Raw genomic sequence first — 115343 nt, 5'->3', positions numbered from 1 at the left:
TCCTTCCCGACCGCTGATCGAAGCGGTGAAACGCCAGTTCGACCCCAAGCTGCAGCTCAGCCGCGGCCGCCTGCCGGGGGTGAATCAGGAGACGCTGTAGCGACAGGCGAGGGGCTGCATTGCACCGGGCTCGAGCACTAGTTTTCGATCACCACTCACCAGGGCCTGGCGCGGACCGGTCCACGGTTCCAGACAAACCATTGGCCGCGGGGGCTCGGTCCAAACCACACTGAGGTCCAGCGGTGCCTGATGCTGCAGCTGCAGCGTCAAGCCGGTGGCGTCATCGATCAGGCTGACAGGACCCGCAGGCCGGCAGAGGAAATCCACCCCTTCGGGCAAGCGCTTGAGCTGATCGGCGGTGGCGGCCTCCGCCATCTCCAGATGATTGAGGCAGCGCTCTGCCAGACCCGTGAGCCGGGTCTGGGCCAGATCGCTCACGTTGAAGTAGGGGTGCAAGCCGAAACTGAACGGCATGGCGGTATCACCGCAGTTGTGCACCGTGGTGGAGATCTCCAAGGCAGAGGCCACCGGGCGCAGCTCCATCTCCAAACGGAAGGGGAAGGGATAGGCCTTCAGCGTTTCGTCGGTGCTGGAGAGGCTGAGGCACACACCGCACTGATCCTCCAACAACTGAAGCTGCCAGGGAAGATCCCGGGCGAAGCCGTGCTGCTTGAGGGGATAGTCGACGCCATCCACCGGCAGAACATCTCCGGGCAAATTGCCGCAGATCGGAAACAACACCGGAATGCCCCCGCGAATGCTTTTGCTGGGATCGGCGTAACGCTCTTGATCGAAATACAGGATCTCCCGCCCCCCGCAAGACCAACCACTCACCAAACCACCCCGCTCGGGAATGATTCGCAACCGATCACCGCTGCTGGGATGCACGAAGTCCCAGTGGGCGTAGGGGGCCGACTGCTGGGTGAGGGTCATGGGCATCCGCCGATGCGGGGTGGCTCATCCATTCACTTAGCCAGCAGATCCGCATTTGTCGGTGCCGCAGCCAACTTGAGGCTCTCCAGCCATTGCAGCAACGCCGCATTCACCTGATCCGGCACCTCATCGTGGGGGCAGTGCCCGGCCTCCAGAACCACCTCAGTGGTGGCCTCAGGAGCATGGCGCTGGAAGGTGGAGCGGCGACCGGGGGCGTTGATCCAGGGATCACGAATGCCCCAGAGCAGCAACAGCGGCGCCGTCAGTTCCGCAAAAAGCTCATCGAGGGGCTGACCGCGAGGGATATCGAAGACCGTGCGGAACACCCCGAAGGCGCCGGGATCGAGGGAGGGGCGCCGGATCGACTCCACCAGCCAATCGTCGACGTTTGTCTTGTCGACGTACACCTGATTGAGGGTGCGGCGGATGGTGGCGGGTCGGCGCAGGTTTTCGAACAGCAACCGCTGCAGCACCGGACTCTTCAGCAGGGCCGTGCCGATGCTCTGGCGGGCGATGGCGCCCCAGCCTTGCGGCGGTTTCTGCTCATCACTGAAAGGACCGGCGGCATTGAGCAGCACGACGCCCGCACAGTCCGATCCCAACGCGGCCCCGGCAGCAAGGGCCGCAAAACCACCGAGGGAATTGCCCGCGATCACCGTCGGACGGCCGATCCGCTCGCGCACATAGGCCACCAGTTGATCGCGCCACAGAGCGCCGCCGTAATTCAGACCCGCCGGCTTGGCACTTCTGCCGAAGCCCAGCAGATCAATCGCATGCACGGCATGGGTCTGGGCCAACACAGGAATGTTGTGGCGCCAGTGATCGGTGGATGCCCCGAACCCATGCACCAAAAGAAGCGCCGGATGATCGGTGCTGTCTTGCTCGGGATGCTGCTGCACCGTATGCACGGCGTGGCCGAGATGGCTCCAGGTGACGCGATCCACAGCCGGCTGCGAAGGACGCGATGCTAAGCAGCACTGAAGCGGCCTGGATGGTGAGCTACGAGGCGATGGGCGGACCGCTGGCGGACGCATCCGTCTGGCGCGGAGCTTTGCTCTGGGCCATCGCCCTTTACGTGCCGCTGAGCGCACCGCTCAGCACGTTGGAATCAAGCCTCAAGGAGAGAGAGCTGCCCGAATCGGTGCGTCAACCGGTGCTGGTGATCAGCAGCCTTCTGCTGGCCCTCGTCACGGGCGTTGTCACCCAGCTCGGATTCAGTTGGATCCTGGGTCCGAGCTGGGCCTCCAGCCTTGGTGTTGTGGCCGTGGGCTGGAGTGTTCTGATCGTCCTCGCCAATGCTGGAAAAGACGACTGATTCAGGAAGCACCCGCCAGGGGATCGGCAGCGAATTCGTCGGGAACCTGATTGCCGTCTTCAGGGGGCTTGTCTTTGAGGACGATGCGCAACAGCACCGGCGCCAGGAACGTGGTTCCGATCACCATCAGCAGAATCGCCGCCTCAAGGCCAGGGCTGAGCAGGCCTGAAGCGGTGCCCAGGCCCAGGAAGATCAGGCCAACTTCGCCGCGGGGCATCATCCCCAGCCCCACCACCAGGTTGTTGGTTTTTTCCTTGCTGAAGATGGCCCAGCCGGCAGCCACCTTGCCGATGATCGCCACCACGAACAGGAAGGCTGCCACGACCAGGGCGGAACGGGCCCCCGGATCAGAGGGGTTGATCACTGAGAGGTCCATTCCTGCACCCACCAGCACGAAGAAGACGGTGGCGAACAACCCAACGATGGGGATGACTGCCGCCTGAATCTCTTGGCGGTGCTTTGAGGTGCTGGCGATCAAACCAGCGGCGAAGGCCCCGAGGGCAGCCTCCAACCCAATGGCTGACGCCACGAAGCAACTGATAGCGAGGAGCAAATAGGAACCAATCAACTTGGCTCCGGGCGCCTTGAGTTGATCAATCAACCAGTCAAAGGCAGGGGCTGCCTTCTGGCTCAACAGCAAGGCCACCACCACAAACAGAACTGCTGCCACGACCAGCTGAACGATGGGCCCAATCTCCAGGCTGCCGCCGGCCGCAAGGGACACGACGATGGCCAGGATGACGATGCCGAGGATGTCGTCGAGCACCGCGGCGCCGATCACGATCTGGCCTTCTCGCGTGCGCAGATAGCCCAGTTCACCGAAAACGCTGGCGGTGATGCCGATGCTGGTGGCCGTCATCGAGGCACCGGCGAAGATGGCCGGGATCGCATCCACATGGAAGATCGCCATCAATCCAAGGGTGCCGAGGGCGAAGGGCAGCACCACGCCAACCACGGCGACGCTGAAGGCCTGGGCCCCCACCGCCATCAGTTCCTCCAGCTCACTTTCAAGACCCGTTAGGAAAAGCAGGGAATAAAGCCCCAGCGTTGACACCGCCTGCAGGGCTCCGAAGCTCTCGTTGTAGAGGGCCGGAATCTCCTCCACCGGCACATGCGAGAGGTCGGCCACCACCTCGGAGAAAGCCCCGGAAAGCTGCACCTGGGTCTCCGGCGGCACCAGAAGGTGAAGGCCTGAAGCACCAATCAGCACGCCAGCAAGAAGTTCCCCGAGGATCGTGGGCAACTCGAACCGCACCAGAACCTCAGCGAGGGTGCGGGCCGCCACGAAGATCAGCATGAAGCGAAGGACGCCGATCAGCGTTTCCGCCAATTCGAGGTCGTGACTGCTGATTTCGCTCAGCAGGGTGGGCAACAGCATCAAGCCGGGCATGTCTCACGCCGAACCTTAATGGTGATTCCGCCGCTGAACTGTTCGCTGGATGATCCCAATTGACCGGGAATGCTGTATTAAGCGCTTTTTTTCAGGCAGCCCCAGTTGTGATGGCTACGGTCCGGGTAATTCATTGAGTTGGGCTCCGAGCACCCCTGGCCTGACGGTGATTCCACGCTCCATGGCTCGCTGAACCCCCATGACCACGTCACAACCGTTCGATCTGCGTCTGCCGACCCCCGGCTGTCACAACGACCCAGAACGCGCCGGCCTCGATGCCAAGAGCGTGTTCGACGGCATGACGGAACACCTGTTCTTCACGCTCGGCAAGCTCGCCCCCACCGCCAGCCGCCATGACCTCTACATGGCCCTGAGCTATGCGGTGCGTGATCGGCTGATGATGCGCTATCTAGCCACCACTGAAGCGATGCGGGCCCGCCCGCAGAAATCGGTGGCCTACCTGTCGGCGGAATTCCTGATCGGCCCACAGCTCAACAGCAACCTGCTGAATCTGGGAATTCAGAAGGAAGCCGAAGAGGCACTGAAGAATTTCGGCATCGAGTCGTTGCAGCAGATCCTGGATGTGGAGGAGGAACCGGGCCTGGGCAATGGAGGCCTCGGCCGTCTGGCCGCTTGCTACATGGAGTCGTTGGCCAGCCTGAAGATCCCGGCCACCGGCTACGGCATCCGCTACGAGTTCGGCATCTTCGATCAGCTGATCCGCGACGGCTGGCAGGTGGAGATCACCGACAAATGGCTCAAAGGAGGCTGGCCCTGGGAACTGCCCCAGCCCGATGAGGCCTGCTTCGTGGGCTTCAGCGGCCGCACCGAGAGCTACATCGACGACAAGGGCAACTACCGCTCCCGCTGGATCCCGGCGGAACACGCCATCGGCATTCCCCATGACGTGCCGGTGCTGGGCTATCGCGTCAACATCTGCGACCGGCTGCGGCTCTGGCGTGCCGATGCCACCGAAAGCTTCGACTTCTATGCCTTCAACATCGGCGACTACTACGGCGCCGTTGAGGAAAAGGTGGGCAGCGAAACCCTCTCCAAAGTGCTGTACCCCAACGACGGCACCGACGAAGGCCGGCGTCTACGCCTGAAGCAGCAGCACTTCTTCGTCAGCTGCTCGCTGCAGGACATGCTGCGCAGCCTCGACAACCGCGGACTGTCCGTCGAGGACTTCCCCAACTACTGGACGGTTCAACTCAACGACACCCACCCGGCCATCGCCGTGGCGGAGCTGATGCGACTGCTGATCGACGATCGGCATCTGGAGTGGGACCGGGCCTGGGACATCACCTCCCGCTCCGTGGCCTACACCAACCACACCCTGCTGCCCGAAGCGCTGGAGAAGTGGGACCTCAACCTTTTCAGCAGTCTGCTGCCGCGCCATCTGGAGCTGATCTACGAGATCAACCGGCGCTTCCTGCAGCAGGTGAGGCTGCGCTACCCCGGCAACGACGCGATCCAGCGCAAGCTCTCGATCATCGATGAAGAGGGCAGCAAGGCCGTGCGCATGGCCCACCTGGCCACAATCGGTGCCCACCATGTGAACGGTGTGGCTGCGCTGCACTCCGATCTGGTGAAAACCGATCTGCTGCCTGAGTTCGCGGCGCTGTGGCCGGAGAAATTCACCAACGTCACCAATGGCGTCACCCCGCGCCGCTGGGTCGCCCTGGCCAACCCCGAGATGTCGGCTCTGCTGCATCAGCACGTTGGCCCCGACTGGATCTCCAACATGGAGAGCCTGCGCAAGCTGGAGGAGCGGCAGAACGACCATGGCTTCCTCGAGCTCTGGGGCAACACCAAATTGTCGGTGAAGCGCAAGCTGGCCACCTACATCCACCGCAACACCGGTGTGCTGGTGGACCCCGCCAGCCTGTTCGACGTGCAGGTGAAGCGCATCCACGAGTACAAGCGTCAGCACCTCAATGCCCTGCAGGTGATCACCCAATACCTGCGGATCAAAAACGGCCAGACCGACGGCATGGCGCCCCGCACCGTGATCTTCGGCGGCAAGGCCGCTCCCGGCTATTACATGGCGAAGCTGATCATCCGCTTCCTCAACGGCATCGCCGACACCATCAATGCCGATCCGGACATGGATGGCCTGCTGCGGGTGGTGTTCCTTCCGGATTACAACGTGAAGTTGGGGGAACAGGTGTATCCCGCCTCCGACCTCTCCGAACAGATCTCCACCGCCGGCAAGGAAGCCTCCGGCACCGGCAACATGAAGTTCGCCATGAATGGGGCCCTCACCATCGGCACCCTTGATGGGGCCAATGTGGAGATCCGCGAGCTGGTGGGAAGCGAGAACTTCTTCCTGTTCGGCAAGACCGTGGAAGAGATCACGGCCCTGCAGCAGGACGGTTACCGCCCTGGCGATGTGATCGCCGCACTGCCGGAACTGCAGGAGGCCCTGCGGCTGATCGAGATGGGGCACTTCAGCAACGGCGACGGCGAACTGTTCCGCCCCCTGCTCGACAACCTCACCGGGAACGACCCCTTCTATGTGATGGCCGACTACGCCGACTACCTGCGGGCCCAGGAGGCGGTGAGCCGTGCCTGGAGCGACCGGATGCACTGGAATCGGATGTCACTGCTGAACACGGCCCGCACCGGGTTCTTCTCCTCCGACCGTTCCATCGGCGAGTACTGCAAGAACATTTGGGCCGTGGATCCACTCAACGTGGAAATCACCTGCGACGTGCGCTGAAAACGACCACAAAAAAGCCCTGGATTCATGTCCAGGGCTTAAACCAAAAAGCAAGTACTTCAGTCAGCTTCGATCGGGTAAGTCCGGCGTCTGGTGCAACAGGCGGTTGAGCCGCAGACGGTCCACGTTCAAGGGGTCTGGAGCCAGCTCACCGGCCAGTTCACGGAATTTCTGCTCGATTTCTTCCGGGACGCGCACATCAAACACCCGCTCCATCAACACCTCGATCGAGAACAGATGGGCGTTGATGTTCTCCAGATCGGCAATGGCCTGCTGGATGCCATCACCTGAATCCTCCGGCACAGGCGCGCCGGATGCTGCGGGCTTCGAAGCGCCTGCATCGGCGGTCTGGCGGGAGCCATGCTGCTTCTGCAGATCCTCGAGCACCCGGCCCGACAGGGTGCGGAACGACTGGAGTGCTGCCCAGTTGAGCTCCTGTTGCTGACGAAGCGTGGGGGACTCCCGTATCAGCCGGTCATGCTCCCGGTAAAACCGTTGGCAATCCGGGCACTGGCAGGGCTCTTCCGGCAATGCAGTCCCTCGCGGTCATTCCCCACTATGCCACCGATCAAGCCGCCTGAGGCCCCAGATCCTCCTCGGCCTGAGGGCCATCCTCACCAGCGGTGTCGGGCAGAGGGATCTCAATGGACGACACCACACCAATCACATCCCGCAGCCGCATCGAATCAGCGAACCAGCCCATAGCCTGTTCCGTGTCGCCGCGACGTTCCGCGTCACTGGCCTGGTCTTCGTGGGCTTCCGCCAGGAGAGCAAGCCAACAAAGGCAGCGGGCCTGCACCACGGATAAATCCAGATCCGTGGGCTGGGATTCCGCAATCCGCTCACTTTCCTGCTGCACCAACAGCCGCAGACGGAGATCGTGAAGCTGGGTCATGGCACCCAAACCCGGTTGCACTAACCCTAGCGGTGGTGAACGATCTGAACACCCCACCAGATGTAGCGCTCACTACCTCTTGAGCAAGTCTTACGGGGCTGGCGGGACTCGAACCCACGACCTGCGGTTTAGGAAACCGCCGCTCTATCCAGCTGAGCTACAGCCCCAGACCTCTGAATTATGCCCACGAGGCATGATTAGATCTGAAAGCAGGCGAGGTGGTTGCGGCCGATCTCTTTGAGTGTCGGCTGAGGAAAGTCCGGGCTCCCTGATGGCCAGGCTTGCTGGGTAACGCCCAGTGCGGGTGACCGTGAGGAGAGTGCCACAGAAACACACCGCCGATGGCCGGTTCGCCGGCACAGGCAAGGGTGCAAAGGTGCGGTAAGAGCGCACCAGCAGCATCGAGAGGTGCTGGCTCGGTAAACCCCGGCTGGGAGCAAGGCCAAGGAACGACGGCTGGCCATTGGCCCCGTTCCGCTTGAACGCGCCGCTCGAGGCCGTCGGCAACGGCGGTCCCAGATAGATAGCCACCCACCCTCTGCAGACCAACCTCTGTGGGGCGTGAACAGAACCCGGCTTATGTCCTGCTTTCACCCCTTTTTCAGCGTTGCTCAGGAGTCCTGATGGATCCATCCCGCGCCGCAGAGCTCACCGACTTCATCCAGCAGCTCGACGCTGAGATCCCCATCAACGCTGAGCTACTCGCCCTGGTGGATCAGGCCCTCACCCACGTGTCGAGCGGCCGGGCCCGCAACCTGGAACGGCTGGAGTTCCTTGGTGATGCGGTGCTGCGGCTCGCCGCCACCGAATTCATTGATCGCCAACACACCGATCTGGCGGTGGGTGCCTGCTCCAACCTGCGGGCCCAGCTGGTGAGCGATCGCTGGCTGGCGGACGTGGGTGCAGCACTTGGCATCGAACAGCATCTGCTACTGGGGCGGCACGCCCAGGGGGATCGTTCCGCAGAATCCAGGCTGCGAGCCGATGCCACCGAAGCTCTGATCGGTGCGTTGTATAGCGCCCTCGGCAACGTTGAAGCGATTCACCGCTGGCTCACCCCGCACTGGTGCGCCACTGCCGAAGCGGTGCTGGCGACTCCCCATCAGTTCGCCGGCAAAACAGCCCTGCAGGAGTGGAGCCAAGGCCATGGACTGGGACTGCCCAGCTACACCACCGAAGAATGCAGCCGCCAACACGGCGACCCCGAACGCTTCCGCTGCCGGGTGAGCATCCAAGGCCAAGATCTGGCGGAGGCCAAAGGCCGATCCCGCAAGGAGGCTGAGCAGAACGCGGCAACAGCCGCTCTTCAGGCCCTGGAGGGCAGCGACTCACCGCAGGCATCGCAGTGACGGGCATCCCTGCGGTGCCCCTGACGCCCACAGCTGCTGCAGACCAGTTCAGCCGACCGCTGCTGGTGATGGCGCACCCCCGACACCGTCAGGATCCTTGTGGGAATGGCAATGATGCCGAAACCCAAGAGCATCACCACTGAGGCCAGCAGCCGCCCCAATTCCGTCTGGGGAACCACGTCGCCATAACCCACGGTGGTCATGGTGACGATCGCCCAGTAGACGCCGCTCGCCACCGTCTGGAACTGGGAATCAGGCCGGGCACTCTCGATCACAAAAATGCTGTAGCCGTGCACCACCTGCAGCAGGAAGACAAAGAACAAGAAGACGCTGATGGTGCGGGCACTTCCCCGCAGGGCCTGCCCCAGCACGCGAGCTTCATCGATGAACTTGAGCAGCTTGAACACCCGCAGGATGCGGCCGAACTTGAACACCCACAGCAGCAGTTCACTGCGCACCTGCGGCACGAAGAAAAACAGGACTGCCGAGGCGTCAATCAGCCCGGTGAAGCTGAACAGGTAACGGCGAGGCCTCTCCACCAAGGCCAGATGAAGAACGAAATCCACCGCAAACACCGCCAAGCAAACGTTCTGAACCAGATCGATCCAGGGCACATTGGTTTGGTGCAGGGCTGAGTTGCCCAGGGGGTCGGGTTCCAGCAGCAGCGCCAAAACACCCAGCAGAATCGCCCCGAAAACGACAACGTTGTAGGTCTGCCCGCCGGGATGCTGGCTTCCAGCACCGTGGACTGCAGCCGTTGTCGCAGGCTTCGGTGGATCTCCATCGCCTCAGGCCGGCTGGAGGTCCTTCAACCGCAGGGTCACCAACTTGTCCCAGTTGCCACCTTCGAATAAAACAGCCGCACGGTCGCCGCTGATTCGTTGCACGAAGCCGGTGTAACCGTTGTAGATCGAGGTGGCATCCGCCACGGTGACGGTGGAGCCGGGGAGGATCGGAGCGGTTGCAGGCGCCATGGCTCGTTCACGGACGGGTCTGGCGCCATTATCGGCAGAGTGCGTGGCGGATGGCATGGCGGAGAGCGACGACTGGCTCAGCGTCGGCAAGATCGTGGGGGTCCAGGGGCTGCAAGGGGAACTAAGGGTGAACCCCGCCAGCGAGTTTCCCGAGCGTTTCACAGCGCCGGGGCCCCGCTGGCTGCGCAGTCGCAAGGGGGTTGAGCCGACAGAGATCCAACTCAAGAAAGGCCGGCAACTGCCCGGCAAGTCGCTCTTCGTGGTGCGGCTTGAAGGAATCGACAGCCGCAGCGCCGCCGAAACTCTGGTGGGCCAGGAACTGCTGGTGTCAGCGGATGACCGGCCCGAATTGGACGAGGGAGAATTTCACCTGCTCGATCTGCTGGGCCTGGAGGCACGTCTCGCAGCCAATGGACCTGCCGTTGGCACCGTGAGCGATTTGATCAGCGGCGGCAACGACCTGCTGGAAATCACCACAGCGGAAGGCCGCAAGCTTTTGATTCCCTTTGTGGAGGAGATCGTGCCGGAGGTGCATTTGGAGGACGGCTGGCTGCTGCTCACCCCACCGCCGGGCCTGCTGGAGCTCTGAAAGATTTCTCTGGGCATCGACAGAAGCCCCTGGGGCAAGCGATTCTGAGTCACCGTTTTCAGGACGTGATGGCCGCCACACCGCTGATTCCTGTGATCCTTTGCGGAGGAACCGGCACACGGCTGTGGCCGCTCTCGCGGGCGAGTTACCCCAAGCAGTACTGGCCTTTGAGCGGTAACGGCGAGGCAACGTTGCTGCAGCAGACCCAACAGCGGCTCCAAGGCCTGGATGCCCTGGAGGCTCCCCTGCTGATCTGCAACGAGGACCATCGCTTCATCGTGGCCGAACAGATGCGGCAGATCGGGGTCGAGCCGAACGCAATCCTGCTGGAACCGATGGGCCGCAACACCGCTCCAGCGGTGACGGTGGCCGCACTGCAGGCCACCGCAGATGGAAGTGATCCCCTACTGCTGGTGCTGGCGGCGGATCACCTGATTCGCGAGGGCGCCCAATTCCGCCAAGTCATCGACGCTGGTCGTCAGCCTGCCGAAGAAGGGCGACTGGTGACCTTTGGAATCGTGCCGACGGCCCCCGAAACCGGGTACGGCTACATCGAAGCCAGCGAACCTTTCTCCCTTGGGGGACCGGCCCATCTGCCGATCAAGCGTTTCGTGGAGAAGCCCGATCAGGCCACGGCGGAGCAATTCCTGGCCACCGGCCGCTTCACCTGGAACAGCGGCATGTTCCTGTTCCGCGCCAGCGCCATGCTGGCGGAACTGGAGCGACTGGCCCCGGAAGTGGTGAGCTGCTGCCGGGCAGCTCTGGAGCAGGACACGGCTGACCTGGAATTCCAGCGGCTGGAGCGAGAGGCCTTTGCTAAGTGCCCCAACGTGGCCATTGACGTGGCCGTGATGGAAAAAACGGAACTGGGTAGTGTGCTGTCGCTGGATGCGGGATGGAGTGACGTCGGCAGCTGGAGCGCCCTCTGGGAAACCTCAGAGCACAAGGATTCCCAAGGCAATGTGTTGCAGGGCCACGTAATAAGTGAAGACAGTCGCGACTGCTACCTACGCAGCGAACACCGCCTGGTGGTGGGGCTAGGGGTTAAAAACCTCGTGGTAGTGGAAACCGACGACGCCGTATTGATTGCGGATCGCTCCAAAGCCCAGGACATCAAAAAAGTGGTGAAGCAGCTGGAGACCGCCGGCAGCCCAGAGGGCAAGGCCCACCGCAAGATTTATCGCCCCTGGGGCCACTACACCAGTGTGGTGGATGACAGCCGCTGGCAGGTGAAACGAATCTCTGTCAAGCCTGGCGCCAGCCTTTCGCTGCAGATGCACCACCATCGCGCCGAACACTGGATCGTTGTGCATGGCACTGCGATCGTCGAACGCGACGGAGAGGAGCAACTGCTGGGTGAAAACCAGAGCACTTACATCCCCCTGGGATGCAAACACCGGCTCAGTAATCCCGGGAAAATCCCTGTGGAGCTGATTGAAGTGCAAAGCGGGGAGTATCTCGGTGAGGATGACATCGTGCGCTTCCAGGATCGCTATGGCCGTAGCGACCTCAACATCAGCGCAAGCTGAGGCTCACTCCACCGTGACGCTCTTGGCCAGGTTGCGGGGTTGATCCACGTCCAAGCCCCGATGGGCGGCAATGTGATAACTCAGCAACTGCATCGGCACCACTGTGAGCAGAGGGCTGATCCACTCGCTCACAGTGGGCACAGGCAGCAATTCATCAAAGAGTTCAGTGTCGGGCCCCTGGGGCGCCACACCGATCAACTGGGCGTCGCGGGCCTTGGCTTCCTGGGCGTTGCTGAGCACCTTCTCAAACACCACACCGGGCACAGCGATCGACACCACCGGCACCCGGGAATCGAGCAGGGCGATCGGACCGTGCTTCATCTCCCCGGCCGGATAGCCCTCGGCGTGGATGTAGCTGATCTCCTTGAGCTTTAAGGCTCCCTCCAGAGCGATCGGATAATTGATGCCCCGGCCCAGGAAGATCACATCCTGGGTGTCGGCAAAACGAGGAGCCAATGCCTCAGAACGCTGATCGTGCAGATCCACCAGCTGGCGCAGTTGCTGGGGCAGACCGCGCAGTTCGTCCGCCAGAGCATTGATCTCAGCCGCGGGGCGAGCACCACGGCGAACCGCAAAGGCCATGGCCAGGCCATAGAAGGCCAGCAGCTGACCGAGGAAGGTCTTGGTGGCCGCCACGCCCACTTCGATGCCGGCCCCAATGTCGAGGATGTGGGGCACCTGGCGTGACAGGGAGCTCTCCGGACGGTTGGTCACCCCCAGCTGGCGGGGGGCAAATGCTGGATCCCCATGGGCCAGACGCCGCTCCGCCTCCATGGCCAGGGCAGCCAGGGTGTCGGCCGTTTCTCCGGACTGGGTCACCCCAATGGTGAGGGTGTGGGGAGCCAGCGGCGGCGGCGCATAGCGAAACTCACTGGCGTAGTACACCGATGTGGGAATCCTGGCGAACTGTTCCAGCAGGTAGGCCCCCACCATCGCGGCGTGGCGGCTGGTGCCACAGGCCAGGATCTGAATCTGCTCAATCCCGGCGTAAAAGGCATCGTCCATCGGCAGCGCCACCGGCTGTTCCGGCGGCAGTCCCTGGGGGAGATGGCGCGCCACCCACAACTCTGCGGTCTCCGGTTGCTCATGGATCTCCTTGAGCATGAAGTGGCGGAATTCGCGCTTGTCGGCAACGTGATCCACACCGCTGAGCTGGGTGGGCATGCGTTGCTGGCGCACCCCTGCCGCGTCGTAGAGCTCAACCCCGAGGGGGGAGAGCAGGGCCACCTCGCCGTCTTCCATCGGCAGGATCGTGCGGGTGAAGCCCGCCAGGGCCGGCGTGTCGCTGGCGCAGAGGAATTCGCCTTCCCCCAGACCGATCAACAGCGGTGCCGCCTTACGGGCCACCACCAATGCCCCCGGCGCCTGATCCCAGATCACCGCCAGGGCATAGGCCCCCTGCAGCCGGAGCAGCACCTGCTGAAGGGCCTCCAGCAACAGCCCACCGCCTGGTCTTCCACCCGCAGATTGCAGCTGCTGCAGTTCTGCAGCCAACAGATGGGGAATCACCTCGGTGTCGGTTTCCGACTGGAACACCACCCCTAAGGCCTCCAGCTGCTCCCGCAGGGCCCGGTGGTTCTCAATGATTCCGTTCTGCACCACAGCCACCGCCCCGTCATTGCTGCGGTGCGGGTGGGCATTGCGCTCTTCCGGTTTGCCATGGGTGGCCCAGCGGGTGTGGCCAATGCCGCATTGCCCGGGGGCACCTTCTGCCTCAAAACAAGCGGTGAGGTTGCGCAGCTTGCCTTTGGCCCGCAGGCAGGTCAGCTGCCCCTGAGCAGCCACCGTGGCGATCCCAGCGGAGTCGTAACCGCGGTACTCCAACTGCCGTAAGCCTTCAAGGAGCTGAGGCGCCGCTTCTCGGGCACCCACCAGGGCAACGATTCCGCACATACAAAAAAAGCCCGGCTGAAGCCGGGCCGAGCTTATGAGGTAAAACGGGCCAGATCAGTAGGCCAGACCCATGGAGCGCGTTGTCTCGTCTCCGAGATAAACGCGGATGCTGAGGAAGTCGGTAGGGCAGGCAGTTTCGCAGCGCTTGCAACCAACGCAATCTTCAGTACGAGGAGAAGACGCAATCTGGCCGGCCTTGCAACCGTCCCAGGGAACCATCTCAAGCACGTCGAGAGGGCAGGCACGCACACACTGGGTGCAGCCAATGCAGGTGTCGTAGATCTTGACGGCGTGGGACATGTGCCCGATGCATACGAAGGCTTGCGGCAAACGTACCCGTCCTTCGCCGGTCCATGGCCATGCCGTCACCGTTGTTAACGGCACAGTTGTTGATGAGGAGACACTGAAGGCGTGCCCGTAAGATGCAGCGTCCCGTTGCCACGGCTATGTCCCAGGAAGCGATTCTCGAAAAGGTGCGTTCAATCGTTGCGGAGCAACTGAGTGTTGACTCCGGCGAAGTGAAGCCCGAATCCAACTTCCAGAACGATCTGGGTGCTGATTCTCTGGATACCGTGGAACTCGTGATGGCCTTGGAAGAGGCCTTCGACATCGAGATTCCTGACGAAGCAGCTGAGGGCATCACCACCGTTGGTGACGCCGTCAAATACATCGAAGACAAGCAGGCCTGAGCAACGCAATGGTGGATGGTCTCCATCGCGTCGTCATCACCGGCCTCGGCGCGGTCACACCGATCGGCAACACGGTTCAGGACTACTGGAAGGGCCTCACCTCCGGCACCAACGGAGTGGACGCCATCACCCTGTTCGATGCATCCGCACACGCCTGCCGCTTTGCAGCGGAGGTGAAGGATTTCGATCCGTCCGGCTTCATCGAACCGAAGGAAGCCAAGCGCTGGGATCGGTTCTGCAAGTTCGGCGTAGTTGCAGCCAAACAGGCTGTGGCCCATGCCGGCCTTGAGATCAACGACGACAATGCGGATCGGATCGGCACAATCATCGGTTCCGGCGTCGGTGGCCTGCTGACTATGGAGACGCAGGCCCATGTGTTGGAGGGCAAAGGTCCTGGAAGGGTGAGTCCGTTCACGGTGCCGATGATGATCCCCAACATGGCTACAGGCCTAGCCGCCATTGCCCTGGGCACCAAGGGGCCCAGCTCCGCGGTGGCCACCGCCTGTGCTGCCGGCTCCAATGCTGTTGGCGATGCCTTCCGGCTGCTCCAGCTGGGCAAGGCTGACGCCATGGTGTGCGGTGGCGCCGAATCGGCGATTACTCCCTTGGGGGTGGCCGGCTTCGCCAGCGCCAAGGCCCTGTCGTTCCGCAACGATGATCCGGCCACGGCCAGCCGTCCGTTCGACAAGGAACGCGATGGCTTTGTGATCGGCGAAGGTGCCGGTGTGTTGGTGCTTGAAACCCTCGAGCACGCCCAGGCCCGTGGCGCCACGATCCTCGGCGAAGTGGTGGGTTACGGGATGACCTGCGATGCCCACCACATCACATCACCCACACCGGGCGGCGTCGGCGGTGCCGAGGCCATGCGCCAAGCCCTAGCCGATGGCTGCATTGATCCTTCTGAGATTGACTACGTCAACGCCCACGGCACCAGCACTCCAGCGAACGACAAAAACGAAACCTCGGCGATCAAAAGCGCCCTGGGTGAGCGGGCGCTGCAGATTCCGGTTAGCTCCACCAAATCGATGACTGGTCACCTGCTGGGTGGCTCCGGTGGTATCGAAGCGGTGGCCTGTGTGCTGGCGCTACAACACGGCGTCGTGCCCCCCACGATCAATCACACCACCCCGGATCCCGACTGTGATCTGGATGTCGTGCCGAACGAGGCACGGGATCAGACACTTGGAACCGTCTTGTCCAACTCCTTTGGCTTCGGCGGCCACAACGTCTGCCTGGCTTTCAAACGCGCCAGCTGAGCCTTCGCGCTCACGTCGTGCGTCAAAATCGCTTCAACTTTTCCTCTTAACACCATGGTCGCTGCGCCCGCGTCACTCGACACGCTCTGCATCAACAGCATTCGGATGCTGGCTGTCGACGCCATCAACAAGTCCAACAGCGGCCACCCCGGCCTGCCGATGGGCTGCGCACCCATGGGTTATGCGCTCTGGGACAAGTTCCTCAAGCACAACCCTAAGAACCCCAAGTGGTTCAACCGCGACCGCTTCGTGCTGTCGGCCGGCCACGGCTGCATGCTGCTCTACGCGCTGCTGCACCTCACCGGATACGACTCGGTCTCCATCGAGGACATCAAGCAGTTCCGCCAGTGGGGCTCCAAGACTCCCGGTCACCCCGAAACCTTCGAGACCCCTGGTGTTGAAGTGACCACCGGCCCTCTGGGTGCCGGCATCTCCAACGCTGTGGGCCTGGCCATCGCTGAATCCCACTTGGCGGCCAAGTTCAACAAGGCCGACGCCACCGTGGTGGATCACTACACCTACGTAATCATGGGCGACGGCTGCAATCAAGAGGGTGTGTCTTCTGAAGCGGCCTCCCTGGCTGGACACCTGAAGCTGGGCAAGCTGATCGCCCTGTACGACGACAACAACATCACCATTGATGGACGCACCGATGTGTCCTTCACCGAGGACGTGCTGAAGCGCTACGAGGCCTACGGCTGGCACGTGCAGCACGTGGCCGAGGGCAACACCGACGTGGATGCCATTGCCAAGGCAATCGAAGCCGCGAAGGCCGTGACCGATAAGCCGTCGATCATCAAGGTGACCACCACCATCGGCTACGGCTCCCCCAACAAGGCCGATACCGCCGGTGTTCACGGTGCAGCTCTTGGCGAAGAGGAAGCAGCCCTGACCCGTCAGCAATTGGGTTGGGACTACGCACCCTTCGAAATACCCCAGGACGCCTACGACCAGTTCCGCCAGGCCGTCGACCGCGGCGCCAGCCTCGAGGCCGAGTGGAACCAGACCCTGGCCACCTACCGCACCAAGTACCCCATCGAGGCCGCCGAGTTCGAGCGGATGCTGCGCGGTGAGCTGCCCCAGGGCTGGGACAAGGACCTGCCCACCTACACCCCCGAAGAAGGTGGCCTGGCCACCCGCAAGCACTCCCAGATCTGCCTGGGTGCGCTGGGCCCCAACCTGCCCGAACTGATCGGCGGCTCCGCCGACCTCACCCACTCCAACTACACGGACATCAAGGGTGAAACCGGCTCTTATCAGGCCAGCAGCCCTGAAAAGCGCTACCTGCACTTCGGTGTGCGCGAGCACGCCATGGCCGCCATCCTCAACGGCATCGCTTATCACAACAGCGGCTTGATCCCCTACGGCGGCACCTTCCTGGTGTTCGCCGACTACATGCGCGGTTCCATGCGCCTGTCAGCCCTGAGTGAGCTGGGAGTGATCTACGTGCTCACCCACGACTCCATCGGCGTCGGCGAAGACGGCCCCACCCACCAGCCGATCGAAACCATCCCCTCCCTGCGGGCGATGCCGAACATGCTGGTGTTCCGTCCTGGCGACGGCAACGAGACCAGCGGCGCTTACAAGGTGGCCATCCAAAACCGCAAGCGCCCCAGCTCCCTCTGCCTCAGCCGCCAGGGCATGGCCAACCAGGCCAACTCCTCGATCGACAAGGTGGCCCTGGGTGGTTACGTGCTGGAAGACTGCGCCGGCACTCCCGATCTGATCCTGATCGGCACCGGCACCGAACTGGACCTCTGCGTCAAGGCCGCCAAGCAGCTCACCGCTGAAGGCAAGAAGGTCCGCGTGGTCTCCATGCCCTGCGTCGAGCTGTTCGACGAGCAGACCGACGCCTACAAGGAAGAGGTGCTCCCCAACGCCGTGCGCAAGCGCATGGTGGTGGAAGCCGCTGAATCCTTCGGCTGGCACCGTTTCATCGGCCTGGATGGCGACAGCGTCACCATGAACCGCTTCGGCGCTTCCGCCCCCGGCGGCACCTGCCTCAAGGAATTCGGCTTCACGGTTGAGAACGTGGTGGCCAAAGCCAAGGCTCTGCTCGGCTGATCACCAGAACACTTCAACAACAAGGCCTCCTGCATCGACAGGGGGTCTTTTTTATGCCGCCAACCCAATCAATGGCCTTACGCAAAAAGCCCGACGTCCAAAAGGACGCCGGGCCAACTGCTGGCTTTAGTCAACACAATCAATCAGCTTTGTCGAGCTTGACCGATGTGAGCTCGGCGGCTCCTCCTTTGGTTTCGAGCACCTTCTCAAGGCCCTCAAGATCTTCATCAGTGATCTTGGTCTGCATCGGGCAGTGCTTGGGTCCGCACATGGAGCAGAACTCCGCCTGCTTGTAGATGTCAGCCGGCAGGGTTTCGTCGTGATATTCCTTGGCCCGCTCAGGGTCCAAGGACAGCTCAAACTGCTTGTTCCAGTCGAAGTTGTAGCGGGCGCGGCTGAGCTCGTCGTCACGGTCACGGGCACCGGGGCGATGACGGGCGATGTCTGCCGCATGAGCAGCGATCTTGTAAGCGATCAGGCCTTCGCGCACATCCTCAGCGTTGGGCAGACCGAGGTGCTCCTTCGGCGTCACGTAACAGAGCATCGCCGTGCCATGCCAACCGGCCATGGCCGCGCCGATGGCTGAGGTGATGTGGTCGTAGCCGGGAGCAATGTCAGTGACCAGGGGGCCGAGCACATAGAAGGGTGCTTCGCTGCACTCCTCCATCTGCTTCTTCACGTTGAACTCGATCTGATCGAGGGGAACGTGGCCGGGACCCTCCACCATCACCTGCACGTCGTGCTTCCAGGCGCGACGGGTCAATTCACCGAGGGTGTGCAGTTCAGCCAATTGAGCGGCGTCGGACGCATCGTGCTGACAACCGGGGCGCAGCGAGTCACCGAGGGAGAAGGTGCAGTCGTAGCGCTTGAAGATCTCGCAGATGTCGTCAAACCGCGTGTAGAGCGGGTTTTGACGGTGGTGGTACAACATCCATTGAGCCAGGATGCCGCCGCCGCGGCTGACGATGCCGGTGATGCGCCCCTTCACCTTGGGCAAGTGCTCGATCAACAGGCCGGCGTGAATGGTCTGGTAGTCGACCCCCTGCTGGCAGTGCTTCTCGATGATGTGGAGGAAGTCGTCCTCATCCAGCTTCTCGATCGATCCGTGAACGCTCTCAAGGGCCTGATAAACAGGCACGGTGCCAATCGGCACGGGGGATGCACCGATGATCGCGGTGCGCACCTCATCGAGGTTGACGCCGCCGGTGGAGAGATCCATCACGGTGTCGGCGCCGTATTTCACCGCCAGCTTCAGCTTCTTCACCTCCTCGGCCGCATCAGACGCATTCGGGGAGGCGCCGATGTTGGCGTTCACCTTGCACTTGCTGGCGATGCCGATCGCCATCGGCTCCAGATTGGTGTGGTTGATGTTGGCCGGGATGATCATCCGCCCGCGGGCCACTTCTTCCATCACCAGCGATTCGGGCAAGTTCTCCCGCTTGGCCACATGGGCCATTTCTTCAGTGACCACGCCCTGACGGGCGTAGTGCATCTGAGAGACGTTGGCCTGACCCTTGCGGGACTCAACCCAGGAAGTGCGCATGATCTGAGGTGCGACGGACAGCCCAGGGGTCGACGTTTGGCCGAAGATCACGCTCAAGCACTTCCCTGCGCCGGCATGACCCGGAATCAGGTTCGGAGGGTGTGATCTCAGTCTGAGTTAATGGTGAAACCCAGACACCCCTAGTGATGTTTGAACGCTAGCAAGCGTTGCCCAAAGGCCCGTTCAGCTGACCTGCAAACCATTGAGCACCGCAGCCACCACCCGGTGATCGCTGTCCTGCTGCAGAGATTGCAACAGGCCTCTGGCCTGCACCGCAATGGGATCGGTCCCCCCCTCCCGAACAATCCGACTGAGAATTTCAGCCCCACTCACCCGCACCGTGCCATCAGCATCGGCAATCGCCATGGTTGCCAAGTCCAGCAACCAACCCAGATCAATATCGGGCTGTTCCGCCAAGGCGGACAAGATGCTGCAGCGCACCAACCAAGCAGCATCAACTTCAAAGGCCGTACGCAGCAAAGGCCAGGCCCGCTCAACCCCGTAGCTGGCGAGGGCATTGGCTGCCTCAGCCCGAACATTGGGGTCTTCATCGGCAGTGATCAACGCACTGAGCACAGTCCAGCCCTGTTCGGTGCGCTTGTAGCCCAATCCACTGCAGCTCAAAGAACGCACCAGAAAGGGCTTCTGCTCCGTGCCCAGCACCAGCAACGGCACAGCCTCAGCATCCGAGCAATGGCGGAGCTTTGTGATCGCCGGCATCGCCTGAACCGGATCACCACTGGCAATGGCCTGGCGGACCTCCTCGAGATCAGGGCGTTGCGGATCGGTCTCGTTCATGGGTTGCTGCCAGGGGTGCGCGCCCGTTGAAGATCGGCCAACAGCCTGGCGCGGCGGCGCTGCCGACCGAGAGCGCTGCTGATGATCAGACCTGAACCAACCAATATCCCGGGCAACACCTGCACCCGGTCCTTGCCCTGGCGCTGGTTGGTGGCCAGCAACGCGAGCAGGATCAGCAATGGAGCCCCGAGGGAAACCCAAATCACCGCACGACGTTGGTTCATGCCGAGGTGTTCTCCGTGATCCACGCCAGCACGGTGGCCGTGAGAACCGCAATACCAACACCGAGGGCATCCTCCTCCAGTGCGAACGCTCCGTTGTGAAGCGGCGCACACCCCTCGGGCCCGGCCACGCCCAGCCGCACCATCATTCCCGGCACATCCCGAAGCAGCTCAGCAAAGTCTTCCGCCCCCAGGGAGGGCTGCTCCACCGACAGCACCTTGTCGCGCCCCAGACACTCCACCGCACAACGTTCCAGCAAGGTCGTGAGCTGCGGATCGTTGTGCACCGGTGGCGCGATGCAGCGGTAATTCACCACTGCCGTACCCCCTCCAGTGGCACAGATCCCCTGCACCGTCTCATCGATCCAAGCCGGCAGCTGGGCGTGCTGCTGCAGATCCAGACAGCGCACCGTGCCCAACAAACGCACCTGATCGGCAATCACGTTGAAGGCGCGGCCGCCCTCCACCTTGCCAAAACTGATCACCACCGGATGCAACGCATCCAAGCGGCGGGCGATGGTCTGCTGAAGCTCCGTGATCACCCGAGCCGCCAGCCAAACAGCATCCACCGACTGATGGGGACGAGCACCATGGCCGCCCTCTCCCTGCACCAGGATTTCCAGCTCGCCGGCCGCTGCCGTAAGACAGCCCCGCCGGATCCCCACGGTGCCCACCGGAAGATTCGGAACCACATGCACGCCATACAACGCGTTAAGGCCCTCCACCGCCCCTGCATCCCGCATCCACACCGCTCCCTGGGCTAGCTCTTCCGCGGGTTGAAACAGCAAGCGCACCCGGGCCCCCAAAGCCGGCTCCTGAGCCAGCAACCGCGCCACCCCCAGGCCCGTGCAGGTGTGCAAATCGTGGCCACAGGCGTGCATCAGACCCTGCCGGGTGGAGGAATAGCTCAGCCCGGTGCGCTCTTCCACTGGCAAGGCATCCATGTCCACCCGCAAGCCCACCGTGGGGCCGTGATCAGGTCCCAACTCGGCCACCACGCCAGTACGGCCAACGCCTTCACGGACCCGCCAACCCAGCTGACGCAGTTCACCGGCTACCAGGGCGGCGGTCTGGTGTTCCTCACCGCTGAGTTCAGGGTGGGCATGAAGATGCCGGCGCAGCTGCAGCAGCTCAGGCAGCTCACGGCTGAGTCGATCGGCAAAGGACGCCGCGTGGGTCATCTCAGGACGCCTCCAAGGCCAGGAACGCCATCAGATCCGCCGTCGGCTGCGGTGGCCAGCGGCGCACCTGTTGCAGCCAGTCGGCCTGGCGGTAACGCTGATCCAACCCGGCCGCAGCGGTCCAGTGGCTTTCGGCTTCACCACTGGATCCTTCACGCCAGAGCAGGCCGCTGAGGGCCGCCCGAGCATCGGCGAACAAGGGATAGCGACGGATCAGTTTGCGCAATTCCGCCTCCGCCCAATCGAGATCTCCCGCTTGCCAGGCCGCCAAGGCCTCGCTAGAGCGGGCCATGGCGAAGCCGGGGCGGGCGAGGGCCGCCTGGCCATAAAGCTCTCGAGCCTCAGGCCAGTCCCCTTGCGAACCGCGCACATTGGCCAGGTTGTACAGGGCTGAGGCATCTTGCGGATCGCGCTCCAGAATCCAGAGATAGTCGTCCGCCGCCGCGGACCAGTCCTGAAGCGCCTCCTCTGCCGTGCCCCGGTTCAGATGCGGGTCGCTTTCCTCCGGCGCCAGCGCAATCGAGGCGCTCTGATCGTCGATGGCCCCGGAAGGATCACCCAGAGCGAGACGCACATTGCCGCGGTTGCTCAGCGCTGCTGCATCTTCTGGAGCCTGCTCCAGAAAGCGGTCCCAAAGGGGCAACGCCTCCACAAAATCTCCCTGACGGCTTGCCGTCAGCGCCTGCTCATAAAGCCCCTGCAGATCGATGGCCTGCACCGGCAGGGCCAGCACCAGACTCATCAACAGGACGAGAAACCGATTATTCATGCCGCCTCGGCCAGATGACTGCGGGCCGCATCCGTGACCATTCGGCCGCGGGGGGTGCGCATCAGCAACCCCTGTTGCAACAAAAATGGCTCCACCACGGTCTCCAGGGTGACGGGATCGTCGCCAAGGGCCGCCGCCAAAGTCTCCAGGCCCACCGGGCCACCACCATGGTGGTCGATCAGCAGCTGCAGCAAACGCCGATCGCTGGCATCGAGGCCCCGATGATCCACGCGGTGCAGGCTCAGGGCCTCTCCCACCAGGGCCTGATCAATGGCTCCACCACTACCGCCACGCACGCTGGCCACATCCCGCACCCGGCGCAGCAGGCGGTTGGCAATCCTGGGCGTACCGCGGCAGGAGGCGGCAATGCTGCTGCGGGCCTGCGGTGTGAGGGTGACCCCGATCAGCCCGGCGGTGCGCTCGACGATCGCTTCCAGGTCGTCCTGGCCGTAAAACTCCAACCGCTGGATAAGGCCGAACCGGTCCCGCAGCGGGGAGCTCAGCGATCCGGCGCGGGTGGTGGCGCCCACAAGGGTGAAGGGAGGCAAGTCGAGGGAACGGGTTCGTGCTGTGCTGCCCTTGCCCACGGTGAGATCGAGGCGACGGTCTTCCATCGCCGGATAAAGCAGCTCCTCCGCCACCCGGCTCAGGCGATGAATCTCGTCAATGAACAGCAGATCACGAGGCTGCAGGTTGACCAACAACCCAACGATGTCGCGCGGGCGTTCCAAGGCCGGTGCACTGGTGACCTTGCACTGCACCCCCATCTCTTCGGCCAGCACCATGGCCATGGTGGTTTTGCCCAAACCCGGCGGGCCATAGAGCAACACATGATCGAGGGCATCGCCGCGGCCAAGCGCCGCTTCCACCGCAATGCCCAGCACCTGCTTGAGCTCGCTCTGGCCGATGTAGTCGTTCAGGCGCTGAGGCCGAAGCTTGTCTTCCGGCCGACTCACCACCTCTTCAGGTGCCGGCTGGGGATCCACCAGCGCTTCAGGGCGGCGTGGTGGCTTGCGACCGGAGCTGGAGGAGACAATCGCCATGCGGGCAGGGTACCCAGACCTGGATAGGGTCGGAAGACACAGCCGCAGCCATGGCCAAGGGAGGAGCGAAAAAAGCAGCCGCAGCCGCGGCAAGGGCCGCCGCCAATCGGATGCTGGCGGACAACCGGCAGGCACGGCACCAATACGAAATCCTCGAAACCCTCGAAACCGGCATCGAGCTGGTGGGCACCGAGGTGAAGTCGATCCGCAACGGCAAGGCCAACCTGCGCGATGGCTTCTGCCTGATCCGCAATGGGGAACTGCAGTTGCACAACGTGCACATCTCACCGCACACCCACGCCAGCAGCTACTTCAACCACGACCCGCTTCGCACCCGCAAACTGCTGGCCCATCGCCGTGAGATCGACAAGCTGCGCGGTTTGGTGGATCAAAAAGGCCTGACGCTGATCCCCCTCAACATTCACCTCAAGGGGTCCTGGATCAAGCTCACCATCGGCCTAGGCAAAGGCCGCAAGTTGCACGACAAGCGCGCTGCCGAAAAGGAAAAGCAATCCAAGAAGGACGTGAAAGCAGCGATGGAGCGCTACTGATCGAGCGGGTCCGCCCGACAGGACAGGGTGAACAGACTCGAAGAAACCCCTTCGTTGGTGACCAACACCTGCAGGGGCGAGCCCGCTTGCGGAGCAATCCGAGTCACCCGCAGGGGACCACGCTCCGCCTCCACCTGCCCATTGACGCCGAAAACCATCATCTGCATCAGCGGTGTGCCGTTGATGCCCAGAGCGACGGCATCACCTGCTGGAGCCTCCACCAGCACCAAACGCGCACCACCGGCAGGGATAGGCAACGACGTGATGGCGGGTTCAAGCGGGCGCGCTTTGAGCCGCACGATCTCAACGTCATCAAGGCTCTGAATCGCCGCTGCAATCCAAAGCTGAAGGAAGGGGTCGGCGGGTTTCCGGCCACGCATGGTGACCGGCAGCAGATCCTGGGCTCCAGCACTCACCAGCTGCTGCACGACCCGCGGATGAACGCCCTGTTTCAACAGCACCTCACGCAGCTGCTGCCAGTCCCCTGCCCCCAGACGCCCCAACTGAGCCCGAATCGCCGGCGGCAGCAAGGCGATCCGAGCCAGCCATTGCTCGGCCAGCTCGGTCCAGTTCCTACGGAGCGGCGCACTCCCCAGCGCCTCCATGCTGAGCAGGCTGGCATCCACAAGTCCAGTAAACCAACTCCGATCCACCTGCAGGGCCCGCAAGCGGCTGAACAGCTGCTCGCGTTGATCCAACTCCTCTGGCGGCGGACTGACGGCCGCTGTAGCCCCATCCCTGCTGGGGCGAGGAGTCCTGTCTGCAGTGGAGATGCGCGGAAGCAGGAACCAACCGATGACGGAACCCACCAAGGCCGACAGGACCAAGCCGATCACCACAGGCCAGAGGTGCCCCTCCGCTCCCTGCTCGCGAGCCATCGCTCGCTTCTGACGCGGAGATGTTGAGAAGGGAGCCATCGCAGCGAAGCGTCCCGATGCAGCAATTGGCTTCTCGATCGGACCGGTTTGTTCAGGCATCGCCAGCTGCTGCAAGGCCTCCTGGGCACTTGCAGCATCAGGGAAGCGGCGGTTCGGATCCTCCGTAAGCAACCGCTCGAGCACAGCTTGATACTCGGGATCCAGCCCCAGCCTTTCGAGACTTGAAGGGGGATTAGACGGCTGGCCCGTCAACAAGGCCACGGCTGAAACGGCCAAATCCCGTACATCCATCCAGCCGGCAGCGTCTTCAGCGGGAACAAGCTCACCGTTGAATACAACCGGCAATCCATCACTGGTGCGGCGCCACAGGTTTTGGAGACTGATGTGCCCATGCACCAGGTCATCGGAATGAAGCGCTCCCAAGACTGGTAAGACCTGCCTCAGCAGCAGAAGCACTTCGCCAGCGCTGAAAACCATCTGGCGTCGCGCGCGTTGTTGTTGTAGCGAAGCGAGGCTGCTGCCTTCGATCCAGTCGCGAACGGCCCACAAACCATCCTCCAGATCAAGCAACTGACCAAAGCGAGGCAACTGATGCGACCCGATCGTCTGCAAAACGTCCCAGCGCTGACGGAAAGGCTCTTGGCTGGGCAAGTCGTTCAGCTGACGTAGCGCTACAGGGCAATCGCCTGCCATCACATCCACCGCACGCCAGAGGGAACCACGCAGCGGATCGGGTCCACTCAGCCGTTCCTCCAGGCGATATCGCTCCACCAGCACCGTGCCGGAACCGCTCAAGGCATTCAGCCACATCGATGGGCTGATGGTACCGATGGTTCGCTGCACCCCCTAGGGCCCTCGAGGGATGGATCAAGCCCGTGCCGCTGGACCCAGCCGCACCAACAGATCGCTCTGGATCTGCTTTTGCCGGCAAACTGAATCCACAGACTTATCCAACAAACGGAGCCCAGGAGCTCAGGCGGCATGAAATCAGACGAACGGCGTCAGGCGATCAAACGGCAGCGTGAGCAGCTGATCCAAGACCTGGAGGCCGTCTACATGGCGGCCTTCGATCGCCTGGGAGACCTGGAAGGTGAAGTGGGAGAAGTGAAAGCAGCGCAACTCACCCAGATGATCCTCAACTCCAAAACGGCCGCGATCGAGCCGCTGGAGAAAGAGATCGAAAAACCGGTGATCACCACCCCAGGCGAAGCATGAGCAGCTGGCTGGAGCAGTTGGAGCGGGAGCTGGACGCGAGGCTCTCGGCTTTTCTGCGCAACAACCCCGTCCAGGAGCACCTGTTCAGCGAACAGCACCTGAAGGATCGGGCGGCAGCCCTGCAACGGCAACATCAGCAACTGCAAAGCGAAGCGAAGCAGCAACGCCAACAGCTGCTGAGGCTGGCCGAGGACGTACGGGCCTGGCGCGACCGGGTGGAGCGTGCCAGGGCAGCCGGCGCGGCCGATCTAGCCGGACGCGCCGAACAACATCTCACCAGCCTGATGAACCAGGGCCGCGCCCTCTGGGCCGACCTGGACGATCTGGGACGCCGCTTCAACGAGGTGGAGCGACAGCTGCAGGAACTTCACCAGCAGAAGCAAACGCCCAGTCCTTCAACACTGGAGAAGGATTGGGCGTTGTTTGAAGCGGAACAGGAGCTTGAACAGCTGCGCCGCGACGCTGGGCTGAGTTAAATCAGGCCTTTGGCGCGGGGGGCTCCAGGCTGACACCCTCGGGCGGAGGTGTGGGATCCGGATCGGCGATCAGCATGTGCTGCAACACGATTTCCGGGCGCTCACTGTCGCGCCAGCGGATGCGGTATGCAGGCATTTTGGTGCCACGGCTGGTGGTCTGCTCCACCGGCTCCATCACCCATCCCCGCCGGGAACGGCCCTGGGGATTCCGCTTGACCACGGCATCAGCGTGCTTGAAGCGAAATCCGACGCGTTCTCCACTCATGGGGATAGGACCATGCCACTCCCCCCATTATTCCACTGAAGGTGCTTCTCCCTTGCGAGACTCCGGCCGCAGCAGCGGGAAAGCGATCACATCCCGAATCGAAGGGCTGTCGGTGAGCAGCATCACCAAACGGTCGATGCCGATCCCCAAACCTCCGGTGGGGGGCATGCCCACCTCCAGGGCTGTAACGAAATCCTCGTCCAACCCCTGGGCCTCCAAATCACCCGCCGCCTTGCGCGCCTGCTGAGCCTCCAGGCGCTGACGTTGATCCACGGGATCGGTGAGCTCACTGAAGGCATTGGCGTGTTCACGGCCAACGATGAACAACTCAAACCGTTCCACCAAGCCGGGCTTGCTGCGATGGGGCCGAGCCAGGGGCGAAATCTCCACCGGGTAATCGGTGACGAAGGTGGGCTGAATCAGGGTTGTCTCCACCGCTTGCTCAAAGGCTTCGTTGAGCAGACGGCCCACCGAGTCGGCCAACTCAGGCGCATGCAGGCCCTTGGCGGTCATCGCCGCGGCCGCCTCCTCGCGGCTGCTGAAGCTATTGAAATCAAGCCCCGTCGCATCCTGCACGAGCTCGTGCATCGTGGCGCGCCGCCACGGCGGAGCCAGATCGATGTCGGTGCCCTGATAGGTGATGGTGGTCGTGCCGCAGACCTCCTGGCACACCGCGCTGACCATCTGCTCGGTGAGCTCCATCATCCCGAGGTAATCGCTGTACGCCTGATAGATCTCTACCGAGGTGAACTCGGGGTTGTGGCGGGTGCTGACCCCCTCGTTACGGAAGATTCGGCCCAGTTCATAGACCCGCTCAAAACCACCCACCACCAGGCGTTTGAGGTGCAACTCGGTGGCAATCCGCAGGGTGAGGGGCAGGTCGAGAGCGTTGTGGTGGGTCTCGAACGGCCGCGCGTCAGCGCCACCGGGTTCGCTCTGCAGCACGGGGGTCTCGATCTCGAGAAAGTCCCGCTGATCGAGCCAGCGACGAATGCCGCTCACCAGGCGGGCCCGACGCCGGAAGGTCTCACGGCTGTCGGGGGACACAACCAGATCCAGATAGCGCTGGCGGTAGCGCTTCTCCACGTCGGCCAAACCATGCCACTTGTCGGGAAGGGGCTGCAGCGCCTTGGTGAGCATGCGCCAGTCGCTCACCTTCACCGACAGCTCGCCACGGTCGGTGCGACGCAGGGTGCCGCTCACCCCAAGCCAGTCGCCGCTGTCCACCAGTGAGGTGATCTGTTTGAACCAGCCCTCCTGCTGGGCCTCGAGACCCGCCTTCTCCAGGAACAGCTGAATGGAGCCCGTCTCATCCGCCAGGGTGAAAAAGGCCAGCTTTCCCATCACCCGGCGGGTCATCACCCGTCCGGCCACGGAAACGCTGACGTCCCGCTCTTCCCCCTTGGGCAGATCGGCATGGGTCTCCTGCAGCTCAGCCATGCGGTGGCTGGGACTGAAGGTGAGGGCATAGGGGCCCTGCCCCAACTCTTCCAAGGTCTTGGCCTTGTCCAGACGGGTGTCGCGCAGCTCAGACACAGCAGCAGGTCAGTCGGGCGCCATCCTGCCCGCCCGCGGGTTGATCAACCGGCAGCGGAGGCCTCGCCCATGCGCTGGGAGGCATAACCAATGCCTCGCACAGTGAGGATCAACTCTGGATTGCGAGGGTCAGGCTCCAGTTTTCCGCGCAACCGCGCCACGTAGACATCCACCACGCGCAGATCGGCGGCACGGCGAGGGGGATAACCCCAGAGCTGCTCCAGGATTTCAGCCCGTGGCACCACATGGCCAGGATCGCGGAACAGCAACTCCAGCAGGCTGAACTCCGTGTAAGTGAGGTTGATACGCTCCGATGCACGGGTGACCTGGCGACGGTTGGTGTCGACCACCAGATCGCCGAGCCGCAAAACGCCTTGCCCTGTGGGCAGTTCGCGGCTTTCAACAATCGCGTTGCCCCGGCCCACCCGGCGCAGAATCGTGGCGATGCGTGCCTCGAGTTCCTTGGGGCTGAAGGGCTTGGGCAGGTAGTCATCAGCCCCCAGATCCAGACCGGCGACCCGCTCGGAGATCGCTTCCACCGCAGAGAGGAAAATGATCGGCACGCAGGATTCGGCCCGCAGGCGGCGGCAGACGGCAAAGCCATCCAGCTTGGGCAGCATCACGTCGAGCACCACCAGGTCGGGAGACTCGTTGTGGAACATCTCCAGGGCCTGTTCACCGTCCTCAGCGCAGATGACGCGATAGCCCGACAGCTGCAGGCGCATCACCAGAACGCGCCGAACTGCAGCCTCGTCGTCAACGACAAGAATGGTCGCTTTCGGTTGTGAGGGCTGTTCGCCCGTCATCCGAATCAAACCCTTAACGAGCTGCAACCTTACTGGTCAGGGCCTGGACACCGACACAAACACCCTGGCGCGCAGCCGGTTTACCGATTGTTTTAAGAATTGCCGGCGCCCTCAGGCCAGCGCGAACGGGCGTAAAGGTTCCATTCCGACGCAGCAGCTGTTAAAGCCTGCTCAGGGCTGATCTGAGCCAACATCGCCCGCTGCATCTGGGTGTAGAGGATCTTCTGCAGGCGCTTGATCCCCGGCAGCGCCGGCACCAACACCCTGGCCCGGTCCAAAGTGCTGGCCGACAACAAACGGGCCTGGCGAATCTGGCGCTCCGCGATGGTCGAGGGCTCCTCCTGCTCCAACGCTTCACGCACCCGGGCCAAGGCCTCCAACGACGACGGCAGCACCCGGGCCTCAGCCGCGAAGCGCGCCTGTTGATCAGCATTGGTCAGGAACAACGCAAGATCCACGGCCTCCTGGACGCGCTGGCTCTGACGCGGCACCGCCAACGTCATCAAGGCCACATTGGCTGTGCCATCGGCACCGGTCACCGGAGGATGGGGCTCCGTCACCGCGGCCACCCCTGGCGCATTGGTCTGAATGCTGCGCAGGAATTCCGCTCCCGTGGCCGCCAGGGCCAGATCACCGCTCTGGAACAACTCGATCGCCCGGCGCTGCCCCTGACTCACCACCTCCCGGGGCAACAGCCCCTCCCGATAAAGATCACTCCAGAAACGAAAGGCCCGGAGCCCCGCAGGGCTGTCGAAGGCGGCCCTGCGTTGGTAATCGAGCAGGGTCACTCCCATCTGCACCAGGGTTTCCAGGAGCTCGGCCGAGTCGTCCGGAACGGTGGTGAGAAACAGGCCATAACGGCCCGTGCGCTCGCGGATCCGACGGGCGAATGCCGGCACCTGCTCCCAGCGGCTGGGCGGTGCAGCGATCCCGGCTTGATCCAACAGCGCCCGGTTCACCAGACTCAGCCGCACCGTGAGGTACCAGGGCACAGCAATCTGCCCGGCATCGGGATCGCGGCAGGCGTGCCACACCGAGGGCAGGTAGCGACCAGCGGCAGCAGCCGGCAGCAGCGGTGTCAAGTCGGCCAGTCCCCCCTTGCTGGCCAGATTGGCCGCGAAGGGCGGATTGAGGTTCACCACATCCGGGGCCGTGCGCGCAAACACCGCCGCCAGCAACTTGCGTTCCACGGACCCCCAGGGCAGATCCGTCCAGCGCACGGGCGCATCGGGATGGAGGCCGCACCAGGCCCCCAGAACATCGGCGAAATAGGGGTTGAACTTGGGAGCCAATTGCAGGGTCCAAAACTCCAAGGCCCTGGTCTGTGGGGTCCTCGGGCCGCAGGCCGCCAGCCCAAAGGCAGCTGCCCCCAGCAGCAGATCCCGACGGGTCAGCCTCATCAAGGAACCCTCCTGCGCCAAAGCAGCAACTGCAACGACACCAACACAGGCGCCAGCAAACCCGTCACCAGGGCTTGGCACCAGAGGGTCTGCAGGCCCCAGCTCTGGATGAGGGGATCCAACACTCCGCCTTGACGCCACCAGAGCTGAAGGATCAACGACAAACCAAGACCCACGGACCCGAGCCAGGCCAACAAGCCCAGATTCAGGCTGCGTTGGATCGGTGCTGCACGCCGCCCCAGCCGTCCCCACCACCAGCCCAGCAGCAAAAGCGCCGGAACCTGACTGACACCGCCCAGATTGAGACCATCCAGCACCAGCCCCAACGCCACACCCGACAACGCCCCCGACACCGGACCATCCACGAGAGCCCAGGGCAACAGCCAAAGCACAGCCCAGGCAGGACCAACCCCATCGATGGCCAAGCAGGGCGGCGACGCCAAGGCCAGAAACGGCACCACCAAAGCTGAGGCCACACAGATCGGTTGTCGGTGCAGACGCGTCATGTCAGTGGTTCAATTCAACGGGTCTGCACCTGCACCCAGTCGATCGCCTCCGGTGCTGCGATCAACTGCACCACAGCTACGGGTGCAGGAACAGCCTGTTCATCCACCGACTGGATCACCCCCACCGGCACGTTGGGGGGCAACAGGGTGCTAGCAGGGGACGTGGCCACCAGATCCCCGGGCCGCATATCGGGGTCCTTGTCGATGAAGTGGAGCGACAGACGGCTGTTGCCGCGGCCCACCAGCAACCCATGACGGCGGCTGCGGGGCAGCCAGACGCCGATCTCATGGCCCGGGGCGGTGAGCAACTTCACCCGAGCTGTGGCGGGGGTGACACTGTCGATGCGACCCACCAAACCGCCGGGGCCAAGAACCGCATCGCTCCTACCGATGCCCTGCAGCGAGCCCTTGCCCAGCTGCAATTGCTGCCACCATCCCCGCGACGAACGGGAGATCACAGCAGCGGACACTTGCCCCTCTTCAGAACCTTGTTGCTGAAGATCGAGCAGAGCGCGCAAGCGCCGATTGTCCTCTTCCAGCAGCTGCAGGCGAGAGCGCTCCTCCAGATCCACCGCGGCCGCCACCCATTCCCGTTGCGCGGAACCCGGCCAAAACGGGCGGCTGAGCAGGGCATAGGCATCGCTGAAACCAGCGCCCTTGCTCAGACGCACCATCAACAGCCCGGCCACAAGCAGCAGCCAGGGGGTGAGTTGCCCCAATCCGCGCCAGCGGCTTTTGCCGGAACGGAGCGTCGGGGCCATCGCTTCAGACGCCTGCCGCGGCGCGGACGAATTCGGGGGTGTCGACCACCCGCTGTAGGCGTTTCCAGTCCTCCAGCACCTGGCCGCAACCGTTCACAACACAGAGCAGGGGGTCTTCGGCGATGTGCACAAAAATGCCGGTCTCATGGCTGATCAGGTCGCTGATGCCCCGCACCAACGCACCACCTCCAGCCAGCATGATGCCGCGGTCCACGATGTCGGCCGCCAACTCAGGAGGTGTGCGCTCCAGGGTGCGTTTCACTGCTTCCACAATCACGTTGAGCGGCTCCGCAATCGCTTCCCGCAGATCACCTGCTTTGAGGTTGATGGTGCGGGGCAAACCGGAGAGCAGGTGCAGACCGCGCACATCCATGGACTGCTGATCGAACTCGTCGTCGGGGAAGGCAGAGCCGATGCGGATCTTGATCTCCTCGGCGGTGCGCTCGCCCACCACCATGTTGTGCACCTTTTTCAGATAAACGCTGATGGAGTCGCTGATCTCATCGCCGGCAACGCGAACGGATTCACTCAGCACCGTTCCACCGAGGCTCAGCACCGCCACCTCAGTGGTGCCGCCACCGATGTCGACAATCATCGTCCCAACGGGCTCAGTGACCGGAAGGCCCGCACCGATGGCCGCGGCCACCGGTTCATCAATAAGGTGAACCTCGCGCGCCCCTGCCATGCCGGCTTCGCGGACGGCTCGACGCTCCACACCGGTGACGCCACTGGGGATGCCCACAACCAGACGAGGGGCCATGATGCCGCGGCCCTCATTGCCCTTGGTGATGAAGGTTTTGAGCATTTGCTCAGCGGCATCGAAATCCGCGATCACCCCGTCGCGCAGCGGACGAACGGCCCGGATGTTTCCAGGGGTGCGGCCGAGCATCAACTTGGCTTCATCGCCCACAGCCATGGTGGTGCCACGCTCGAGATCAAGAGCCACCACTGATGGCTCCTGCAGCACTATTCCCCGGCCGGAAACGTAGATCAGGGTGTTGGCAGTGCCCAGGTCGATGCCGATGTCGCGCGACAGCTGGAAACGACGAAAGAACACAGACACCGCAATCTAGATCGCCGGATCATAGGGGCGTTCTCAGCGGTTGCCTGTTACACCCAGAGGCTTGGGTGGAACTCCTTAAAAGCAGTCACCCAACCGGTGCCGCATCATGAATCCAAATTCAGGAGATCAATCGTCTATGGGCGTTAATTCCGTCACCCTCGTCGGCCGTGCCGGCCGCGATCCCGAAGTGCGTTACTTCGAGTCAGGCAGCATGGTGGCTAACCTCACCATGGCGGTGAACCGTCGCAGCCGTGACGATGAACCCGACTGGTTCAATCTCGAGATCTGGGGCAAGCAGGCCCAGGTTGCTGCGGACTACGTGAAGAAGGGCTCCTTGCTCGGAATCATCGGCAGCTTCAAGCTGGACCGTTGGACCGACCGTGCCAGTGGTGAAGAGCGCAGCAAGCCCGTGGTCCGTGTGGATCGACTCGAACTGCTCGGCTCCAAGCGGGACAACCAGGAAGCTGCCGGCAGCTTTGGCGGCCAGGCCTCCGATGAGGACATCCCCTTCTGAGCCTCCTGCCCGAGCGAGGCCTCAGCGCCGGTGGTCAGTCGGACGACTGACGCCGGCGCCAGATGCGCAGACCCAACCAGATCGCACCCGCCAGCACCGCCACGACCAGCAACACCTTCACAGCCTTGGAAACAGGATCAATCCAGAGCTCAACATTGCTGTAGCCCTCTCCAAGAACCATGCCGGCCACGGTGAGCAGGGCTGTCCAGATCAAACTGCCAGCAGTGGTCCAGACCAGGAACGGCGCCATCGGCATCATTTCAATGCCGGCTGGAACGGAAATCAGCGTGCGAATGCCAGGCACCAAGCGGCCCCAGAACACCAGGGCGGTGCCGTAGCGGCTGAACCAGCGGCGGCTGCGGGCCAGCTCATCGGCACTGATGCCGATCCAGCGCCCGTGGCGCTGGAGCCAGGCTTCGATGCGTTCCTCATTGATCAAACGGCCAATCCCGTACCAGGGCAGAGCACCGAGCACCGTGCCCAGCAAACCGGCCAGCACCACAGGCACCAGATCCAGCTGACCCTGCTGCACATAGAAGCCCCCGAGGGGCATGATCAACTCGGACGGGATCGGCGGAAACAGATTCTCGAGAAACATCGCCGCGAAGATCGCGGTGTAACCCAGCCCCTGGTTCGCCTCCACCGCCTGGCCAATCAACTCCGGCAGCTGTGTGATCAGATCAGAAAGCCCCATGGAGACTGCGCTTGATGGCGCAAGTCTTCCATGAGGCCGTGAGAATCAGATTCCGATCCGCAGGATCGTGATCAGTAGCGGTAGTGGTCCGGCTTGTAGGGGCCTTCCACGGGCACATTGATGTAGTCGGCCTGATCTTTGCTGAGCTCGGTGAGCTTGGCGCCGATACGACCGAGGTGAAGGCGAGCCACCATCTCATCGAGATGCTTGGGCAGTACGTACACCTCCTTGGCGTACTCATCGCCCTTGGTGAACAGCTCGATCTGAGCCAGCACTTGGTTGGTGAAGGAGTTGCTCATCACAAAGCTGGGGTGGCCGGTGGCGCAGCCCAGATTCACCAGGCGGCCTTCCGCCAAAAGGATGATTTTGTTGCCGCTGGGCAGGGTGATGTGGTCCACCTGCGGCTTGATGTTCTCCCACGCGTACTTCTTGAGCGAGGCGACATCGATCTCATTGTCGAAGTGGCCGATGTTGCAGACGATGGCTTCGTCCTTCATCTTCACCAGGTGCTCGTTGCGGATCACCTGGTAGTTGCCGGTGGCGGTGACGAAGATGTCCATGTCTTCGACCACGTCCTCAAGACGGACGACGCGGTAGCCCTCCATGGCCGCCTGCAGGGCGCAGATGGGATCCACTTCCGCAATGCAGACGGTGGCACCAAGGCCGCGCAGGGACTGGGCGGAACCCTTGCCCACATCGCCGTAGCCGATGACCAGGGCCTGCTTGCCCGCCACCATCACATCGGTTGCGCGCTTGATGCTGTCCACCAGTGACTCGCGGCAGCCGTAGAGATTGTCGAACTTGCTCTTGGTGACCGAGTCGTTGACGTTGATGGCGGGGAAGGGAAGCTCACCGCTCTTCTGCATCTTGTACAGACGTGCCACACCTGTGGTGGTCTCCTCGGTCACGCCCTGGATCTGAGCCTTGGTGCGCGAATAAAAACTGGGGTCCTGGGCCAACTTCTTCTTGATCGAAGCGAACAGGAAGGTCTCCTCTTCGTTGCCGGGGTTGTCGAGAACGGTGATGTCCTGCTCGGCCTTGCTGCCCAGCATCACCAGACCAGTGGCATCACCACCGTCGTCCAGAATCATGTTGGGAGAACCGCCGTCACCCCACTCAAGGATGCGGTGGGTGTAGTCCCAGTACTCCTCGAGGGTCTCGCCTTTGACGGCGAACACGGGGATGCCCTGGGCGGCAATGGCCGCAGCAGCATGATCCTGGGTTGAGAAGATGTTGCAGGAGGCCCAGCGCACTTCGGCGCCCAACTCCACCAGGGTCTCGATCAGAACCGCGGTCTGAATCGTCATGTGCAGGGAGCCGGCGATGCGGGCACCCTTGAGAGGCTTCTCGCTGCCGTATTTCTCGCGCAACGCCATCAGACCGGGCATCTCGGTCTCGGCGATGTCGAGCTCCTTGCGGCCGAAATCGGCCTGATTGATATCGGCAATAACGCAATCAACGCCGAGCTTCAGCTCAGCCGGGGACGTGGGCGCTGCCACCATGGTTTCGGTGCTCCCTAATGAATCGTGGAGTTGAATCTCTGCAGAGACGCCGAGGCTTCGGGCTCGCTTGAGCCGGACTCTACAGGGCATGTCTGGGCTCTTGAGACCCTTGAGACGACCCGGGCCCTGGGCCGATTGCTGGCGCGCGAGCTTCCGACTGGAGCAATTCTCCTGTTGAGCGGGCCCCTTGGCGCCGGCAAAACATCATTGGTACAGGGCCTGGCCGAGGGCCTCGGGATCAGCGAGGCGATTACCAGCCCCACTTTTGCCCTGGCCCAGCACTACCCCCAGGGGGAACCACAACTGGTGCACCTTGATCTCTATCGCCTGGAGCAACCGGCCTCCGCCGATGAACTGTTTCTTCAGGAGGAGGAGGAAGCCAGCGCCACCGGGGCGTTGATGGCCGTGGAGTGGCCAGAACGGCTGGGGCTCGATCTGGCCGAGGCCTGGCACCTGGAGCTTCGCCATCAAGACGAAGGGCGGCTCGCTCAGCTCACCTCTCCAAGAAAGGCCTCGACTTGAGCCTGCGTGGGCTGAGGATCAATGCCACCGGCCCCGCCGCAGACCAAAGCACCACAGGCGGCAGCAAAACGGATGCGCTCCTGGGGCGCGGCGGCCCAGCGGTGCAACAGCCCAGCCGTGAAGGCATCACCAGCACCGGTGGTGTCGACGACACTGGGGGGCTGAAAGGCAACCTGCTGACCAGAGTCGTCAGCGAATTGCCAGCGCACCGGGGCCGCGCCATCGGTCACCACCACATCCGGCCGCTGGGTCAAGGTCTGCTGGATCGCACCGGGATCGTCGGTATTGAACAACCAGAGCGCCTCCTCCCGCGCCAGCTTGATCAGGGCCGCCTGGTCCAGGAGCGGTTGAATCGCAGCCTTCGCCGCAGCCGACGGACCCGCCGCGGGATCAGCGGTGGCATCCCAGAACGTGGGACGCCAATTCACATCAAGGGCAATCGCCGTGCCTTGGCTGCTGGCCTGGCGCACGGCCGACAACAAAGCCGAAGCCGACGTTGGTGCTGCCAACGGAAGGGTGCCAATCAACAACCATCGGGCCGGGGGTAGGGCAACCGGCTCCAACGCCTGGTCGGCAAAGCCGGCCCCCTGATCTCCTTCAAAGCCCTGAAACTGTCGTTCCCCATCCCTCGCACGGCGCACCATCACGATGCGACTGGGACGCTCGGCATCCCGCTGCAGGAGCGAGGTGTCGACACCACGCTCAGCAAACAACCTGGAAAAGGCTTCACCGATGGCGTCCTGCCCCAGTCGACCGGCAAAGGCCACGGGGGTCTCCAGGCGGGCCAAGCCAGAGGCCACATTTGCTGGCGCTCCTCCCAGACGGTCGTCGACCGGACGATCCACCGCCGGATCACCACCCGGTGGACCGAGCCGGTCAATCAGGGCTTCACCGAGACAAACGACAACGGAACCAAGCGCCATCCGACCGCATCAGAACCTTCCCTAAGGGTGGGCAGAGCTTTCCAACCTGCCAAGCAACGCCTCAATGATCCGAGCATTGGCGGCCGGAAAGGCGTAATTCCCCAGGTCCTCCGGCCGCACCCAACGCACCTGCTGACTGGCAAGGGGCTGCGGCTCCCCCGAGACCCAGTCGCAGAGATGCACCACGAAGCGCAGCTTCTTGTGGCTGTAGGCGTGATCAACGGTGATCAGTTCAGCGCCGACCGTCACCGCAATGCCCAGCTCCTCCTTTAACTCGCGGGCGATGCAGGTTTCGATCGTTTCGCCCTGCTCCTGTTTGCCACCGGGGAACTCCCACATCCCCCCCAGCAGGCCTTCCTCCAGGCGCTGGTCAATCAACACCTCCCCGGCCGCCTTGAGCACAACCCCCACTCCGATCACCTGGAAGGGCAGGGGCTTGGGGGCTTCGGTCACGGGCCAGCGGCAAGGATCGCCGGCACCGTAGGCCGCGCAATGGGATTGCCAGGGGCAGCGGTGGCAGTCCGGCTGGCGGGGGGTGCAAAGCGTGGCCCCAAGATCCATCAAAGCCTGGTTGGTGTCCCGTGGCCGAACCGGATCAAGCAGGGCCTCACTCCAGCACCAGAACAAGGCGTCGTCACGGGCCGGTGGGCGCGGATGGGCCGTCAATCGCGCCAGCACCCGTTTGACGTTGCCATCCAGAATCGGCAACGGTGCATTAAACGCACTGGAAAGGATGCTGCCGGCAGTGGTGCGACCGATGCCCGGCAAGGCCATCCAGCCCTCCAACGTGCGGGGCCAGGATCGGTCCACCAACAGCTGCGCCGCCTGATGCAGCCGGCGGACCCGGGAGTAATAACCGAGGCCCTGCCACTGCAGCCGCACCACATCCAGAGACGCCGCAGCCAGGCTCTCGACAGAGGGAAACGCCTCCATCCAACGCGTCCAGTAGGGGAGAGCCACGGCCAGCTGGGTCTGCTGCAGCATCACCTCGGCGATCCAGATGCCGTAGGGATCGAGATCCTGCTCCGGCGCTGGACGCGCGCCACCAGGCAACTGCTTCCAGGGGATGCCGTCGCGGCCATGCCGCTCCCACCAAGCCAGCAAGGCTGTCGATAGAACAGCAGCTTCGGCCTCGGTCAACGCATCCATGGGTTCGCGATTGGCGTCAGAACAGGGCCCGAGCAACGACCGTCATCCAAGTGATTCCGTCGCCAGGATGCACGGGCGCAGCAAACCAAGGCGTGAGCCCAAGCCACAACCTCTGGAGCTGGAACGAGCGATCAATCGGTTGGAGCCTGATGGGCGACCCCAATGCCGAAGAGGCCGTGCTGCTGATTCATGGCTTCGGGGCCAACACCAACCATTGGCGCTTCAACCAGCCGGTGCTGGCCGAACTGCTGCCCACCTACGCCATCGATCTGCTCGGTTTCGGGCGCAGCGATCAGCCTCGGGCTCGCCTGAAGGATGAGCCCGTTTCAGCGGATGCCGTTCATTACGGCTTTGATCTATGGGGCCAACAGGTGGCTGACTTCTGCCGCCAAGTGATCGATCGCCCAGTGCGACTGGTAGGCAACTCGATCGGTGGGGTCGTTGCCCTACGAGCCGCACAACTGCTGGGGGAACGATGCCGGGGCGTGGTGCTGATCGACTGCGCCCAGCGCTTAATGGACGACAAGCAATTGTCCACCCAACCCGCCTGGATGGCCTGGATCCGACCGTTGCTGAAGACGATGGTGCGGCAGCGCTGGCTCAGCACCGCGCTGTTCCGCAATGCAGCACGGCCCGGCGTGATCCGCGGTGTGTTGAAGCAGGCCTATCCCAGTGGCGCCAACATCGACGACGATCTGGTGGATCTGCTGTTTCACCCGACCCAACGCCGGGGTGCGGCTGAGGCCTTTCGCGGCTTCATCAACCTGTTTGACGACTATCTCGCCCCACAGTTAATGGCGGAGATGTCGACCCCCGTGGATCTGATCTGGGGTGAGCAGGATCCCTGGGAGCCAGTCGCAGAAGCGGGGCGATGGGCGCAGACATTGGACTGCATTCAATCCCTTTCACTGATTCACAACGCAGGCCATTGCCCCCACGACGAAGCACCGGATCAGGTAAATCCGGTTCTTCAGCAGCTGATCAACGCAAGATCAACTCAACAGGCGACATAGGCCTCCACCTGATGACTCACCCGGCGCAGACCGGCCAGGCCATCACGCTCAAGGTTGCGAACACGGTCGCGGCTCATGCCCAGGATCCGACCGATGCCGGTGAGGCTCATGGGGTCTTCCCCATCCATGCCGTAACGCATGCGCAACACCTGCTCCTGCAGGTGGGGCAACTGGCCCAGGAGGCTGCGCAAATCACCCTTTAAGCAATCTTCTTCCACTTGATCACTGGGCAGATCGCCATCGCCGGAGAGCAGTTCCAGCAATTCGGTGTCGTCGCCATCACCAACCTTCATCTCCAGGCTCACGGGCTGACGGGCACGGCACATCAGATCCTTGACGTCATCTTCCGGCAGCTCGACGAACTCGGCCAGCTCGGTGACGGTGGGTGTGCGCCCCAGCTCCTGACTCAACTCCCGCTGACCCTTCTTGAGCTTGTTCAGCATCTCCGTGATGTGAATCGGCAACCGGATCGTGCGGCTCTTCTCCGCAATGGCCCGAGTGATGCCCTGGCGAATCCACCAATAGGCGTAGGTGGAGAATTTGTAGCCGCGGGTGGGGTCGAACTTCTCCACTCCACGCACCAAGCCGATGGTTCCTTCCTGGATGAGATCCAGAAGTTCCATGTTCCGCTTGGTGTACTTCTTGGCCACGCTCACCACCAGCCGGAGGTTGGCGGCCACCATCCGCTCCTTGGCGCGACGGCCGTGCTGCATCTTGCGCTTGAGCTGCATCGAAGACAGCCCTGACGCCTTGGCCAGCTGGTCGCGACTGGGCTTTTCACCAGCCTTGTTCTCAAGCTCGGACTCGAGCGATTCCAGATCCATCAACTCCTGCACCTGGCGGCCCAGAGTGATTTCCTGCTCGTGGGTCAGCAGCGGCACGCGGCCAATGTCGCGCAGATATGAGCGAACCAGATCAACGTCGGCCGTAACGGCCTTAGCCGTCTTGGCAGCAGTCTTCGACTTGGAAGCAGCGGTCGCAGCCGGAGCCATGGAGTGCTTCTTTTAGTTATGTGAAGCGTACTCCTAAGAAACGTAAACAGGCTCTCAGAAAACGCGGAAGGCGAAGAAATGGGTAGAAATACCTGTGGCTTGCACGAGCTGCGGCAGATGCACCAGCAGCCACCCCGCCGTCTTCAAGTAGATCAGCGTTCCCGCCACATCTGTGCAGGTGGTGATGAAGGGTGTGGACATCAGCGCCGGATCCAGGCCCATGCGGTCAAACAGCAGTGGGAACGCTGCGCCGGCCGTGGCTGCCAGGGTGGTGATCGCCAGCAGGCTCATCCCCACCGAGAGTCCCACCAGTGCGCTTTCGCCGCGCCACCAGGCAAAGGGAACCACCAGCAGCAGCATCAACACCCCCAGCAACGCCCCAGCCATGGCTTCGCGGCCAATCGCCCGCAAAGGTCCAAGGCTGGAAATGCTCTGAGTGCTCAAACCACGGATCACCACCGTGGAGCTCTGGGCCCCCACGTTGCCGCCGGTGCCACCGAGCAAGGGAATGAACGCCGCCAACAACACCACCTGCTGCAGCACCCCTTCATTGGCGGCGATCACCTCTGAGGTGAAAAAGCTGGCCAGCACCAGCACCGCCAGCCACACCACGCGGCGCCGGGCAACGGTGAACAGATTGCTGCTGAAGTAGTCGTCGTCATCGCCCGCCTGAACCGCCCCAGCGGCGTAGAGATCACGGGTGGCCTCCTGCTCGATCACATCGATCACGTCGTCCACCGTGACGATGCCCACGAGACGCTGTTCCAGATCCACCACGGGAACGGCGAGAAAGTCGTAGCGCTGAATCGTGCGGGCCACCTTCTCCTGATCGGTATCGGTGCTGACGCTGAGCACCTCCTCCGTCATCACATCACCGATGCGGGCCTGCGGGTCTGCCGTCACCAGATCCCTGAGCGAGAGGATGCCGGTGAGGCGTCGCTCCGCATCGGTGACATAAAGGGAATAAATCGTCTCGGTGTCGCGGGCACGCCGCCGCACGATTTCCAACGCCACAGCGGCGGTCTGGTTTTCCTTGAGGGCGATGTATTCGGTCGTCATCAGGCGACCCGCCGTCTCGGAGCGGTAACCCAACAATTCAGCGGTCACCTTGCGCTCGTCAGGACTGAGCTCGCTCAGCAGCTGGCGCACCACCTTGGCCGGCAGTTCCTCAAACAGACGAGCGCGATCATCCGGTGACATCTCCTCCACCACATCACGCATCTCACCGGAACGCAGCAGGCTCAGCAGGCTCTGCTGGGTGGCGGCGTCGAGGTACTCATAAACGCTGATGGCTTCGTCTTTGCCAAGCAGGCGAAAGGCAATCGCCTGCAGGTTGGCCGGCAAGTTGCCGATTGCTTCAGCGATATCCACCGGCTGCACCGGTTCCAATAGCACTTTCACCGCGTCGTAATTGCCCGCCTGGAGCATCGCGGCGAGCTCATGGGAGACCGCCTCGGCCAGCAACTCGGGCTCCACGCTCACGCCAGAACTGCTCAGCCCCGATGCCTCCGTCATGCTCCTCCGGCCGGGAGCCCAGTGTATGGCCGTTCGAGCCGGTTAATCTCTGCGCTCCATCCCTGTTCCACCATGGCGATCAGCGTCAGTTCCGTCTCCGTCACCACCCCCGACGGCAGCAGCAAGTCCCTGGGTGACTACGCCGGCAAGGTGCTGCTGATCGTGAACGTCGCCAGCCGCTGTGGCTTCACCAAGCAGTACGCCGGTCTGCAGGCCCTGAAAGAGGCCTACGCCGCCAAGGGCCTGGCGGTGCTGGGTTTCCCCTGCAACGACTTCGGCGCCCAGGAGCCCGGCAGCCTTGAGGAAATCAAGAGCTTCTGCTCCACCACCTACGGCGCTGACTTCGAACTGTTCGAGAAGGTGCACGCCAAAGGGAGCACCACAGAGCCCTACACCACCCTCAATCAGATGGATCCCGCTGGTGATGTGGAGTGGAATTTCGAGAAGTTCCTGGTGGGCAAGGACGGCACGGTGATCGCCCGCTTCAAGAGCGGCGTCACCCCTGAAGATCTCAAGTCGGCGATTGAGGCAGCTCTGGCGGCCTGATCAGCGCAGCTCCAATGCGGCCAGCAACTGCTGGCCGTAATCCGACCAGGTTCGAAGCGGTCGCTGCTGAGCAGCTTTGTTGAGATCGACCACGCGATTAGGAAAGGCCAGCAGGGAAGCCATGGCCGCCGCCAACGATCGCCAGCTGCGGGTGTCCACCGTCAGGCATCCACCCTCTGCGGCCAGTTCTCCGAGGGCACCATTACCGCTGCACAGGCAGCCACGGCCGTGCCAGAGGCTTTCGGCGACGGGCAGGCCGAACCCCTCCTCGATCGAGGGGTAAACCGTGAACTGCGCCCAGGCATACAGCTGATTGAGGCGGTCATCGTCGGCCTCACGGATCCAGTCGACAGGCAGCCCCAGAGAAATCGCACGCTCGACCAACGCTGCGATTGCAGGGTCGTTGGCCCATCCAACAATTCGCAAATCCACTGCCTTTTCCTCAAACGCCAGCAGCCAGGCCAAGGCCTTCAGCAGCGTGCGATGGTTTTTGCGCGTTTCCAACGATCCAACACAAAGAAGCCGCAGAGGCTGCTCCGGTTGATGGAGGTCCATGTTGCAGACCCGCTGAGTCCCTGGACAGGCTTGCGCCAAGGGAAGCCCCTGAACGTGGGCGAAGGGCAGCTGCTCCTGCTTGAGGAAACTGCGGAGATGGTCCGCCGTGGTGAGGGAATTGGCCAGAACCCGATCAGCACGTGCCAGGCCACGCATGTAATCCCCATGGGATCGCGCTGCCATTGAGTTCTGCCCCCCATACAGATGGGCCAAACGAATGGGGATGGCGTCATGAAACACCCACGCCACCTTGAGCCCAAGCGTCCTCGCGGCACGGGTCAACTCATCAACGGACGGCCCGACACGGCTTCGAACAAGTTCGACCACAAGGAGCCAAGCCGGCTCGATGGCCGAATCGAGATCAAGGGTCCATGCATCCACAGGCGGCCCGTTCCAACGTTCCAGATGTCGAAGTTGAGCTGGAGTCGCCAGCACAAAGCCCTGATCTTGCTGCCAGCAGACCGGCCGTAGCGGCATGCCCAGCTCGAGCAAGGCCCGAGCCGTCAGTCGCACACAGCGCTGGATCCCGGTGTTGTGGGCAAAGCGCGTCGTGTGATTGACGTAAAAGAACATCCAGAACGGATCAGTTGCTGAAGCGGCGCCCGCACCAGAACCCAAGCCCTGCAGCCCCGAGCCCCAGCCCAAGAGTCAGCCCGATCAAGCCCAATGCAGCGGCCCAATCACCGGCGCTGAGGTGCTGCATCGCCGCCAGCATCCAGCTGCTGAAGGTGGTGAGCGAGCCGCAGAAGCCAATGCCAAGCAGCAACTGACGCCGTGGTGCGGCGGGTAGCCCGGCCAACAAGCCCAACAGGGCAGCTCCGAGAACATTCACCAGCAGGTTCTGATCCCCCAGATGCAAAGCCACCTGCCAGCGCAGCAAGGCTCCGGGCACAGCACCGACACCAACAAGCAACAACTCCTGCAGTTCAAGTTGCAGGCTGGGTTTGGTTTCAAGCATGGGTCCCCAGTGCATAACCCACGGCAGAGGCCAGCAAGCCGGCTCCGATTGAGGCAAGCGCCAACACCAGCGCCGTCAGCGCCTGGCAGGCCCGCAGCTCGTTGAGCAGCTCAACGGCGAAGGTGGAAAAAGTGCTGAGGCTGCCAAAAAAGCCCACCCCCATCAGCAGGGCAATGCCTGTGCTGGCCGAACAGGTTTCATTGAGCGCCAGCACCAGGCCCAGGGCGAAACAAGCCACCACATTCACCAGGAAGGTGCCCCAGTGTTTCTTCGGCACCATGGGCTGAAAGTGGTTGACCACTTTCAAGCGCAGCCAGGCCCCGGGGATCGCTCCCAGACCCACCAGAACCACTTCAGGCGCGGAGCCAGCCACGGCGTTGAACTCCCGAAAGGGTTTGAACGTGCAGCCAGTCTTGGCCATCGGCGGCGGACCAACGCCGCAGCAGCCGCAGGGAGGATCCTGCCTTGAGGGTGCTCAGCCGGGGAGCCACTGCCAGGGGGCTCAGCCGAAGAGGTTGGTCGGTGGCCGTATGCAAGGGCCCGGAGGCAGCGCGGCGACGGGGCTGCGGTTGACGCCGATCAGCACCACCGGCAGGCAAGGCAGCGGGGGCCATCAAAGCCACCCCCAACAGCCAGCTCCAACGCAGAACAGGCCCCATCAAATGTCAAGGGCTGCCATGTCCAGCTCGGCGCTGTGGGTCTCGATGAATTCCCGGCGAGGAGCAACCTTGTCGCCCATGAGGATCGTGAAGATGCGATCAGCTTCGAGAGCGTCTTCGATCTCGACCCGCTTCATCGTGCGCGTGGTGGGATCCATGGTGGTTTCCCAGAGCTGCTTGGGCATCATTTCGCCAAGACCCTTGAAGCGCTGGATCGTGTAATTGGCCTTCTCGCCGAAGCCCTCCAGGGTCTTCTGCAGATCGCCCTCGTTGTAGCAGTAGGTGTGGTTCTTACCGCGCTCCACTTTGTAGAGCGGCGGACAGGCGATGTAGATGTAGCCGCGCTCCACAAGCTCTTTCTGGTAGCGGTAAAAGAAGGTGAGAAGCAGTGTGCGGATGTGGGCGCCGTCCACGTCTGCGTCGGTCATGATCACGACCCGGTGGTAGCGGAGGTTCTTCACGTCGAAGTCCTCCCCCTTGATCCCCAGGCCCAGGGCGGTGATCAGGGCCTGGATCTCCGTGTTCTTGTAGATCTTGGCGTCGTCGGTCTTTTCGATGTTGAGGATCTTGCCCCGCAGCGGCAGGATCGCTTGGAAGCGACGGTCGCGGCCCTGCTTGGCGGAGCCACCAGCGGAGTCACCCTCAACGATGTAGATCTCGGATTCGCCAGGGTCGCGGGAGCTGCAATCAGCCAGTTTTCCGGGCAGGGTTGAGCTCTCCAAAACACTCTTGCGTCGCACCAGTTCGCGTGCCCGGCGGGCGGCTTCAGCGGCATTGAAGGCCTGGATCGCCTTCTCCAGGATCAGGCCGATCACGGAGGGATTGAACTCAAGGAACTGGCTAAGGGCTTCACCCACCAGGTTGTCGACAATGCCGCGCACCTCGGTGTTGCCGAGCTTGGTCTTGGTTTGACCCTCAAATTCCGGTTCCGGCACCTTCACCGAGAGCACCGCCGTCAGGCCTTCGCGGATGTTCTCCCCCGCCAAGTTGGAATCGGATTCCTTGCGTTTGCCCAGCTTCTTGGCAAACGCATTGAGGGTGCGGGTGAGCACCGTCTTCAGGCCCTCGATATGGGTGCCGCCATCCACGGTGCGGATGTTGTTGGCAAAGCCGAGGATGCTGTCGGAGTAGGCATCGGAGCACCACTGCAGGGCTGCCTCCACCTGAACACCGTCCTTCTCGGAATTCACATAAATGATTTCCGGATGAAGGGCGTCCTTCTCCTTATTCATGTAGGCAACGTATTCCTTTATGCCGCCTTCGTAGAAGTAGGTCTCTTCATGGGGGTTCCCCTCCTCATCCCGGGCCGACTCCCGCTCATCGCGGAACACGATCCGCACACCACCGTTGAGGTAGGCCAGCTCCCTCAAACGGGCCGAGAGGGTGGCGTAGTCGAAGACGATGCCGCCGGTAAAGATTTCAAAGTCAGGCTTAAAGCAGACGGTGGTGCCGGTCTCACCGGACTCCGCTGCGGGCTGCGACTCCGACGCCAGCGCCCCGATGGCCGCGCCGCGCTCAAAGCGCTGGCGATGCACCTGGCCCTGACGGCGCACCGTCACCTGCACCCATTCGCTCAGGGCATTCACCACCGATACGCCAACGCCATGCAGTCCGCCGGACACCTTGTAACCACCAGCTCCAAACTTGCCGCCGGCATGCAACACAGTGAGAACCGTCTCCAGGGCGCTCTTGCCGGTGCGCGGGTGCACATCGGTGGGAATGCCGCGGCCGTTGTCGCTCACCGAGGCGGAACCGTCTTCCCCCAGCACAACAACAATGCGGTCGCAATGGCCCGCCAGGGCTTCATCAACCGAGTTATCAACAACTTCGTACACCAGATGGTGCAGGCCCCGCGGTCCTGTGGAGCCGATGTACATGCCCGGGCGCTTGCGTACGGGCTCAAGCCCCTCCAGCACCTGAATCTGCTCGGCGCCGTAGGCGTTCTGGACCTTGGAAGCGTCGCTCATTCAAAAAGTCTCAAGCCAGGAAACCGGGTCATGGGCGGGCACAACGGCTCTAAACCTCGACCTGACAATGTCAATCTACCACCGGCTGTCTATAGAGGCTTGCAGAGGCCTCTCAGCGCCCATTTCACGCCGGGCTGCACCCCCTCACCCTTTTGAACAGCTCCCACCCCCTGGTGATCACCCTGCTCGGGCCCACCGCCAGCGGCAAAACCGCCCTGGCGCTGGACATCGCCGAACGGCTAGATCTGCCGGTGATCAACGTGGATTCCCGCCAGCTCTATCGAGAGATGGACATCGGAACCGCCAAGCCCACGGCTGAGCAACAGGCGCGGGTGCCGCACCATCTGCTGGACCTGCGCACGCCCGATCAGCCGATCACGCTGCAGGAGTTTCTGGCGATCGCAACCCCTTGCATCGACGCCGCTCTGGAGCAGCGGGGCGGGGCGTTGCTGGTGGGCGGCAGCGGGCTGTATCTCAAGGCCCTCACCAGTGGCCTTCAGCCTCCGGCCGTGGCACCCCAGCCGCAGCTGCGCCGGCAGCTGAAAGCCTTGGGCCAGGGCATCTGCCACCCCTTGCTGCAGGCTGCTGACCCCAAGGCCGCCGCCAAAATCGCCCCGGCTGATGCGGTGCGCACCCAGCGCGCCCTGGAAGTGCTCTACGCCTCCGGGCAACCGATGAGCCGCCAGGCCACAGCCACGCCTCCGCCCTGGCGGGTGCTGGAACTGGGCCTCAACCCCGCCAACCTGCGCCAGCGCATCCAGCAACGCACCGAGCAGCTGTACCGCGATGGGCTGGTGGAGGAGACCCGGCGGCTGAGCGAGCGCTACGGCGCTGATCTGCCGCTGCTTCAGACCATCGGCTACAGCGAAGCGCTGCAGGTGATCGGCGGCAGCCTGAGCACCGCAGATGCGGTGAGGATCACCAGCCAACGAACCCGCCAGTTCGCCAAACGCCAACGCACCTGGTTCCGGCGTCAGCACAACCCCTATTGGCTGGCCGACCAGGCAACGCTGACGGATGCCATGACGTTGATCGAGCAACATCTAAGGTGAAGGATGCAGACGTTGTATTAAGCGAAGTTGTCTGCACCTGTCCCCGTCACCGCCTGAATGCCCCCACGTCCCCGTTTTGACCGTCGTGCCCCGGTTCGGGAGCTGCCCAACATCAACGACCGGATCAACTACCCCCAGTTGCGGGTGGTCGACTCAGACGGCGCTCAGCTGGGCGTGATCAGCCGCGAAGAAGCCCTGGATGTGGCCCGCGACCGGGAACTGGATCTGGTGCTGGTGAGCGAGAAGGCTGACCCCCCGGTCTGCCGGATCATGGACTACGGCAAATTCAAGTTCGAGCAGGAAAAGAAAGCCAAAGAGGCCAAGAAGAAGTCGCACCAGACCGAAGTTAAGGAGGTCAAGATGCGCTACAAAATCGATCAGCACGATTACGACGTGCGGATCGGTCAGGCCCAGCGCTTCCTCAAGGCGGGCGACAAGGTGAAGTGCACCGTGATTTTCCGCGGCCGTGAGATTCAGCACACGGCGCTGGCCGAAACCCTGCTGCGGCGCATGGCCAAAGATCTTGAGGAAAAGGCCGAGATCCAGCAGGCGCCCAAGCGGGAAGGCCGAAACATGATCATGTTCCTCACACCACGCAAGACGCCGTTGGTGAAAAAAGAGGAGAAGGAGCAGGCCGCCAACAAGGCCGTGCGCACCATCCCCGCACCGCCAAAGCCCACCGCCGCCAAAGTGACCAGCCCCCAGAGCTAAGCCTCAGCGTCGCCAGCCAGCAGCAAGCGCCATCCCTGGGCTGAGGCCTGGGGATTGAAAGCGCTGCGGGCTTCGCACATGAAGCCGTGGTCGGCACCGGCAGACTCCACAACGCGCAAGCGCTGGCCAGCGGAATCAACCTTGCTCAAGGCGGCCCCTATGGCTTCGCGATCCTCGGAAGGGATCAGCGGATCAGCCGTACCGAAGACACAGGTGAGCCGCGACTTTATCTCAGGCAGCAGGGCCAAAGAGGGCTCACCACCACCAGGTCGCATTCGGCTCACACCGGCACCGTAAAAATTAAAGGCGTGCTCAACCCCGGGCAGCGTGGCTGCAAGAAAAGCGGCATGCCCCCCGAAACAGAAGCCCACCACATGGATGGCGGCCTGGGGGTAACGGGGCCTGAACCAGCTCACCGCTGCGGCGACATCAGAAAGGATCTGCTCACTGGTGGTGGCGTCCTTATGGCGGCGTCCTTCAGCCAGATCGGAGGCGTCGTAGGCCAACTCCAGATCAGGAGCCGTGCGGGCAAACAACGGCACCGCAAGGGCCGGGTACCCCTGGGCAGCCAGGCGATCGGCCACGCTGCGCACCCAGGCGTTAAGCCCGAACACCTCGGGTAGCACAATATAGACACGATTTCTGCACGGTTTTAGATCAATATCGCTCACTTGATCCTGAGGCTCTGTCCACCAGCACCGCAGGCGAACGGGGCCATTCAGAACGTCGACCCAAGCACCGCCGCGCGAACCAGAAGTTTCCATAACTGCTTAGGACACACCCCCAATTGTCACCAAGCAGTTCGCTCCGTATGGTGGCCGCATTCAGACCTGTCCCACCGGCGTGCGATTCCATATCCAACAGGAAAGCGACATTCCGGCGTCGACGCAGCTTTACAACCAGATCTGCTTCGCCATCGCAGCGCGGCATTACCCGCCGGGGCATCGCTTGCCCAGCACCCGCCAGCTGGCCATGCAAACCGGCTTGCATCGCAACACGATCAGCAAGGTGTACCGCCAACTGGAAACCGATGGCGTGGTGGAAGCCATGGCCGGCTCCGGCATCTACGTGCGTGACCAGCAAAAGCCCCGGGAAATCAAAACGCCACCGCACATCCGCAATCGGGGCGTCACCGATCTCGACCGGGAGGTACGCAAGTGCGTGGATGGCCTGCTCAATGCCGGCTGTACCCTGCAGCAAACCCGGGAACTGCTGACCCGGGAGATCGACTGGCGGCTGCGCTGCGGCGCCCGCGTGCTAGTAAGCACGCCGCGGGAAGACATCGGCGCCTCAATGCTGATAGCTGAAGAGCTTGAGCCCTGCCTGGATGTGCCAGTGGAAGTGGTGCCGATGGAGGAGCTGGAGAGCGTGCTGGAGAATTCCAGCAACGGCACGGTGGTGACCAGCCGCTATTTCCTCCAACCGGTGGAGGAGCTGGCCAAGAAGCACAGCGTCCGCGCCGTGGCCGTGGACCTCAACGACTTCCGCCAGGAGCTGGCCATGCTCAAGGAACTCCGGCCTGGCAGCTGTGTGGGCCTCGTGAGCATCAGCCCCGGCATCCTGCGGGCTGCAGAGGTGATTCTCCACTCGATGCGCGGCAACGAGTTGCTGCTGATGACCGCCACTCCCGATGTGGGCAGCCGCCTGTTAGCCCTGCTGCGGGCCTCCAGCCACGTGCTCTGTGATCGGCCCAGCCTGCCCCTGGTGGAACAGAGCCTGCGCCAGAACCGTTCCCAGCTGATGCGCATGCCTCAGGTGCATTGCGCCGAGAGCTACCTCAGCACCGATACGATCGATCTGCTCCGCAAGGAGATCGGCCTGCAGATCCCGGCGGCCGCCAGCTGACAACTCTGCGATGTTTGATCACATCCGTGCCGACCTCGCGATCATCCGCGAGCGTGATCCGGCTGCCCGCGGCTGGCTGGAAATCGTGTGCTGCTATCCCGGTTTCCAGGCCATCAGCCTGCACCGGATCAGCCACCGGCTCTGGACTTGCCACTTACCACTAAAGCTTGCCGCCCGCTGCCTCAGCCAGATCGGCCGGGGCCTCACCGGCATCGAAATCCACCCCGGCGCCCGCATCGGCCACAGCGTGTTCATCGACCACGGCATGGGGGTGGTGATTGGAGAAACCGCCGAAATTGGCAACCGTTGCCTGCTCTACCAAGGGGTGACCCTGGGGGGCACGGGCAAGGAGCACGGCAAGCGCCACCCCACCCTGGCGGAAAACGTGGTGGTGGGCGCTGGCGCCAAGGTGCTAGGTGCGATCACGATCGGCACTAACACCCGCATCGGCGCAGGCTCCGTGGTGGTGCGCGACGTAGAGAGCGACTGCACCGTTGTGGGCATCCCTGGAAGGGTGATCCACCAGAGCGGTGTACGAATCAACCCACTGGCTCACTCGGCCCTGCCGGATGCCGAAGCCAACGTGATCCGCAACCTGATGGAGCGGATCGATGAACTGGAAAGCACCGTGGGCAACCTGCAGCGCTGCCTTCGGGAAGTAGCGGAAGGCCGGGCCCTACGGGAGGTGTGCCGCGGTGAGGCCCAGAACCTCAAAGACCGGGAGATCCTGGAGTTTCTGGGCGAGGAAACCGGCTGAAGCTGATGCCTCAGGCCTCAGATGCAGGCCGCGAGGGCTGGAACATGAACATCGAATAGATCACGTTCCGGCGCATGTTGGTCATCATCTCGAGGAACATGTCATAGCCCTCGTTCTTGTATTCGATCAGTGGGTCCTTCTGGCCGTAGCCACGCAGGCCGACTGACTCCCGCAGAGCATCCATTGCCTGGAGATGCTCCCGCCAGAGGGTGTCGATCTGCTGAAGGATGAAGAAGCGCTCAGCTTCTCTCATCAGACCCGGACGTTGCTGCTCGATCTGTCCCTCTTTGAGGTCGTAGGCATTGCGCAGTTGCTCCTGCAGGAAAGCCTTGAGTTCCTCCATGCCAAGGCCCTGCACCTGCTCGGGGGTGAGGTCTTCGAGGAGATAAATGAACTCTTTCACCTTGCCCACCAGCTGAGCCAGATCCCATTCTTCAGGCGGCAGATCGGGATTCACATAGGCCTCAACAATCTCAGCCATTGTGCGTTCGCCATAGCCGATCACCTGCTTTTTCAAAGCCCGGCCATCAAGCACCCGCCGACGCTCGGAATACACCGCCCGGCGCTGGTTGTTCATCACCTCGTCGTACTCGAACACCTGCTTGCGGATGTCGTAGTAGTAAGTCTCCACCTTTTTCTGGGCCCCTTCCAAGGAGCGGGTGAGCATGCCGGACTCGATCGGCATGTCTTCCTCCACGCGGAACGCATTCATCAGGCCGGCAACGCGATCCCCACCGAAGATACGCAGCAGGTTGTCGCCCAACGAGAGGAAGAAGCGGGTGGAACCAGGGTCGCCCTGGCGGCCAGCCCGACCGCGCAGTTGGTTGTCGACCCGGCGGGACTCATGACGTTCGGTGCCGATCACGTGAAGGCCGCCGGCTTCGCGCACGCTGGCTTCGTCTTGCTTCACCACCGCGTCGTACTCCGCCTTTACCCGGGCAATGGCCTCGCGCAAGGCCTGTATCTGGGGGTCTTCCGTGGGGGCCTTTTCAGCGGCGGTGGCGATGCGCTCTTCCAGCTCAATCACCGTGAGAGCTCGGTCACCCCAAGCCTTCACCAGATCACGGGCCAACTGGCCCAGGGCCTGATCGGTGTCGTCGGTGAGGGGACAGGGATAAAGGCTCTCGCCGGTGCGGGGCAGCGTTGGAGGAGCGGCATCAGCAAAACCGCCGGGCGCCGAACTGCGCTGGAGAGGCACCGGGGGTTTGTGGTCGTCTTCCGGTTTCACCAAACGGCCCAGCAACACTTCCCGCAACTTCAAACGGGCCATGTAGTCGCTGTTGCCGCCCAGGATGATGTCGGTGCCCCGGCCCGCCATGTTGGTGGCGATGGTCACCGCTCCAGCACGACCGGCCTGGGCCACGATCTCGGATTCCCGTTCCACGTTCTCGGGCTTGGCGTTGAGCAGGTTGTGGGGGATCTCCTGCTCCGCCAACAGGGAACTAAGCAACTCGCTTTTTTCCACTGATGTGGTTCCGACGAGCACCGGCCGGCCTTTTTTGTGGATCATGGCGGTTTCATTGGCGACGGCCCGCCACTTGGCCGTTTCGGTTTTGTACACCTGATCGGCCCAGTCCTGGCGAGCACGCACCCTGTTGGTGGGCACAATGGTGGTTTCGAGCTTGTAGGTCTTCTCAAATTCCACCTCTTCTGTTTTGGCCGTACCGGTCATGCCGGCCAAGCGGGGATAGAGCAGAAAGAAGTTCTGGTAGGTGATCGAAGCAAGGGTCTGGGTTTCCGCCTGAATCGGCAAAGCCTCTTTGGCTTCGATGGCCTGGTGTTGTCCATCACTCCAGCGGCGACCAGGCATCACACGGCCGGTGAACTCATCCACGATCACCGCTTCGCCATCGCGAACGATGTAGTTCACATCCTTCACAAACAGCTCCTTGGCCTTGAGGGCATTGGTGATGTAGTGGGCCCAGGGGTCCTGGGGGTCGAACAGGTCCTGCACCCCAAGCATCTGCTCTGCCTTGGCAAAACCCTCATCGGTGAGGGTGCAGCTGCGCTGCTTCTCATCCACCTCATAGTCGCCTTCCGGATCGATGCCGTCCTTGCCCATTTCGGCGGCACGCTCGAGGGCCAAAGCCACCTGGGCTGCCTGCTGATACTTCTCCTGGGGCCGCTCCACCTGGCCGGAAATGATCAGAGGCGTGCGTGCTTCGTCGATGAGGATTGAATCCACCTCATCAATCACGCAGTACTGGAACTCCCGCTGGACCACCTCGCTGATGTCCGCGGCCATGTTGTCCCGCAGGTAGTCGAAACCCAACTCGGAGTTAGTGGCGTAGGTGATGTCGCAGTTGTAATTGCGTCGTCGCTCCTCCGGCCGCATGTCCTGCTGGATCAAGCCCACGGACAAGCCCAGAAATCGGTGCACCTGGCCCATCCACTCCGCATCACGGCGAGCCAGGTAGTCATTCACGGTGACCACATGGACTCCACGACCAGTGAGGGCGTTGAGATAGCTAGGCAAGGTCGCGACCAAGGTTTTGCCCTCGCCGGTTTTCATCTCAGCGATCTGGCCTTCATGCAGGACCATGCCACCGATCAGCTGCACATCGAAATGGCGCATGCCAAGAACCCGCTTGCCGGCTTCGCGCACCACAGCGAAGGCCTCGGGCAAGATTTCATCAAGGATCGGGCGCTGATTGGCCAAACTGCCAGCGTTGGCAAGACGCTCCTGAAAGACTGCAGTTCGGCCGCGCAATTCGTCGTCCGAAAGAGGGGCGACCTCCTCTTCCAACAGATTGATATCGGAAACGATTGGCTGATAACGCTTCAGCTTGCGGGCATTGGGATCACCCAGCAGGAGCTTGAGCATGGAGTCAGCGAATCACTTCCGAAGCAGCCTACCGATGCTTTTAAACAGCAGTGCCGCGGGAGCCGTACCCCGGGAGAACCATTGATACAGTCTGCCCAGTTTTTGGGGACCGATGCGCCTTTCCATCCTGGTTGTGTCCCGCACAGCAGGCCTTGTAAGCAGGATGCTCGGCGCTCTCAAAGACGCATTGCATCTTCCCTCAGATCAGGTTGAGGTTCTTTGCTCCTGGAATGGGAATTCAGCAGAAGAGGACCGCATTGAAAATCTTTCGGGCTACGAATTTTTGATAGCCAATAGATCTCCATATCACTTCGCCAGCAACATGAACAGCCTGGCTGAAAAGGCCAACGGTGAAGTGCTACTCCTAATCAACGACGACGTAATTCTCGATAGCCATAGCCTCGACGCAGCTCTGAGCTGCCTATCTGATCAACCAAAGACCGGCTTAGTCGGTGCCCGCTTATACGACAGCGAGGGGCGCCTCACCCATGCTGGCATCCTGTTCGATCGACGACATAACCCTTACCACCAACTCGATCGATTAGTGAGTGCTGATCACCATGGCGTACTTGGAGATCCAAGACCAATACCAGCGACCACAGGCGCTGCAATGGTGATTCGTCGGGAGCACTTTCAAGCTCTTGGATTCAACACCAATTACAAGGTATGCGGCGAAGACGTGGAGCTCTGCTTAGCCGTTAGAGAACATCTGAGATTAAATGTTATCTACTGCCCCCGTTTCAGCGGCGAGCACAGTGGTGAGGCAACTCGCAGCGAAGAGAAAAGTCAGGGCGGGAACAGTGAGGATCTTACCCGCATGCGCGGATTGCATAAGCGATTCCTTAACTCCGCATGCCGCGATCAACTGAAAATTGAATTGGCAGCCAGCGTGATCGAAGCAGATGTTTTGCGATCAACAATTTTGGCCCAATTCAAAAATATGCACCACAGCCATTGGGAGGACCAAACGCACGCCCTTCAGCTCGAACGCTTAAAGCTCAAACAGAAGCTAAAGCAAACCGAGCGAGGAGCCTGATTAATGACAGCACAACCACTCAAAGGTCGCAAAATACTTATTACGGCCTACGACTTGGAACAAAGTGAACATCGTGGCATTGCTGTATACAGCAAATCACTAATGCGCTGCTTACACGAAGCCGGAGCTGAGGTATGGCTGCTTACTGAATTTTTCGACAAACTCTCGGGCAAGGGATTAAAAAATCTTCCTAAGAGGACGCAGTCAATGATTCAAAACGCCCGAATTCTTTCCAGTCTCGCGCAGGGACGGTTAGACCAACCACTCAACATATGGCAACGAAAATTTAGACTTGCCCGTAAAACAAAAAATTTTGGGGCATATTTTAGACTGCTAATAAACATCGTTCGGCGTCCAAGAAGCTACAAATCTAGAGATCTCAACCATTTCCACCTCAAAGAACTTTATGATAACCCATATGTTCGCGTAGAACGGTTAAGTTACCTCGAAAATGTAGCTGGCATTGTAAGCGCGCCTGAAATTTACCTTGCCTCACAGTTGGCTGCAGAGCTAGCAACACAAAGACCCGTTCGTATCGACTTAAGCGGCTTTGACGCGCTAATCACAACCTGCCCTCTAAACATCAGCCCTCAAAAAGTGCCCACCTTTATTCAGACAATCCACGACTTAATCCCCCTGGAGTATGTCGCCCATAACGAAGACCCGCTGATGTTCAGTCACCGCTTGCAAGCCTGTAAGGCCGCACGCAGGCTATTTGTCTCACAAAGTACAGCCAACAAGTTCAGCGCACATATCCACAGATTCCATACACCCCGATCTCCTCAAAGGAAAAATGTTGGCGATAACTCCCTGGAAACTGTCATCATCCAACCCCCGTCTTTACACTTCCCAAGCTGGCTAACAGAAGACGGAGGAAGAATCGCTGATCTGCTACCCATCAGCCATCTATTGAAGGATGATGCTTTTATGACTTCTATGGCCATAAGAAAGACGTCATCAGCATCTGGAGCACTCACCCCATTTCGCTATTTCTTGTTTAATTCTTCCGTTGAGGCGCGCAAAAATCTGCTGTTCCTTGCAAAAGCCTATGCAGAATCAAATCTAAGCAAGAAAGGCATAAAACTTTGCGTCACCGGAAAACTTAAAGGTGACAGCTACAGCAAAGCCCTAAAAGACATTGTGGCTCATGAGCCTGGCATCATCCTCACAGGTTATGTAGATGAGAGTTCCAAGCTTGACCTATATCTCAATGCTCTAGGACTTGTAAGCCCGTCATTAGTAGAAGGATTTGGCATCCCCGTTCTCGATGGCGCATGCCTGGGCATGCCAACTATCGCAAGCGATTGCGAATCTCATATCGAAATCCAAAGCCTTCACGACTTCTCAGAACATGTGTTGTGCCTGGACACACTCGACAGTCGAGAATGGGCAACAGCACTGCAAGCGGTAGCAAACAGGAATCGGGACCTAGCCAAACAGCCAGCCAATTCACGTCGAGAACGGATAGCTCGATACATCAAATTTCAAACCGGATTCACCGACAAACTTCAAGAAGATCTCGTAACCATCCTTAGCTGAGCTCTGCTATCTGAGCGCACAAAGAACGCTGCTGACGCGTCACCGACAATGACAAAGACAACTCACGACCACTAGCACTGAGATCCCACCAAAGCCGGGAGTCGGTCAACAAACGCCGCAAAGCGCAACTGAAAGACGTTCCTCCATTGTCAGCAGAGAAAAACAGGGAGCTGCCAGTATGAAATTCGGTATGCACCGGAATCTGGCTGAGCATGGTGGGGATGCCTTCCGCCTTCGCCTCTAGCACCGGGTAGTCAAATCCCTCTTCCAAGGACGCCGACACCAAAGCCAAACTACTACGAAGTGTGGCCAACAACTGGGCAGGATTCAGCTCCTGGATCAATTCCAGTCCAGCAGGCCGCGGCAAAGCGCTGCGCAATCTCTGCAACTCCATCGAAGCAACAACGCCGCGACCCACAATTCGCAGGACGCCTCTCCAATTAGGCAATTGCTGCTGAGCGATAGCCAAGGCCTTCAACAAACCTCTCAGGTTCTTATTGGCATCATGGCGGGCAATAACCAGCAAATCTTCAGTAGCGGGAGCTGGCACAGGCGGACGAACAACTTCAATTCCATTGGGGACCACAACTACCCGGTCAGCCGCCATTCCAAATGAAATTAACTGGTCGGCCACATGTCGACTGATAGCCACCACACGCGTCGCACAAGCAAGATGACGTGGCTGCCAAAGGCGATATTTCAACCATGCCTTACGACTATTCGGATGGCTGAGGGGGGTAAGGTCATGACAAGTGATCAGCTGAGGAATCCGAGAAAACCCTAATAAGGCATCAAAAAAGGGGGAATAGATCACTTCTGGACGCACATTGGCACTGTGCAACAAAGGCTCAAGCCGCTGACCATGCTGAACCATGGCATTACGCTGAAGAAGTCTCATAAATCGACCAGGTGCCACAGGGGGTGCGTTTGGCGTCCATTGATCGAAAGGAATCAAACAAGCCTTACCATGAATGTCGAGCTGCAAGCGCAAACCAGGAATACCGGGAATGACGCGCTGCACATAAGTACTGAAGCCTGATGGGCCAGTCTGCCAAGAGAGCAAATTGATCAGCTGGGTCAAAACAATGAGCCCTCTATAAATCGGTCAAAATGCTAGACATGCTTCAAATCAAAAAAGGAATCTTGGGGCGTTCACGATTCAACCAACGCAGGGCGAACCAGAGACCGAAGGTATTAATAGCCACCATCAAAAATCCGATCGACCACTGCACCTCGCCAGCCATAAGAGAATGACGAAGAGGACTTAGAACACGATATAAAGGATTAAGGTTGGCGGTCCAAGCCATCGTCCCTAGATTGTCTTTTCGGTATAAAATTGGCGACAATAGAAAAACTAGCTGTAAAACAATAGGAACTAATTGGTAAAAGTCACGATAACGAACGCCGAGCAAACACACAACCATCGGCGCCCATATCATGAATAAGAATAAATTAAGCAAGGGCAACCAACAACAAGCCAACAAATTAATGAGCAAGTTGTGCTGAAAAAAGCTCAAAGCCAGTAACACCAAAATGAAAGATTGCAGAAATGTCTGCACCTGGAAAGCCCATTCTTCTAACACGTAAAAAATGGGATTCAGATTAGTGTTTTGAACATGGGCCTGATTGTGCTCAAACAAGTTGGGCGCCGTACCAAGCGCAGCGCTGATGCCGTTCCAAACCACCAAGCCTATGCCTAGATACACAACATAAGTCCCGAAATCCTGGACCTTGAAAACGGTTCCGTACACCAGCGCCAAAGCCGCGATCGAGAGCACATTGGATAACCCCAACCAGAAACTTCCTAGTAGCGTCCGAGCAAAACGTGCGCGTGTGCGGGCAGTAGCGGTGAACCACCAAGCCCGACGCATCCTCCATGCGTCCTTCATGGTGGAGCTCACAGAAGCCCTAGTGCTGAGCTTTTGAAGGCGACCAACCTGCGTCATGAGACCAGTCTGCCGGTGGACTCTTGGACTTGATTGGAGTGGTAATAGTCCAAAGCACTTTCCAAAGGGCCCGAAAACACCAACCGACCGCTATCAAAGACCAAACCGCGGCGACAGAAACGTCGCAGCAACTCTTCGGAATGAGAAGCCAACAACAAGGTTCCAGCCGAACTGAGGAAACGAGTCATACGATCCTGTGCTTTCTCGTAAAAACTGCTATCGCCTGCACCAAAGCCTTCATCCATGGCCAAACAATCGTGGCTACCACCAGTAAGAACGGCAAACAAAAGGCGGGCTGACATCCCTTGACTATAGGTTTTTAACGGCAAATGAATAAAATCACCTAAACCAGAAAAGTCAATCACATCATCAGTGAATTCTTCAAAACCACGAAGATTATTATTCACTAAAAGATAGTGGGCTTTAATTGCCTGCAGGCCACTCAACTCTGGGCTTGTGATAAAACCCTTATGAATCATGGGGAAAACAGGAACGTGGGCCTTGAAGTGACCTGAAGTTTGCTGGTAGATGCCTGACACAAGCCTGAGGAAAGACGACTTCCCTGCTCCGTTATGACCAATAAGGGCCACTCTTCCGCCCTGGCGAATAATCAAAGAAATGTCTTGCAAAGCTGTCACAACAGCACCACCACGACTACGACTCAGACGACCTCCAGTGACAGATCGAATCAACGACGACTTCAACGAGCGGGTTTCGGTGGTTAGAACAGGAATCTCTAGGCCAACGTTCTCTAGCTCAAGCACTGGTGGGCGATCCTGCGCAGGAGAGAGCTGTTGTTGCTCGATCGCCAAGGCCCCTTCATTCCTCTGAAGTTCAAACACTACTGGTTCCCACCGCATAGCCCAACCGCTGCACGTGTTTCAGCCAGACCCCACGGGCAAAAAGCGTGCGATAGCGATCCCTCGACTGCATACTTAACTGTTGGCGCAAAGCCGGTTGATCTGCGAGTCGTTGTAGGACCTCGGCCAAACCATCGGGCGACTGAGACCAAGGCAAACCGGACAACTGCCCGACCCAGCCCATACCTGATCGCGGCCTATCAAAAGCTAGTGCAATTCTTCCAGCCGCCATTGCCTCCAGCTGAACGATGCCAAAAGCCTCATTGCTGCGATCGGATGGCAACACCAGCACATCTGCCCGGCCTAACTGCTCAAGCTTCTCGCTCTCAGATAAACGGCCGAGGAAACGAACCCGCGAAAACATATGTGCAGAACGTTTAGCCAAATGCTCAAAATGCGGGCGGAGGGGCCCATCCCCAACAACGGCAAGCTCCCAAGGTGAAGAGAGCGTCGAAAGCGCCTCCATCAACCAGTCAAGGCGCTTGTAAGTATCGAGACGACCTATAAACACCACTCGTAGCGGTGCGCCGACTCGAGCCTGAGGCAGAGGTAAGGCCAAACCCAGCTGCTCCTGCTGCTGGCTGAGGCAACAGGGCAGAACAGAGACCTTCTGCTGGGGACAACCGCAACGATTCAGCTCCTGAGCCAACAACGGCGAAGTCGTGACCACGCCGCAAAGCAGAGGCATCAGCAGCAAAGCAAGCCGTTGATAGACCCCATACAACCATCCGTTAATGCCCCGGTGTGGTTCCAGAAAGCAATGCCAATGAGCAGTAACACAGCGACGAGGACGGACTAACCGAGCCAGCAACAAAATCAGCAGCACTCCTGGGGAAGGCAAATGACCATGCAATGGCCTCGGAGATAAAAGAAGTGACAACAACTGACTTGATGGGAGTGGCAACTTCAAACGACCAAACGACACCGGCGAGGGAAGGCGCGTTCGGGGGTAAGTGACCAGGAGTGGATCGTCGAGAACTGAACTATGTCCCTGAACATCAAGGCTGTATACAACTCCGCCCAAGACACTGGCCAGCTCATGGGTTACCCGTTCCACACCTCCATAGCCAGGAGGCCATTCCCGTAAAACCTGCTCAATCAAAGCAAAACGTCAAATACTGTTGATAAAAATGATGCGCTTCCAATCCTAGACGTAAAAAGCAGATCAAAACTACGAGAGTCACTAGTAAGATCTAAACAATAGATTATGCTGATTAGCACAATAAGGTATTGCAGCCGCCGAATGACTTAATATTCTCAACAAAATGCAGCACGCCGGGCTTGAACCAACAAAGCCAATCCTAAAAGATCGGGATGCAATCTTTTTAAACGCAGCTGCTGACGCATAAGGAGTTTTCCCTTAAGCCAAGTACTGTAGCGAGTGTCTAAAAGAGAAGTGATAAGAGCAGCAAGATGAGATGAATTATCGGGGCAAAATCGAAGTGCTGCCTCACCACCAGCTTCACGCAACCCTCGAGAATCAGCGACCAGAGGTATCCCACCAGCGGCCATCACCTCTATAGCAGGCAGTCCAAAACCTTCAATCCGACTCGGTAAGACAACAGCCAAGGCATAGCGATACAACAGAGCAAGCTCGATGTTTGACAAACCAATAGGAATAATTCGACCATCTAAGGCAGGTGCATGCTGGACAAATTCATTGGCACGCTGTTCAGCACCAACACCACTGATCACAAGCTGTACGGCTTGCAATAGTGGTGTCTGGAGAGCATCGAGAACAACCTCAGGGTTCTTGTAACTGCCAACTCCACTTGTGGCAGAGAGCACAATGAAAGGGAATCGCAAACCTACACGAGAAGACAGAAGTTGCCAGTGGTGCTTCGCAAAGCTGTAAGAACGAGAGTATTCGAACACAGGGTCTGGAGCTGTATGACACCAAGGCACTGGTTGAGGCAAAGTTGTTAAGAGGCTGGACACATCAGCAGCAGTATCTGCAGAAACAGCAAGATGAGCTCTAGCACCGTGGAGCCAGCGCTGACGGAGTCGTTTCAAGGCTTCAGGGCAAGTCGAACGTTCTGGCATGCAGTCGTGAACGAGAGCCAGCTCGGAACAAGCTGGGTGTAGGACCCCTGAAGTAGTTATCCAACTAGAAACAAATACATCAGCCCCCCAATCACGTGCAATACAAGAATTTTCCTCGGCGACTGCATCAAAAGCGAAAAAATCGAGAGGATCAACTTTGTTTCCTTTAACACTCGATAAATGAGCAGAACGAACCAGGCGACATCCTCGATCAATGAATAATAAGGGAGATGATTCGGTAAAGAGCTCGGGGAGCTGCCAGAAGCGCAAAATCTGATTCCATACTCGCGTAATGCCACCGACCGGTCGACACAACCAAACGCCATCAAATAAGATTCTTGGACCGTCTTGATGGAACAGACGAAGCTCGAGCTCCTTCAATAAAGGATTCTCAAGAGACTTCAACCTCAATGTTCGCCGAGCAGCATCAGGACCATGGGTTCGCCAATCATCCAAAACACGCAATACTGGTTGCACTGTGCCAAAAGATGAAGCCAGTGATTGAGAAGAATGGCGACATATCATCTGCGTCGCATTTGCCGCATAAATAGCCGGAGAGGTGCAGTCAGTCGCCAACTAGTCGATCTTCTCAGCGCTTGATACTCAACTTGAAGATCACGAAGCCTCGCTTCCAATTGGTTATGCTCCTGATGAGAAGAATCCACAAGCTCACGCATCCGGATAAACTCCATTGGATCAGTGCTTGGGCAAACTCCGAAAAGCTGCTGGATCTCGAGTACCACTCGGGGCAAAGACCCAAAAGACTTTTGTAAGGCGAACCCATCAGCTCCATATTCTAAACAGGAGTTGTATGCGGACTCACAAGTTTCCAACAAGGTATGACTAACTCTAGGAGAAGAAGATGGCTCAAGCACCCCACCGGCTCGATCAAGACTTGGACATAATTTGCTTTCAATGATATTACACCATGATTGATAGTCCGCAGCTTGCATACTATTCTGTTCCAACCACGACGAAATTCGATTATAAAGATCAGAACAAATTGTTTCTTTGTGTCCGGCTTGTAGCAGATGTGAATAGGCAATTACAGGCTCATCCGCAGCAATTACTGAAGCAAGATGATAGTTATAAAGAAACCAGATACAAAGACCTGCATTAAGAGGAATACCGTTCCTCGCAAACAAAGAACCTGCTACCGACAGGGGGTGTCGAATAGAAGCGACGATTGGGACTCGTCTAAGCAGAATATGCAAGTAGGCAGGATAGGTCAGGCAAAAACGGGGATCTTTGACTAACCAAAGTCTTTCCAGTGCAAGTTCATGAAAGGACTGACGTTGACTACTAAGCTCCGCTAGTAAAGGATCCTTGTCCCACTGGGGTGGCAACAGAGGTGGTCTAACCCAAGAACAGCCAACCCTATCAAGCAATAAATCGTTAAACGAGACAAAACGATTAGACTCCTGAAAACCCATGGGATTATCCAGTGCAGGCTGCATCTGATCTCCCTTGTCGGGCGAGACACCTAAAAATTCGCTCAGAACAGAGGCAAGCAGTGAAGTACCGGAGCGATGGCAACCAGTGATGAACATGGCAAACAGCTTCTTAAGTATTCTGACGCATAAGAGAGAGGGTGATCAGGAGTGATCGGGGTAATGTCAATGGAACACCTTGCACCATTTGCAGCATAGCGATGCCTCCCCGAGTCTCGTTCTTGATCTGCGGCAGCCAGAAGTCGGGAACATCAGCGCTTGATCGATATCTGCGCCGACATCCTCAATTATTTCTGCCTACAGAGAAAGAACTGCATTTTTTTGATGACGAAACACAAGACTGGACAAAACCTAACTTACAAGAGTTTCATCAACATTTTGAAGCAGCAAAACCAAACCAGCTGTGTGGTGAAGCCACACCAATCACCATGTATTGGGATGCTGCACCTGAACGGGTCTGGAGATATAACCCAAAGATGAAAATGATTGCCCTGTTAAGAGATCCAGTTACAAGAGCTTATTCACACTGGGCGATGGAAACAGCTCGAAATGCAGAATCTCTTAGTTTTCACGAAGCGGTCACGCAAGAACATAAAAGGGCAGCCGCGTGCCGTCCTCTCCAAGATCGTGTCCACTCGTATAGGGATAGAGGCTTCTACAGCAGTCAAATCAGAAGACTCTGGCGCCTGTTCGGAACTGATAATGTGTTAGTCCTTCAACAAAACTGGCTCGAAAGAGATCCACTTTCATGCATCAACAAAATTTGCGAACACCTTGGTGTTGATCCAATGCAATCAGTACAGCCAATTCGAGAGCGAATTGGTCAATACGAAACAACGATGGATGAAGCCACAAGATCGATTCTACAGCAACAGTTCAGAGCTGAAGTACAACAAATTGAACAGATGCTTGGCTGGGACTGCAGCGAGTGGTTAGAGGGCTGGTTATGACACTCCGCGTATTACTTACCATCCCACATGTTTTTGCCCCGCGAGCAGGATCTCTTTACTCCTCACAAACAGCAAGCAAAAAATCACTTAAGCAATCAGCACTTCACGGTGCAACACTAGGAAATATAGCAAGACTGGGTAGAGAACACTGGATTCATGCATCTTTGGGTAAAGGAAAACCTGTAATAACCAGAGATCAAATTACAAATGATGGGGTAGACCTCACGATCGAACTAATTACTCCTAAAGAAGAAAGTCTCGCCAACACCCTGCCGGAACATCATTCTCTGGTACGAATAGAGCCAGAAATTGATGACCTTACTAAAGTTCCACTAATAGCGGCAAGAAGAGCATTAGAACAAGCACATAAATATGACCTTGTCGGGTATATTGAGGATGATCTGGCGATCGAAAGCCGAGACTTTTTCCAGAAGATTTCTTGGTTGGTTCAGGAATTTGGACCACGATATGCATTTTTGCCTCACCGCTGCGAGCACATCCGAGGGCGAGGTGATGTGATCCTTTCAGGTGACCCAGATGGCGGTCGGCCGGATCTTTTCTGGGACACAGGCGAAACACTGAATGTGAACTGGCCTCTAGGTGAGATACGCTTTTACAGAGCAACAAATCCACATTCGGGATGTTGGTTTCTGAGCAAAGAACAGGCAATGGCTCTCTGCCACTACTGGTCGAAGCAAGACTGGGTATCTTCTTTTCAGCTTTCCGGGCCGCTTGAGCAGGCAGCAAGCGGCCTACTACTTCCTCTGTTTCACATTATGAAACCAGACCCAAACAATTACAGATTTCTAGCGATACGTCATCTCGATTCACTTTGGAAGCGTCATAGCAGAGAAGACGGCTCAACCCTGGAGGAATTGACATGACAAAGATGCACTTTGTTTCAGCACATTTTGGAGGACCCGTGCCATGGGAGTTCGAAGTTAAATCTACAAGCATCGAAGTTACAACTGCGTATTACAACGACTGGAACACACCATCGCGCCACCTTGCGATGCATCCGAGGCTAAAATCGAAAATACCCAAGATGCTGGAATGGAGATTTGTCGACTCAGATTGGTACGTCTGGATAGACTCGTCCTTGAAGCTCAATAATAAATTTTCAGACCTGCCAGCACAAATATTAAAAGTAGCAGGTGACAATCCCCTAGTACTTTTTAAACACACAGCCGCGGAAAGCATCCGAGATGAAGCAAAGCGAGTTCTACATAGCATGGCAAATAATCATGAGTATTTAATCAAAAGATACAGTGGGGAACCCATTCTTGAACAAGTGATTCATTACCATGGAGATCCGGATTTTGTCGACAATCAATTATTCGCCACTGGCTTCTTCGCCTATCACCGTAGAGCAGCACCCATGCTACAAGAGTGGTTTAACCATACAGTAACATGGTCACTACAGTGCCAAATATCATTCCCATATGTATTACAAAAATCTAACCTGGGATTTTCCTTATTCGAAGGAATTATAAATGGAGACAACCCCTATGTAACCTGGCACTGGCAAGAGAGAGAAAAAAATCTGTACAGGTAAAAGCATATTGAACTCTCAAATATCTTTAAGCCAATTAATGATTTGATGAGGCTCAACACTCGTCATACATGGATGACCCTCGACAAGGCAATCATCATTCCGAAAACGTTCAATACTACACTTATCACAGGTATGTGAAGATTCTGACCTAGCAAAAGTGTTAACTCGCGGCAACCATAGCCGTATCGGGCTCGCCCCAACACCGTTGGCGTCATTACCAACGATTGCAAAGGTTGGTGTACCAACAGCTGCAGCAATGTGCAAAGGACCAGCATCAACACTTACAACAGCACGCGCTTGTCGACAAGCGCCTGCCAACTGGATCAAAGTGGTGCGTCCACGAAGATCCTGAAGGGGGGTTGAATTTAGCAACCATTCCTCGCCCCCACCAGAATTGTAGGCCTCTTTCTGAGCAAGAGGTGGGCTGCCAACCAACCCAACACTCCAACCCCAAGTGCAGACAGTGCGCACTACGGTTTCCCAGTACTCAAAGGGCCATACTTTTGCAGCTCGGGCTGTGGTGCAGTGAATTAGTAGATCCGGAACTTCAAAAGGGGGATTCTCTGAAGGCAACACGATTTGCCTAAAATCAACATACTCAGATACATAAGCGAGTTGACAAAACAGTTCAGCAATATAGTTAGTGCTGAGGAAACTTTTATAACGGTCAAGGAATGTAGTGCTGTCCCAATCAGAGTCAGCAAGGAAACACTGCCTGGGTTCTTCCCCCCATGGCAACGGAGCTCTAAAGTTTGCACGCAAACTACCACCGGCAACAAAACGTGGCGATAAAGAAGGAACGAGGGAGCAGGTGACAGGATTAAAACCATCGAGATTGACCGCAAGATCGACATCACCATGATGCTGTCGCTGGTCGAACAAGAGCTGGTGGAGACGCAATGCGGCATCAGGTGCGCAATCATCCCAACTAGCACGCCAGTCGATCTCTTGAAGGGCTCGTTCAAAATCCGCTGTGACCTCACTGCCCAGAAATCCAATGACGGCATCTGGGAAACGCTGCTTAAGCCCGCGCAACACCGGAGTACTAACGACAAAATTACCTACCTTGCATGAACCAAGGACGACAATATGGGGGCGATCTCCAAGCGACTCGCCTGCGTAGCGCTGCACCCGTGACATTCAAACCTCAGAGACAGCAATACTCAAGCATGTTGGTGGATCGGCCACTCAGAATCGAGGTACTCATCAATAGCCCAGGTCCACACGACCAAGTACGGGTGAGGCAACCGTTTGTAGCAATGCAAGCTTTGGGGATTGACTGCCGCATCCACGAAAGACCTTTCAAATTCAACGACTGCATTCGTCCACATAGCCTCGTAATCTGGCAGAGGCCGCTACCCAAAAGCTGGGAAAACCAAATAGCGTACTTGCAATGGTTGCGGAACCGAGGCTGCATCCTACTCACGGAATGGGATGACCATCCTGAATTATTCCCATCATGGGTCCAGGAACAATTGAGGGCAAGTTCAATGGCACCTCTAGTAGCCTGCCACGCCATTCATAGTTCTGGTGCACCATTAGCTTCTGCCCTCAGAGCATGGAACCCACTTGTAATGAACCTAGAGAACGGTGTAGACCTTATACCAAGACTGGAAACAAGGAAGCACTTGTCAAAGATCACTAGAGTTTTTATTGGCAACCAGAATAGGAAAAGAGAACATGCTGAACTTGTCCGCCCATTAAGAAGTTGGTTGGCAGAAAATCCGAACGTAATAGCGGTCATAGTAGGAGACAGAAACCTAGCAGAAAGAATAGGAATTACAGCTCAAATTGAATTACATCCACTACTCAACTATCAAGAGTACCGAGATACGTTAAAAAAATGCCATATTGCATTATTACCTCTACAAAAGGGTAATCCAGAACGTTGCAAAACAGTAATCAAATGGGCAGAAGCTTCGGCAGAATCAGTAGCCGTCGTAGCGGGGCCAGAGCTATATCCAAGTATAAGTAAAAATCATCGAGGGGAAACAACCTGTAGCATTGGGGTAAATACATATGACATAGTGTCAAAAGCCAGAGAACTATCAGAAGAAAAAGATCAAAGGCTGCAACAAATAATCAGAGCTCACGAGTGGGTAAAGAAAGACTGGGGTCTTGACCAGCTACTTCCACAGCGAATAGATCTTTATAATTCAATATGGCAAAAAAGAGAGAAAATAGATGATTTATTGAGGAGGCGACTTTTTCGGCAACAAACTTCTATTGGAGCAGGCTTCCTAAGATGAAAAAAAGTAGTGACGAGTGGCACATGGAGGGAAGAAAACTACAGACTGAAGGACAACTTGATCTAGCAGTTGCTGCCTATCAAGAGGCTCTAAAGCTGAAGGCGACTCGGCTCGATACTCGCAACAACCTTGCAGTAATCATGCAAAAAAAGGGATTAAAAGATATCGCCGAACAATTACTCATAGATGGATTGGGACTAGCCGCTAAGAAATGGAAAATGTGCAAAACACAAAAGGAAAAGGTGATCGTTGCGGACGACTGGGCTCGGCTCCTGAACAGCTGCAATGTCCAAGCTTTGCAACAGAAGAAATTTAAAAGATGTCTGCCAATGGCACGTCGGCAAATTCAGCTAGATCCGGATGGCTGCGGCTATGTAAATCTTGGTGTTGCGTTAGAAGAACTTGGCTACCCAGCAAAAGCCGCAAAAAGCCATCTACTGGGCATACAACGTTACGGCCTGAAGTGGGATAAACCTGAGGAACTAATAGGCAGAAGATTGAACAATCCATTAGTAAGCAGTCAACTGCAACGAGAACTCTCCAACCTAGCGATTTGTCGTCTACATACCCAGCCACTGTGCGTCGAGCACTGGAGGCTATTACTGAGTCGATTAGGAATAGCCAATTCCAGTTGGTCGATGAAAGAATTACCTTGGGAAAACCTGTGGAAAGGGGAATTCTGCAACGACCTTCTCATATGGGATGAATTGGGTTTCGGAGATGCCCTTCAGTGCCTTAGGTGGGTTGCGGAATGTGGACAACGAACAAAACAATTGACGCTCATGATAAGGCCAGAGCTATTAAGACTTATCGAGCAGCGACTTGACCTGCCCGCCAATTGCAAAATTGTTCCATTACAGAAATCCGGGACACCGTTTGAAAAGCATGAAAAGCATTGTCCGATTATGGGACTTCCTGTAGCGTTAGCTGATGGGCAAACAAAAATATCGATCCCTTCCTCACAAACCGATCATTGGCTTAAAAGAAGCTATCGCAAAAAAAAAGGCCAAATAGGACTTGTTTGGGCGGCAGGGGAAAAAAGTACTAAGGATGCACAACGTGCATCCGAACGGAGATCGATTTCAGCATCTCAATTTCTTAAACATGCTCTGACATGGAAAGAGAGATGGGGCATAGAGCTAATTTCACTGCAACTTGGCAAGGACGAAAATATAGTCGCAGAGTTGATTGAAGCTAACAGAATTAAGCAACTAAAAGAGGGAGGTGACTGGGAGAGTACAGCCAAAGTAGTGGAAAACCTAGATTTAGTTGTTTGTGTCGACACTGCAATGGCACATCTCGCAGGGAACCTGGGTGTACCATGCTTATTACTTTTGAATCGTGTGCACGACTGGCGCTGGGGTAAAGAGGAGGAACCAGTACGCTGGTATCAGAGGCAAAAGGTGTTGCGGTGCAAAAGCAGCGATGATTGGGAAAACTTGCTTAAAGAGGCAGACTCATGGGTGAAGGAGCTACTCCACGAATGAAAGTGCTATTGGTGAACCACGGACGCGCTGGCGAATTTGGAGGAGGGGATGGAGTCCAGCTTCGTGAGACTGGCAAACGACTCAGGCAAAGGGGGCACACTGTTGTAGAAGTGAACAGCGATCAACCTAAGGCACATGGCTTTGACCTAGTTCACGTGTTCAATTGTCGAGTACAAGAATCACTTGAACAACAAATAAATCACTGTCGAGTTGCTGGTGTACCAGTAGTCATATCTCCAATTTGGGTGTCGATCGGTCGAGCACTATGGGGAAGTCGCGCAAGTATCGGAATACTTCACCAGGGGGTGAGAGATGGTGAAGATAGTATTAAAGGACTGATGGAACAGCTGCGCCAACGAACGCTAACTGTCCAACTGGAAGATGGGGCAACGGTGGAACCATCAGGTGCTATGAGCACAGGATCAGAAAGTATGCAGAAAATAAAAGAACTTCTTCAAAGCTGCAATGCGCTTCTACCCAACAGCTGGTTAGAGCTACAAGCAATCAGATCTGATCACAATTGGAGCGGAAATAACTTTGAAATCGCGCATTACGGGGTAGATCCAAGACTTTTTCTTGATGCAGATCCGGAACCATTCCAAGAATTAACAGGAATTCGACAACCCTTCGTACTACAGGCAGGACGTATCGAACCGGCAAAGAATCAGGCAATGTTGTGCTGGGCATTACGGAAAACAAATCTACCTGTTGTCCTTATTGGAGGCAGTAAACATTGGCCAAGCTACGCAGATCTGTGCCAAAACATTCTTGGCGATCAACTAACGATTATTGAGCATTTGCCACAACACTTACTGGCATCCGCCTACGCGGCAGCAAAGGTGCATGTGCTCCCAAGCTGGATGGAAACCTGTGGTCTGGTCACACTAGAGGCAGCACTTTCTGGAACACCAGTGGTGGGCAGTACTTTCGGACATGAACTCGAATATTTAAGAGGTGACGCTTGGTACGGTGATCCAGCAGATCCAACAAGTATCTACACGGCAGTAATGCAAGCATGGGAGGAAAGATCACATGGAACGAAAAGCTGCAATTTAAAAAGAAGGATACTGGGTGAATATAATTGGGAAAATACGGTTGATTCAACAGTGAAGATATATCAACGAGTTCTCAACGGAAGCGCTTGACACCATCAAGTTGCTTAACAAATAAATCACTTAAGATGCTAATAACAGGTCGAGAACGAAGCTTGATATTCGCTGAAACGCTCATACCACTCTGCAGATTTAAACTTTTATCACCAGCTAAAACCTCCTGTTGTTCAAGTCGTATGGAAGCGGGAAATCTATAAGCTGGATTTTCAGAATCTGGCTTTAGAACATCTGAACCAAGGCTAGAAAGAGTTCCATCTATATAACCAAATTCACCTGCTGGGAAAGAGTCCACCGAGACGGTTACAGGCATACCAACCTTGACAAAGCCAATATCTGAGTTGTTAATCGAAACTTTAGCTTCAAGCCGATTATCAGGGACAAGCTTTAAAGCCACTTGATCAGCAGAGATGACAGAAAAGGTTGATAGCTGTGAATCAAAAACACGACCCGAAGTAGGTGCGCGAACAGTTCGGTAGTCAATTGTCTGCTCTAAATCAACAAGTTGAGATTTAATAGACAGCAATTGACGATCAACCTGATTAAGTTGGCTAGCAGCCTGCCCGATCACCCTAGTGCGTTCTTCCTTAAGTGCTGATACATCAGCTTCGATTTCCTGAATTTGATTTACCGCGCCCAGATACTGGTTACGACCCATCGCACCAGACTCATAGAGGGGCGTAAGGTCACTAACAATACGTTTATTAAGTGAAAGTGTTTTGAGACGACTACCCAAACGGCTGGCGATTTGTTCAAGCTGAGAACGAATTTGCACAGACTGTTGACGTGCAGTAAACAGCTGAGATTGAAGCTGAGTATCACTCACAGAAGGGAGCGAGGGAAGTGGGTCAAATTGCGTCGGATCACCATTACTAACGAGCACAGACTTCAAAGAAAGTGCCTGTAATTGAAGCAATTTCTGGGTATCACGCAAAGCACGACGACGACTAATTAAACCCTTACCTTCAACGGTAAATAGAGGGGTGCCTGTGGAAACAAAATCTCCATCCTTTACAAACACCTGGTCAATAACACCTCCACTTGGTGACTCAACGTCGCGAACACTACCTGCAGGTTCTAATCGACCAGCCACAGAAACACTTTGGTCAATCTTTGATGTAAAAGCCCACAATAAGGATACACCGAAGAGAGTAGTACTAATCCAGATAATCGCAGAAGACCAATGCCGACCTTGATTAACGTGAACGGAGCTTCCTTCCCAAAACTCAAGGTTCTGAGGGAGAGGTTTAGAATCCCGACTGACTGGAGACTCAGCTGCTTGAAAATTTGATTTTTGGGAATCGTTATGATCAGCCAATGTCAACCTCTTGTTGAGAATAAAGAGCGTAGTAGCGACCTTTCAAATCAAGTAGCTCTTGATGACTACCTTGTTCAACCAAAGAACCTGAATCCATCATCAAAATTGTATCAGCTGAGCGGATCGTACTCAAGCGGTGGGTTATGAAAAATACAGTAGAGCCTTCGAAAGCGTGCTTTAGATTAAGACAAACTTGGCGCTCAGTAAGATAATCCAAAGCACTAGTGGCTTCATCAAGGATTAATAGTGAGGGACGCTGCAGAACTGCCCTTGCAATAGCAAGACGCTGACGCTGACCACCGGAAAGATTTCCACCTCTTTCTCCTACTCTAGTGGCATAGCCATTTGGAAGTTCCATAATGAAATCATGAGCACATGCAACTCTTGCTGCTGCAACAATTTCATCAGTCGTCGCATCAGGAACTGTCAAAGTGATGTTGTCACGCACAGTTCCATCGAAAAGAAGACTGTCTTGAGGAACGATACCTATTTGGCGTCTGATGGAGCCAAGTTGCAACTTAGAAATATCGAAACCGTCAATCAGGATGCGTCCTGTTTCGGGCTGATATAAACGTGGCAGAAGTTTCATGATTGTACTTTTGCCGCTCCCACTGCGTCCAACGATCCCGGCAAAAGAGCCAGCTTGCACAGCAAAAGAAACATTACTGACGACAAGTGGAGTGGAATCACTAAAACGAAAATCAACTTCCTGGAAACACACTTCTCCATCTACGGGCGGCAAAGGAAGCTGATCCATTTCTTGGTCACCAGCCTCACTTGATGCATCAACAACATCGGACAAACGCTCAATAGAAAGTGCTACGCCCTGAAAACTTTGCCAACTTGTTGCCAAATTAAGTAAGGGCCCAATCACATATCCGGATATGATACGAAAGGCTATAAGCTGACCAATAGTTAAATCACCTTTAATAACAAGGTATGCACCAACCCATAATGTGAGCAGACCCGTAAGCTGGTTTAGAAAACTACTTAAAGTACCTGCAGATGTACCTATTAATAGAGTTCTAAAAGTTTCTGCCATATATCCAGAAAAACTACGCTGCCATCGCCATCGAACTGTATTTTCAGCATTTTGGGCTTTAATAGTTTGGACACCATTCAATGCTTCAATCAAAAGACTTTGCGTCTGGGCATTTTTTTCAGCGGCCTTACGGAGTTGGGCACGGATAAAAGGTGAAGCAATCAGAGTTAAACCAAGAAATAACGGAACTACACCCAATGTCACTGCGGTCAAAACACCGCTGTAAGCGACCATTACTCCAATATAAATCATCGAAAAAACTCCGTCTAGGAGCAATGTTATCGCGCTACCAGTCATAAAGTTTCGAATATTAGTAAGCTCTCCAATACGAGTTTGGAGTTCGCCGACCGGACGACGATCAAAGTAACGTAAGGGCAAACGCAGCAAATGCTGGATTACTTCCCCGGCCAGAGAAATATCGATTCTATTAGTAGTATCAGCAAATAGATATGTTCGGACTGCACTCAATAATCCCTGAAAAAGGGAAACCCCTAGCAACAACAGTCCAAGTGTGTAGAGGGTATCAAGATTTTGTTGACCTATGACTTTGTCAAAAATCTGCTGAAAAACCAAAGGCTGTGCCAAATTCAGCAACTGAAGGACAAGTGAGACCAGGAGAACTTCAAAAAGACTTCGACGATAACGACGAATCTGAGGCAAGAACCACGACAAACCAAGCTTGCGCTTCTGGGTATCACGGCCTGGTGAAAGAGTTAGAACTCGAGCACCTTGCTGACCCTGCATCAGATCTTCTAGGGACAGCTGAACCATTCCATATTCCGGCAAAACGGCCTTTACTACACCGCGGCTTATGTCGTGCAGCATGGCCGGTTGACCTTCTACGATGACAAAACAGGGAAAAGGAAGCCGCAATAGTTGGGCCTCTGGAATGTCCGCAAGGGAACCAGTGAAACCCATACTTACGGCAAAATTACCGAGCAACTCAAGCGAGACGTCTCGATTAGCGAGGCTTTGACGGACACTACGTTCCATCACATCACGGCGAAACGGGACGTTGTAGTAAAGAGCTAGCATCTCAAGGCATGCCATCGCATGCTGCTGTCCTCCAATACCTGTGACAACAGGTATTGAACGGCCACGAAAACGTGGAGTTGAGGATGCCGACTCACCTACGGCTGTTGAATCAGTTGTATGACGCTGCCCCTGAGGCGTAGGAACAGACAAATCGCTATATCGATCTTGACTCCAAAGATCAATACTAGTTTCAACCACGAACTCATCAGGCGACTGAAGATCGGGACTCAACTCACGTGTCCATAAATCACGATCAATACGCAATAAACGCAAAGGAACCCCATCTGGAATGGAAGCCAAACGATCTTGATCCACCTCAGAACCGATGGTCACCGCGTAATCCTCTGGCTGACTATTCCAGAGCCAGACCGCACCGTCGTCGGGCAAACGCCTCAATCCATGCGCAGGGATGACACGCATTCCTGGGAGTAGACGACGCAGGACCTCGCGTTCATGCGGCTCAGCTTTCGGACGAAGACGAAGAGCGGGAGCTAAAGCTGCAATAAACTCGGAAGGTGAGTCACTGGAATCCAGCCATTGTGAAAAAGACTCGTCTTCACGCTCTAGCTCATAAAAAGTCTCATCTGAAAAGCCAATGAGTTTGAGATTCGTGGAAGCGGAGACCCACTCGCAGGGACTACGTCGAACCAAGCCTGCCCAACCGACCAGATCGCCAGGCCTAGACATCGCCAAGGTCACTGGTCGACGCAAACCAGGATCATCATGAAGAAGACGCCCATTACCTTCAACAACACAAAAACAATGATCTGGTATGCGATCAGGGAGTAAAAGCTCCTGACCAACAGGGCAAACAAACGGCTTCGAACGCGCGGCCAACCATGCCAGACGATCTTCGTCTAAGCCTCGGAAGGCGGAGAAGCGAGCCAGCAATTGCTGAAACGATGAGGTCTGTGTCATAGGTTCAAGTCAGATCACTGGCGTCAAGGTGTTGAGTCTCCGGCTGCTTGGGGGCATCGCAGTCAAACCGGAGATCATCGACGGGATCACCAGCCTGCAGGCGCTTTACTCTTTCGTCAAGAAAGGCTTCGAGCTGCTCATCAAGCAAAACAGACCTCATGTCATCGTCCAAACGAGCAGGCGTGAAGTGCTCTAAACGAAGTATCAAGTGCCATTCCCCTAAAGACAACGGCTTGGCCAATTCACCGGCCTGAAGTCCCCGTAGGGCATCAACGAGAGGCTGAGGATGCAGTTGGGATAAACGGATAGGACCAATTAAGCCTTGATGACGAGCTTCAGGTCCTTCGCCAAATTCTCGTGCCGCATCTGAGAAAACCAATTCTCCCTCAGCAATACGCAAATAGAGCTCACGAGCAAGGCCCAGGTTGCGTACACGTAGTAGAGAGTAGACAATTTCATCTCGTCCGCCGCGTGTGGCTAAAAAAGATTCTTCTAAACCTGGTGAAAATTGTTGGCGAGCAAACTTTTTTAAAGCTAAATCGCGTGATGCCGCGATTAGAAGATCAGATTTTGACCAACCTTTTATTGCCAACCAATCATCTATATCAGAGGAGCCAATAATGGCCTTTTCCGCTGCCTGTATATCAGAATCAGATAGAGGAACCAATGATACAATGCTTTCTTCAACGTAACGCCGCAATAATAATGGGAGCAAGTTGCCCCTACGAACTAAATCCTCAATAACAAAATCATCTGGAGCTTCAGGAAATAGTTCACCCATAAAGTTTAGCCTTAGACAGAGAAGGAAGATCTAAAAGGAATAGCTGGTTAAGAGCTTCTTGTACTTGAGACATTAAACCTGACCAATCCCCACGCTCCGGCTGTCGAAAGAGCCTCATCTTAGGATACCAAGGGGTATCTTCTCTGCGATGCAACCACCTGAAATCGGCATTATGCGCAAGAAGCAACCAAACTGGTTTATTCAAGGCGCCTGCCAAATGCGCCACAGCAGTATCAACCGTCAAGACAATATCAAGTTGGTCAATCAAATACGCTGTGTCAGAAAAATCACTGACAACATTACCCCAGTCGTGAACACCTGTAACCCCAAGAAAAGGTTTTAACTGAGAAGAATCAGGACCAACCTGTAATGAATGAAGCTGGATAAGACCAAGATTGACTAAGTCAATCAACGGTGGCAGGAGTAAAGAAGCTGGGAGCGATTTATTCCGATACATCGCCTTATTATCTGGATTAGTAGCCCAGACTATTCCAACAGTAATACCGCCGGGAGGTGACGTTACCTTCAGATGCGGAGGAACAGGACCAGGAGCAGTCAGATATGGAATATTTGATGGAATGGAATGTAGTTCGGTACCGAAAAGGTAAGGAAGACTTAGCAAGGGAATATTCGGACGCTTCTCCAAACCTTGCTCAGGGGGTGCCAGTTTCTCAGATACATGAACATCCAGACTAAGCCAATCTCTATACAAACGAACGAGCGGTTTGTGTGCTAAAAAACGAAAAGGAATATTACGCGCGTGTAAAAGATAGAGATAGCGAACAAATTGCAGACTATCACCTAAACCTTGCTCACTCCAAATAATCAGCTCAGAATCACCTAAAGAAGGCAATTTGGATAGCATACGCTCCTGAGGGATAGGTGTAGGTGGAACAACAGACCCCAAATCTTCTGTATGAAATCGTGCCTCATAAAAACGCCATCCTTCCTTATAATGGCCTAATAACAGTAACGCGAGACTCAGATTCCAAAGTGAATTTGATGAGCTTTTATCGAGCTCAACCCCTCGCTTAAGCGAAGCCAAAGCCGCCTCAGGCTGAAGGGTTTCGATTAGAACTTGACCATAATTAACATGACTTTGAGCATGCATTTTATCAAGACCAATTGCATGCACAAAACAAGCTTTAGAGGCATCAAACTTTTCAACCTGAAATAGTGTAAGCCCAAAATTACACCAAGCATCAGCATCAAATGGATCTAGACGCAAGCTATTTTTTAAAGCAAGAAGAGAGGTCGATTGATTATTAGTCTCATTAAGTGCAGCACCATAGTTGTGCCAAGCATTGGCAGCAGAAGAATCCAAACGAAGACTTTCTAAATAGTACTGAATTGCACGTTCTGGGGACTTCTTCTGAAAAAGATTTCCTAGATTATAGTAAATATCTGATCGTCCAGGGCTAAGCTCTAAGGATCGCAAATAAGCTGCTTCTGCAGTAGCTTCCTCACCTGGAATGCGCCTTGCAAGCATTCCGTATAATCCAAAAAAATCTGGACATTGCAGATTTGTAGAATCGACCTCACGCAGAGCGGCAAACCCCTCGTCAAATTTCTTAAGATTCCAATAGGCCAAAGCTTTGACCATAGGCCAATGAAATTCGCCTTGAGATAAAGTAATTTGGCTGGAAGCTTCTAAAGCGGCCTGAGCCAGATCAGCATCCTTACCGAGCGCAAGCAACCAGTCCTGCGCTGTTTCATAGAGTTGATCGTAAGTCTTCAAGGATTGAGAATTGGGCAACGACACTGTGGGAACCAGCATGACATACCTTCGAACTGATGCTGAAAGTATGATGCCGGAGGCGACAGGCGAAGAGGTTAAAGCTAAGTACCATCAACGATGGCTAAAAGAAAAACGGGTGTCAGACCTAATTAAAGTTTTTGAAGTGCTGAAAATGGATAAAAACTACGATCAAGCGCTTAAACTAATTAAAAGCCTTCCAGAGGAAACGTTTAATAATAAGACCGTAAGCTTGCACAGTTCAACAATACTTAGGCAAAAGGGAAGCTATCAAGAATCAATAAAAATACTCAACATATCACTTGAAAGAAACAAAAATGACGAGGCTCTACTTATTGAACTAGCAAGGTGCTACTCTGGAAACAAACAATTTAAAAATAGCATAGACATTCTCGAGAAAATACAAAAAAACAATTCAAACAGTTTTTCAATTTGGTTTAATCTAGGAGTAGCATATAGCAATCTAGGAAAGCTACAAGAAGGATTAAAAGCTTTCACAAATGCAAATTCAATCAACCCCGACGATGAAGTCACAGCTGCAAATCGAATTGTACTTCTGAAAGAAACAAGACAAATAAAAGAAGCACGCAAAGTAATTGACAATTTACCAATCACCATAGATCGTAGAAGATACGAAATCCTAGGTGCAGAAGCAGGAGTTCTAATGGCAGAGCAAAGATTTAACGAAGCAGCATCAATATTTAAAAGTCTATGCGAGCTGAAACCGTTGCAGTCAACCAATTGGCTGAACTATGTTGCATGCATAAGAGCAAATAAGGTGACAATAGATCCTGAAATTATATTACGTACAGCCTTGAAACTCAGTCCTGATGACAGCTCTCTAAAGCACGCATGGCTTCAAAGCCTATGTGAAATTGGGAAGCAAGCACAAGCAAAAGTTTTACTATCTGAGTTAAGCATTGAAGAGTTCATGAAAAAAGACTTGCATTTATTCAATCTTTTATTTTTATCGACGAGCCAACAGCTAATATCTAGCAAACAACTGAAAGATATTGTATATAAGTGGGAAAAGAGGGAGCAAAATGAGTTCATGAAAGAGCTGAACAAAGAATATATACACGAGGACTATGCAAAGAGCAAAAGAAAGATTAAAGTAGGCTATTTGTCTTCAGACTTTTGTAATCATCCAGTAGCTAGATTTTTAATTCCAATCCTTGAAACACACAAAAGATCGGAGGTTGAAATATGGTGTATTCATACTGGTCCACGTTGGGATCAGACAACAGAAAAAGTCAAATCATCATGCGATCACTGGCTTGAACTGAGTGATTGCGACGATAATAAAGCTGCACGAATTGTGGCTGATCAAAGATTAGATGTTTTAGTAGAATTAGGCGGATTTACGGGGAACAATAGAATTGGAATATGTATAAGTGAACCCGCTTTTGTTCAAATGAGCTATTTAGGATACCCGGGTCCTACATACTTGAAATCAGTTCCATGGTGGATAGGGGATGAATACTTATTTCGAGATCTCAAGAACGAAGAGGCTGATAGTCATAATCTAGCTTATGTGGAAAAAGGCTATATGACTTTGCCAATGCCTCTAAATTGTCCAACTCCAAAGAGAATTGGAAACAATAAGGTTAGATTTGGTAGCCTAAATCATGCAAGAAAAATAACAAAAGATACGATTAATCTTTGGTCCAAAATACTAATGAGATGCAAAAATACTGAATTAGTGTTAAAAAGCATAAGCTTTAAACACAAAAAAGAACAAGAAGAAATCATCAAAAGATTCACACAATGTGGTGTGGAGCGTTCTAGATTGATTTTGCTTCCATTTCAAGATGCATTTGAAGCACATCTGGAAGCATACAATGGTATTGATATTGCTTTAGATCCGATTCCATACGGGGGTGCAACAACGACGGCCGAGGCACTTTGGATGGGGATTCCAGTTATATGCAGAAAGGGTGAAACAATGGCCTCAAATTTAGCAGCAAGTGTCTTAGCATCAGCTAATTGCGAGGAATTTATTGCAGAAGACGGAGAAAATTATCTTAAAATTGCTGAAGCTTTATTTAAAAGAGGGCCAAGGAAGAATCAAGAAAGAATAGATCTTGTAGAAAGAATTAGAAATTCGCCGCTCAACCAACCGCGAAGAGTTAGCAAAGAGCTGGAAACTATCTATCGTTCTGCAGTACTGTCCAAAGAAGAAGTCCGCATATCATGAAGATTAAGAAAAGTAGATTCTAATTGTTGCATTAAATCCTTTGAATCTCCCAGCATAGAGGAGGTAATTTTCTCTCTCCAATATGCACGATTAGAGCGAAGCCATGTGAGACTTTTATTTTCTGCTAGAGATACAGCAAAACCTAAATAATCATCTGAATTTGAAAAGCTCCAATCACTTAAGCCAGCACCACATAAAACAGCATAGGCCATTCTTGTAACATAGTGCTCACCATACAATGTAAGCACGGGTACACCCATCCACAAAGCCTCACAAGTAGTTGTACAACCAGTATTTGGGAAACTATCTAAAGCAACATCTAAATATGCATACTGCATTAAGTGCTCATCTGGAGTAGAAGTAAAGGGCAGGAAATGTATTCTATTAATATCAATTTCGGCATCAATGAGTCTCTGCTTAATCAAGAAAGCAGTATTTTCGTCTTCAGACGCAAATGCTTTTAAAACTAAGATCGAGTTTGGAACCCTTTTTAATAGCTTTGACCATAGCTGAAGACAAGAATCAGAAATCTTGCGCATATTGTTAAAAGAGCCAAAACGAATCGGCGAACCTTTATCAAAGGCTATTGGAGTGACAGTTTTAATCTTACCTTCAGGCAATTCAAAAGGAGGTTGCCAGGCAAGAAAAGGTCTAGAAAGGCGAACAATCTTTTCAGTATGCCATTCTTGAGAACTAGTTTCGAGGGGAATTAGGTTATCGTCAACGATCCAAACATCCATGGATGGAATACCTGAACTTGCATGATATGCCAAATAATTAACCTGTAGAGGAGCCACTCGTGCAAGAAAAACAGGTGCAATGTTGTTAGCTGTCCAGCCATTTAGATCAATGACAACGTCAAATTCTTGACTTCGAATACACCTGAGCTGCTCAGGCATAGTCTTAATATGACTAAAATCAACCAATGATATATCTGATAATGCCAACAACAACTCTGTATATTGACGATTCATTGCATGTGTTGCAACAACGCAATGATCATGTTTCTTATGTCCTTGACTTGCGTAAAAAAATGAATAAACAAATCTAAATACCGGATGATTACAAACATCACCAAGTATCCATCCAACTTTCAATTTGTCAGAATGAATCTTTTTAGGATAGGGTCCAATGCATTTTTCACCGATAGAGCGCCATTGACTATAAAGAAAAGAATTTAGATTCTTTGCAAGTTCAGGGTAAGAAGAAAGTGCTTGACTACTAGAATGCATCATCAAATTAGATGCAAGATGAGCCGCCATGCCAGGACGTAAAATAATCTCAGGGTGTATATATTTCAACCATTCAGATCTTCCAAGTAGATCATAGGCAGTAGACAAGCATGTGGGAGATTGTTGCTCAGCACCAACACTGTTATTAATTCGCTCTAAAAGCTTAAAGCGCAGACCATCAGCAGGCTGACGCTGAAGCAACTTTGCTTCTGAAAACCGACTTAAGAGGGTTGAACTCAAAGTATGATGGAACTCAATACACTTACGAAGGACGGGCATGCAGAGAGATTCCCTTCTAAGTGAAAAGAGCGTGTTGATCAAGATCTCACAATACTCACGATCATAAATATATTCATCTAACTTTGGAAGTAAAATTGATTCGACAAGAATGTGGTTGCCTTTTTCTTTAGCAACTTTAGCTCGAACTAAAGCAACAAATAGACTCTCTACAGGCAACAACTTTTCGAGCAGTAAGTCTGCCTCATTAATATTACCAGCGATCAAACAAGAATTGATAGCAGAAATCAAGAGGTGAGGAAATTCTGTAAAGCGAGAATCAAGATTACATGAAGGTAAGATATATTTAAAATCAACGGATGAATTGCTATTCAGGAGATACTGCAAAGTTGCGTGAAGTATCCTAGAATCATCTGCCTGTACAATAAGGGAAAGGGATTTTATTAATCCAGGCACTTTAGAATAATATCTAAGCGAATGAAGACACTGAATATCTAGCCAAATAACATCTGGCTTTAAATCAAAAGCACAATCGCTAGAATAAGCAGAAAGCAATAAATGAGTATGTAATATTTTACCTTCTCTAAACAAACTAATTGAGTTTGCTAGCCAAGGTGGTAAATGATCGATATCTCCCGCCGTAGGACCATAAATAAGTTGACGACTTAAACTAGTAGTCATACAAAAAGACAAGAAAAAAGCCCTCTTGCGAGGGCTTTGTATTTAGTGATAAAGAATTGATCAGCCGAGGCTATCAATCGTAGATTGAGAAACAGTGATGAAGCTGATCTCACTTCCGTTTGCAGCAGCAGTAGTTGCACCATTCAGGAAGGTGATGGTGTTGCCTGCGCCAAGGGTAAGAACAGAGCTGGCGAGCGATCCGGTTGAACCGTAATCTGCAGAGATTGCGATTGTGAGTGCGGAACGGGTAGATGCAGCTCCGAAGGCAATGGTGTCTTGACCACCACTGGTGCCGAAGTAGTAAGTGGTGCTACCACCAATGTCGGTATCTGCGTTGGTTCCATTCGCAGCACCTGTGAAGAACAGGCTGTCATCACCAGCACCGCCAACGATTGAAGCACCAGATGCTTCTCCGTCGAGGAACATGATGGTGTCATTGCCGGACTGGCCGACAATCACAGAACCTGAAATGTCACCACCGAAAGATGCACTTGCGAAGCTTTCGGCGCGGCTGCTAACGAAGTTAGTAGTAACGATCAGAGTGTCGTTACCGTCGCCACCAGCGATGGTTGCTTTGTTAGCGGAACCAGTGATCTTGACGGTGTCATCACCGGCATCACCGTAAAGGTTGCCGCTGGTCAGAGCGGTAAGAGCGAAAGTGTCATTACCTGCACCACCGTAGATGGTGCCACCGATAGCAGCGCCAGTGATGTGATCATCGCCGGCTTCACCGTAGACACTGGAGTCAACGTTGATGCTTTCACCAGTACCACCGTTAATGGTGATCGAGATGGTGTCGTTACCAGCACCACCCTGAACGGTACTGGTCAGAAGACGGCCAGTAACTTTAAGGCTGTCGTTGCCAGCGTTAGATGTGATCAGTGCTTTGCTGAAGACATCAGCAGTTGCGCTGTTACCGAAGATGATGGTGTCTGCACCTTTATCTCCGTAGATCTCGGAGGAGGTAATTGCAGAGATACCAGAGATCACATCGTCGCCGGCGCCGCCACGAATGGAGGAAGAACCTTTCGCGACACCTGCGATGTAAATGGTGTCGTTACCACCATTTGCTTGGATGGTGGATGCATTAACAGTGCCGCCAATCGACAGTGAGTCAGATCCATCAGCGGTGGTATCCGAATCAGAACCACCTTGAACAGTTGAAGAATCAACGTTTGTGGTGATGTCAATCGAGTCGGAGCCCAGGTCGCCGTAAACGGTTGAACCGGTAACGGTGGTCGTGATGATGGTCAGATCGTTGTCTTTACCACCCCGCACCAGCGAGCCAGAGTTGATACCTGCTCCAAGGCGGATTGTGTCGTTACCCTTGTTGCCCTGGACATAGGCAGCGCTAAGGCTTCCAGAAACGGTGATGGAGTCAGCACCATCACTTGTAGGAACGCCAACACCGGCACCGTAAACAGTCGCACCCTTCAGGGTTGTGGCGACGTTGATGGAATCGCTACCAGCGCCACCGCGGACTTCGCCGCCGTCAATCGATTTAGTGAAATTGAGGCTGTCGTTTCCAAGACCACCACCGATTGTGGCGGTAGCCATAGAAACAGTGAAGGTCAGGCTGTCATTGCCGCTACCACCATCGATGGATGCGTTTGCAGCCGCGTCGCTCATGATGACGACATCGTTGCCGTCGCCGGCAGAAATGATGTCAGCGCCGCCCTTGCCGTTGACAGTGTCGTTGTCGCTAAGAGCGACAATGGAATCTGCACCAGAAGTACCAATCAGAGTGTTGGCGGTGTCAGTACCAAGAATCGTGTTGTAGCTCGTGCTCATTGGGATTTGGGCTTTGTGGTGGGTGAGCTGTTGGGGACTCCTCACAACCGCACCCACCAAGGGGGCGGTGTGTTGCCGAAACACTAAGGCCTAGGCACGCACCTTTATACGTCTTAGGAGACAGGCTGACAACTGGGCTCAGGCGCCGAGTCTGAAGCTGAAGACAAATGCGCGCACCAAGCCTTAAGCCCGAGTTCTGAGTCATAGTGCTTAGCCCGAGCCTGAGACGCTATCCCTAGTGTCTTGGCCAGAACCCGGTCATCAAGCAGGAGGTTCATGGCCTGCGCTTGCTGGTCATGATCAAAAAAGTCGCAAAGCAAGCCATGCTCGCCACTGGTGATCATCTCTTCCACTGGGGGCGTGGAGCTGCTAACAATGCTGCACCCAGCAGACATGGCCTCGAGAAGGCTCCAACTCAAAACGAACGGAATTGTCAAATAAAGGTGCACATGACTCGCCTGCAGCAAGCGGTGATAGTCAGATGTCTGCAATGCTCCGAGCCAATGGGTTCGATCGCGATCCAAGCCTGCTTCGTCTTGTGCCCATTTCTGCCAGCTCCGCCCATCAGAGCGACCAGCCCCATATGCCACAAGATCACTACCGGCAATTAAAACCTGGACTTTTGGACGCATCCGCTGCAGTTGGGCTAATGCCTTCATTGCCTGCGGGAAACCTCGATACTCTTCAAAACCGCGGCTCACATACGTAACGATTTCGGCGTCTTTTGGACAACCTGGCCAGGCCTGATGGTCACTCCTAGATAGGTGCTGGAGCTTGGACCAATCGATTCCTTCATGGATAACCTTTAAACGCTGGCGCATCCATGCAGGAAATTGTTGTTGCTGCCAAAAAGTAGGGGTTACAGCAAGATCAGCATCAGCCAGCTCTATAAGTGTTTGGGCATTCCATGTGCGTAGACGTAAACGTCTATCAGGCTCAACTGGTCCGCAATTAAGAAAATCCACATCAGAACCCTCTGAGTTGTAATACCACTCAAAGAGCGCTGCGCGACGTGCAGAAGGAAAAATATCGCGTACATAAAGGCCTGCACCAAAACCAACGTGATTGATAATCCAATCAGGTTGCCAGCCCTCCTTGCTGAGCTCTGCACAGCTTCGAAAGACAGCCTGTCCCTCCAAAACAGCCTGATCAAAGCGGCGCAGGTAGGGATGAAGCAATTCAGAACCCCCAGAGCGATGACATTGATAGGGCTTTAGCTTTAGGCCGGGAAGGGGATCTGGAGCATGCCACTCCCGCTTCCCAGCCAAAAAAATCACGTCGTGCCCCATCTCAACTAAGCGAGGAGCAAGTCGACGAAATTGAGATGGATAGTTAGGATGAATGAAGAGAATCTTCAAGTTATTCAGTCGTTCGTGGAGAGTGGACGCGCAAAAATGTCCTGATAACCTTGTAATAGCCAGTGAGGGATTTTCTGGTCAGCCTCATCAACTTTCATAGTACCAGGAACATAAAACAACATCGCAATCAAAAACGCATTAGTAGCATTCGGAGCATCAAAACCACCTCCTTGAGATGGGGTCAAACGCACAACGGCACGATCTTTAAAGGCCTGATCGTCGGCAGACAATGGCTCTTTCTGAACACCAGAACGAACCATGGCCCAGTAACGATCTCCCAAATCGGCCTCAAACAGCTGCTGAAGCTTTTGCTCTGAACAACGTTCAATAGCTGCAGCAAACTGACGACGAAGCTGCATAAGCTCATCCAAGATCTCTTGATCTTCAGGATCAATATAATAAAGATTCGATAAACCCAACATTCTATTTAACTGTATACGATTACCAATCAACTCTTCAAGCGTGCTCGGAAATTCCCCAAAATCAACTTGCGGAACTGGAGCAGTTGCGGCTAGATCATGCTGAGCTTGGCTCGGAGTATTCTTGGAAACCTCCGATTCATACAATTCAGTGTAAGAAGGCAACAACCAAGAGGGAAGCCAACGTCCGGCATTGGCAATTTGGAGTTGTCCAGGCGGTGAAACCAGAAAAACCGCTATTAGTAACTGAACTGTACCAGGCCGATCTAATCCTTGCTGAAGCTGCTGATTAATGCGGTCGCGGACAGAACGCTGATCTGTAGTGAAAGGGAATTCTTGATGCAGCTGATTAACCATGGCTCGAGTTGCCTCACCTAATGGTGAAATCCAAAGACTCTCGAGCAAATCCTCAGGTGCTGTAAGCCAAAACCGGATGAGAGCATCACGGTCGCCACGTCCAATCACCTCGGCAACGCTCCATGGAGCTGCTGGAATGAAGGAAATCAAGGCGGTCATAGGATGAGGATCAGTTTCAAAAGACTACCGCCTCCAGAGGGAAGCCCGATACTCCAACCGGGCAAGCAGCAAAGTAATGAGACCGATAACTAGGCCCATTACCAACGGGGCAAGCATGATTTGCACCAACCAAATCAAACCCTGTTGATGGAGCCAGATCAACGATGCAACATAAGGAAGCATCAGGAGAGTTGGAATAAACCAGCGACGCCACTGAGAACGAATTATTTGATGATGCCAGAAAGGCCAACTGCGCGGGGTAAACAGGCTCATCGGTCAAACAATCTCATACCATGTTTCTGCTCCAACGCTTGACGGAGAAGGATTTGCTGATCTTGGCCTAAATGAGACGCAAGCATCTTCCACAGAGGTAATCGCTGTTCCTCCAATGATTGCCTTAGTGAAGGGTCTACTTCAGCAAGCTCGTTGACAAAAGCCTGGCCGTTTGATGGGCTAGCGAATGGCTGGAAGCAATGTACAGGATCAATAGCCAATGGGGGAACGGAAGGTTGATGCCATTCTTCCAAGGCGTGTGCCCGAAGTTCGCCAAGTTCCACAAAAAGCTGTTGATAACGCTCAGCCACAACTGAACGGTCAAATTGTTCTCGAGCCCAACGTGCTGCAGCTGCTCCCATACTTTTGCGTAAGTGAACATGTTTCAACAGTGTAGAAATACAATCACGGGCCGCCGCTAAATCGAGTTGAACCATTTGAGCCAGAGCCCCTGCTACTGCTGGATAAGGGTCAAGGCCGACACGATGGTTCCAGCCCAAATTGACAGATAAGGATGAAGATACCTCAGCCCAACGGGATGGGACACGAAAACCGTGACAACCATCCTGAACAAGATCACGATAACCGTCCCAATCGCTCAAAACCACGGGCAGGCCGGCAGCCATCATCTCAACGACTGACTGACCAAATGTTTCTTGCACATTGTCGACCAACGAAATACCAATATCCGAAGCAGCAAAGGCCTGATATTTCACTCCCTCTGTAACTGGTTTTTCGTCACCGAGGCGACGAAATTGCAGATGGCGAAAACAACTACGAAGACGCTTCAGTGCGGCACCTCCCTCTGGGTTGTCATCCGGGCCCAGCTCCAACAGCACAAGAGGTCGTTGACGCTGTCGCGCTAAACAATCAAGCATGCTGTAAGTCGGCGCCTGATCAGACTTAGAAAGTAATGTCAAACGCCCTAACCACAAAACAACATCTGCATCCCTTGGCAGACCTAATGCAGCTCGGGCTGCTGAACGTTCAGGCAAAACAGACTGAATCTCTTTAACCGGTATTGGCAGAGGAATTACAGGTAATTGAGGACGATGCTGTCTAAGCGACTTGGCAGAAACACCAGCACGACGAGATTGACGATCTTCACGTTGTGTCAATACCGATTGCACGACTTCACGACCTGCAGTACTGCTACAAATCAAGCAATCCCAAGAAAAGACATTCTCGGATGTAAGTTCCTCTAGACGAACCATGGCACCGGTGGTGCAAAGCGTGTGGATTTGCCCTATGAGCGAGAACGATGCAGGTGCCGCGTAGGCATCCCGCCAAAGGCTCCACAGTCCGATAGACGGATCAGGGACCAACAAGCCGCCACACGAGCTCAACTCAGAGGCTGACGAAAAGCCAATCGACCGACAGGAGCTGCTGCTGCCCCATGAACTGATTAAGTCCTGCACCTGTCCTGCAAATGCTGGATCAGCAAGAAGCAATGGAAGCTCTCGTCCTTGAGCTAGCTCTAGCCATAGCTGGAGTAACTGCTGTCCAGCCCAACGCCTGCCATTGAGCGGGCCTCCACCAGGCAAAAGATCCGGAACCATCAGGAGGGCCGGCAGATCAGCTGGAGACACCGAAAGACCCACGAGCGGTTACCAAGAGAGTATGGAACCTAAACCTTCATCCAGTTAGAGCCTCCAACGAGATGCACCTGCTGCTGATCACAAATCTCTTCCCGCCCCAGGAGCTCGGGGGCTATGGGAGGAGCATGGCCGATTTTGCATGGGGGCTTGAGCAACGAGGACATCAGCTGACAGTGCTCTGTAGCGACGCACCGTATCTGCCACAACCAAGAGGCGATCTGAACCTAGAGGCATTAATCGACCGTACCCTTCAACTCAAGGGAGACTTTAAAAAAGGTGTTCATCACCTTAGAAATATCACGGTACGCAATCAGATCGACAAAACAAATCAAAAAACATTACTTAGACACCTTAAACAAAATCGTTTCGACGGAATATTACTTGGCAACCTAGATTTACTGGGACCAGAAATTCTCAAATCTCTAGAAAATTCAACTGTCCCAGTGCTCCATCACATCGGATACGTCAGCCCTCCATTTCAATACGGTCAACACCCCAAAATGATTAATTATCGTATGGTGGCAGCAAGTGAAGCCGTACGTGATGCACTGATCAAGCATGGAGAACAAATATCCTATTCGATCCCCGTTGTTTACCCCGGGGCGCGATGCGACCTCTTCAAGACTCGCCAAGATCGATCATTACCTGCACCGCTTGGGCCAGAACTTACAAATTCACAAAAACTAGGCAGCAGCGCTCGACCACTAAAGATTTGTTTTGCTGGCCTATTGATGAGTACAAAAGGTGTGCATACCATTGCAGAAGCGTTAGTACTATTAAAAGAGCATAGACTTGACGTAGAACTCAGCATTGCTGGAGGCGTATTTCAAAAGAACTACTGCAACGCAATTCGCGAATTCTTGAACAATAACGGAGTTGCAAATAATGTGTTTTGGTACGGACAGTTAACCAGACCACAGCTAGTCAAATTTTTCCGGTTGCATCATGTCGCCGTCTTCCCATCTATTCATCCAGAAGCTTTCGGCATTGTGGCTGCCGAAGCAATGGCAAGCGGACTAGTACTAATTAGCAGTGGCGTTGGTGGTGCTAGCGAAGTCTTTGAGGAAGGCAAGAGCGGTTTAAGTTTCAAGGCCAATGACCCTAGTTCTTTAGCATCCAAGCTTTTAGAAGTTATAAACGCACCTACAGAAGAACTCCGCAAATTAGCTCAGAATGGTCAAAGACGAGTTGAACAGAAGTTTAGCGTCTCTAATTCTTCCGCTCAACTCGAACGACTCTTCTGTGAGTTGAGCAACTCTTGAAACAAACTCTGAAACCGAGGCCACATAACACTCTGATCCCAAGCCAATGAATCCTGACGCGCCTGCCGGCCCAACTGAAGTCGGAGAGAGGAATTCGACAACAAATCAAGAATAGATGCGGCCAGTGCAGAAGAATCAGCAGCTGGAACCAAAAGTGCGTTGTGACGATGCGTAAGAACTTCAGAAACAGGCATGCCTTCACTTCCAACCAGGGCACAGCCACATGCCATCGCCTCAAGTAAACTCCATCCGAGAATGAAAGGCTTTGTTAGATAAACATGGACCCAACTAGCTTGAAGCAGGGCCAGCAAGCTTGGATAGGGAATACGCCCGAGAAAATGGATACGATCAAGGTCTAGCTGACCTTCCAATTCAGACAACATTCGTTGCTTTAAAGGTACATCATTGGCAAAACCATGACCTGCATAACCAACACCATTGTCACCAACAATCAAGATGCGCACATTTTTGTGTTTATGCAAAACAGTCGGCAACGCCCTCATAAACACGTCAAATCCGCGCAGACACTCCAAATTGCGGTTTACAAAAGTTATTGTCGGAACAGAGCGGTTGACACGAATGCCCCTAACGTGATATTCGACATCTTCCCGAGGGCAAGCGACATCGCAATTGATTCCTTCGTGGATAACGTGCAAGCGCATGTCTCTGAATTCGGCTGGCAAGCTCTCTGCCTGGTATCGAGTAGGCATCACCCAAGCGCTAGCTGAAGCCAACGCTGCACGGGTGAGGTAATTGCGTGCACTGTGGTCAGCAAGTTGCTGAAGAGTGGGACCAGGGCCTTCAGGCGGCAGCTCAATACCGGCATGCTGGGGCTTAACCCAAAGCTCAGGCCAAATAACACAGGGGGATTGAGGCCAGACCTGGTTTAGAAGAAGTGTCTCCCCCCATCCGCTGTGACCCAAAATCAAATCTGGCGTCCACCCTTCACGGCGCCATTGCTCAGCACATTGAGCAACTTGAGGTGCACGGGCCAACCCATCAGCCCAGTAATCCAGGCCAGGCGCAGCTATTGAGGCGTTGGCAAGACCGCTGATGTCGGGACCCTTGTAGCGCTGAACGGGCACATCATCTGGAAGGGGACGCTCATGAGCGCAAATGGCCCTTAGCTCATGCCCGTCCTTCAACAAGAGGGGTATCAGCTGACGAAACTGGCCTGGGTAATTCTGGTGAATCAGCAGAATCCGCACGAGAAAACAGGTAGTTCCCCCATTGTCACTGGCTGAGCCTGACAAAGGGCGGTACCTTCAGAGCCTTATCGCCTTGTGAACGGTGCTGTCGACTCGTCCGAACGTTTTGCTCGTGCTGGGGCTACCCCAATGCGGTACAGCGAGAATGAGTCATGTTTTGGAGCGCTGCGGAGCTCAAGCCAGAAATTTACATAGCCTTTCAAAATCACAGCAAGAGTTGCTGAGGGATGTTGGTAATGGCTGGGACAGTCCTCTGGAATTACCAGATCGATATTTGAGGAGCGACGCAGCCAAACAATTTTCTTCCTCATTGAGAGAGGCTCTCAACGGTGAAACAGCTAAAGATTGCTGCCTTGCATGCGTCCACGGGATGGAAAGAATTCTGCCCTTGTGGCACTCGGCATTAGAAGAACAAAACCTACTCATCCAACATCTGCTTGTAGTTCGACACCCTCTGGCTGTGGTTGAACAGTTTCGCAACATCGAGGGGTGGGATCGCGATCATGCACTCCTCGTATGGTTGCAAAGCACACTGGCAATGGAAAAGCACAGCAGAAACTGCTCTAGAGTGATCGTGGATGGAGAACAGCTTTCATGGGATCTGGATGCCACTCTGAATCTGATCGAAAGCACCCTGCAGCTCACGCTACCTGAGCGTCATCATAAAAGCTTGATCGAACTCGATAAAGAAACAATGGAACAGACAAACTCTAACGAAATAAAGATCAAATATACAGACACAAAAAAATCATCAGGATCACTACTCCTGAAAATGTCGCTTCAACTACATGACTGGCTGCTGGCTGAGAGCAAGAATGAAGAACGTCAAAGGCACTTACCAGACACTATTCGACAACAATTAAAGCTGGCGGAAGAACTAATGGGTCGCACCATCAGTGACATATGCATGAAGAACAAATCTCTAAAACAGAAGCTACATTCACTGGAAGCGCGCCGTTCAGTGCGTTTCAGCAATTGGCTTCGCCGTCAACAGAACGAGGCGGCTTAACGGAAGCTCCCACTAACGAACTAAAGGACGTTCCCCAGTGCTGGATCTCAAGCCAACTTGCACAAGCAAAAGCTGGCTTGTATAGCCGAAATATCTTAAGCAGTCCCAAAGTAGCAGCACTTTCCAACGGTGAAACATACGAACAATCGCCATCCTGCCAACAATCAGCCTCCGCCCAAAGTCTCATTTGATTCGGTGTAAGTGCAAAACAGCCGGCATGCGGATTACGCGGAGACTCGAAGTAAACAGATCCGGTTGGCATCTGGATTGACAAAGATGGAGGTGGATCTGGAATCACCTTATGGAGCTCCGCTGCAGGCAGAGCTCCATCTATAAACAATCGATCTACTAAATGAACTCCTGCAGCGATCTCCATCCGCTGTGGTAACAACAGATGGTCAGAGCCTAGCTGACGACCAAACCAAGATATTTTATGGAAAAAGTACGGATCGTGTATAAGCAGATCATCCTCAAGATAAACCAATAAGTCATAATCTTCATCAATATTTTCGGCTAAGAGCTTTTGAGCTTCAAAGCCTAGATGTTTCGGTGTCAACGGAGTTCGAATCTCCTCATGCAACAAACTTCGAAGCGCAGAGGGTAAATGATTCAGGATGGTATGAACACCATCTGTAACTACGCATAGATCAAAAACATGACGAATCGCATGATTAGCATCAGAGACAGACATAGCTCCGATATCAATAGCGCCCTGATGATTCGAAAGGCGCAATAGACAAAGCAACTGCTCTTGGAGCGCCATAATGCGGGGCTGAGGATTGGAACGCAACGACGCATGCCGACCTCCAGCCTCAGGATTCCAGTAGTGCACGATCGCAACCAGGATCTTCATGTTGTTCTCGCTGTGCCCAGAATGACTTAAATTACAACGAAAGGGAGGAAGGTTTGGCTGGGAAGTGGCCACCGATAAATCAGCAGTACTGGGAACTCAACGAACAGGCGGGTCTCCAGGAATTGAATGTATCGCTGCGGGGATATCAGCCTCCAATCGTCCATGCCCCAAGCAACATGACGACAATGCCAGGGAGGCTTCTACCGCTGCTACACGTCGCAAGCGTTGCAGCATGGCGAATGCAGTCGAACCAAGCGATTAATAAATTCAGGATCCAACTTCACGATGAAGAATCAGATCGAAATAATTGCCTACAATTCGACGCTAGAGCGGGTTCTAGAGAAACGCTTATCCCGGACCCCTACGCCCTGGGGTCAAACGGATACGAACGACTACGCAAGGAATTTCTGGATCAACGCTTACCACCCTGGAAGCAGCGCCAACCTCTGGCCTTCTGGCGAGGTGCAAGCACGGGAATGTCAGCACTCACCTTGACAAGGCTCACCAAGAATCAGCGTTACAAGTTGTGTTGTTTAAGCTTGGAAATGCCTGAGCTACTGGATGCTCGGATGACTGCAGTAGTACAGGGAAGGGACTCAGAAGCGACGGAGCAAATTCGACAACACTTGATAGAAGAAAACCTAATGGCCGCTTATTGCCCGGCTTGGATGTTTGGACTATATCGATATTTGATTGAAATTGATGGGAACGTTAATTCCTGGGGTTTGCTTTGGAAACTGCTGAGTGGTAGTTGCATCCTTAAAGTTGACAGTCCACGCCAACAGTGGTATCACCATAAACTCAAGCCTTACGTCCACATAATCCCGATAGCTAGCGATTTATCCAACCTGTCGACGCAACTTGATTGGTGCATGGCCAATCCAGACCATTGCGAAAAAATTGCATATAATGGGAGAATTCTTGCAGAACAAGAGGCTAAGAACCTTGGACGAAAAGTCATAGAAGCCATCGACGCTTTAGCAGAAAGATAGTTTGTCTGATTTAGGTAAAGAAATTGGGCGGATTAATGAGCTAGGCAATGGACATCAATACATAATCAGAAACCACGTTCATCCGTCACAAGCTTCATCGAAAGACCAAGAGCTTTGTAAACAAGCTCAGACCAGGTGGTTCTAGTGATAAGAAGCACAACATCAAGACTTCTATATGGACTTAACAGAGAGGACAAGTACAGCAAGAAAATAGCGAAAATGGTTTGGATTGGGAACAAATTCTTCTATATAGCAAGAAATGGCGCCATAGATAAAAATTTAATGGGTGGACGAGTAAACAAAAACTTGAGGATGTGCTCTATGGCGTCGTAGCAGACCGGGGAGAAACGGCAAATCCATGACCGAAGAGAAATACTATTTTGCTGCAAGATGCATCTATTGTCACTGATGCAAAACTCTTCTAGATAAATTTAAACAACACCTCTGGCATGCTACAAGAGAAGACTGACTGCAGAAAAGAATAAAAACAACCAAAAAGATATCCCTCCGTTGAACATAGACAGCACAAGACAGGAACAAACTAGATTGTTAAGCCCTTTAGAAACCAGCTACCAGGGCGGCATTAATCTCATTTGATGATGTGAGTAAAGAAGCTTGGTGACAACCAAACTCAAGGGAATGTAATACGCGCCGACAACTACAAGCTAGCAACAAAGGCAAAATGAATAGTACTTCTGCGTTTAGAGACAAAAGGGCGCACATCAGTAAACATTACTTAAGCGACGTAAGTCGATTAATAGCAACAAAGAACAGGAAAATCTATAGAAACAGGAAGCTAGGCTGAGTGATTCGAGAAGAGATAAAGAAAAGATCCAATACGCTCGCAAAAACAAAGTTGACAGGTTGCATTCAATACATATGTAAGAAGAGACGAGAAGCTATAATAACAGGATTTGCAGCGTTACATTGATCAAGGCAAAGCTACTGGAAAGGCAATCGTGAAGAACTCAAAAAGAGCTCTGATTACTGGTATAACTGGGCAAGACGGCTCCTATCTCGCAGAACTCCTTCTGGAAAAAGGCTACGCCGTGCACGGCATCAAACGCCGTGCATCTTCGTTCAACACCACTCGAATAAATCACCTCTATCAAGACCCTCACGAGACCGATCCCAGGGGGCAGCCTCCGCAACTGACTCTCCACTACGGCGACCTGTCAGACGGAAGCAACCTTCAGCGCATAATCGAGCATGTCCAACCCGATGAGATTTACAACCTTGGTGCCCAGAGCCATGTGGCAGTAAGTTTCGAAGCGCCCGAATACACCGCCAACGTTGATGCCCTTGGCACGCTACGCATCCTGGAGGCTGTGCGTATCTGCGGGCTTACCCAGAAAACCCGCATCTACCAGGCCTCGACCTCCGAGCTATACGGTCTAGTTCAGGAAATTCCACAAAAAGAAACGACCCCTTTTCACCCCCGCAGTCCCTACGGCGTAGCAAAGCTTTACGCATACTGGATAGTTGTCAATTATCGAGAGGCCTACGGGATGTATGCCTGCAACGGCCTTTTGTTCAATCATGAGAGCCCGAGGCGAGGTGAAACCTTCGTGACCCGCAAGATCACTCGCGGTCTAGCCCGTATTGATGCCGGCCTGGACCAATGCATTTATATGGGCAACCTCGATTCATTGCGCGACTGGGGCCACGCTCGTGACTATGTGGAGATGCAATGGCGAATGCTCCAACAGGAGACTCCCGAGGATTTCGTTATCGCAACTGGCCGACAAGAATCCGTACGCCGTTTTATTGAGCTCTCAGCTAAGGCCCTAGGTTGGGGCCCACTCCGATGGGAAGGCTCGGGTCTAGAAGAAACCGGTCGTCGGAGCGATACAGGCGCAATTGTAGTTCGGATTGATCCCCGTTATTTCCGCCCCGCTGAAGTAGATACACTGCTTGGAGATCCAACTAAGGCATGCAAAAAACTGGGCTGGACCCCCACCACCACATTGGAAGAACTGGTCAACGAAATGATCGCTATTGACCAGGAAGAAGCTCGCAAAGAAGCATACCTACAAGACAAAGGCTTCAATGTGGTTGGTGCAAGGGAATAAAACACACTGCAGAAATGGCTCTACTCAGTCCAAGCGACAACATCTTCGTTGCCGGAGGCCATGGCATGGCCGGCAGCGCCATCAGCCGCGCCCTGAAGGGCAAGGGTTATGGCGATCAAACCCAACACGGAGCACTACTGACGCCCACGCGTCAGCAGCTAGACCTACTGAATGGCCAGGCCGTGAACACATGGATGAAAGCGAATAGACCCGACGTAGTAATACTCGCAGCGGCGACTGTTGGAGGCATTGAAGCCAACCGAAGCAGACCTTCCGATTTCCTGCTGCAAAACCTCAAACTCCAGACGAACGTGATGGAGGCATCGTGGCAAGCAGGCACGCGCCGGCTGCTGTTTCTAGGAAGCAGCTGCATATACCCCAAATTTGCCAAGCAACCAATCCGAGAAGAAGAACTTCTGACTGGATCTCTGGAGTCAACCAATGAGTGGTACGCCATAGCCAAAATCGCTGGCATCAAACTTGCTGAGGCCCTGTGTCGGCAACACGGCGTTGATGCAATAAGCCTGATGCCCACCAACCTCTATGGACCAGGCGACAACTACCACCTTACCGATAGTCATGTGCTTCCAGCCCTAGTCCGCCGCTTTCATGAGGCAAAAGAAACAGGAATGAAAACCGTAACCTGCTGGGGAAGCGGCACACCTCTACGAGAATTCCTCCACGTCGATGACCTGGGTGAGGCCTGCGTGTTTGCCCTAGAGAATTGGTCTACGTTGAGTGGTGATGCGCCAAAAGACGACCAAGGGGAACCTCTGAGTTTCCTCAACGTAGGCACTGGTATCGATATAAGTATACGTGAACTTGCCGAAAAAGTAGCCCAAACAGTAGGTTATGAGGGCAATATTCTCTGGGATAGCAGTAAGCCGGAGGGTACACCCAAAAAACAGCTCGATGTGAGTCGGCTAAGCCAACTCGGCTGGTCAGCACGGATCCCTCTTGCAGAAGGCTTACCGCTGGCATATCAAGATTTCAAACAAAGACTAATATCAGGCCAATTAAGGAAATAAAGAAAATCAAGGAGAACTTAACCAAACTCTGCAGAAACGGAACTAGCAAAGGTTTAGCAACAAGAAAATACCAATAATAAAATTGTCAAAGTCTCAGACAAAAGAAAGCAAGCCAAATCTAAGAATATCGAAACGAAGTATAAAAAGCTCTAACAGAAGGAATAGGCGGGTTTCTGAGAATGTGAATAATGTCGGCGAAGAGCATGTAATTCAGCGCCCGCCAGCCTTGAGCACTGTCTTGATCGTACGGAAAAGGATCACCAGATCAAGCCATGTACTGAAGTGTCGCAAATAGTACAAATCATATGAAAGTTTGAAGTCTGAGTCCTCAATACTGCTGGCATAAGGCGCACATACCTGAGCCCAACCACTTAAGCCAGGGCGCATCCAATGACGCTTGCGGTAGTGGGGCATGCTGCGCTCAAGTTGATCCTCAATCTCAGGACGCTCTGGCCGAGGTCCAATCAAACTCATCTCACCAATGAAGACGCTAAGAAGCTGAGGTAGTTCATCGAGCCGTAACCTGCGCAGAATTCCACCGATTGCTGTGATGCGCTGATCTCCGATCTGTGTCCACTCCGCTGGAGCATCGATTGGCTGAACAGACATAGTACGAAGCTTAAAAACCGTGAAAGAATGCCCAAGCCAGCCACTACGCTGCTGTGAATAAAAAATCGGGCCACGATCTTCTAACCAAATCAGCAGCGCTGCAATTACCATGAAAGGAGCTGTAAACAACAAAAGCAACGCCGACACAACAACATCGGCCATGCGCTTGAGTTGAGCCTGAACGCTGAAAGTAGAGGCCCAAGGTAGATCGTCATAGGTGAAGGAGACATCGCCCATCAAAACAGGTGGCAGACGCTCCTGCTGCTGTTCAAACAGACTGAGAACCGACACACTGCGCACAACACGTGGATCACGCATCTCAAGACTCTCAAGCAGCAACCGCTTGCTGGGATCACGGCGAATCCCAGCACTTACAGCCACCAACAAAGGCTGCTCAGATTGATCGAGACGCCTTTGCAAACGCAACTCATCGACAGGTAGAAGACGATGGCGGTGAGGTACACGCCGCCAAGCGGTTAAAACGGTATGGATCTCATTCTGCTGAGCAAGTAATAACAGCCGAGGTGAATCAGGAAGCAACAGGCTGTAGCGCAGCGCCAAACGCACGAGAAAGCCCCAAACGGTGAGGGCAAACATCCAAACAAGCTGTACTCGCCTATGAACAAGCCACACCGCATCCGAAGGGTTGATCGACCAACGCGCAACAGCAACTACCGTCAGGGTTGCCGCAGCGGTAATCAACAGGCGCTGGAAAAGTACGAACAGGGGAAGACGACGCCAACGAAGGACCGTGTAGCTGCCGAACAACCAACCAAGGAGGGGGTACAGCAGAAGGGAGAACAAAAGCCAGACGAACTGTCCCTCAAAATGGTGGTCGCCGGTCGAAAAACCAAGCAAGGACTGCATCTGGAGCATTAAACCCAGAATCATGAGCTGGCCGACGCCATCGAGGAGCAATGACAGAAGAATCAGAGTGCGTGGGTTAGGGATCCACATAACAAACAATCTCAGCCAGCAGCAAAGTTATTAAGGGAAAATCAAAAATCACTTCACATAGACACTCATCAGTGTCAACAACACAACATGGTATGCAATGACAGACAAGTTAGGTTACCATCCAACGCTCGATTGCCGCCAGTAGTAATTATAAAATACTTGTCAAAGCGAATAGCTATATTTGAGCACGGGCACTAATCGCAGAAACCAGAAAGAAATCAATGCAAAATCAATACACTCAAGGGTCGAAGTAAGGAGGCAGTCTAGAAAAAGAAAAACGAGAGATTATCTATAAAAGGATTGGCATAGAATGAATGCAAGGGGATAAAGGCGCAAACAAGACAAAAACACGAACAAAAAGATGAAAACGCTTATGAACATCAGAGTGCTAATGACAAAAAGATACAATATCAGCAATATGAGCTGGCAAAAGAAGCGACAAGTAGAGGTAAAATTCGAAATATGGGCATAAATAGAAGCGACAGAGGCCTCGAGACCGCAGATTAAGGCTGGGGCATATCTATTGAGTCAACAAAACAGAATCAAAAGAGTAGAGAATTAGAACTACACGACCATGGGTTAGAGGCTTGAATGTAGCTAATGCGATATCGTATAAACGAGAGGTAAGGTGATGCCGCTGCTTAAGGCCTACACAAATAAGGTAAATGCTATGCAGTGAAGAGCTCAAATAATACGAGAAATTCAGCGCTATGAGGCTAAACAGACAGGAATAAGGAAATTAGGGGGAACTTCATTCAATAGAAGTAGCTCCCGCACAGGGTGAAAGGTAAAACTCGAATCAACGAAACCACCCCAGTAAGCAAGATGGGAAGGTGAAGAAAGCGGATGAAGAGATTCGAACTCTCGACCCTCTCCTTGGCAAGGAGATGCTCTACCACTGAGCTACATCCGCAGTTCGTTCAGGGGGGGGTAAGCCCTGCTGCCTACATATCATGCATCACAGGGTGCCCCTTGGTCAAACCATACGCAAAACAACCATGGTGGGGACTCTAGAAAGTTGAGAAGAAGGGTTGACAAGCCAACGGTGTGCAGGTCCAAAACATCAGGACACTTGCCTATGTCGCCAGGCCTGAAGCACCAGAGGAGGTCTTCAACAGAGGCACCCAAAGCCAATGACACGCAGATGACATAAAGTAATGTATTTATCGAAGAAACATAAGCTTTTGCAATGTGTTTGACAAAAAGACAGCAGCTGGCAAAAGCAGCTCATGCAGCATTAGAGACGACCAACGTGAAAATGTCTTACAACACAACCAATAACCCTATGGAACAGAAGTCTTTGAGGCATCGGAGTTATATCGAAGAAAGTTTCACGATGGAATATCGATAGGAACAACAATATGTCCGCTTAATCAGAGCCTGATGAAATTAATTAAATCACCGTAATGCTGTATGCACAATAGTGGAAAATCGATCGTTAAAGCTATAAATAAAAAACATCAAAAGTCTAAGATTGATGGAGAAGAAAGGCAAAGATACTCAGTAAATATGAAAATAAAAGGGTAAAAGCCACTAAATCACTCGAAAGATATTAGCGAAGATGAGACGACATTAACGGCACAGAGTTAATACAAGTATAAAGGCAATAGATTCACTGGGGACCGAACGTAGAAACACAAGTTAAATGGAATGCAGTGGAATATGAGGCATGCATAAGTCATGGATCAAAGAACACAATAATTAAAAAAACAATACAGGGATTCTGTGGAGTAGAAAGAATTAGGAGCTACAAGAGGCGACCGATAGGAATCTACGCAGTGGATTCGAAAGTGAGGGAGACGAAGGAAACAAAAAGGAAAGATGAGCTGAACATCACTAGGTAGAAAAAGACAAACTAGGAGACATCTATGCACACAGAGGAATAAGAAATGCGGCCTAAACAAGACCGCTAAGAATTAAATAACAGAGAAATAGTCGTACGAAAGGAGATTTACAAATGACAAATGACTTGCTATAATTAAGGGATGACTCGCTTTGAACCTTGCTTATACCACCAGCACTTAACTTCTTGGTGATGAACCAACGATATCTCCCAAAGAATGGAGACGTATTAGACTTTGGCGATCAACTACTTTACAGTACAGATCATGCTAGTTCAATATTTCCAGAATTCCAGAACATCAGCAAAAGCCTAAGTCAATACGACCAAGTAACATACTTATATCAATTGCTAGGCTTAAATAGAAGAGATTGCACTGATTACAACAAAAATGCATCGTTCAGGATTGATTTGAACTATTCATTGAGAGCCATGCCGGAAATAGAATCAAAATATGATCTAGTTACTAATCAAGGATTTTCGGAACATGTATTTAATCAGGCTTGTGCTTTCGAAGCTTTTCATTACACCTGTAAACCCGGTGGAATTATATTTCATGTCCTGCCATGCCAAGGATGGGCAGATGGAGGAGGGTGGGGTCATGGATTTTACCAATACCAACCAAATTTTTTCAGGCAATTAGCAATGGCAAATGACTACGAGATCCTGTCAATGAAACTATCGCCATTTAGTCCAAATCCATTTTTATGCGATTTTGATCCGAAAGAATATGCCGCTTTTGTAAACTCACATTTGTCAAATGAGGATTTTAGGAGAAATAATCACCTTGGAGGTGCAATATATGCAAGCATAATTATTATGCTACGACTGCCGAATCAAAAGAAAGAATTCGCAATGCCACATGAATAATTAAAATATAGATATTAATCCAAATTTATTCAGTCAAAAACAATGAACTGGCTTGATTTCCTGGTCAACGATATGCCTCGAGAGGCACTAAATACAATTAGTGCTCAAGATTATAATGAATTGCCAAAAGAGATAAAATCAGTAATTATGAAGTACAAGAGTTCTTCTCATGGCACTCATTACAATCATAAACTATGGCGGGATTTTTACCTTAGTCTTTCAGAGCTTCCGTCAGAGTCTATCCCCAATTTTATATTTAGCCTCAAAGATATATTCAGAACGTTATATCATTATAGGAAAGAACAACTTGAATACAAGCTTCCATCAATGCTACTGGAATGTAAGAACCGTGAGACAGCGGCTCATGCCCTACAAAAAATATATAATCCGTCAAGCATATGCAATCGTGTAATTAAGCCATGGCATTACAATCTAATTTATTTAAAGATGGCTAAGAATATGGCGAATATAGATATACGCAGTAATGAAAGAACTTGCCTGATAGAGATAGGTACATTTCATGGTGGATCATCCCTAATGATGTCAGCTATTTTTGATTGCGATGTTATATCACTCGATATAGCAAATGCTGAGCCTATGCGTTGTTCTCTATCGACAGGTAGAATGATCAAATACGAAAAGTTTGATCAAGAAAAACCGGATAGTATAGTAAGATTTATTGATTCAGACAAATATGAGAATTTTATTTTTATCGATGATGGATCCCATATGACATCACATCAGGTAAATACATTCAAAGCGGTACTACAACATATCAAACCAGAACTATACGTAATAGAAGATACGTACTATCAAAACAACAAGAAATACAATCCGAGTGAAATCTCTCTATTCATGGAAATATTTGCACAATTTAGTGATGATGTAACCTCAAAAAAGAAAAGAACAAGGCTAGATGGTTCCGAATATAGTATGACTATAGATCATGGAATATGGTCAATCTATAAAAATAGATTTCAGAGAACTGGTATATTGCGCTGAGGAGAATATTATGTGCCAAATAGATTAATAGGGCCACATTTTTTAATTATCTGAAAATAATCAAGTCGCACTAATTTAGATTTGTCGAATAATAATAGGTAACAAGGCGATAATTACGTTCAGCCTAGTAAGCATGGTTTAAGTAAGATAGTAGTGTATAGTGTAGAAGTTATACATACCTCCTGGTGGCGCAAGATACGTGGTTTGATATCGTAATACCAGTTCAGCGACTGAATGAAAATGTTATTACCAGTGTTAGTAGTGTATTGGCAAGTAAATATGAAGACTTCACAATAATAATAGGACTTCAAAACGATCCAATGACAAATAATGAGCAGGAATACTATGAGTATCTGCAAAAGGATAAAAAAATTAAAGTGGTGGACTGCAAGAAAAGTTATTCACTACCAAAGACATTAAATATATCTCTTGAGCAGTGTAGCCATAAATGGACAGTTCGCCATGATGACGATGATTTAATGCATCCAACTCGACTGAAAAACTTGAATGAATTAATTAAAATGAGAAGAGAAGAGCCTACAATAATTGGGCAGCAAATGCGTTACTTTAAGTTGGACCCGAAGACGAGAAGGAGATACATTTCCACTAAATGGTGCAAACAAAAACTAAATGACTTTGAATTAAAGCAGGAACTTCTTGTTATGCCATGTTTCTATCATCCTGCGATTACATTGAATCTGGAAAAACTAAAATTTCACTATAATGAGAATTATACTTATGCGCAGGACTACAAATTATATATCGACAACATGAAAGGATCAGTATACGTTGGCTCTGCAACAAAAGGCACATATTATCGGATCAAGAAAGATACAGAAGTAAAGAGGCAAAACACCTTAGATAAACAAAATACTAAAAGGCAAATGCAATTACAATTTCATGAAAAAATTATGATGGAGATGTGGAGTAAAATTGGAATAGATTTATCCGCAAAAGATGCCAGAATGCTGCGATATAATCTTGTCACAAAAGAAGAGCCGGCCGCATTCGTATTGAAAAGTTCAGACCACAAGGATGCTGTAGACTATTTTAATAAAGCCAAGTGTCTATTTAAGAATTATTATGAGTCATCAACATGAATAATCCACTAATGGACGTAATTGGTCAATCATATATAAGCAATCAAGAAAGTATAAATTATGATTTAAACCGAGAGGTGAGAGAAGAAGCTATAAGGACAGTAAAAGAAAACACTGAATTTGTAGTATTAACGCCCTTTAATTTAAATATTGGCAAGAAATCGGAAAAAGTGAGAAGTAATAGCATCGAATATCACAAATGGCTGGACTCAAGAATTGAGATATTTAATAAGCATACGGTTAACTCTATAAAATCACAAGTAATTGAATTTGATGAGTGGGGAATTTTGTTAGAATATCCATACGATATCAGAGAAACGTTAAAAATAAAAGAAATGATAAAAGGATACGATAAAATAAATCCATACTATATGTCAGGGGAGGGGAAAGATATAGATGAGATTGAATATGAAATAAGGCCTAAGAAAATCAACTATAAGATCAAATGTCAACGGGAAAATTATATCAAAAAGTATATTGCTACAACCAGGCTAGATTCTGATGACAAATTAGGTGCTATGTATATGTATAACTTGATCAAAGCAATATACTTTCTCCAAAATTCGTCAAATATCAAGAGGAACGAGCATTATTTGTTTAACATGCCTTATGGTCTAAAAGAAAAAATGGTTGATAGCTTGGATATAGTAGATAAGAAACAACATTATTTTGGTGATAACTGTTTTACAACACTTCTCGCTCCGTGGTCATCTTCTAAAAATATATTCTCGTTTCCACATGACGTTGTACCGAGAGACATTAAAAAGATAGATATAATTACTCGAGAACCAGCATGGTCTCAAATAGTCCATGAACAAAACATTATTAACTCATGGTAATCGAGAAATGCCATATAAACGTTGTAACTTCTCGACAATAACTTTAAATGAGGGCGATTCAAGTTGGTTAGAATATTTAGTTTTTAAACCAACTATAATCTTATTGAAGGCGTAAATATCCATTGGCTTTGGATTATTGTTAACGGCATCAGATAAAATGCCTTGAGCTTCTTCAAAAAATCTGATAGAGAGATCGTTATGCAAAAATTGCGAGGTTGAGGGGAGTGAGATGTCGTCTATAGTTTCTATCTCAGAAATAAAGCTTGAGATAACATTAGCGGAAAGTCGAGAATATATGGCTGGAATCTGGCAAATGTTAGCGAGAACATGGGGATCAGCTTGCAAGAGGGATATTAATTCTATCAATTCCTTGTAAGAAGAATATGAATAGGATTCAAGAATGCGGTAGTCATTTACACTTAAAAAAGGTTTGGTTTGCCAGACGGATTCAGAATTAATTAGAACTGGGGACCCAAATTGAGACGCAGTAAGAGATGGTGGATGAAAGTTATTCGAAAGATTATGCTGAATATAAATGGTATCGGGGCGAAATGACTCTTTCCAGATATGATAATCCATATAAGGTCGAACATTTATAAATGAAGAAAATTGAGAGGTTAAAAGCCTAGAAAAGATTTTTGATCTTCGCAAATGGTATCTACTAAGGGATGAACCATCAAGTTCAAAGTTTAATTCAGGAACGAGATTAGAAGTTGCTATAGATGTAAAAGCGGAAGTAGGACAGAAAATGACAGGCGCACCTAGACCACATAAAAGTTCTGCCTGCGTAGGACAAGAACTTACCAAAATTAACTTAGGGCAAAGGGATTTGATTTGGTTTATTACACATAAAATAGGATTATTGAGATGATGCAAGTCACATGCTCTAGCTATTGGAATTGCATGACCTGGTTTCACTAAACGAATAAAATGTTCAAGACCAGCTTGAACAGGAACTTCACAATAAAGTTTGTCGTATTGAGCAAGTTCAGAATATAGGGATAGATTAAATTGACAGTCTTGCCTCCAGAGAATACGATTGCCATCAGCAGCAAAAAGCGTATTTGGATCTCGGCAAATATGAAAGATCTTGTCAAAAAATAGAGAATAGTAGTGAGGGATGTAAGGCCGTGAATGAGGCGAGATATTAACAAGAACTTTCATATTCTTAAACCAAGAAAGTCATTTGAATCATTGATAGTTGTATTGATCTTCAGGCAAGAAAAGAGTAAATCATAACCTGTCTATAAGCATCGGAAGGGCTAGAATGTCTTCATTCTACAGGCCATACAAGTGGGCAAAAGCAACCTGAAGCCACAAGCTATCTACGCGCCTGAAAGAAAGATGATATCTCAAAAGGAAAATTATGCCAATAATCATGGATTTGTACCCAAATCAACGTCTACAATGTATTTTAATTCAAAAGACAGCTATAATACTATATTATCAGTCCTAAATTATTTTAAATATAAAAATAATATCGATATCATGGCTTGTGTAAGCATCCGAGATTTAGAAGGAAGACTAATTGACAGAAGAATAGAGAATTTTGAGCAAAAATCTGTGCTTAATATTAACATTTTAGAAGAATATGGGGATCTTGAGGGATCAGCGTGCTTTGAATTCTACTCAAATAAGAATTTAAGAATTCCGTACGCAGCAGTTATTGGTTACTATTTTAGTGAAACATCATGCTCTGCAGTTCATACATATGGACGTATATATAATGAATACGAACGTGAGGACGGACTCACATTAACAAACAGCTATGAAGGCAATTTTTCAATAAGACTATATGAGAATGAAGTTTGGCCTGAATTTATATTTCATAATGGAAACACTATTTGTAAAAGCCAAGACGCTGCTATTAGAGTTTGGAGTAGGGACGAAGAAATAGCACTAAAGAGTTATAGTCTTTCCGAAATGAAGCCCTTTGAGACAAAGAAGATTGACTTAAGCAGAGTCATTACAAAAGATATCGATAAAGCGCATAAAAAAGAATATTGTTGCTCAATTAATTACTCCACAGGTGGATCGTTCCAGAGGGCATTAGTTGGTAATAAAAGCCTTAAAGAAGTTCAATATACACATTCGAATTTTGACTACTCAGCAATAGATAGTGATTATTTAGATGTAAATCAATGTATGCATATGGTTGTGCCAGGGTTTCAGAATAAGGCTATAGAATCACTTTCATTAATTGTTTACCCTACAATAGGAATTTCAAGATTTGTTCTAGAAATTGAAAGTTATAGAGAGCAAGATTCCAAATCTTCAATATTAAGATCACATAACATTGAAGCTATAAGGTACGAGGAAATAAGTCTTGAAAAGAACTATTTTAGGCATAAGATTAGGATAATCCCTCTGGAAGGGGATGCTTTACCAACGAGAATTCCTTTCGTTGTTTCGCTAAAAAAACAGAAGCAGGAGATTCCTTCTGAACTATCATTGGGAGCATATTCAGATAGGCGTCCAAACAAACGTTTCTCTTGGATTCATGTTATAGACGATAACAAGAATATTAATTCGACAATATATGCATCAGCAATCACTGAGATTTATGGGGATATACCTAAGGATATTCCTATAATTTTGAGATTATATACTGAAGACAGCACAGGATATGTGGAGAAAAAGATTACCTTTGCTGCTGCAGAACTCGGATTTAATATCCTAGATCTATTTAATAAATCAGAAAAAGATGGCAAACTAAAATGTAATTATATATCAATGTTCTGCGAATATGGCGGTTTAATGTGGTATAACCTAATTGAAAATAATGATACAGTCTCAATGGAGCATAATTTTTGAACTTTACGGATATCGTACTAAATGGACCATCACTACTAAAGTTTGAGCATTTTTTAACTGATTCAAACGTTGCCAATAGAATTGTATTCTCATATGCAGCTCTTACAAAGATTCAATATAATTGGAGTTTTTGGGAGCCTGCAAGTCTTGATACATGGAATCCTCTATTTAAAAATGAGAATGATGAGTTAAATCGAGCACTTAATTCTATAAAGAATATATGGAGATATGAAGTCATTGATTTAATCAATAATGCTAAAGATCTCAATATCATATGCAGTCCTTTCAGGAATCTAGACAATCCATATCATCTCCCCCTACCAGAAAACAACAAAATCTACAAAACTAATTACTTTTTTGTTGATGAATCTTCCACATTATCAATTCTAGAATCACTTAAAACCTACTTCCAGAAATATTATAGTTCTGAGCTTATCCTTAACTTCAACTGTTCACTTATTAGAGCAGTATCTATTGCTTTAAAAATAAATTCTTCACCCATCAGGTTATATGGATTAGATCCATCCATCAATCAACATTTCTATGGGTTTCCTGGAACTCTTGATAGTATTTTTTCTCCCAAAAAAGCACTACTAGCGAAACTATTTGAAAAGTATTATGCATTAACATCAGATGTAGCGCATAAATATACATTTCACCATCGACATGGAAACAAGCCGTTCAAAAGTCAACCTGAATGCCTTGCCTTATACTTATCATTCGTAAAAAAAGTCTGTTCAAATGACTATAAACGGATATACATCTATTCTTCTGATGAACTTTTATATTCACATTTCAAAACATACAAGGTTGAAGACAGAATCAAAGGGATAATCTGACAAGGATTGCTGATGTCAATAACTCTGGACTATATATATGCGGATCATAATATTTTCTAGAAAAGGTAAGACCGGGCTATAAAATCACTTATTCAAATTGTCTCAGGATCTGAAAAGCTTCAGCTGCAAAGACTCCCATCTGAGACCCTCTAAGTACAGACAGCGAACGAACTGACTCAAGACTACGAGGGAAAGGATGTGCACCCAACTCAGACTTATAAATATTAAGAAGCTTGAGTTTCGTATCAAGCTGATCTGAAATATCTACATATAAATTGGGGAGAAATGGATTTTCTGTGGGATTAAGGCAAAAATCAGTTTCTGATATTGTTTCATAGGTCAAAACTCGCTTGATACTTGGATAGCGAAACCACTTGGTACAAGCACTAGCTGCTTCAAATGTGACACGGTGGTCGCTGTGAATATCACCGGGATGGGGCAACAACACTTCTTCTGGTGCAAAAGTTTTAAAGACGGATGATATTGCCTCTACAAGAGTGCTTATTGGATATTGATCAAGTTCAGTCGCAACGAAGTCAAGTGGAAAAAAATTATGTGGTGCAATGCTAAGACCTTCACGAACCTGAGCAATTTCATGTGCGCGACTCTGTACTCGCTGAGTACTCCAACCCTTTTCCTTTGTGATTGCAGTCATCAACAACCATCCAACCGATTCGCCATGACTTGACCTACGAAGAAGTGTTCCACCACAGCCAAGAAGCTCATCGTCAGGATGCGGAGCAACTATGAGAGATTTCATAGATAATCACCTGTTTTGATAGATATTAATGGATCATAATCAAGCAGCCAAATCGCATGAATACCTGCTTTGACAAGGAGACAGTTATCGACAGCTTCAAGTACTTTACCCGGTTCTAAATTATCGGAAACATCTAATTCAATCTTAGTTTTCCAGACCTTGAAGCTTCGACTATTATATTCGAAATGGGCTCCTACATAGGGGTGAGTTAATCCACGAACTAAATTGTGAATACTAGTTGCTGCCATACGCCAATCTATAAGGCCGTCAGCAACGCCTCGCTTTCGCCAGTTATTAGCAATGGCATGATTTTGAGGAATTACTTTTATGGTTCTATCATTTAACTTAGGAACAAAGTCGCGTAACTGTTGCATGGCGACGGAAGTAATTCGTGCATAAAGTGTGCTTGCATCATCAGACGGCTTAATATTTACCTTAACCTGTGAAATAATATCGCCAGTATCAGTGCCCTCATCCATTTGGAAGTAAGTGGAAGCTGTCTCATTTAGGCCAAGGACTAAGGACCATATTATTGGATGGCGACCCCTATTAGCTGGTAGAGCAGAAGGATGATATCCAATAATCCCAAGGGGAGGCAATGAAAGAAGTGGACCTCGAATGATTCGGGACCAGCCAAAACAAAAGATAACGTCAGGAGCAAGTTTATTAATCCAACTGATGCAATCGTGACTATTAACATCACGAACAGAGCATACTGGTATGCCGGCTTTGTTTGCAATTGGAGTCAAATCTTCGTGGTCAGCATTAAAGCTTGAAGAGCTGACAGTACAAACTCCAACAACATCTGCTCCCAGATTAATTAACTCGCGCAAGGCGTGGGCAGAAAAAACAACAGATCCTATAAATAGAATTTTCATTAGAATTTTATATCAAAAAAGCGTTTCTTGATTACGTCGTCAAAATTGATATTTTCAAGAATAGAAACGATAGATGCACTTGCCCCACCATTTCCATAAGGATTGTCAGTGCCAGCCAAAGAAGAACGGAAAGAAGGTGAAAACAATTGGTTAATCGCATCGGTAATAGACCTGCAATCTGGAGAACAATCAATTACGCTCTTCGCGCGTAAACGGCCTCGCTGACGATCACCAATATTTACTGTACCTTTTTTAAAACTTGGCACTTCAACAATCCCACTAGATGAGTTTCCGACTACTCCATCAACATATTTGACGCATGAGAGATATTTTAATTGGCCTAATGAGGTAAAGGCACGCGCATGTGGATGAGATAGGCAAAAGTCATTAATCTGCTTAAACAAGATGCGGCCATCAGTGTCAGCATTAGGCATTGTAAATATTAGGCCGGTATTATGCAATTGACTCAGCGAAAGTAATAACTCGCGCATCTGGTCTCCACTTGTGCTTTTTTCAAGAGTGACGGGATGAAATGTAATCAGAAGATTTTTCTTCATTAGCTTGAAATCTAGTGCTTCTTCTAATTCAATTTGACTAAGAAGTTGGAGGCTATGAATGCTATCAATACCTAATCCGCCAACCTGAAAAATAGACTCAGGCTTTTCACCAAGCTGTATTACTCGTTGGCGATACTCTCTAGCCGCCACGAAATGCAAATGTGACATCTTTGTAATACCATGGCGAATTGACTCATCTATCAGGCCTTCCGTTGATTCGCCACCATGAAGGTGAGCAATGGGTATACGGGCGACCATAGCCGAGGCAGCTGCAGCAAAAATCTCATAACGATCTCCAAGAATCAGCAAAAGATCAGGCTGAAGTTGATGTAATGCATCAGCAAAGCCAATCATGCCAAGCCCCATTGACTTAGTGATACCCACTGGAGTGTCGGAACTGAGCAACATTTCGACCTTGTGATCAATACTAAATCCGTCAGCCTCGATATCCCTTACAGTGAGGCCAAACTCCGGTGATAGGTGCATCCCAGTCACAATCAACTGCAATTGCAGCAGCTCAGAATCCTTGATTCCCTTCATCACCCAACGCAATAGACCGTATTCAGCGCGAGTGCCAGTTGCAACACAAATTTTCCGAGGAGTCTTCTTCATTCGATCAGCTCGTCCGCAATGAAATTGCGGGATGCCTTCTGACCAATCCAGGCATCCCAATTCATCGGAGAGATACCTGTACCAGGTCGCTTGGCGGTGAGATTTTGCTCGCTAAAGAGCTCACCAGCACGGATCGGGCAAGCTGCTACAAGCGATTTACGCACCACCGGTAAATTATCCTGTTCGCTGAGTGTTGGCCTCTTAATACCATCCCCCAAAGCCTTATCGATAGTGCGGATGCTCTGAACCATGGCGGCAAATTCGTCAGGTTCAAGACTGGCCTTATGATCCGGTCCTGGCAGGTTTCGGTCGAGGGTGAGGTGCTTCTCGATCAGCATGGCGCCCATAGCAACTGCCGCAATAGGCACCGCAATACCCTCGGTGTGATCGGAATAACCCACACTGACGTCAAAGGCTTGAGCGATCGTATTCATCGCTCGGAGATTTACCTCCTCAGGTGGAGCTGGATATTCGGTAGTACAGTGCAACACAATGATCTGGCTGCGATGCGTGCCAGCCTTCTCAAGAACATCGAGCGCAGCTTCTATTTCACCTAAATTTGCCATACCAGTGGAGAGGATGACAGGCTGTCTTTGACTACCAATTTTGCGCAAGTAAGGCAAATTAGTTATCTCTCCAGAAGGCACCTTCCAACGCCTAAGCTGTAGAGATAGCAAAAGATTGATACTTGAAATATCAAAAGCAGTAGAGAGAAATTCTATATCTTTATTGTGGCAATAATCAATTAACTCACCATGCTGATCTGGTCGGAGTTCAAGGGACTTCAACATTCCTAACTGACCCTCCAAGTCATCTAGAACTTTCTTCTGATAAGGTGCCTGTTCTGCGTGCTCAGTAACAAGCTGGCCGGCTTGAAAAGTCTGAAATTTGATTACATCAGCGCCTGCCTCGGTAGCCGCGTCGACTAGTTTCTTGGCAAGCTGAAGATCACCATTATGATTTACACCAGCCTCGGCAATGATTAGGGTTTTTTGTGTAGTACTCATTGGTTCCTTAGAGGCCATCCCATTACACGTTGACCAGCGCCGATAGTCGTAAACCTTGGAAAAGTCAAACCTTCACGAATCATAGCTCCACTACCAATAAAGCTATGGGATCCAATATGTACACCTCCATTGACCAAGACACCAGTACTGACATGACAATGATCATCAATATGGACATCATGTTCGATCAGCGCACGACTATTGATGATGCAGTGATTGCCAACAACTGCTGCTGCATTAATGATCACACCATGGCCCACAGTGGTTCCAGGACCGAGCTGGGCGTACCGGCTGACAACGGCATGGGGTGAAATGACAACAGGAAATTGAAAACCAAGCTGTTCCAACTGCTGAACTAAACTTACTCGTGGAGCAGAATCTGGCAACTGGCCTATCGCAACCACTACTGCCTGGCATTCTTCACGAAGCGAAGGCAAATCGTCGTCACATCCAATAACTCGGTAACCCAAAATGCTATTGCCCACCTGGTCAGGCAAACCTACCAACCCGTGAATCTGCCACTCCGCACTCGATTCGATGAGCTCGATGAGAGATCGAGCATGGCCTCCACAACCGACAAGCAAAAGCTGCTTCATGCCGCCCAGCCATCCATAATCTGAGGACTACTAGGTAGGTTAAGCAAGCGAAGTGCTTGATTTTCAGCTACAACTAACGAACCTGCAGAGCATGTTTCGTACATAGGCAGGCGATGCAGTGGGGACCAAATTGGTCGTAGCAAAATACCAGTGGAATGAGCACTCTTAAGGAGCTCTTCACGCTGAGCCTGCGCGATCAAGGGATCATCCGCAGTAAAGCGCAAGCTCATAAGCCAATGATTACTACGACATTCTGTTGGTTCTTTTGTTAGCTCAACTCCTTTGAGGCCAGACAAGGCATCTTCATAGCACTTAGCAAGTAAACGTTTTGATTGAAGCCGACGATCCAAATCCTCGAGTTGAGCAACACCAAGTGCGGCATTGAGATTCGGCAGTCGATCGTTCCAGCCAACCGCATCATGGTAAAACTCCCAAGGATGAGGCTGCTTAGCGGTGGTCGACAAATGACGCGCGCACTTGGCTATTTCAGCATCATCGGTAATGAGGGCACCACCACCACCCGTAGTAATCAACTTATTACCGTTAAAGCTCAGAGTGCCCACCAAACCAAACAGGCCGCAATGGGTTCCTGCTCGCCAACTCGCGAGAGCTTCGGCGGCGTCTTCAACAACGGGTAGACCCCAGGCATCAGCAACAGACCGCAGCAGATCCACCTTGGCTGGATTGCCAAATACATGTACTGGCAGTACCGCAGCGATGCGTCGACCTGTTTCTTTATTGAACAGAAAATCTTCGCGTCGCTCAGCGATGGCCTCAAGGCGCGAAGACAATGCAAAAGGACACAAACCAAAAGCACTCTCCTCAACATCCACAAAGTGAGGTATTGCGCCAAGATGAGCGACAGCATTAGCAGTAGCCACAAAGCTCAATGGAGGCAACAGGACTTCGTCACCTTGCCTAACCCCCGCTAAATGCAGAGCTAAACGCAGTGCGACAGTGCCATTGCTCACTGCCACCGCATGTTTTGCACCAGTAAAAGCGCAAAGCTCTTGCTCAAAGCGACTAACCCAGCTGCCTGCCGTGCTTACCCAGCCAGTGTCAAGACAATCCCTGACATAAGCCCAGGCTTGGGTACCACTGAAATCCGGCTCGTGCAAATTGATGGGGTTCTCTTTGGAGCTGAGACCCACCACCTGCTGAATTGCCTTGAGGACAGACTCGACATTGAAACCTACAGGAGCTGTCATATTTCAAACGGAATACATGCCAGGGCGATAACGCACCAAATTGTCAGGATCGCTAAACCATTCAGCAGTTTGGGATAAACCACGACGAAAGCCCGGTAAACCGCCATAAGCAGGTCGCCAGCCAGTGAGCTGACACAAGCGAGTGTTGTCGCCAAAAAGACGATTCACTTCAGATGCCTCTGGCCGCATTCTCTGTTCATCCGTAACAATCTCAAGCTGAACATTCATCACATCACCAATCAGCGCAGCCGTATCACCAATTGAAATCTCGAAGTTACTGGCAGCATTAACAACCTGACCAAGCGCTGCATCACAACTAGCGATGGCCTGGAAGGCAGCACAAGTATCAGCCACAAAATTGAAGTCACGCGTAGGCGAGAGAGCGCCTAAACGAATCTGCCGCTGTCCGGCAGCGACTTGGGTAATGATTGTTGGTATAACTGCCCGGGCACTCTGACGAGGGCCGTAAGTATTAAACGGACGCAAGACCGAAACAGGCGTTTCAAAACTGCGCCAATAACTCAACGCAATTTGATCAGCACCAATTTTACTAGCTGCGTATGGCGACTGACCCACCTGCGGGTGCTCTTCTGTGATGGGTACAAATTGAGCTGTCCCGTACGTCTCAGAAGTTGAAGTATGCACAACGCGCCCTACCCCAAAATCACGGGCCGCCTGCACAACATTCAACGTGCCGTGAATATTGGTGTCCACGTAGCTAGCAGTGGCTACATAACTGTAGGGAATAGCAATTAACGCCGCCAAGTGGAACACCTGATCGCAACCCCGCACCGCCTCACGCACACACTGTGTATCACGGATATCGCCAAGTACTACGTCAAGCTCTGCTTTGGTGCTCTCCGGAAGGCTATCCAGCCAACCCCAACTACCACTGGAGTTGTAGAGGCAAAAAGCCCGCACCTGATGACCCGCTGCCATCAAGCTTTCAACAAGATGGGAACCGATAAAACCATCGGCGCCAGTAACCAGGACTTTGCTCATCGTTGTATTTTAATCAAATTTGTCGTTGCTTCAAAAATTCACCCCACTCCCAGTCGAGAGGAGTATCAATATCAACAGAGTAATCAAGAGGCATTACGTAGCCCACAGTTTTGGAATTCCTAAAACTCTTCTCCCTCTCCAAGAAAGAACGTGATGCCAAATATAGAGCCCCGTTCAGTATGTATGCGGTCGGCAGCTCTTGGCGACACGATACATCCGGAGAATCAATAAAAGGATTCAACACTCGATCTGGGGACAATGTGAACATCCATGAAGGGTGCTTTCCCACAGGCGCTACTGAAACAACCGAATCGGAGCCAGCTTGCCGATGAAGTGCAACAATTGCCTCGACATCTGCAACACGACGAAGAGGAGAGGTGGGCTGCATGAGCAATACTTCCGTAACCTCGGGGAGCTTCTGAAGAGCATGGAGCACTGGAGAGATACCTGGGGCGGTATCGCTAGCCAACTCAGGGGGCCTAAGGAAAGGAACCTCCGCTCCTCCTCTGCGTGCAATCCCAGCAATTTCGGAATCTTCCGTGCTGACCACAACCCGATCCACACTTGGCGCCGCTAGCGCAACATCAATTGACCACTGCAGCAATGGCTTACCGCAAAACGGTTTGATGTTTTTACGTGGGATACCCTTGGAACCACCCCGCGCCGGAATGAGTGCAAGAAGAGTCATAGGTTTTCCTGAGCAGGCCACTCACGGTGTGCTTGCAACAATGTTTCTGGACGACCTACATCTAACCAATATTCATGAACTGGACAGACTGTCACTCGATGTCCAGATTGCTTTGCAAGTTGCAGTAAGCTAGGCATGTCAGTTGATTGGTTTCGAGGCAATAACTCTAATAAGCTAGGATCGATCACGTAAACCCCAGCGTTTACCAGATGCCGATATGTAGGTTTTTCTTGAAATGATGAAAGTTCAACACCAGTAGTCTCTACAACACCAAATGGAACAGACAACTCATGCTCTCGCACACATATTGTGGCAGCGGCCCGATGCTGATCATGGAATTGTAATAGCTGTACTGGACTCAGTCGGGTAAGAACATCACCGTTAAGCACCAAAAACGGTTCTTGTACAGAGTCAGGCAATAGCTTGAGGGAACCTGCCGTACCAAGTGGTTGATTTTCGACTAAATATTTAATCGATACACCCCACTTTGAACCATCTGAGAAGTAATCGATTATTTGCTCTTTCAGATAATTTACAGAAAAGTAAAAATTGACGTAGCCACTTGAAATACACTGCTCTAAGATAATTTGCAGAATAGGTTTAGCTCCAACCTTCAACATTGGTTTTGGGCAATCTTTTGTTTGCAGTCCAAGCCGGGTACCCTTACCACCAGCCATAACAACAACTGCGTTACTTTGCTGCGGCGGAAGCAGTAAATTTTTTAGCAGAAGTATCTCAGTCACACATCCTTGCAGATCTAATACAGGAATCTGACTTAATTTATTGTGACGCATTATCTCGAGAATTTTCGCCTCATCATTGCGATTTCGTACAAAATGAAAATCGCGGTTCATTACTTGCTCTACCGGGGCCTCTAGAGTGAGTCCTTGCAGTAGACCTCTTCGAATATCGCCATCAGTAATGGTCCCCAAAAGAAATTGTCTTTCATTAACTACCAACGCGATTTGAGATGCCCCATCGTTAATAACTCTCATTGCGGCTATAAGCGCAGTCTCAGGAGAGACAAAAAACTTTTGCAGTTGATCAACAGATTGATAGTTCATGAAACAAATAAATCACTAGCCTTTGGTAAAAAATTTTCGCCTATACGACGAATCAACTGCAAAACATTTTCACTATAACATAATTCTGACATTAAGCCAAAAGAACAAGCTCTGTGAGCATCAATCCTTTGGCAAGCCAGAATTAATTGATCCCATATTGCAGTTCATGAATTATTTAGACAAGAAATTTGCGGCAGTCATTTAATAATTGGATTCACTATCTAGTCATCTTTTGTCGTAGCTGCTTAACCCTATCTCTAAGGTTCGCCGCTTCTTCAAAGTCAAGTTTTTTAGCTGCTTCCTTCATCTTGACCTCAAGCTGATCGATCAATTCCGGCAGCGCTTCTAATGCCAAGCCAGCATCGGGATCGTTCTCAAGGGCCTTGGCGGCCTTGCCGACCACCTCCACCAGATCCGCGTCCGGCCCGTCCTGTTTCAACTTGCGGGACAACTCCAGGAAGCTGAGGATCGAATTGCTGGCCTTCTTGCCCGCGGCAGTCGGCACTACGCCGTGCTTCTCGTTGTAGGTCTGCTGGATCGCCCGGCGCCGCTCGGTTTCAGAGATGGCCTTGGCCATCGAGTCGGTCATGTTGTCGGCATAAAGCAGCGCCACCCCCTCCACATGGCGAGCAGCCCGGCCAATGGTCTGGATCAAGGAACGCTCGGCCCGCAGAAAACCTTCTTTGTCGGCATCGAGGATCGCTACCAGGCTCACCTCCGGCAGGTCGAGACCTTCTCGCAGGAGGTTCACCCCCACCAGCACGTCGTATTCCCCTAGACGTAGATCCTGGATGATCTCGATCCGCTCGATCGAGTGGATCTCCGAGTGGAGGTAGCGCACCCGCACCTCATTCTCCGCCAGATAATCGGTGAGGTCTTCCGCCATCCGCTTGGTGAGAGTGGTGACCAGCACCCGCTGGTTCTTGGCTGCCCGATCGCGGATCTCTCCGAGCAGATCGTCTACCTGACCGGTGGTGGGCCGCACCTCCACC

The 115343-nt window shown here is 53.4% G+C and carries 105 protein-coding genes, 2 tRNA genes, 1 other RNA gene, 1 pseudogene and 1 riboswitch (2 of these 110 only partly in view); of the genes and pseudogenes, 41 read left to right on the top strand and 68 right to left on the bottom strand.

All coding sequences use genetic code 11. The features are described from left to right. Positions 1-100, top strand: partial view of an FAD-binding oxidoreductase gene (locus DXY33_RS02220; protein ID WP_115131552.1) — the end only. It extends 1052 nt beyond the left edge of the window; only the last 100 of its 1152 coding nucleotides appear in the window; the start codon falls outside the window, past its left edge; the stop codon is at positions 98-100. Here DXY33_RS02220 and DXY33_RS02215 read toward each other — a convergent pair. After that, positions 85-939, bottom strand: a complete 855-nt coding sequence (locus DXY33_RS02215; protein WP_170950902.1) for a galactose mutarotase — start codon at positions 937-939, stop codon at positions 85-87. The genes DXY33_RS02220 and DXY33_RS02215 overlap by 16 nt on opposite strands. A gap of 26 nt (positions 940-965) precedes the next feature. Continuing rightward, entirely contained in the window at positions 966-1877 is a 912-nt protein-coding gene (locus DXY33_RS02210) for an alpha/beta fold hydrolase (protein ID WP_115131551.1), read from the bottom strand. A gap of 20 nt (positions 1878-1897) precedes the next feature. Between DXY33_RS02210 and DXY33_RS02205 the strand changes: the two genes are divergently transcribed. After that, the gene (locus DXY33_RS02205; protein ID WP_244275825.1) at positions 1898-2248 is read left to right on the top strand and encodes a hypothetical protein; all 351 of its coding nucleotides are present in this window, start codon (positions 1898-1900) and stop codon (positions 2246-2248) included. A 1-nt stretch (position 2249) separates the two neighbouring features. Here DXY33_RS02205 and DXY33_RS02200 read toward each other — a convergent pair whose 3' ends face one another. After that, a complete protein-coding gene (locus DXY33_RS02200) occupies positions 2250-3626 on the bottom strand; it encodes a cation:proton antiporter (RefSeq protein WP_115131663.1) in 1377 nt (458 codons plus the stop codon). Positions 3627-3837: 211 nt separating this feature from the next. Here DXY33_RS02200 and DXY33_RS02195 point away from each other — a divergent pair, with 211 nt between their 5' ends. Then, positions 3838-6360 (top strand): glycogen/starch/alpha-glucan phosphorylase, encoded by a 2523-nt coding sequence (locus DXY33_RS02195; protein ID WP_115131550.1) that lies wholly within the window; start codon positions 3838-3840, stop codon positions 6358-6360. 63 nt (positions 6361-6423) lie between these two features. Here the strand turns inward: DXY33_RS02195 and DXY33_RS02190 are convergent, their stop codons facing one another. The 3 genes from DXY33_RS02190 to DXY33_RS02180 form a co-directional block, all read right to left on the bottom strand. Beyond that, positions 6424-6891 carry a hypothetical protein gene (locus tag DXY33_RS02190; protein ID WP_115131549.1) on the bottom strand — a complete coding sequence of 156 codons (468 nt, stop codon included), beginning with the start codon at positions 6889-6891 and terminating at the stop codon, positions 6424-6426. A gap of 37 nt (positions 6892-6928) precedes the next feature. After that, on the bottom strand, positions 6929-7255 hold the full coding sequence (locus DXY33_RS02185; protein ID WP_025362017.1) for a hypothetical protein: 327 nt from the start codon (positions 7253-7255) through the stop codon (positions 6929-6931). 93 nt (positions 7256-7348) lie between these two features. After that, a tRNA-Arg gene (locus DXY33_RS02180) sits at positions 7349-7422 on the bottom strand. Positions 7423-7460: 38 nt separating this feature from the next. Between DXY33_RS02180 and rnpB the strand changes: the two genes are divergently transcribed. Next, an RNA gene (gene rnpB, locus DXY33_RS02175) (RNase P RNA component class A) lies at positions 7461-7851 on the top strand. 27 nt (positions 7852-7878) lie between these two features. Further along, positions 7879-8604: a ribonuclease III gene (rnc, locus tag DXY33_RS02170; RefSeq protein ID WP_115131548.1), complete on the top strand. Its 726-nt coding sequence runs from the start codon at positions 7879-7881 to the stop codon at positions 8602-8604. Here rnc and DXY33_RS02165 read toward each other — a convergent pair. Together DXY33_RS02165 and DXY33_RS02160 are read right to left on the bottom strand one after the other, a co-directional pair. Continuing rightward, positions 8562-9388 (bottom strand): annotated as a pseudogene (locus DXY33_RS02165) (ion transporter). The gene rnc and the pseudogene DXY33_RS02165 sit on opposite strands and share 43 nt — an antisense overlap. A 4-nt stretch (positions 9389-9392) precedes the next feature. Next, on the bottom strand, positions 9393-9578 hold the full coding sequence (locus DXY33_RS02160) for an NAD(P)H dehydrogenase subunit NdhS (RefSeq protein ID WP_114988059.1): 186 nt from the start codon (positions 9576-9578) through the stop codon (positions 9393-9395). A 55-nt stretch (positions 9579-9633) separates the two neighbouring features. Between DXY33_RS02160 and rimM the strand changes: the two genes are divergently transcribed. Beyond that, complete coding sequence (gene rimM, locus DXY33_RS02155) at positions 9634-10167, top strand: ribosome maturation factor RimM (RefSeq protein ID WP_115131662.1); 534 nt, start codon at positions 9634-9636, stop codon at positions 10165-10167. 68 nt (positions 10168-10235) lie between these two features. After that, the gene (locus tag DXY33_RS02150) at positions 10236-11696 is read left to right on the top strand and encodes a mannose-1-phosphate guanylyltransferase/mannose-6-phosphate isomerase (RefSeq protein ID WP_115131547.1); all 1461 of its coding nucleotides are present in this window, start codon (positions 10236-10238) and stop codon (positions 11694-11696) included. Positions 11697-11699: 3 nt separating this feature from the next. Here DXY33_RS02150 and glmS read toward each other — a convergent pair whose 3' ends face one another. After that, positions 11700-13589: a glutamine--fructose-6-phosphate transaminase (isomerizing) gene (glmS, locus tag DXY33_RS02145; protein WP_115131546.1), complete on the bottom strand. Its 1890-nt coding sequence runs from the start codon at positions 13587-13589 to the stop codon at positions 11700-11702. A 54-nt stretch (positions 13590-13643) separates the two neighbouring features. Next, a complete protein-coding gene (gene psaC / locus DXY33_RS02140) occupies positions 13644-13889 on the bottom strand; it encodes a photosystem I iron-sulfur center protein PsaC (RefSeq protein ID WP_006850103.1) in 246 nt (81 codons plus the stop codon). Between the two features lie 146 nt (positions 13890-14035). Between psaC and acpP the strand changes: the two genes are divergently transcribed. The 3 genes from acpP to tkt are packed head-to-tail and all read left to right on the top strand — an operon-like array spanning position 14036 to position 17598. Then, positions 14036-14278 carry an acyl carrier protein gene (gene acpP, locus DXY33_RS02135; RefSeq protein ID WP_011363161.1) on the top strand — a complete coding sequence of 81 codons (243 nt, stop codon included), beginning with the start codon at positions 14036-14038 and terminating at the stop codon, positions 14276-14278. Positions 14279-14286: 8 nt separating this feature from the next. Beyond that, a complete protein-coding gene (gene fabF, locus DXY33_RS02130; RefSeq protein ID WP_115131545.1) occupies positions 14287-15534 on the top strand; it encodes a beta-ketoacyl-ACP synthase II in 1248 nt (415 codons plus the stop codon). A gap of 54 nt (positions 15535-15588) precedes the next feature. Next, on the top strand, positions 15589-17598 hold the full coding sequence (gene tkt / locus DXY33_RS02125; RefSeq protein WP_115131544.1) for a transketolase: 2010 nt from the start codon (positions 15589-15591) through the stop codon (positions 17596-17598). A 139-nt stretch (positions 17599-17737) separates the two neighbouring features. Here tkt and thiC read toward each other — a convergent pair whose 3' ends face one another. From thiC to ruvB, 6 genes are all read right to left on the bottom strand, one after another. Then, the gene (gene thiC, locus DXY33_RS02120; RefSeq protein ID WP_115131661.1) at positions 17738-19141 is read right to left on the bottom strand and encodes a phosphomethylpyrimidine synthase ThiC; all 1404 of its coding nucleotides are present in this window, start codon (positions 19139-19141) and stop codon (positions 17738-17740) included. Between the two features lie 45 nt (positions 19142-19186). Further along, a riboswitch (TPP riboswitch) is annotated at positions 19187-19293 on the bottom strand. A 31-nt stretch (positions 19294-19324) separates the two neighbouring features. Continuing rightward, a complete protein-coding gene (locus DXY33_RS02115; protein WP_114988054.1) occupies positions 19325-19939 on the bottom strand; it encodes a HEAT repeat domain-containing protein in 615 nt (204 codons plus the stop codon). Next, positions 19936-20163, bottom strand: coding sequence for a DUF3188 domain-containing protein (locus tag DXY33_RS02110; protein ID WP_115131543.1), 228 nt, complete (start codon positions 20161-20163; stop codon positions 19936-19938). The genes DXY33_RS02115 and DXY33_RS02110 overlap by 4 nt, the downstream gene beginning before the upstream one ends. After that, positions 20160-21341 (bottom strand): amidohydrolase, encoded by a 1182-nt coding sequence (locus DXY33_RS02105; RefSeq protein WP_115131542.1) that lies wholly within the window; start codon positions 21339-21341, stop codon positions 20160-20162. The genes DXY33_RS02110 and DXY33_RS02105 overlap by 4 nt, the downstream gene beginning before the upstream one ends. A 1-nt stretch (position 21342) precedes the next feature. Beyond that, positions 21343-22083: a tetratricopeptide repeat protein gene (locus DXY33_RS02100; RefSeq protein ID WP_244275824.1), complete on the bottom strand. Its 741-nt coding sequence runs from the start codon at positions 22081-22083 to the stop codon at positions 21343-21345. A 23-nt stretch (positions 22084-22106) separates the two neighbouring features. Then, positions 22107-23153: a Holliday junction branch migration DNA helicase RuvB gene (ruvB, locus tag DXY33_RS02095; RefSeq protein WP_115131540.1), complete on the bottom strand. Its 1047-nt coding sequence runs from the start codon at positions 23151-23153 to the stop codon at positions 22107-22109. A 50-nt stretch (positions 23154-23203) separates the two neighbouring features. Between ruvB and smpB the strand changes: the two genes are divergently transcribed. Then, complete coding sequence (smpB, locus tag DXY33_RS02090) at positions 23204-23704, top strand: SsrA-binding protein SmpB (RefSeq protein WP_114988049.1); 501 nt, start codon at positions 23204-23206, stop codon at positions 23702-23704. Here the strand turns inward: smpB and DXY33_RS02085 are convergent. After that, positions 23698-25425: a serine/threonine protein kinase gene (locus DXY33_RS02085; protein ID WP_244275823.1), complete on the bottom strand. Its 1728-nt coding sequence runs from the start codon at positions 25423-25425 to the stop codon at positions 23698-23700. The two genes, smpB and DXY33_RS02085, sit on opposite strands and share 7 nt — an antisense overlap. A gap of 138 nt (positions 25426-25563) precedes the next feature. Here DXY33_RS02085 and DXY33_RS02080 point away from each other — a divergent pair, with 138 nt between their 5' ends. Next, positions 25564-25797 (top strand): hercynine metabolism small protein, encoded by a 234-nt coding sequence (locus DXY33_RS02080; protein WP_114988048.1) that lies wholly within the window; start codon positions 25564-25566, stop codon positions 25795-25797. Continuing rightward, on the top strand, positions 25794-26273 hold the full coding sequence (locus DXY33_RS02075) for a hercynine metabolism protein (RefSeq protein ID WP_115131539.1): 480 nt from the start codon (positions 25794-25796) through the stop codon (positions 26271-26273). Before DXY33_RS02080 ends, DXY33_RS02075 begins: the two co-directional genes overlap by 4 nt. Before the next feature lies 1 nt (position 26274). On the opposite strand, the gene DXY33_RS02070 is transcribed toward DXY33_RS02075, so the two are convergent. The 7 genes from DXY33_RS02070 to DXY33_RS02040 form a co-directional block, all read right to left on the bottom strand. After that, a complete protein-coding gene (locus DXY33_RS02070; protein ID WP_006851112.1) occupies positions 26275-26538 on the bottom strand; it encodes a hypothetical protein in 264 nt (87 codons plus the stop codon). Positions 26539-26565: 27 nt separating this feature from the next. After that, positions 26566-28074, bottom strand: a complete 1509-nt coding sequence (gene lysS / locus DXY33_RS02065; protein ID WP_115131538.1) for a lysine--tRNA ligase — start codon at positions 28072-28074, stop codon at positions 26566-26568. Between the two features lie 44 nt (positions 28075-28118). Next, positions 28119-28880: a response regulator transcription factor RpaB gene (gene rpaB, locus DXY33_RS02060; protein WP_115131537.1), complete on the bottom strand. Its 762-nt coding sequence runs from the start codon at positions 28878-28880 to the stop codon at positions 28119-28121. Positions 28881-28972: 92 nt separating this feature from the next. Continuing rightward, positions 28973-30280, bottom strand: coding sequence for a sugar ABC transporter substrate-binding protein (locus DXY33_RS02055; protein ID WP_115131536.1), 1308 nt, complete (start codon positions 30278-30280; stop codon positions 28973-28975). Then, positions 30280-30786 (bottom strand): rod shape-determining protein MreD, encoded by a 507-nt coding sequence (locus DXY33_RS02050; RefSeq protein WP_115131535.1) that lies wholly within the window; start codon positions 30784-30786, stop codon positions 30280-30282. Before DXY33_RS02050 ends, DXY33_RS02055 begins: the two co-directional genes overlap by 1 nt. A gap of 14 nt (positions 30787-30800) precedes the next feature. Beyond that, on the bottom strand, positions 30801-31547 hold the full coding sequence (gene mreC, locus DXY33_RS02045) for a rod shape-determining protein MreC (protein ID WP_115131534.1): 747 nt from the start codon (positions 31545-31547) through the stop codon (positions 30801-30803). A gap of 4 nt (positions 31548-31551) precedes the next feature. After that, on the bottom strand, positions 31552-32604 hold the full coding sequence (locus DXY33_RS02040) for a rod shape-determining protein (protein WP_115131659.1): 1053 nt from the start codon (positions 32602-32604) through the stop codon (positions 31552-31554). Positions 32605-32746: 142 nt separating this feature from the next. Between DXY33_RS02040 and DXY33_RS02035 the strand changes: the two genes are divergently transcribed. Beyond that, positions 32747-33124, top strand: a complete 378-nt coding sequence (locus DXY33_RS02035) for a single-stranded DNA-binding protein (RefSeq protein WP_114988041.1) — start codon at positions 32747-32749, stop codon at positions 33122-33124. 34 nt (positions 33125-33158) lie between these two features. On the opposite strand, the gene DXY33_RS02030 is transcribed toward DXY33_RS02035, so the two are convergent. Next, on the bottom strand, positions 33159-33818 hold the full coding sequence (locus DXY33_RS02030; protein WP_115131533.1) for a DedA family protein: 660 nt from the start codon (positions 33816-33818) through the stop codon (positions 33159-33161). A gap of 71 nt (positions 33819-33889) precedes the next feature. Then, a complete protein-coding gene (ahcY, locus tag DXY33_RS02025; protein ID WP_115131532.1) occupies positions 33890-35320 on the bottom strand; it encodes an adenosylhomocysteinase in 1431 nt (476 codons plus the stop codon). A gap of 30 nt (positions 35321-35350) precedes the next feature. Here ahcY and tsaE point away from each other — a divergent pair, with 30 nt between their 5' ends. Next, a complete protein-coding gene (tsaE, locus tag DXY33_RS02020) occupies positions 35351-35842 on the top strand; it encodes a tRNA (adenosine(37)-N6)-threonylcarbamoyltransferase complex ATPase subunit type 1 TsaE (RefSeq protein ID WP_115009971.1) in 492 nt (163 codons plus the stop codon). Here the strand turns inward: tsaE and DXY33_RS02015 are convergent. Both DXY33_RS02015 and mutT read right to left on the bottom strand, forming a co-directional pair. Next, positions 35809-36765: a carbohydrate kinase gene (locus DXY33_RS02015; RefSeq protein ID WP_115131531.1), complete on the bottom strand. Its 957-nt coding sequence runs from the start codon at positions 36763-36765 to the stop codon at positions 35809-35811. The two genes, tsaE and DXY33_RS02015, sit on opposite strands and share 34 nt — an antisense overlap. Before the next feature lie 21 nt (positions 36766-36786). Continuing rightward, positions 36787-37914, bottom strand: a complete 1128-nt coding sequence (gene mutT, locus DXY33_RS02010; RefSeq protein WP_115131658.1) for an 8-oxo-dGTP diphosphatase MutT — start codon at positions 37912-37914, stop codon at positions 36787-36789. A 92-nt stretch (positions 37915-38006) separates the two neighbouring features. Between mutT and DXY33_RS02005 the strand changes: the two genes are divergently transcribed. After that, positions 38007-38927, top strand: a complete 921-nt coding sequence (locus DXY33_RS02005) for an alpha/beta fold hydrolase (RefSeq protein WP_115131530.1) — start codon at positions 38007-38009, stop codon at positions 38925-38927. Here DXY33_RS02005 and DXY33_RS02000 read toward each other — a convergent pair. Both DXY33_RS02000 and mgtE read right to left on the bottom strand, forming a co-directional pair. Next, a complete protein-coding gene (locus tag DXY33_RS02000) occupies positions 38912-39919 on the bottom strand; it encodes an RpoD/SigA family RNA polymerase sigma factor (protein ID WP_115131529.1) in 1008 nt (335 codons plus the stop codon). The two genes, DXY33_RS02005 and DXY33_RS02000, sit on opposite strands and share 16 nt — an antisense overlap. 54 nt (positions 39920-39973) lie before the next feature. After that, positions 39974-41434, bottom strand: coding sequence for a magnesium transporter (mgtE, locus tag DXY33_RS01995; protein WP_115131528.1), 1461 nt, complete (start codon positions 41432-41434; stop codon positions 39974-39976). A gap of 72 nt (positions 41435-41506) precedes the next feature. Between mgtE and DXY33_RS01990 the strand changes: the two genes are divergently transcribed. Continuing rightward, positions 41507-41980 carry a glutathione peroxidase gene (locus DXY33_RS01990; protein WP_115131527.1) on the top strand — a complete coding sequence of 158 codons (474 nt, stop codon included), beginning with the start codon at positions 41507-41509 and terminating at the stop codon, positions 41978-41980. Here the strand turns inward: DXY33_RS01990 and DXY33_RS01985 are convergent, their stop codons facing one another. The 5 genes from DXY33_RS01985 to gyrB are packed head-to-tail and all read right to left on the bottom strand — an operon-like array spanning position 41981 to position 46119. Continuing rightward, positions 41981-43108 (bottom strand): glycosyltransferase, encoded by a 1128-nt coding sequence (locus DXY33_RS01985; RefSeq protein WP_115131526.1) that lies wholly within the window; start codon positions 43106-43108, stop codon positions 41981-41983. A gap of 10 nt (positions 43109-43118) precedes the next feature. Next, positions 43119-43493 carry a CrcB family protein gene (locus DXY33_RS01980; protein WP_115131657.1) on the bottom strand — a complete coding sequence of 125 codons (375 nt, stop codon included), beginning with the start codon at positions 43491-43493 and terminating at the stop codon, positions 43119-43121. Further along, complete coding sequence (locus DXY33_RS01975) at positions 43486-43866, bottom strand: CrcB family protein (RefSeq protein ID WP_115131525.1); 381 nt, start codon at positions 43864-43866, stop codon at positions 43486-43488. The genes DXY33_RS01980 and DXY33_RS01975 overlap by 8 nt, the downstream gene beginning before the upstream one ends. Continuing rightward, positions 43847-44152 (bottom strand): SH3 domain-containing protein, encoded by a 306-nt coding sequence (locus tag DXY33_RS01970; RefSeq protein ID WP_115131524.1) that lies wholly within the window; start codon positions 44150-44152, stop codon positions 43847-43849. The genes DXY33_RS01975 and DXY33_RS01970 overlap by 20 nt, the downstream gene beginning before the upstream one ends. Then, positions 44152-46119 (bottom strand): DNA topoisomerase (ATP-hydrolyzing) subunit B, encoded by a 1968-nt coding sequence (gene gyrB / locus DXY33_RS01965; RefSeq protein ID WP_115131523.1) that lies wholly within the window; start codon positions 46117-46119, stop codon positions 44152-44154. The genes DXY33_RS01970 and gyrB overlap by 1 nt, the downstream gene beginning before the upstream one ends. Before the next feature lie 152 nt (positions 46120-46271). On the opposite strand from gyrB, the gene miaA reads away from it, so the two are divergent. Both miaA and infC read left to right on the top strand, forming a co-directional pair. Beyond that, positions 46272-47171: a tRNA (adenosine(37)-N6)-dimethylallyltransferase MiaA gene (gene miaA / locus DXY33_RS01960; protein WP_115131522.1), complete on the top strand. Its 900-nt coding sequence runs from the start codon at positions 46272-46274 to the stop codon at positions 47169-47171. Positions 47172-47228: 57 nt separating this feature from the next. After that, the gene (infC, locus tag DXY33_RS01955; RefSeq protein ID WP_115131521.1) at positions 47229-47882 is read left to right on the top strand and encodes a translation initiation factor IF-3; all 654 of its coding nucleotides are present in this window, start codon (positions 47229-47231) and stop codon (positions 47880-47882) included. On the opposite strand, the gene DXY33_RS01950 is transcribed toward infC, so the two are convergent. Continuing rightward, on the bottom strand, positions 47879-48646 hold the full coding sequence (locus DXY33_RS01950) for a dienelactone hydrolase family protein (RefSeq protein WP_170950901.1): 768 nt from the start codon (positions 48644-48646) through the stop codon (positions 47879-47881). The two genes, infC and DXY33_RS01950, sit on opposite strands and share 4 nt — an antisense overlap. Before the next feature lie 79 nt (positions 48647-48725). Here DXY33_RS01950 and DXY33_RS01945 point away from each other — a divergent pair, with 79 nt between their 5' ends. Next, positions 48726-49727 (top strand): GntR family transcriptional regulator, encoded by a 1002-nt coding sequence (locus tag DXY33_RS01945; protein WP_038556721.1) that lies wholly within the window; start codon positions 48726-48728, stop codon positions 49725-49727. A 10-nt stretch (positions 49728-49737) separates the two neighbouring features. Then, positions 49738-50484 (top strand): serine O-acetyltransferase, encoded by a 747-nt coding sequence (cysE, locus tag DXY33_RS01940; protein ID WP_115131520.1) that lies wholly within the window; start codon positions 49738-49740, stop codon positions 50482-50484. A gap of 10 nt (positions 50485-50494) precedes the next feature. Here the strand turns inward: cysE and secA are convergent, their stop codons facing one another. Continuing rightward, entirely contained in the window at positions 50495-53308 is a 2814-nt protein-coding gene (gene secA, locus DXY33_RS01935; protein ID WP_115131519.1) for a preprotein translocase subunit SecA, read from the bottom strand. A 112-nt stretch (positions 53309-53420) separates the two neighbouring features. On the opposite strand from secA, the gene DXY33_RS01930 reads away from it, so the two are divergent. After that, the gene (locus DXY33_RS01930) at positions 53421-54344 is read left to right on the top strand and encodes a glycosyltransferase (protein ID WP_115131518.1); all 924 of its coding nucleotides are present in this window, start codon (positions 53421-53423) and stop codon (positions 54342-54344) included. A 3-nt stretch (positions 54345-54347) separates the two neighbouring features. Further along, positions 54348-55883, top strand: coding sequence for a glycosyltransferase (locus DXY33_RS01925; RefSeq protein ID WP_115131517.1), 1536 nt, complete (start codon positions 54348-54350; stop codon positions 55881-55883). Here DXY33_RS01925 and DXY33_RS01920 read toward each other — a convergent pair. The 6 genes from DXY33_RS01920 to DXY33_RS11960 form a co-directional block, all read right to left on the bottom strand. Further along, on the bottom strand, positions 55876-56964 hold the full coding sequence (locus tag DXY33_RS01920; protein WP_244275822.1) for a glycosyltransferase family 1 protein: 1089 nt from the start codon (positions 56962-56964) through the stop codon (positions 55876-55878). The genes DXY33_RS01925 and DXY33_RS01920 overlap by 8 nt on opposite strands. A 43-nt stretch (positions 56965-57007) precedes the next feature. After that, positions 57008-57772: an ABC transporter permease gene (locus tag DXY33_RS01915; protein WP_244275821.1), complete on the bottom strand. Its 765-nt coding sequence runs from the start codon at positions 57770-57772 to the stop codon at positions 57008-57010. 53 nt (positions 57773-57825) lie between these two features. Then, positions 57826-58641: an ABC transporter ATP-binding protein gene (locus DXY33_RS01910; protein ID WP_244275820.1), complete on the bottom strand. Its 816-nt coding sequence runs from the start codon at positions 58639-58641 to the stop codon at positions 57826-57828. 22 nt (positions 58642-58663) lie between these two features. Beyond that, positions 58664-59746, bottom strand: coding sequence for a glycosyltransferase family 4 protein (locus tag DXY33_RS01905; RefSeq protein WP_244275819.1), 1083 nt, complete (start codon positions 59744-59746; stop codon positions 58664-58666). Between the two features lie 200 nt (positions 59747-59946). Next, positions 59947-61308, bottom strand: a complete 1362-nt coding sequence (locus tag DXY33_RS01900) for a glycosyltransferase (protein ID WP_115131514.1) — start codon at positions 61306-61308, stop codon at positions 59947-59949. Then, on the bottom strand, positions 61254-62282 hold the full coding sequence (locus DXY33_RS11960; protein WP_136975417.1) for a hypothetical protein: 1029 nt from the start codon (positions 62280-62282) through the stop codon (positions 61254-61256). Before DXY33_RS11960 ends, DXY33_RS01900 begins: the two co-directional genes overlap by 55 nt. Positions 62283-62383: 101 nt before the next feature. Between DXY33_RS11960 and DXY33_RS01895 the strand changes: the two genes are divergently transcribed. Genes DXY33_RS01895 through DXY33_RS11955 form a run of 3 tightly spaced genes read left to right on the top strand, consistent with a single transcriptional unit; the run spans position 62384 to position 64688 of the window. Then, on the top strand, positions 62384-63133 hold the full coding sequence (locus tag DXY33_RS01895; RefSeq protein ID WP_115131513.1) for a sulfotransferase: 750 nt from the start codon (positions 62384-62386) through the stop codon (positions 63131-63133). Continuing rightward, the gene (locus tag DXY33_RS01890; RefSeq protein WP_115131512.1) at positions 63130-64017 is read left to right on the top strand and encodes a hypothetical protein; all 888 of its coding nucleotides are present in this window, start codon (positions 63130-63132) and stop codon (positions 64015-64017) included. The genes DXY33_RS01895 and DXY33_RS01890 overlap by 4 nt, the downstream gene beginning before the upstream one ends. Beyond that, entirely contained in the window at positions 64014-64688 is a 675-nt protein-coding gene (locus DXY33_RS11955) for a DUF616 domain-containing protein (RefSeq protein WP_136975416.1), read from the top strand. The genes DXY33_RS01890 and DXY33_RS11955 overlap by 4 nt, the downstream gene beginning before the upstream one ends. A 15-nt stretch (positions 64689-64703) precedes the next feature. On the opposite strand, the gene DXY33_RS01885 is transcribed toward DXY33_RS11955, so the two are convergent. Next, entirely contained in the window at positions 64704-65819 is a 1116-nt protein-coding gene (locus tag DXY33_RS01885; protein WP_170950900.1) for a glycosyltransferase family 9 protein, read from the bottom strand. Positions 65820-66178: 359 nt separating this feature from the next. On the opposite strand from DXY33_RS01885, the gene DXY33_RS11950 reads away from it, so the two are divergent. The 3 genes from DXY33_RS11950 to DXY33_RS01880 all read left to right on the top strand — a co-directional run bounded on the left by DXY33_RS11950 (position 66179) and on the right by DXY33_RS01880 (position 69569). Then, on the top strand, positions 66179-66937 hold the full coding sequence (locus DXY33_RS11950) for a glycosyltransferase family 4 protein (protein ID WP_136975415.1): 759 nt from the start codon (positions 66179-66181) through the stop codon (positions 66935-66937). 23 nt (positions 66938-66960) lie between these two features. Beyond that, positions 66961-68424: a hypothetical protein gene (locus DXY33_RS11945; RefSeq protein ID WP_206749598.1), complete on the top strand. Its 1464-nt coding sequence runs from the start codon at positions 66961-66963 to the stop codon at positions 68422-68424. 338 nt (positions 68425-68762) lie between these two features. Further along, positions 68763-69569, top strand: coding sequence for a glycosyltransferase (locus tag DXY33_RS01880; RefSeq protein WP_244275817.1), 807 nt, complete (start codon positions 68763-68765; stop codon positions 69567-69569). Here the strand turns inward: DXY33_RS01880 and DXY33_RS01875 are convergent. Genes DXY33_RS01875 through DXY33_RS01860 form a run of 4 tightly spaced genes read right to left on the bottom strand, consistent with a single transcriptional unit; the run spans position 69553 to position 76365 of the window. Beyond that, positions 69553-70851 carry an HlyD family secretion protein gene (locus DXY33_RS01875; protein WP_244275815.1) on the bottom strand — a complete coding sequence of 433 codons (1299 nt, stop codon included), beginning with the start codon at positions 70849-70851 and terminating at the stop codon, positions 69553-69555. The two genes, DXY33_RS01880 and DXY33_RS01875, sit on opposite strands and share 17 nt — an antisense overlap. Beyond that, entirely contained in the window at positions 70844-73846 is a 3003-nt protein-coding gene (locus DXY33_RS01870; RefSeq protein ID WP_115131509.1) for a peptidase domain-containing ABC transporter, read from the bottom strand. Before DXY33_RS01870 ends, DXY33_RS01875 begins: the two co-directional genes overlap by 8 nt. 4 nt (positions 73847-73850) lie before the next feature. Further along, on the bottom strand, positions 73851-74627 hold the full coding sequence (locus DXY33_RS01865; RefSeq protein ID WP_115131508.1) for a peptidylprolyl isomerase: 777 nt from the start codon (positions 74625-74627) through the stop codon (positions 73851-73853). Further along, the gene (locus DXY33_RS01860; protein ID WP_170950899.1) at positions 74620-76365 is read right to left on the bottom strand and encodes a tetratricopeptide repeat protein; all 1746 of its coding nucleotides are present in this window, start codon (positions 76363-76365) and stop codon (positions 74620-74622) included. Before DXY33_RS01860 ends, DXY33_RS01865 begins: the two co-directional genes overlap by 8 nt. Before the next feature lie 37 nt (positions 76366-76402). Here DXY33_RS01860 and DXY33_RS01855 point away from each other — a divergent pair, with 37 nt between their 5' ends. Continuing rightward, the gene (locus DXY33_RS01855) at positions 76403-78580 is read left to right on the top strand and encodes a CDC27 family protein (protein WP_115131506.1); all 2178 of its coding nucleotides are present in this window, start codon (positions 76403-76405) and stop codon (positions 78578-78580) included. Here the strand turns inward: DXY33_RS01855 and DXY33_RS01850 are convergent. From DXY33_RS01850 to DXY33_RS01830, 5 genes are all read right to left on the bottom strand, one after another. Beyond that, complete coding sequence (locus DXY33_RS01850) at positions 78535-80730, bottom strand: hypothetical protein (protein WP_115131505.1); 2196 nt, start codon at positions 80728-80730, stop codon at positions 78535-78537. The two genes, DXY33_RS01855 and DXY33_RS01850, sit on opposite strands and share 46 nt — an antisense overlap. A 60-nt stretch (positions 80731-80790) precedes the next feature. Continuing rightward, positions 80791-82521: a calcium-binding protein gene (locus DXY33_RS01845; RefSeq protein WP_115131504.1), complete on the bottom strand. Its 1731-nt coding sequence runs from the start codon at positions 82519-82521 to the stop codon at positions 80791-80793. A gap of 113 nt (positions 82522-82634) precedes the next feature. Beyond that, positions 82635-83879, bottom strand: coding sequence for a glycosyltransferase (locus tag DXY33_RS01840; RefSeq protein WP_115131503.1), 1245 nt, complete (start codon positions 83877-83879; stop codon positions 82635-82637). A gap of 5 nt (positions 83880-83884) precedes the next feature. Next, the gene (locus tag DXY33_RS11940; protein ID WP_136975412.1) at positions 83885-84814 is read right to left on the bottom strand and encodes a hypothetical protein; all 930 of its coding nucleotides are present in this window, start codon (positions 84812-84814) and stop codon (positions 83885-83887) included. Between the two features lie 269 nt (positions 84815-85083). Continuing rightward, positions 85084-86646 (bottom strand): glycosyltransferase, encoded by a 1563-nt coding sequence (locus DXY33_RS01830; protein ID WP_115131501.1) that lies wholly within the window; start codon positions 86644-86646, stop codon positions 85084-85086. A gap of 101 nt (positions 86647-86747) precedes the next feature. Here DXY33_RS01830 and DXY33_RS01825 point away from each other — a divergent pair, with 101 nt between their 5' ends. Next, positions 86748-87947: a glycosyltransferase family 4 protein gene (locus DXY33_RS01825; protein ID WP_115131500.1), complete on the top strand. Its 1200-nt coding sequence runs from the start codon at positions 86748-86750 to the stop codon at positions 87945-87947. On the opposite strand, the gene DXY33_RS01820 is transcribed toward DXY33_RS01825, so the two are convergent. Then, positions 87908-89155 carry a glycosyltransferase gene (locus DXY33_RS01820; protein ID WP_115131499.1) on the bottom strand — a complete coding sequence of 416 codons (1248 nt, stop codon included), beginning with the start codon at positions 89153-89155 and terminating at the stop codon, positions 87908-87910. The genes DXY33_RS01825 and DXY33_RS01820 overlap by 40 nt on opposite strands. An 82-nt stretch (positions 89156-89237) precedes the next feature. On the opposite strand from DXY33_RS01820, the gene DXY33_RS11935 reads away from it, so the two are divergent. After that, on the top strand, positions 89238-90164 hold the full coding sequence (locus DXY33_RS11935; RefSeq protein WP_136975411.1) for a hypothetical protein: 927 nt from the start codon (positions 89238-89240) through the stop codon (positions 90162-90164). Here the strand turns inward: DXY33_RS11935 and DXY33_RS11930 are convergent. Continuing rightward, positions 90124-91017: a calcium-binding protein gene (locus DXY33_RS11930; protein ID WP_136975410.1), complete on the bottom strand. Its 894-nt coding sequence runs from the start codon at positions 91015-91017 to the stop codon at positions 90124-90126. The genes DXY33_RS11935 and DXY33_RS11930 overlap by 41 nt on opposite strands. A 239-nt stretch (positions 91018-91256) precedes the next feature. Here DXY33_RS11930 and DXY33_RS01810 point away from each other — a divergent pair, with 239 nt between their 5' ends. The 3 genes from DXY33_RS01810 (at position 91257) to DXY33_RS01800 (ending at position 95109) form a co-directional block, all read left to right on the top strand. After that, positions 91257-92009, top strand: a complete 753-nt coding sequence (locus DXY33_RS01810) for a glycosyl transferase family 90 (protein ID WP_170950898.1) — start codon at positions 91257-91259, stop codon at positions 92007-92009. A gap of 914 nt (positions 92010-92923) precedes the next feature. Beyond that, entirely contained in the window at positions 92924-94081 is a 1158-nt protein-coding gene (gmd, locus tag DXY33_RS01805) for a GDP-mannose 4,6-dehydratase (protein WP_371634540.1), read from the top strand. A 14-nt stretch (positions 94082-94095) separates the two neighbouring features. Then, a complete protein-coding gene (locus DXY33_RS01800; RefSeq protein ID WP_115131496.1) occupies positions 94096-95109 on the top strand; it encodes a GDP-L-fucose synthase in 1014 nt (337 codons plus the stop codon). 210 nt (positions 95110-95319) lie between these two features. Here the strand turns inward: DXY33_RS01800 and DXY33_RS01795 are convergent, their stop codons facing one another. Beyond that, complete coding sequence (locus DXY33_RS01795) at positions 95320-96585, bottom strand: sugar transferase (RefSeq protein ID WP_244275811.1); 1266 nt, start codon at positions 96583-96585, stop codon at positions 95320-95322. A gap of 931 nt (positions 96586-97516) precedes the next feature. Further along, positions 97517-97588, bottom strand: a tRNA-Gly gene (locus tag DXY33_RS01790). Between the two features lie 1122 nt (positions 97589-98710). Between DXY33_RS01790 and DXY33_RS11925 the strand changes: the two genes are divergently transcribed. The 4 genes from DXY33_RS11925 to DXY33_RS01775 all read left to right on the top strand — a co-directional run bounded on the left by DXY33_RS11925 (position 98711) and on the right by DXY33_RS01775 (position 102326). Continuing rightward, positions 98711-99385 carry a hypothetical protein gene (locus DXY33_RS11925; protein WP_170950897.1) on the top strand — a complete coding sequence of 225 codons (675 nt, stop codon included), beginning with the start codon at positions 98711-98713 and terminating at the stop codon, positions 99383-99385. 42 nt (positions 99386-99427) lie between these two features. After that, complete coding sequence (locus DXY33_RS01785; protein ID WP_115131494.1) at positions 99428-100387, top strand: hypothetical protein; 960 nt, start codon at positions 99428-99430, stop codon at positions 100385-100387. Positions 100388-100572: 185 nt separating this feature from the next. After that, positions 100573-101487, top strand: coding sequence for a glycosyltransferase (locus tag DXY33_RS01780; protein WP_170950896.1), 915 nt, complete (start codon positions 100573-100575; stop codon positions 101485-101487). Next, positions 101484-102326 carry a glycosyltransferase gene (locus DXY33_RS01775; RefSeq protein ID WP_115131492.1) on the top strand — a complete coding sequence of 281 codons (843 nt, stop codon included), beginning with the start codon at positions 101484-101486 and terminating at the stop codon, positions 102324-102326. Before DXY33_RS01780 ends, DXY33_RS01775 begins: the two co-directional genes overlap by 4 nt. Here the strand turns inward: DXY33_RS01775 and DXY33_RS11920 are convergent. After that, positions 102318-103490, bottom strand: a complete 1173-nt coding sequence (locus DXY33_RS11920) for a hypothetical protein (RefSeq protein WP_136975408.1) — start codon at positions 103488-103490, stop codon at positions 102318-102320. The two genes, DXY33_RS01775 and DXY33_RS11920, sit on opposite strands and share 9 nt — an antisense overlap. A 129-nt stretch (positions 103491-103619) precedes the next feature. Between DXY33_RS11920 and DXY33_RS11915 the strand changes: the two genes are divergently transcribed. Together DXY33_RS11915 and DXY33_RS11910 are read left to right on the top strand one after the other, a co-directional pair. Continuing rightward, positions 103620-105140, top strand: coding sequence for a hypothetical protein (locus DXY33_RS11915; RefSeq protein ID WP_136975407.1), 1521 nt, complete (start codon positions 103620-103622; stop codon positions 105138-105140). Next, positions 105137-105979, top strand: a complete 843-nt coding sequence (locus tag DXY33_RS11910) for a hypothetical protein (protein ID WP_136975406.1) — start codon at positions 105137-105139, stop codon at positions 105977-105979. The genes DXY33_RS11915 and DXY33_RS11910 overlap by 4 nt, the downstream gene beginning before the upstream one ends. An 88-nt stretch (positions 105980-106067) precedes the next feature. Here DXY33_RS11910 and DXY33_RS01765 read toward each other — a convergent pair whose 3' ends face one another. From DXY33_RS01765 to uvrB, 10 genes are all read right to left on the bottom strand, one after another. After that, entirely contained in the window at positions 106068-106739 is a 672-nt protein-coding gene (locus tag DXY33_RS01765; protein WP_115131490.1) for a PIG-L deacetylase family protein, read from the bottom strand. Further along, positions 106736-107617, bottom strand: a complete 882-nt coding sequence (locus DXY33_RS01760) for a methionyl-tRNA formyltransferase (protein WP_115131489.1) — start codon at positions 107615-107617, stop codon at positions 106736-106738. Before DXY33_RS01760 ends, DXY33_RS01765 begins: the two co-directional genes overlap by 4 nt. Next, positions 107617-108786, bottom strand: coding sequence for a UDP-N-acetylglucosamine 2-epimerase (gene neuC, locus DXY33_RS01755; protein ID WP_115131488.1), 1170 nt, complete (start codon positions 108784-108786; stop codon positions 107617-107619). Before neuC ends, DXY33_RS01760 begins: the two co-directional genes overlap by 1 nt. Next, the gene (gene neuB, locus DXY33_RS01750) at positions 108783-109811 is read right to left on the bottom strand and encodes an N-acetylneuraminate synthase (RefSeq protein ID WP_115131487.1); all 1029 of its coding nucleotides are present in this window, start codon (positions 109809-109811) and stop codon (positions 108783-108785) included. The genes neuC and neuB overlap by 4 nt, the downstream gene beginning before the upstream one ends. Beyond that, the gene (locus DXY33_RS01745) at positions 109790-110389 is read right to left on the bottom strand and encodes an acetyltransferase (protein WP_115131486.1); all 600 of its coding nucleotides are present in this window, start codon (positions 110387-110389) and stop codon (positions 109790-109792) included. The genes neuB and DXY33_RS01745 overlap by 22 nt, the downstream gene beginning before the upstream one ends. Beyond that, positions 110386-111597, bottom strand: a complete 1212-nt coding sequence (locus DXY33_RS01740; RefSeq protein ID WP_115131485.1) for a LegC family aminotransferase — start codon at positions 111595-111597, stop codon at positions 110386-110388. The genes DXY33_RS01745 and DXY33_RS01740 overlap by 4 nt, the downstream gene beginning before the upstream one ends. Positions 111598-111600: 3 nt before the next feature. After that, positions 111601-112599 (bottom strand): NAD-dependent 4,6-dehydratase LegB, encoded by a 999-nt coding sequence (locus tag DXY33_RS01735; RefSeq protein WP_115131484.1) that lies wholly within the window; start codon positions 112597-112599, stop codon positions 111601-111603. A 13-nt stretch (positions 112600-112612) separates the two neighbouring features. Next, the gene (locus tag DXY33_RS01730; protein ID WP_115131483.1) at positions 112613-113287 is read right to left on the bottom strand and encodes a cytidylyltransferase domain-containing protein; all 675 of its coding nucleotides are present in this window, start codon (positions 113285-113287) and stop codon (positions 112613-112615) included. Then, positions 113284-114351 carry a nucleotidyltransferase family protein gene (locus DXY33_RS01725; RefSeq protein ID WP_115131482.1) on the bottom strand — a complete coding sequence of 356 codons (1068 nt, stop codon included), beginning with the start codon at positions 114349-114351 and terminating at the stop codon, positions 113284-113286. The genes DXY33_RS01730 and DXY33_RS01725 overlap by 4 nt, the downstream gene beginning before the upstream one ends. A gap of 217 nt (positions 114352-114568) precedes the next feature. Continuing rightward, a protein-coding gene (uvrB, locus tag DXY33_RS01720; protein WP_115131481.1) for an excinuclease ABC subunit UvrB crosses the window boundary here: on the bottom strand, positions 114569-115343 show its 3' end. Its footprint extends 1259 nt past the window's final position; the window shows 775 of its 2034 coding nt (coding positions 1260-2034); its start codon lies off the right edge, out of view; it ends in the stop codon at positions 114569-114571.

The sequence above is a fragment of the Synechococcus sp. N26 genome (genome assembly GCF_900473975.1).
Taxonomy (GTDB): Bacteria; Cyanobacteriota; Cyanobacteriia; order PCC-6307; family Cyanobiaceae; genus Parasynechococcus.
Note: the sequence above shows the minus strand (reverse complement) of the source record. Positions and strands in the feature narration are given on the sequence as shown.

Bases quoted from the DNA above. Each gene is read 5' to 3' on its own strand.
- DXY33_RS02215 (WP_170950902.1), bottom strand. From the start codon at position 939: ATGCCCATGACCCTCACCCAGCAGTCGGCCCCCTACGCCCACTGGGAC.
- DXY33_RS02205 (WP_244275825.1), top strand. From the start codon at position 1,898: ATGCTAAGCAGCACTGAAGCGGCCTGGATGGTGAGCTACGAGGCGATG.
- DXY33_RS02200 (WP_115131663.1), bottom strand. From the start codon at position 3,626: ATGCTGTTGCCCACCCTGCTGAGCGAAATCAGCAGTCACGACCTCGAA.
- DXY33_RS02195 (WP_115131550.1), top strand. From the start codon at position 3,838: ATGACCACGTCACAACCGTTCGATCTGCGTCTGCCGACCCCCGGCTGT.
- DXY33_RS02185 (WP_025362017.1), bottom strand. From the start codon at position 7,255: ATGACCCAGCTTCACGATCTCCGTCTGCGGCTGTTGGTGCAGCAGGAA.
- rnc (WP_115131548.1), top strand. From the start codon at position 7,879: ATGGATCCATCCCGCGCCGCAGAGCTCACCGACTTCATCCAGCAGCTC.
- DXY33_RS02160 (WP_114988059.1), bottom strand. From the start codon at position 9,578: ATGGCGCCTGCAACCGCTCCGATCCTCCCCGGCTCCACCGTCACCGTG.
- rimM (WP_115131662.1), top strand. From the start codon at position 9,634: ATGGCGGAGAGCGACGACTGGCTCAGCGTCGGCAAGATCGTGGGGGTC.
- DXY33_RS02150 (WP_115131547.1), top strand. From the start codon at position 10,236: ATGGCCGCCACACCGCTGATTCCTGTGATCCTTTGCGGAGGAACCGGC.
- glmS (WP_115131546.1), bottom strand. From the start codon at position 13,589: ATGTGCGGAATCGTTGCCCTGGTGGGTGCCCGAGAAGCGGCGCCTCAG.
- psaC (WP_006850103.1), bottom strand. From the start codon at position 13,889: ATGTCCCACGCCGTCAAGATCTACGACACCTGCATTGGCTGCACCCAG.
- acpP (WP_011363161.1), top strand. From the start codon at position 14,036: ATGTCCCAGGAAGCGATTCTCGAAAAGGTGCGTTCAATCGTTGCGGAG.
- fabF (WP_115131545.1), top strand. From the start codon at position 14,287: ATGGTGGATGGTCTCCATCGCGTCGTCATCACCGGCCTCGGCGCGGTC.
- tkt (WP_115131544.1), top strand. From the start codon at position 15,589: ATGGTCGCTGCGCCCGCGTCACTCGACACGCTCTGCATCAACAGCATT.
- thiC (WP_115131661.1), bottom strand. From the start codon at position 19,141: ATGCGCACTTCCTGGGTTGAGTCCCGCAAGGGTCAGGCCAACGTCTCT.
- DXY33_RS02115 (WP_114988054.1), bottom strand. From the start codon at position 19,939: ATGAACGAGACCGATCCGCAACGCCCTGATCTCGAGGAGGTCCGCCAG.
- DXY33_RS02110 (WP_115131543.1), bottom strand. From the start codon at position 20,163: ATGAACCAACGTCGTGCGGTGATTTGGGTTTCCCTCGGGGCTCCATTG.
- DXY33_RS02105 (WP_115131542.1), bottom strand. From the start codon at position 21,341: ATGACCCACGCGGCGTCCTTTGCCGATCGACTCAGCCGTGAGCTGCCT.
- DXY33_RS02100 (WP_244275824.1), bottom strand. From the start codon at position 22,083: ATGAGTCTGGTGCTGGCCCTGCCGGTGCAGGCCATCGATCTGCAGGGG.
- ruvB (WP_115131540.1), bottom strand. From the start codon at position 23,153: ATGGCGATTGTCTCCTCCAGCTCCGGTCGCAAGCCACCACGCCGCCCT.
- smpB (WP_114988049.1), top strand. From the start codon at position 23,204: ATGGCCAAGGGAGGAGCGAAAAAAGCAGCCGCAGCCGCGGCAAGGGCC.
- DXY33_RS02080 (WP_114988048.1), top strand. From the start codon at position 25,564: ATGAAATCAGACGAACGGCGTCAGGCGATCAAACGGCAGCGTGAGCAG.
- DXY33_RS02075 (WP_115131539.1), top strand. From the start codon at position 25,794: ATGAGCAGCTGGCTGGAGCAGTTGGAGCGGGAGCTGGACGCGAGGCTC.
- DXY33_RS02070 (WP_006851112.1), bottom strand. From the start codon at position 26,538: ATGAGTGGAGAACGCGTCGGATTTCGCTTCAAGCACGCTGATGCCGTG.
- rpaB (WP_115131537.1), bottom strand. From the start codon at position 28,880: ATGACGGGCGAACAGCCCTCACAACCGAAAGCGACCATTCTTGTCGTT.
- DXY33_RS02055 (WP_115131536.1), bottom strand. From the start codon at position 30,280: ATGAGGCTGACCCGTCGGGATCTGCTGCTGGGGGCAGCTGCCTTTGGG.
- DXY33_RS02050 (WP_115131535.1), bottom strand. From the start codon at position 30,786: ATGACGCGTCTGCACCGACAACCGATCTGTGTGGCCTCAGCTTTGGTG.
- mreC (WP_115131534.1), bottom strand. From the start codon at position 31,547: ATGGCCCCGACGCTCCGTTCCGGCAAAAGCCGCTGGCGCGGATTGGGG.
- DXY33_RS02035 (WP_114988041.1), top strand. From the start codon at position 32,747: ATGGGCGTTAATTCCGTCACCCTCGTCGGCCGTGCCGGCCGCGATCCC.
- DXY33_RS02030 (WP_115131533.1), bottom strand. From the start codon at position 33,818: ATGGGGCTTTCTGATCTGATCACACAGCTGCCGGAGTTGATTGGCCAG.
- ahcY (WP_115131532.1), bottom strand. From the start codon at position 35,320: ATGGTGGCAGCGCCCACGTCCCCGGCTGAGCTGAAGCTCGGCGTTGAT.
- DXY33_RS02015 (WP_115131531.1), bottom strand. From the start codon at position 36,765: ATGGCGCTTGGTTCCGTTGTCGTTTGTCTCGGTGAAGCCCTGATTGAC.
- mutT (WP_115131658.1), bottom strand. From the start codon at position 37,914: ATGGATGCGTTGACCGAGGCCGAAGCTGCTGTTCTATCGACAGCCTTG.
- DXY33_RS02000 (WP_115131529.1), bottom strand. From the start codon at position 39,919: ATGGCTCCGGCTGCGACCGCTGCTTCCAAGTCGAAGACTGCTGCCAAG.
- mgtE (WP_115131528.1), bottom strand. From the start codon at position 41,434: ATGACGGAGGCATCGGGGCTGAGCAGTTCTGGCGTGAGCGTGGAGCCC.
- DXY33_RS01990 (WP_115131527.1), top strand. From the start codon at position 41,507: ATGGCGATCAGCGTCAGTTCCGTCTCCGTCACCACCCCCGACGGCAGC.
- DXY33_RS01985 (WP_115131526.1), bottom strand. From the start codon at position 43,108: ATGTTCTTTTACGTCAATCACACGACGCGCTTTGCCCACAACACCGGG.
- DXY33_RS01980 (WP_115131657.1), bottom strand. From the start codon at position 43,493: ATGCTTGAAACCAAACCCAGCCTGCAACTTGAACTGCAGGAGTTGTTG.
- DXY33_RS01970 (WP_115131524.1), bottom strand. From the start codon at position 44,152: ATGGGGCCTGTTCTGCGTTGGAGCTGGCTGTTGGGGGTGGCTTTGATG.
- gyrB (WP_115131523.1), bottom strand. From the start codon at position 46,119: ATGAGCGACGCTTCCAAGGTCCAGAACGCCTACGGCGCCGAGCAGATT.
- infC (WP_115131521.1), top strand. From the start codon at position 47,229: ATGCCCCCACGTCCCCGTTTTGACCGTCGTGCCCCGGTTCGGGAGCTG.
- DXY33_RS01950 (WP_170950901.1), bottom strand. From the start codon at position 48,646: ATGGAAACTTCTGGTTCGCGCGGCGGTGCTTGGGTCGACGTTCTGAAT.
- cysE (WP_115131520.1), top strand. From the start codon at position 49,738: ATGTTTGATCACATCCGTGCCGACCTCGCGATCATCCGCGAGCGTGAT.
- secA (WP_115131519.1), bottom strand. From the start codon at position 53,308: ATGCTCAAGCTCCTGCTGGGTGATCCCAATGCCCGCAAGCTGAAGCGT.
- DXY33_RS01930 (WP_115131518.1), top strand. From the start codon at position 53,421: ATGCGCCTTTCCATCCTGGTTGTGTCCCGCACAGCAGGCCTTGTAAGC.
- DXY33_RS01925 (WP_115131517.1), top strand. From the start codon at position 54,348: ATGACAGCACAACCACTCAAAGGTCGCAAAATACTTATTACGGCCTAC.
- DXY33_RS01915 (WP_244275821.1), bottom strand. From the start codon at position 57,772: ATGAAGGACGCATGGAGGATGCGTCGGGCTTGGTGGTTCACCGCTACT.
- DXY33_RS11960 (WP_136975417.1), bottom strand. From the start codon at position 62,282: ATGTTCATCACTGGTTGCCATCGCTCCGGTACTTCACTGCTTGCCTCT.
- DXY33_RS01895 (WP_115131513.1), top strand. From the start codon at position 62,384: ATGCCTCCCCGAGTCTCGTTCTTGATCTGCGGCAGCCAGAAGTCGGGA.
- DXY33_RS01890 (WP_115131512.1), top strand. From the start codon at position 63,130: ATGACACTCCGCGTATTACTTACCATCCCACATGTTTTTGCCCCGCGA.
- DXY33_RS11955 (WP_136975416.1), top strand. From the start codon at position 64,014: ATGACAAAGATGCACTTTGTTTCAGCACATTTTGGAGGACCCGTGCCA.
- DXY33_RS11950 (WP_136975415.1), top strand. From the start codon at position 66,179: ATGGCACCTCTAGTAGCCTGCCACGCCATTCATAGTTCTGGTGCACCA.
- DXY33_RS11945 (WP_206749598.1), top strand. From the start codon at position 66,961: ATGGAGGGAAGAAAACTACAGACTGAAGGACAACTTGATCTAGCAGTT.
- DXY33_RS01880 (WP_244275817.1), top strand. From the start codon at position 68,763: ATGGAACAGCTGCGCCAACGAACGCTAACTGTCCAACTGGAAGATGGG.
- DXY33_RS01870 (WP_115131509.1), bottom strand. From the start codon at position 73,846: ATGACACAGACCTCATCGTTTCAGCAATTGCTGGCTCGCTTCTCCGCC.
- DXY33_RS01865 (WP_115131508.1), bottom strand. From the start codon at position 74,627: ATGGGTGAACTATTTCCTGAAGCTCCAGATGATTTTGTTATTGAGGAT.
- DXY33_RS01855 (WP_115131506.1), top strand. From the start codon at position 76,403: ATGACATACCTTCGAACTGATGCTGAAAGTATGATGCCGGAGGCGACA.
- DXY33_RS01850 (WP_115131505.1), bottom strand. From the start codon at position 80,730: ATGACTACTAGTTTAAGTCGTCAACTTATTTATGGTCCTACGGCGGGA.
- DXY33_RS01845 (WP_115131504.1), bottom strand. From the start codon at position 82,521: ATGAGCACGAGCTACAACACGATTCTTGGTACTGACACCGCCAACACT.
- DXY33_RS11940 (WP_136975412.1), bottom strand. From the start codon at position 84,814: ATGACCGCCTTGATTTCCTTCATTCCAGCAGCTCCATGGAGCGTTGCC.
- DXY33_RS01830 (WP_115131501.1), bottom strand. From the start codon at position 86,646: ATGGTTCCGGATCTTTTGCCTGGTGGAGGCCCGCTCAATGGCAGGCGT.
- DXY33_RS01825 (WP_115131500.1), top strand. From the start codon at position 86,748: ATGCACCTGCTGCTGATCACAAATCTCTTCCCGCCCCAGGAGCTCGGG.
- DXY33_RS11930 (WP_136975410.1), bottom strand. From the start codon at position 91,017: ATGAAGATCCTGGTTGCGATCGTGCACTACTGGAATCCTGAGGCTGGA.
- DXY33_RS01810 (WP_170950898.1), top strand. From the start codon at position 91,257: ATGCAGTCGAACCAAGCGATTAATAAATTCAGGATCCAACTTCACGAT.
- DXY33_RS01800 (WP_115131496.1), top strand. From the start codon at position 94,096: ATGGCTCTACTCAGTCCAAGCGACAACATCTTCGTTGCCGGAGGCCAT.
- DXY33_RS01795 (WP_244275811.1), bottom strand. From the start codon at position 96,585: ATGCAGTCCTTGCTTGGTTTTTCGACCGGCGACCACCATTTTGAGGGA.
- DXY33_RS11925 (WP_170950897.1), top strand. From the start codon at position 98,711: ATGAACCAACGATATCTCCCAAAGAATGGAGACGTATTAGACTTTGGC.
- DXY33_RS01785 (WP_115131494.1), top strand. From the start codon at position 99,428: ATGAACTGGCTTGATTTCCTGGTCAACGATATGCCTCGAGAGGCACTA.
- DXY33_RS01775 (WP_115131492.1), top strand. From the start codon at position 101,484: ATGAATAATCCACTAATGGACGTAATTGGTCAATCATATATAAGCAAT.
- DXY33_RS11920 (WP_136975408.1), bottom strand. From the start codon at position 103,490: ATGAAAGTTCTTGTTAATATCTCGCCTCATTCACGGCCTTACATCCCT.
- DXY33_RS01765 (WP_115131490.1), bottom strand. From the start codon at position 106,739: ATGAAATCTCTCATAGTTGCTCCGCATCCTGACGATGAGCTTCTTGGC.
- DXY33_RS01760 (WP_115131489.1), bottom strand. From the start codon at position 107,617: ATGAAAATTCTATTTATAGGATCTGTTGTTTTTTCTGCCCACGCCTTG.
- neuC (WP_115131488.1), bottom strand. From the start codon at position 108,786: ATGAAGAAGACTCCTCGGAAAATTTGTGTTGCAACTGGCACTCGCGCT.
- neuB (WP_115131487.1), bottom strand. From the start codon at position 109,811: ATGGCCTCTAAGGAACCAATGAGTACTACACAAAAAACCCTAATCATT.
- DXY33_RS01745 (WP_115131486.1), bottom strand. From the start codon at position 110,389: ATGAAGCAGCTTTTGCTTGTCGGTTGTGGAGGCCATGCTCGATCTCTC.
- DXY33_RS01740 (WP_115131485.1), bottom strand. From the start codon at position 111,597: ATGACAGCTCCTGTAGGTTTCAATGTCGAGTCTGTCCTCAAGGCAATT.
- DXY33_RS01735 (WP_115131484.1), bottom strand. From the start codon at position 112,599: ATGAGCAAAGTCCTGGTTACTGGCGCCGATGGTTTTATCGGTTCCCAT.
- DXY33_RS01730 (WP_115131483.1), bottom strand. From the start codon at position 113,287: ATGACTCTTCTTGCACTCATTCCGGCGCGGGGTGGTTCCAAGGGTATC.
- DXY33_RS01725 (WP_115131482.1), bottom strand. From the start codon at position 114,351: ATGAACTATCAATCTGTTGATCAACTGCAAAAGTTTTTTGTCTCTCCT.